Source organism: Caulobacter endophyticus (assembly GCF_003116815.1).
Taxonomy (GTDB): domain Bacteria; phylum Pseudomonadota; class Alphaproteobacteria; order Caulobacterales; family Caulobacteraceae; genus Caulobacter; species Caulobacter endophyticus.
Map to the genome: position 1 here is coordinate 1 of NZ_QDKQ01000028.1, position 107951 is coordinate 107951.

A 107951-nucleotide genomic window follows, 5' to 3' on the forward strand; every position below is an offset into this window, starting at 1 on the left:
GCCTCGCGCCGGGCGTGGGCCTTGGCCCGGGCGGCCGCCTGCGCGCCCGCGTGGGTCGCCTTGGCCGCCAGGAAGCCGCGCGCCAGGGCCGAGACCAGGGCCAGCGCCAGGAAGGGCAGGGCCTCGGCCAGGCTCCGGGTCAGGGCGTCGACGCCGAAGGCCAGGCCTGCGGCGAAGCCCGCCGCCCCGACCACGTCGGCCAGCCGCCAGGCGGCAGCGGCGCGGCCGAACGCGGAGGTCATTTTATACAAGCTTCGCAGCCACGGGCGCGCGAGCGTGAGGATATCGGTCTCGACGGGGGTGCGAGCGGTCATGAGCAGGGTCTAGCGCTCCATGCGGGCAAGGCCTTGATCGGGATCAAAGACCTCTTTCGGAAACACGCCTAAGGCGAGATGCTCGTCCGGCGCGACCGATCGCCGTTCGACCCCGGAGCTACGCATGGATCCCGCCGTCGTCGATTTATCTCGCCTGCAGTTCGCCCTCACGGCCCTGTATCACTTCCTCTTCGTGCCCCTGACGCTGGGGCTGTCCTTCATGTTGTTCATCATGGAGGCGGTCTACGTCATGACCAAGCGCCCGATCTGGCGCACCGTCACCAAGTTCTGGGGCGCGCTGTTCGGCATCAACTTCGTCCTGGGCGTGGCCACCGGTCTCACCATGGAATTCCAGTTCGGCATGAACTGGTCGTACTACTCGCACTATGTGGGCGACATCTTCGGCGCCCCCCTGGCCATCGAGGGCCTGATGGCCTTCTTCCTCGAAGCCACCTTCGTGGGCCTGATGTTCTTCGGCTGGGACAAGCTGAAGCCGGTGACCCACCTGCTGGTCACTTTCCTCGTCGCCCTGGGCACGAACCTGTCGGCCCTCTGGATCCTGATCGCCAACGGCTGGATGCAGAACCCGGTGGGCGCGGCCTTCAACCCCGACACGATGCGGATGGAGGTGACCGACTTCAAGGCGGTGATCTTCAACCCGGTCGCCCAGGCCAAGTTCGTCCACACCGTCAGCGCCGGCTACACCATCGCCGCCGTCTTCGTGCTCGGCGTCTCGGCCTACTACCTGCTCAAGGGCAAGTGGGTGGGCGTGGCCAGGCGCTCGATGACCGTTGCCGCCGCCTTCGGCCTGGCTTCGGCCCTGTCGGTCGTCGTCCTGGGCGACGAGAGCGGTTACGCCCTCACCGACAACCAGAAGATGAAGCTGGCCGCCCTGGAAGCCATGTGGGAGACCGAGCCCGCCCCGGCCGGCCTGACCGCCATCGGCATCCCGAGCCTTGCCGATCGCAAGACCCACGCCGAGGTGAAGATCCCCTATGTGCTGGGCCTGATCGCCACCCGCAGCGTCGACAGGCCGGTCGAGGGCATCTTCGAGCTGGTGGCCTCGGCCGAGGACCGTATCGAGCGCGGCGTCGTCGCCTACGATGCGCTGGAAAAGCTGAAGGCCAATCCGCAGGACCTGACCGCGCGCAGCGTGTTCGAGCTGAACCGCCGCGACCTGGGCTACGCCCTGCTGCTCAAGCGACACGTGGAGGACCCGCGCACGGCCTCCAAGGAGCTGATCGCCAAGACCGCCTGGGACACCGTGCCCAACGTGCCGGTGATGTTCTGGGCCTTCCGCATCATGGCCGGCACGGGCCTCCTGATGATCGCCCTCTTCGCCACCGCCTTCGTGCTGGTCACCCTGCGCAAGCATCACACCAGATGGTTTCTGCGCCTGGCGGTGCTGGCCATCCCGCTGCCCTGGATCGCCACCGAACTGGGCTGGGTGCTGGCCGAGGTCGGGCGTCAGCCCTGGGCCGTCGAAGGGGTTCTGCCCACCTTCCTGGCCCCGTCCAGCCTGAGCGTCGCCCAACTGATCGCCAGCATCGTCGGTTTCACCCTGCTCTACGGCGCCCTGGCGGTGGTCGAGGTCGGGCTGATCCTGAAGACCATCAAGAAGGGTCCGTTCGCCGAACAGGACGCTTTCCCCACCGACACTGGCCCAGCAGCCTCCGGCGCGCCTGTCGCCGAAGCCGTCGCCTGAAGGAGACCAGATCATGGAACTCCCCCTCGACTACCCGACTCTCCGCCTGATCTGGTGGGGCCTCCTGGGCGTGCTGCTGATCGGCTTCGCCCTGACCGACGGGTTCGACATGGGCGTCGGCGCCCTCTTGCCCTTCATTGGCCGTAACGACGACGAGCGGCGCACGGTGATCAACACCATCGGCGCCACCTGGGAAGGCAACCAGGTGTGGTTCATCACCGGCGGCGCGGCGATCTTCGCCGCCTGGCCGATGGTCTACGGCGCCAGCTTCTCCGGCTTCTACCTCGCCATGTTCCTGGTGTTGTCGGCGATGATCATGAGGCCCGTCGCCTTCAAGTACCGGTCCAAGCGGCCGGACGCCAAGTGGCGCTCGTTCTGGGACTGGTCGCTGTTCGTCGGCAGCTTCGTGCCGGCGCTGGTGTTCGGCGTCGCCGTCGGCAACGTCCTGCAGGGCGTGCCGGTGCGCCTGGATAGCGACCTGCGCAGCACCTACCACGGCTCGTTCTTCGAGCTGTTCACGCCCTTCACCCTGGTCTGCGGCCTGCTGTCGACCGCGATGCTGGTGCTGCACGGTTCGGCCTGGCTGGCGGTGAAGGCCGAGAAGGGCCCGATCGTCGATCGCGCCCGCAAGTTCGGCCTGATCGCCGGCGTCGCCAGCATCGTGCTGTTCGCCCTGGGCGGCCTTCTGGCCATGCGCCTGGGCTTCCGGGTCGAGGGCGTGGTCGATCCGGCCGGTCCGTCCAACCCGCTGCGAGCGACCGTCGTGGCCGCGCCCGGCGCCTGGTTCGACAACTTCGGCCGCTATCCGTGGATGACCATCGCCCCGGTCCTGGGCTTCGTCGGCGCGGCGTTCGCGACCTTCGGCCTGTGGAAGCGGCAGGAGGGCCTGGCCTTCGGCGGCTCCTCGGCCTCGGCGGCGGGCGTCATCGCCACCAGCGGCCTGTCGATGTTCCCGTTCATCCTGCCCAGCACGGTCGACGCCCATTCCAGCTTCCTGGTGTGGAACGCCTCGTCCAGCCACACGACCCTGTTCATCATGCTGGTCGTGGTGGTGGTGCTGATGCCGGTGGTGCTGGCCTACACGGCCTTCGTCTACCGCGTGCTCTGGGGCCGCACGAGCAGCGCCGCCCTGAAGTCCGACCCGGCCCTGTACTGAGAGAAAGAGGAGCCTAGATCATGTGGTACTTCACCTGGGTTCTCGGCCTTGGCCTGGCCCTCGCCTTCGGCGTCCTCAACGGCGTCTGGTACGAGTTCAACCTCACCGACGAGGGCGATACGGGCGCCTCGCAGCCCTGATCCGCCGAGCCTGATCATCCAAGCCGCCGTCCCGGTCCCGAGACGGCGGTTTTGCCTTGCGTGGTTGCGGCTGTCGCAAACCGCAGCGCCAGATCGTCCTCCAGGAGGACTCATGGTGAACAGGCGCAAGCTCATGCTCAGCCACGGCGGCGTGAAGCTCTATCACAGCTGGAAAGGCGCCCGGGCGCTGACCTGGTGGTACGCCCTGGAGCCGGGTCACGAGGCCGAGGGCGGCGGCCGCGATTTCGATATCCGCAACCTGCCCGAGGCGTTCCTGAGCGGCCTCGACCTCGACATGGCCCGCACCACGGACGCCGCCGAGACCCTCAAGGCCTACGACCGCATGCTGGAGGCCCATCGCGAGGCCCTGCGCCGCGCCATCGGCGCCGGCCACGACTTCGAGGCCAGCGTGGCGCGGGACCACCGAAAGGGCGGGGGTGGCGTTCTGGGGTGGCTGCGGCGGGCGCTCGCGGCGAGGTGAAGGCGTCGCTAGATCGCCTTCACCGCCTTGGCGTGGTCGCGGATGATCGCCAGGGTCGAGGCGTCGGCGTCGAAGATCCCGAACAGGCCCTGTTCCTCCTGCGGGGGATCGCCGACATAGGAACGGTCGCCCTTCTTGAACCAGGCGTCGGCGTGCTGGGCGCGGCCCTCGCCGTTCCAGGCCCAGAAGTTGACGCCGGCCGTCGGGCCGCCGGCCTTCATGTCGGCCTCCACCTCGTCGAACACCATCCTGTAGAAGCGGTCGCGGAAGGTGGTCGGCGAGCCGGGCGCGAAGGCGCGGCCGTCGCGGATCAGGCCGAACTCCTCGATGGTCAGCGGCTTGCCCATCGACCTGGCCAGGGCGATGTGGCGGCGGATGTAGTCACGTGAGCGGGCCGCGCCGGCCTCGTAGGTCGAGGGCTGGTCGGTCATCGAGATCCAGCTCCAGTTGTTGGGCCAGACGTGCAGGGTCAGGTAGTCGATGGCGGGCGTCTTGTGGCTCTCGACCACGCAGGCCTCGCTGCCCAGGCAGCCCATGTCGCCCTCGCTGCCGCTGGACACCAGGTGGTTGGCGTCGATCGACTTGATGAAGCGGGCCGTGCCGTCGATCCAGGCGTCGTAGGCGGGGCGGTTGACCTTGCCGAATTCCTCGCTGCCGGCGGGGCGCGGCTCGTTGGCCAGCTGCCAGGCCATGATCGTGGGATCGTCGCGATAGGGCTTGCCGGTGACGGTGCTGGTGCGACCGACCAGGGTCTTCACATAGTGGCGGAAAAGGGCGTTGGCCTTCTCGTCGGCGTAGAAGCGGGCCGAGTAGTCGGCGAACTGCGGCCAGGGGCGGGCGGGGTCGCCCTGCTGGAACCAGGTCCCGTTGCCGGTCCAGTTCAGATAGGCCGGCATGCCGCCCGACCAGTCCCAGAAGTTGTTGACGTAGATCACCGCCTTCATGCCGCGCTTGGCCATCTCGGCCAGCAGCACGTCCAGGCCCGTCAGCAGGGTCTGGTCGTAGTCCTCGCCCGGGCCGCGGAAGGTGGGGTCCATGGCCACCTTGGCCGGCGAGCGCTCGCCCGCGCCCAGGACCCGCAGGTTGGTCACGCCCAGCGACTTCAGCTTGTCGAGCTCGCGGGCGAGGCGCGCATGGTCGCCGAACGCGGCGGGAGCCCCCAGCCACGCGCCGTACCACAGGTTGGCGCCGACGAAGCGATAGGGCTTGCCGTCCAGGCTGAGGCGGCCGTTCTCGACCTTGACGAAGCCGGGGCGGCCCGCCGCCAGCGTCGGCAGGGCGGCCGAGCCCGCCGTCAGGCCGGCCGCGCCGGCGGCCAGGATCGCGCGTCGCGAAAGCATTCCCGGTGTCTCCCCACTTTTGATTTGCGGGGACGTTAGCGGAGCCGGGCGGGCGCGGTCCAGCGATTAAATAAATTTGATGAAGTTAATCGGCGAGCTCAGCGTTGCTCCAGCCCGTGCCAGACTCGGGCGACGAGCACTTGGCTTGCGGTAGTTTCGTAGCGCACGACGTACGAGCGCTCGCCGAACGGCACGATCAGCTCCCGAAGGCCCTCGCCGAGGTCTCGCCCCCTGTCCGACGCCGTAGCAAGGTTCTCGAAGACGCGCTCGAAGGTATCGACCAGGCGCGTCGCCGCCTTGGGGCTTCGTTCGAACAGCCAGTCATACAGCCGATAGAGGTCGAGTTCGGCCTCCGGCGTCAGATCGACGAGGCGCGCTCTCAAGGCCGCTCAGCGGTGACGGGCGCGTAGGCGATCGCGCACCTGGGACCATGGGATTGTACCGCCGGAAGCCTTGGCCTTGGCGAGGATGGCGCGGTCGATAGCGGGGTCGGGATCGATCGTCTTGGGCGGCAAGTCTTCCAGGCCGGCCTCGATCAGCGATATCGCGTAGTCGGCGGCCGATAGGCCGAGCATGTCCGCCACCGCCTGGAGCCGGGCGGCTTGTTCTTCGTCGATGTGAATGTCGAAGCCGTCGGCCATGGGCGAAGGGTCTCGCCCATGGCCGACGACGTCAAGACGTCAGGTCAGAGGTTCAGCAGCGTCGGGTCGCCGCCCTGGGCGGTGATGTTGACGCTGAGGGCGCGCTCTACGGCGAAGCGCAGCAGGGCGTGGGGGCCGCCGGCCTTGGGGCCGGTGCCCGACAGGCCCTCGCCGCCGAACGGCTGCACGCCCACCACCGCGCCGGTCATGGTGCGGTTGACGTAGGCGTTGCCGGCCGGAACCAGGCGCACCACGTCGTCGGCGAAGGCCTGGATGCGCGAGTGCACGCCCAGGGTCAGGCCGTAGCGACGGGCCGCCAGGGCGCCGGCGACCTGCTCCAGGTCTTCGGGCTTGTAGCGAACCACGTGCAAGATCGGGCCGAACACCTCGCGCTCGAGGAAGTCGGCGGCCGGGATCTCGGCCAGCACCGGACCGAAGAACGTGCCGCCGGCCGGGGTCTCCAGGGCGTGCAGCACCTTGGCCTCGTGCTTGAGGCGGGCCAGGTGCTTTTCGAGCGCGTCCCTGGCGTCGGCGTCGATCACCGGGCCGACGTCGGTCGAGGCGTTGGCCGGGTCGGCGACGACCAGGGCGTCCATGGCGCCCTTCAGGCCCTCGATGATGTGGTCTGCGGTGTCGGTGGGCAGGAACAGCAGGCGTAGGGCCGAGCACCGCTGGCCGGCCGAACCGAAAGCCGAGACGATGACGTCGTCGATCACCTGCTCGCGCTGGGCGGTGGTGTCGACGAACATGCCGTTGAGGCCGCCGGTCTCGGCGATGAACGGCACGATCGGACCCTGGCGTTGCGCGAGGGTCTGGTTGATCCGCCAGGCGGTGTCGGTGCCGCCGGTGAAGGCGACGCCGTCCAGGCCCTCGTGGGCGGTCAGGGCCGCGCCGACAGTTTCGCCCCGGCCCGGCAGCAGGGCCAGCAGGCGGGGGTCCAGGCCCGCGGCGTGATAGAGCTTCACGGCCTCATAGGCGATGATCGGCGTCTGCTCGGCCGGCTTGGCGATCACGGCGTTGCCGGCCGCCAGGGCCGCGGCGATCTGGCCGGTGAAGATGGCCAGCGGGAAATTCCACGGGCTGATGCAGACGAAGACCCCGCGACCGGCCAGGCCAAGGGTGTTGGTCTCGCCGACCGGGCCCTTCAGCACCTCCGGCTCGCCGAACTGCTTTTCGGCCAGCACCGCGTAGTAGCGGCAGAAGTCGACCGCCTCGCGCACCTCGGCGATGCCGTCGGCCAGCGTCTTGCCGGCTTCGCGCGACAGGATGGCGATCAGGCGCTCGATATTGGCTTCCAGGGCGTCGCCCATGGCGCGCAGCACCTTGGCGCGGGCCGGACCGCCGGCCTGGTCCCAGGCGCCTTGCGCGGCGCGGGCCAGCTTGAAGGCCTTGTCGATCTGCGGCAGCTGGGCTTCCGACACCGCGCCGACCACGCGGCCGGCGTCGACCGGCGAGACCACCGGCAGCGGCGGGCCGCCGGCTTCCATCTTGCCGCCGACCAGCGGACCCGACTGCAGCGGAGCGGCGTCCAGCACCGTCACCGCCGCCGACAGGCGGAAGCGATCGGCGCGGGTCGACAGATCAAGGCCCGCGCTGTTGCGGCGGCCCTCGCCATAGACGTCGATCGGGGTGGGGATCTTGGCGTGGCGGTCGGGGTGGGCCTCGACCACGTCGATCGGGTCGACGACCACCTTCTCGACCGGCACCCGCTCGTCGAGCAGGGCGTGGACGAAGCTGGTGTTGGCGCCGTTCTCCAGCAGGCGGCGCACCAGATAGGGCAGCAGGTCCTCGTGACCGCCGACGGGAGCGTAGGCGCGCAGGACAACGCCGTCATAGAGATCGTCGGCGGCCTTATACAGCGCCTCGCCCATGCCGTGCAGGCGCTGGTGCTCGATCTTGACGCCGGCGTTCTTGGCCATGCGCACCACGGCCGCCAGGGTGTGGGCGTTGTGGGTGGCGAACTGGGCGTAGAGGTGCGGCGCAGCCCCGATCAGGGCCTTGGCGTTGACCAAGTACGACAGGTCGGTGGCGGGCTTGGTCGTATAGACCGGATAGTCCGGGCGGCCGGCGACCTGGGCGCGCTTGATCTCGCTGTCCCAGTAGGCGCCCTTCACCAGGCGCACCATCAGGCGGCGGCCGGTCTCTTTCGACAGGGCCTCCAGGCGGGCGATCACCTCGCCGCAGCGCTTCTGGTAGGCCTGCACGGCCAGGCCCAGGCCCTTCCACTCGCCCAGGGCCGGCTCGCGGCACAGCTTGTCGAGCAGCTTGAGCGACAGGGCCAGGCGGTCGGCCTCTTCGGCGTCGATGGTGAAGTTGATGTCGTGTTTGGCGGCGATCAGGGCCAGGCGCAGGGTGCGGGGATAGAGCTCCTCCCAGACGCGGTCCTCTTGCGTGGCCTCGTAGCGCGGGCACAGGGCCGACAGCTTCACCGACACGCCGTGGCCCGCCTCGGGGCCGGCCTTGTTCGACAGCTTGCCGACCGTCTCGATGGCGTCGGCATAGGACTTCTCGTAGCGGGCCGCGTCGGCGGCCGTGCGGGCGCCTTCGCCCAGCATGTCGAACGAGCACATGGTGTCTTCGTTCGCCGCACGCTTGATGGCCGCTTCGATGGTGCGGCCCAGGACGAACTGCTCGCCCATGATGCGGATGGCCTGGCCGACGGCGGCGCGGATCACCGGCTCGCCGACGCGTCCCGCCAGCTTCTTGATGAACGCCGGCAAGTCCCGCCGCGCTTCGTCATCGGGCTCGACGATCTTGCCGGTCAGCATCAGGCCCCAGGTCGAGGCGTTGACGAACAGGCTGTCGGAGCCGCCCAGGTGCGAGGCCCAGTCGGCCGAGCCGATCTTTTCGGCGATCAGCTTGTCGCGGGTGTCGTCGTCGGGGGTGCGCAGCAGGGCCTCGGCCAGGCACATCAGGGCCAGGCCCTCGCGAGTGCCCAGGCTGAATTCCTGCAGGAAGCTTTCGACCACGCCCTGCTTGCGCACGCTGCGACGCGCACCACGGACCAGGGCCTCGGCTTCGGCGCGGACCGCGGCGCGATCCTCGCTGGACAGGGGCTTTGCGGCCAGCAGGTCGGCGATGACCGCCTTCTCGTCACGATACTTGCCGTCGTCTAGGGAGTCCCAATCGGCCATGAGGCGCCTCGCTAATGATTTATCGTCGCTGTAGCCCGGCTATGATCGAAGGTGCTTCGTTTGTTGGCTCTGGCTTCCGTATCCTGTTCGGCGTAAACGTCGAAAAACGTCGTCTGCTCCAGACGCGCCGAAACCTTCGCGACAGGGCGTCGCGGCGTGCGCGACACGGGTCGTCGAACACCAGACTACGAGGGTCTTAGGGGCTGAGGGAAGGGGAGCACTGGAAGGGACGCGTCTCGGGGGGACTCGCGCGTCCCTTCCGCTCGTCGCCGACGCTGGGGGATGCGTGGCGACTTTCCCGCCGAGCGGGAGGTCCTTTGCGAAGCGCGCCGACTGGGGGATACGGCGTTGGGGAAGCTTCGCTAGGACGATTGAGGGTGTAGGCCTCTTCGGTCCGAAGGTGCTTTGTTTGTTATCGCTATTATCTGAACAATCTTCGCTGAAAGTGATGAAAATCCATGTCCGCTCTAGATGACACCGATCGCCGGCTGCTGCGCGTGCTGCAGGCCGATGGCCGGATCACCAACGCCGAGCTGGCCAAGCGCTGCAACCTGTCGCCCGCGGCCACCTTCGACCGGGTGCGTCGCCTGCGCGAGCGCGGTTTCATCACCGGCTACGCGGCCCTGCTCGACCCGGCCAAGGTCGACCGCGCCCTTCTGATCTTCGTCGAGGTGGTGCTGGACCGCACGACCGGCGAGGTGTTCGAGGACTTCGCCGCCGCCATCCGCCGCGCCCCCGAGGTGCTGGAGTGCCACATGGTGGCCGGCGGCTTCGACTACCTGATCAAGGCCCGCGTTCGCGACATGGACGCCTATCGCAGCTTCCTCGGCGATATCCTGGTGAAGATGCCGGGCGTGCGCGAGACCCGCACCTACGCCGTGCTGGAAGAGGTCAAGAGTACGGTCCAGCTGCCGCTCTAGGGGCGCCTCCCCATTCGGGCCGATCGTCGCTAGACTGGAGCCATGATCCACGACCTGCCCATCGGCCGCGCCCTGCGGCGCTTCCGGCGGCTGAACGCCGTCAAGCAGGGGCATCTGGCGGAGCTGCTGGCCGTGTCGCAGGGCACGGTGTCGCGCTGGGAAAGCGGCGAGCACGAGCCCGACGAGGCCCACCGCGAACGGATTGCGGCCCTGATCGCCGCGCGGGCCGGCGAGGGCGGGGACGTGGCCATCAAGCGGCTGGTCGAGACCTCTTCCCAGGCCGTGCATCTGGTCTGCGACGCCACCCACCAGTTGCTGGCGGTGTCGCCGGCGCGGCTGGCTTCGTGGCGCATCGATGCGGCCGACTATCTGGGCGTTTCGCTGTGGCGCTTCGCCAGTCCCGAGATCGCCCGGGCCCAGGGCGAGCTGGCCGACGCGGGCTGGTTCGAGCGCCCCTACCAGCGGTTGCGCTTTACGACCGGGGCCAACGACAGCCTCGAGGTTCCCGTCGCGCCGGGCCTGACCGAATGGGAGACCATCCCGCTCGCCGACGGCCGGGTGGGACGGCTGACCACCACCATCGACTGAAGGTCTTCGCGCGGGCGAGGGGCGCCACGCATAAGTTTTTCGTGTCGCGCGGGGGCGCATCGGTCTAGGGGCGGCGCCATGCTGCGCTCCTGGACAAACATCGTCGCCCTCTGGCTCATCGGCGTGCTGGCCGCCGCCCAGCTTCCCAAGATCGCGGTGCTGGTTCCGGTGCTGCGCCAGGAGCTGGGCCTGTCGCTGGCCCAGGCGGGCCTTCTGGTGTCGCTGCTGGAGATCGGCGGGGCGACCCTGGGCGTCGCCGCGGGCCTGGCGCTGGGCCGGTTCGGCGGCCGGAGGTTCATGGCCATCGGCCTTGTCGGCCTGCTGGGCGCCAGCCTGGCCGAAGCCTTCGCGCCCAATGTCGCGGTATTGTTCGCGGCCCGGGCGCTGGAGGGGGTGGCCTACCTGCTGGTGGTCATCGCCGCCCCGACCATGATCGCCGCCATCGCCTCGGACAAGGCGCGCGGTCCCGCGCTCGCGCTCTGGAGCACCTTCGTGGCCGTGGGCGTGGCGGTGGGCAGCGGCGTGACCGGCCTAGCCCTGGCGCTGAGCGGTCCGCGGGGCGCGATGCTGCTGTGGGCGGTGCTGTGTGCGCTGGGCCTGCTGGTGGCCCTCCGCCAGCCCGAGGGTGTGTCGGACGGCGCCCGCATCGCCCTGCCGCCGCCGGCCGCCTGGGTGCTGACCTTCGGCTTCGGGCTCTACACCGTCTTCATCTGCGCCCTGACCATGCTGATGCCCAGCTTCCTGATCGAGAAGGCCGGGGCGGGCGTCGCCGGCGCCAGCATCGCCACGGGCCTTGTCTCGCTGGCGGCCCTTCCGGGCTCGGCTATCGCCATCCGCCTGCTGCACGCCGCACCTCTGGACCGGCGACGCATGACGCTGGTGGTGGTCCCGGCCCTGCTGGCCACGGCGGTGGTCGCTCCTTTCGTCTTCCTGTCGGCCAAGGCCGTGCTGGTCGCGATCGTCGCCTTCCTGGTCGTGCTGCTCAGCGGCGTCGCCTCGCCGCTGGTCTTCGCCCGCCTGCCGGCCCTGGCCGGGGGCTCGGACGGTCCCCGCATCGCCGCCGCCAACGGGCTCCTGACCCAGTTCGGGGCCGGCGGCGCGCTGATCGGCCCGCCGCTGGGCGGCCTTGTCGTCGGCCGCTTCGGCTGGGAGGCGCTTGGGCTCGTCATCGCGGTCCTGGCCGTGGCCATGCTCGCGGCGATGCTGGCGGCCGAGCGGATGGCGCGGCGGGCAGCGGCATAGTCCGGCGCACAAGAAAGCCGCCCGGGTCGCCCCGGGCGGCTTCTTCGTCTTCGGCGCTGGCGCAGCCTTTAGTGGCTGTCGCGCGGCAGGCCCTTGGTCTGGGCGATGCGCTGGTACTTCACGGCCGGCTCCAGCACCGCGCCGGTCTCCATCTGGCCGACGATGGCGCGCTGGATCTCCTGCCACGGGGTCTGGCTTTCCGGGTACTTGTAGCCGCCGGCGGCCTCGAGGGCCTTGCGGCGCTCGGCCACTTCCTCGGGGCTGATCAGCACGTCGACGCGCGACTTGCGCAGGTCGAAGCGGACGCGGTCGCCGGTCTTCAGCAGCGCCAGGCCGCCGCCGACGGCGGCTTCCGGCGAGGCGTTGAGGATCGAGGGCGAGCCCGAGGTGCCCGACTGGCGGCCGTCGCCGATGCAGGGCAGCTGCTTGATCCCGCGCTTGATGAGGTAGTCGGGGGCCCGCATGTTCACCACCTCGGCCGAGCCGGGATAGCCGACGGGACCGGCGCCCCGCATGAACATGATCGAGTTCTCGGTGATGCCGACCGACGGGTCGTCGATGCGGTGGTGGTAGTCTTCCGGACCATCGAACACCACGGCGTCGCCGACGAAGGCGTCCGGGTCTTCGGGATTCGACAGGTAGCGGTCGCGGAACTCGCCCGAGATCACGCTGGTCTTCATGATCGCCGAGTTGAACAGGTTGCCGCGCATGACCACGAAGCCGGCGCGCTCGACCAGCGGGTTGTCGAACGTGCGGATGACGTCGGCGTCCTCGATGGTCGCATCGCGGCAGGCGTCGCCCATCGTCTGGCCCGAGACGGTCATGGCGTCTTCGTGGATCAGGCCCTGCTTGATCAGCTGGGCGGTGACGGCGGGCACGCCCCCGGCGTGGTAGTAGTCCTCGCCCAGGTACTTGCCGGCCGGCTGCAGGTTGACCAGCAGCGGCACGTCCTCGCCCTTTTCCTGCCAGTCGTCGACGGTCAGTTCGACGCCGATGTGGCGGGCCAGGGCGTTCAGGTGGATCGGGGCGTTGGTCGAGCCGCCGATGGCCGAGTTGACCACGATGGCGTTGAGGAACGCCTCGCGGGTCAGGATATCCGACGGCTTGAGGTCTTCCTTGACCATGTCGACGATGCGCAGGCCGGTCAGGTAGGCGTTTTCCTGACGGTCGCGGTACGGGGCGGGGATGGCCGCCGAGCCGGTGAGCGACATGCCCAGGGCCTCGGTCAGCGAGTTCATCGTCGTGGCCGTGCCCATGGTGTTGCAGAAGCCGGTCGACGGGGCCGAAGAGGCCACCAGCTTGATGAAGCCGGCGTTGTCGATCTCGCCGGCGGCAAGCATCTCGCGGGCCTTCCAGACGATGGTGCCCGAGCCGGTGCGCTCGCCCTTGTACCAGCCGTTCAGCATCGGGCCGACCGACAGGGCGATGGCCGGGATGTTCACGGTGGCGGCGGCCATCAGGCAGGCCGGAGTGGTCTTGTCGCAGCCGATGGTCAGCACGACGCCGTCGATCGGATAGCCGTACAGGGTCTCGACCAGGCCCAGGTACGACAGGTTGCGGTCCAGGCCCGCGGTCGGGCGCTTGCCGGTTTCCTGGATCGGGTGGACCGGGAATTCGATGGCGATGCCGCCGGCGGTGCGGATGCCTTCACGCACGCGTTCGGCCAGCACCAGGTGGTGGCGGTTGCAGGGCGACAGGTCCGAACCGGTCTGGGCGATGCCGATGATCGGCTTGCCCGACTGCAGTTCTTCCAGGGTCAGGCCGTAGTTCAGGTAGCGCTCGAGATAGAGCGCGGTCATGTCGACGTTGTCGGGATTGTCGAACCAGGCCCGCGAACGAAGGGCGCCGGGCGCGGACTTGGTGGTCATGTCGGTCCTGTTTTTCCTCGATCGATCCAACCGGATCGCCTCGCTGGGCGAGGTTTATACTATTTGTCTGACTATACCGGCGAGGGCGGAGCGTCAACGACCGCCATGGCGGGGAAACGTTGCATGGCTTCAAGGTCTTGCGAGCCGCTCGCAAGACCTGAAAGCGCGCTCGAACGCCGATGATAGCGCTCACATTCTAGCCTTGGACGCTTTGTCGCGCCATCCACGACATCGTTCGCCCAACGCTGAATATGTAGGACCAATGCGCGCCGAGGTCGAGCGCCTAAGCTCGATCTTGCCATGCCGACGGCGACGCGCTCCTTTGCACACGGCGTTCTCCGCTCGTTTTCGCGGACCTGTTTGACAGGCGCGGGGAGGGCGTTATTTGTCTGACTAATCTTACAGAGGTCGCGCGGCGCGACCCGAACCATCGTCAGGTGTCCGTCCAGATGACCATCCGCATCGCCATCGTCGGCCTGGGCAAGATCGCCCGCGACCAGCACCTGCCGGCCATCGAGAAGGACGCCCGGTTCGAGCTGGCGGCCGTGGCCAGCCGCAGCGCCGGCGTCGACGGCGTCCCGCACTTCACGGACCTTTCCGACCTGCTGGCCTCAGACGTTGCGTTCGATGCGGTGGCCCTCTGCACCCCGCCGCAGGTGCGCCACACCATCGCTCGCCAGGCCATCGACGCCGGCAAGCACGTGATGCTGGAAAAGCCCCCCGGCGCGACGCTGAGCGAGGTCGAGGACCTGAAGGCCGCCGCCGTGGCCAAGGGCGTGACCCTGCAGACCACCTGGCACTCGCGCTACGCCACCGCCGTGGCCCCGGCCCAGACCTGGCTGTCGGGCAAGACCATCCAGTCGGTGCAGATCAACTGGAAGGAAGACGTGCGCGTCTGGCATCCGGGCCAGACCTGGATCTGGCAGGCCGGCGGCCTGGGCGTCTTCGATCCCGGCATCAACGCCCTGTCGATCGCCACCGTCGTGCTGCCGGCCTTCTTCCTGGAGAAAGCGACGCTGCACGTGCCGGAGAACTGCCAGTCGCCGGTCGAGGCGCAACTGACGTTCCGCACCGTGACCGGCGCGCCGGTCAGGGCCGACTTCGACTTCCTGCAGACCGGCGAGCAGAGCTGGGACATCATCATCGACACCGACGGCGGCGAGCTGAAGCTGTCGCACGGCGGCTCGCGCCTGTGGGTCGACGGCCAGTTGGCGCACGAGGGGCCGGACGAGGAATATCCGGGCCTGTACGACGCCTTCGCCCGCCTGATCGCGGCCGGCGGCTCGGACGTCGACGTCAGCCCGCTGCGCCACGTGGCCGACGCTTTCCTGCTGGGCGAACGGGTTACGGCGCCGGCCTTCGTCGAATAGCCCGCAGCCATGCCAAATAAGCATTGGTTGCGCTAACATTGGACTGACAACCGGACGCGGAACGGCCTATATGCGAGGCCATTCCCGTCCGCCAAACGCGAGCGCCCGCCCATGACTGAACTCCGCAGCCTGAACCCCGCCACCGGCGAGCACTTCGGCGAGGTCTTCCCCGAACCGACCGCGGAGCAGATCGAGGCGGCGCTGGCCGCTGCGAACGCCGCCTTCGACGTCTATCGCGAGACCGACCTCGAAACCCGCGCAGCCTTCCTCGAAGGCGTCGCCGCCGAGATCGAGGCCATTGGCGACGACCTGATCGTGCGCGCCATGGCCGAGACCGGCCTGCCGCGTCCGCGCCTCGAAGGCGAGCGTGGCCGCACCACCGGCCAGCTGCGCCTGTTCGCCAAGACCGTCCGTCAGGGCGACTTCCTGGGCGCGCGCATCGACCCGGCCCAGCCGGAGCGCAAGCCGCTGCCGCGCGCCGACCTGCGCCAGCGCTTCATCGGCCTGGGTCCGGTCGCCGTGTTCGGCGCCAGCAACTTCCCGCTGGCCTTCTCGACCGCCGGCGGCGACACCGCCGCGGCCCTGGCCGCCGGCTGCCCGGTCGTGTTCAAGGGCCACCCGGCCCACCCCGGCACCGCCGCCCTGGTCGGCGCGGCCATCAGCAAGGCCGTCGAGAAGGCGGGCCTGCCGGCCGGCGTGTTCTCGCTGCTGACCGGCCAGACCCACGAACTGGGCGGCGCCCTGGTTCGCGACAGCCGCATCAAGGCCGTCGGCTTCACCGGCTCGCGCGCCGGCGGCGTGGCGCTGATGAAGATCGCCAACGAGCGCCCCGAGCCGATCCCGGTCTATGCCGAGATGAGCAGCGTCAACCCGGTGATCCTGTTCCCGCACGCCCTGGCCGCCCGCGCCGAGGCGCTGGGTGCGGCCTTCGTCGGCTCGCTGACCATGGGCTCGGGCCAGTTCTGCACCAACCCAGGCCTGATCTTCGCCCTGGCCGGTCCTGACTTCGATACGTTCGTGGCCTCGGCCTCGGCCGCCCTGGCCGGCGCCCATCCGCAGGTCATGCTGACCCCGGGCATCTTCGGCGCCTATGAGCAGGGCGTCGAGAAGCTGGGCTCGCGCCCCGGCGTCACCGTGGCCGCCCGCGGCCTGGTCGGCGAAGGCTGCAACCAGGGCCAAGGCGCCCTGTTCGTGGTCGAGGCCGAAACCTTCGCCGCCGACCCGGCTCTCAGCCACGAAGTGTTCGGTTCGTCGTCGGTGATCGTCCGCTGCCCGGACGTCGCCACCCTGGCCGGCCTGCTGGAAGGCCTGGAAGGCCAGCTGACCGCCACCCTGCACCTCGACGCCGAAGACGCCGAGCAGGCGCGCGGCCTGCTGCCGATCCTCGAGCGCAAGGCCGGCCGCATCCTGGCCAATGGCTGGCCGACCGGCGTGGAAGTGGCCCCGGCCATGGTCCACGGCGGCCCGTTCCCGGCCACTTCGGACGGCCGCTCGACCTCGGTCGGCACCCGCGCTGTCGAGCGTTTCCTGCGTCCGGTCTGCTACCAAGACCTGCCCGACGTGCTGCTGCCGGCGGCGCTGAAGGAAGCCAACCCGCTGGGCGTCAAGCGCGCCATCGACGGCGTGCTGTAAGCAAGGACCGGTCCTTCGGGATCAAGAAGAGCGCGCGGGGGAAACCTCGCGCGCTTTTTCCTTTTCAGAACATCCGCTCGGCCAGCAGCCACAGGCTGAAGACGAGGCACGAGGCGGGGATCAGCACCTTGCCCATGGCGGGGCTCCTTGGTCGATGGAGCCATCATCGCCGATCGCGGAATCGGCGGCTTGGACGCGCCCGCTCCGCCGTGGACATTCTTGCGACGGCGTCTAAATCGCCGTTTTCGCCGGCCGGTCGCAACACTTGGCGGGCGAGCCTGCACGCTGGCGACAACCTTCCGGCCGCTTTGAAACGGAAGTGTATCGGCGTGCCGCTCGCCGTAGCCGCGCGGAAATTTGCGAGACACGCCTGGGCCATGCAGGGCCCCTAAGCCTCGGAGGTTCCTTCAAGCGGGTCCTCCATGTCGCGTAAGCTTCTGATCCTCTCGGCCGCCGCCCTGCCGATGCTGCTGCACGCCGCCCAAGCGGCCGCCGAGACGGAAGTCACCAGCAGCAGCCGCACGACGCCGATCGCCACCTCGACGGCCGCGAGCGGTGCGGCCGACGACGTCAAGGTGACCACCGACGGGGTGATCACCTACAGCGCCGCTGGCGCGATCGCGACGGTCGACAGCAGCAACACCCTGACCAACAACGGCACGTTGAAGAGCGTCGACGTCTCCAGTTCCACCGGCATACTGATCAACGGCGGCGTCACCTCGACGGTGACCAACGGCGGCACGATCAGCCTGACCGAGGACTACGACTACGTCGATAGCGACAGCGACGGCGACTATGACGGCCAGTTCGCGCTGGGGACCAACCGCTACGGCGTCCGCCTGACTGGCTCGGGCGACTATACCGGCACGATCGAGAACAGCGGGACCATCACCATCGAGGGCGCCAGCTCGGTCGGGATCATGCTGGAGTCGTCGGTGATCGGCGACATCCTCAACTCGGGCTCGATCGCCGTCACCGGCGACGACGGCTATGGTGTTCGCAGCACCGCCAAGGTGACGGGCAATATCGTCAGCGACGGCTCGATCACGGTGCTGGGCGCCAATAGCGTCGGCCTGGCGGTCGATGGCGAGGTCGACGGCTCGGTCATCGTCCAGGGCACGATCACCGCCACCGGCTATCGCTACACCAGCCGCTACACCGATCCCGACGACGAGGCCCTGCTGGACGCCGACGACCTGCTGCAGGGCGGCTCGGCGGTGAAGATCACCAGCAACGTCTCCAAGGGCCTGGTGCTGGACGCCCCGCCCGAGGACACCAACGACGACACCTCCGACGACGAGGACGGCGACGGCGTCACCGACAGCGACGAGGGTACGGCCGCCGTCTACGTCTATGGCGGCGCGCCGGCGATCCAGATCGGCTCCAACAGCCAGGCGATCACCCTCGGCTCGGCCGGGGAGGGGATCTACGACTACGGCCTCGTCATCCGCGGTTCGGTCGGCGCCTATGGCGTCCATGCGGGCGTTGCGGCCACCGGCGTGCAGATCGGCGGCTCGGCCGGCTACGAGACCCAGGTCGTCAACGGCATCAACCTGGAAGGCTCGATCTCGGCCAGCGCCTACGAGGCCGACGCCATGGGCCTGCACCTGACCTCGGGCGCGATCGCTTCGATCCTCGACAACAGCGGCGCGCTCAGCGGTTCGGTCGAGGCCGAGGGCGGCTCGAACGCCTACGCCCTGCTGATCGAGGCCGGCGCGACCATGAACTCGGTCGTCAACAGCGGCAGCATCCTGGCCACCCTTTCGGGCGAGACCGGCGACGCCAACGCCATCGTCGACCGCTCGGGCACGCTGACCAGCATCACCAACACCGGCACGATCGCCGCCTATGTGGTGGCCACCGACGACGACTATGACACCGACGACAGCGACACCGACGCCTCGAACGAGACGGTCACCGGCAAGGCGGTCGCCATCAACCTGCAGGCCAACACCACCGGCGTGACCATCACCCAGACCGGCGTCAACGACGGCGACGACGACGACGACGGGGTGGCCGACACCGATACCGACGGCGACGGCGTGGACGACGCCGACGAGCCGACGATCATCGGCCAGGTGCTGCTCGGCTCGGGCGACGACACCCTGAACCTGCTGAACGGAACCCTGATCGGCGACATGTCGTTCGGCGACGGCGCCGACACGCTGAACATCGACGGCACGGCCCATGCGATCGGCGGCCTCTACGACAGCGACGGCAAGCTCTCGATCAACATCGGCAATGGCGGCCTGCTGATCACCAACACCGACACGATCAAGGCCACCAGCCTGAACCTGGGCTCGGAAAGCACCCTGGTGTTCACGGTCGATCCCAACGCCGGGACTTCGACCCAGCTGGTGGTCGACACCGCCACCATCGCCAGCGGCGCCAACCTGGGCCTGGTCTTCAACAACCTGCTGACCGACGCCAGCACCTTCAAGGTGATCTCGGCCGGGACCCTGACGGCCGGCGAGATCGACCAGGACCTGCTGGGCGACGCGCCCTACCTCTACGTCGCCCAGGCCCGCACGCAGGATAACGACGTCCTGATCGACGTGCGCCGCCGCACGGCCGCCGAGGCCGGCATGACCACGGGTCAGACCGCGGCGTATGACGCGACCTTCGCCGCGCTGAGCGCCGACGACGACATCGCCAGCGCCTTCCTGAGCCAGTCGACCAGCGACGGCTTCTACAATCTCTACAACCAGATGCTGCCCAGCACCGGCGAGGGCATGTTCACCACCCTGCAGGCGGTGCAGCAGCAGATCTCGGCCTCGACCGCCATCCGGCCTGACGGCCAGGACCGCTACGGTCCCGACAGCGTCTGGGTGCAGGAGATCAACAGCCTGGTGCGCATCGAGGATGGCGAGAACCTGGGCTCGGACACCAAGGCCACCGGCCTGGTCGCTGGTTACGAGGCCATGGGCGACGCCGGCGGGGCGCTGGGCGTCACGCTGGCCTTCGCCAGCCTGGAAGAGAAGGACACCGCCGCCAAGGTGGGCGAGGAGACGACCGCCTCGCTGTTCCAGGCCGGAACCTACTGGCGCCGGTCGGTGGGCGGCTGGCGCTTCAACCTCGGCGGAAGCCTTGGCTACATCCGCTTCAACGGCGACCGCAGCTTCATCAGCGAGGACGTCGACGGCGACGATGTCGCGGACGTGGCGATCACCAACACCGCCTCGTGGAACGGCTTCACCACCAACGCTTTCGCCGGCGTCGGCTACGAGCACAGGTTCGGCCGCAACTACATCCGCCCCGAGGCGCGCCTCGACTACGTCTACCTGTGGGAAGGCGAGCGCAAGGAGCACGGCGGCGGCGAGGGCTTCGACCAGACCGTGGCCGCGCGCAAGTTCGACAACCTGTCGGGCGACATCGGCGTGGCCTTCGGCCGCGAGTTCGGCAAGGAGGTCTGGGTTCGTCCCGAGGTCCGCGTCGGATATCGCAAGAGCCTGGCCGGCAAGTACGCCGACACCACGGCCTGGTACTCGGGCGGCACGCCGTTCACGATCCTGGCCAACGCCGAGCGCACCGATGCGGTGACGCTGAATCTCGCCCTGCGCGCCGGCTCCGACCTTTCCTATTTCGCCCTGGAGGGCGGGGCCGAGGCCTCACGTCGCCAGACCCGTTATTCGGCCCGGCTTGTCGGCCGGGCGATGTTCTGAGAACGCCCGTGAGACCCCGCCTGCTCATCGTCGACCCCGACGTCGACTCCCGCGCCGCCATCAGCTCGCTGCTGGGCCGGTTCGACCTGGAAGTGCTCGAGGCCGCCTCGGCCCGCGAGATGGACCAGATCCTGGGCCGCACCCAGATCGAGCTGGTCGTGATGGACATCCTGCTGCCCGACGAGGCGGGCCTGTCGGTCTGCGCCCGCCTGCGCCGCCTCAACCCCGCCCCGGGCGTGGTGGTGGTCAGCGCCGTCGACGACGAGAGCGACGTGGTCGTGGGCCTGGAGATGGGCGTCGACGACTATATCGCCAAGCCGTTCCGCCCGCGCGAAACCGCCGCCCGCATCCGCGCGGCGGTGCGCCGCCGCCAGGCCTGGCGCGCGCCCGAGCCGATCGCCGCCCCGCCGGTCTACCAGTTCAGCGGCTGGCGGCTGAACGTGGCCACCCACGAGCTGTTCGATCCGCGCGGCGACTCGGTGAACCTGTCCTCGGCCGAGTTCCTGGTGCTGTGGACCCTGGTGGCCAAGCCCCAGCAGATCCTCACCCGCGACCAGCTGCAGCAGGGGCCGCCCGAGGCCCGCAGCAAGGCCCCGCCCCAGCAGATCAACGTCACCATCAGCCGCCTGCGGAGCAAGCTGCGCCGCGCCGAGGGCGGGGCGCAGATGGTGCGGACCGTGCGCCATGCGGGCTACATGTTCGCGCCGCGGGTGGACCGGGTTCACGCGGACTGAGGCTTGGAGATCCTCCCCCTCTGGGGGAGGCGGCCGAAGGCCGGCGGGGGGAAGTTTTCAGCCGCCGCGGTCCTGGCCGGCTATAGCGCCAAGCCCCCCACCGATCGCTGCGCGATCGCCTCCCCCAGAGGGGGAGGTTCCTTCACTTCTTCCGCACGAAGACCAGACTCTGGTCCGGCGGGCCGGGCTTTCCGTCGATGTCCTGCTCGACCAGGATGGTGTCGGGCGCGGTGACGCCGACGCGCATGCTCTGGCGGCGGCCGGTCTGGCCGTGGGTCATCACCGCCACGCTCGATTGGCCGGTGCGCTCGACGCTGAGGGTCACGAAGTTGAAGTTGACCACGGCCCGGGTCGGCGAGCCGTCCAGGGCCGCGTCGGCGAACTGGATGGCGGCCACGCCCTCGTCGTCCTCCTCGACCAGCGTCCAGGCGATCGCCTTGCCGTCGTCCTTGGTGATGTCGAGCTCGCCGCTGATCGGCGCGGTTCCGGTCAGGCCCTCGTTGAAGCGCGAGCGCGACAGGTCCAGCGTCCATTTGCCGGCCACGCCCAGAGGACCCGTGACGGGAGGCTGGGCCAGGGCGGGAGCGGTCGACAGCAGCAGGCCAAGGCCCGCGAGCGCGGCGGCGACTTTCAGGTGGGCCATGGCTTGGGTTCCGGACGGAGTGGCTTACGAAGGGTCAATGTCGGGTGGCGAGCGGCGTTCGTCCAGAGGACGCGTCCAGATCATTTGGGGCCAGATGATTTGGGGATTGCCAAGCGCGCTGCCGCCCCGCTCTGGTCGGCGCACCTGGAATCGGAGCCTTCGCCCATGCGCCGTCTGTCGCGTTCGATGCTGTTCGCCGCCTCGCTGTTCGCGGCCGGCGCCCTCTACGGTCCCGAGGCCGACGCCGCCGAGAAGACCGACACCTCGGTCAAGGCCGTGCAGAAGATCGTCGGCGGCCAGGGTTTCAAGGCCGCGGTCAGGCAACTGGACGCCGATTACGATCGCACCGTCGCCGACATCGTCACCCTGACCGAGATCCCCGCGCCGCCGTTCAAGGAGGAAAAGCGCGCCAAGGCCTATCTGGAGATGCTCAAGGCCGTGGGCCTGACCGACGTCGAGATGGACGCCGAGGGCAACGTCATGGGCGTGCGGGCCGGGACGGCGACCAAGGGCAAGGGCCCGTTCGTGGTCATCGCCGCCCACCTCGACACCGTCTTCCCCGAAGGCACCGACGTGAAGGTCAAGCGCGAGGGGACCAAGCTCTCGGCCCCGGGCATCGGCGACGACACCCGCTCGCTGGCCGTGCTGCTGGCCTATGTGCGGGCGATGGACGCGGCCAAGATCAAGACCAGGGCCGACATCCTGTTCGTCGGCAATGTGGGCGAGGAGGGGCCGGGCGACCTGCGCGGGGTCAAGCACCTCTTCACCAAGGGCAAATACCAGGGCCGGATCAGCGCCTTCTTCTCGATGGACGGCTCGGATCCGTCGCGGATCGTCGACCGCGGCGTGGGCTCCAAGCGCTATCGCGTCACCTTCAAGGGGCCGGGCGGCCACAGCTACGGCGCGTTCGGCGTGGTCAATCCGATGACGGCCATGGCCCAGTCGGTGGTCGACCTCTATGCGGTCAAGCCGCCGGCCGATCCCAAGACCACCTATTCGGCCAGCGTGGTGGGCGGGGGCACCTCGGTGAACTCGATCCCCAACCAGATCTTCCTGGAGTTCGACATGCGCTCGGAAAGCGCCGCCGAACTGGCCAGGCTGGACCAGACCTTCATCGGCATCCTCGACAAGGCCGTGGCCGGCGAGAACGCCGCCCGCTCGACCAAGCCGGGGGTGATCTCCTACGACGCCAAGGTGATCGGCGAGCGCCCGGCCGGCGGCGCCGATCCGCAGGCGACGATCGTCACGGCCACGGCCGCGGCGATCTCGGCCCTGGGCTTTACGCCCGAGCACGAGGCCTCGTCCACCGACGCCAACCTGCCCATGAGCCTGGGCGTCCCGGCCATCACCATCGGCGCCGGCGGCAAGGGCGGCCGCGCCCACGCCCTGGACGAGTGGATCGACATCGAGAAGGGCGAGACCCTGAAGGGCATGCAGGTCGGCCTGGCGGCGCTGCTGGCCGTGGCGGGGGTGGAGTAGCCTCGCCTTTCGGCTCTCGCACTAGATGCTCCCCCTGAAGGGGGAGCTGTCGCGGAGCGACTGAGGGGGAAGTGACTGCTGCCTTTGATGGCGCACTGACCTCATCAGGGACTTCCCCCTCCGGCCCTTTGGGCCACCTCCCCCTTCAGGGGGAGGATCTTTGGGTACGGGCTCGCGCTCTCACGCGGCTTGCCGCTGAGCTTATGGAGAGGGCGCGGGGCGTCCGGGCTTCGCCCGGATGTGTGAGTTCTAAGTACCGTTTCGACGAAGCATAGACGCCCCGCGCGATCGTTTGTCCTCAGGCCGGGACGCGCGGGCCTCTTCCGCCCTGTGCCCCTTCCCCATGCAGTGCTCCCCGTTTCTTGACGGCCAGGCGTGCATGGCGGCGCGAACCCTTGGACGGGCGGGAGCCTAGTCAGGCAAGCTCCCGATGGATGGGTTTACGTCCCCCATCCTCATTTAAGCCTTCAGGCCCGGCTCACGCCGCTCCCTCAGCCCCGCTCGATCGCATCCACGTCGCACGCTTCGGGCCGGATCCTTGCGCCCTCTCCCTGCGACGGGACCCAATGATTATGCAGTGGGTTTGAGCGCGTCTGATTGATGAGCGTGAAAAAGTTACAAGCAAGTGATATCGTTCAGGATTTTTCGGCGAGCGCCGCGGATCCACGCTGCTCTATCCCCATAACCGGGAACCTCCCCCTGTGGGGGAGGCGATCGCGAAGCGATCGGTGGGGGGAGCGGTGGGAAACCGGCCGGCCCACAGCACGCTGAAAACTTCCCCCCACCGGCCTACGGCCGCCTCCCCCACGGGGGGAGGTTCCTGAATCCGTCTTCCTCGCCCTTGTGGCGAGGCTCACGCCTTGCGGTTCAGGGTGATCGCGGTGGCGTTGTTGGCGTAGCCGGCGCCGTGGGCGCTGGGGCCGTAGCCGGCGGCCTGCGGGCGCTGGGCGGCGATTTCGTTGGCGACGGCGCGGACGAGGCCCTCGGTGACGGTCTTGGCGGCGGCGATGGCGCGCGACTGGCGGGCGAGGACCGCGTCGAAGGCCTCGGTGGCGCGGACCAGCCGGCGGCGACGGTCGGGCTGGGCGGCCTGGACCAGGGCGACGTTGCCGCGCACCCGGGCCGACTCGTGGCGATAGACATTGGCCAGCTTGGCCGTCTCCTCGACGTGGCGGGCGGCCTCGTGCGGGCGGCGGGCCTCGAAGGCGGTGGCCTGCCTGGCGATCAGGTCGGTCAGGCGCTCGGTCAGGATGATCAGCTGTTCGACGCGCTCGTCAGAGGCGGAGAGGGGGGCGGAGGTCATCATTGGGCGGCCTCCTGCAGGCCCTGCATCTTCAGCATCTCGCGCTGGACGGTGGCGGCGACGCCGATCCCGCCCGACTTGGTGACTTCCTTGGCCATGGCGTCGGTCAGCAGCGACTTGAACATCTCCTCGCCCTGGCCGCCGCCGAAGGGCTCGGGCGTCTTCACGCCCTCGAACATCGACTGCATCATCACCGACAGGAACGAGGCTTCGAACTTCTGGGCCGTTTCCTTGATCTTGCCGCGCTTGAGCAGCTCGGCGGCCGAGGCGGCCGTCGGGCCCTGGCTGGCGGTCAGGCCGGTGATCGGCGGCGAGGTGAGGGCGAAGCTGCTCATCACATCACCTCGATGTCGGCTTGCAGGGCGCCGGCGGCCTTCACCGCCTGCAGGATGGTGATCATGTCGCGCGGGGTGACGCCCAGGGCGTTGAGGCCGCCGACCAGGCTCTTCAGCGACGCGCCGCCGCCGAGCGTGATCAGCTTCTTGCCCTTTTCCTCGTCGATGCTGATCGCCGATTGCGGGACGACCGCGGTGCGGCCCTGGCTGAACGGGGCGGGCTGGCTGACGGCCGGGGTCTCCTGGACCGAGATGGTCAGGTTGCCCTGGGCGATCGCCACCTGGCTGATGCGGACGTCGTCGCCCATCACCACCACGCCGTTGACCTCGTCGATGATCACCTTGGCCGGGCCGTCGGGCTCGACTTCCAGGTTCTCGATGGCGGTCACGAAGCTGATCATGTCCATGCCGGCCGGCGAGCGGATGGCGACGATGGTCGGGTTCTGGGCCTGGGCGCAGCCCGGGAACTTCGAATTGATGGCGTCGGCGATGCGGCGCGAGGTCGTGAAGTCGGGGTTGCGCAGCGACAGGCGCAGCTCGCTCATGGCCACCATCTGGAAGCCGGTCTCGCGCTCGACGTCAGCGCCGGCGGCGATGCGGCCGGCGGTCGGCACGCCGCGGCTGATCGAGCTGCCCGAGGCGCCGCCGGCCGACACCGCGCCGGTCTGCACCTGGCCTTGCGCGACGGCGTAGGTCTGGCCGTCGGCGCCTTGCAGCGCGGTGACCAGCAGGGTGCCGCCCTGCAGGCTCTTGGCGTCGCCCATTGCCGAGACCGAGACGTCGATCTTCGAACCGGTGGCGGCGAAGGGCGGCAGCTTGGCGGTGACCATGACCGCCGCGGAGTTCTTGGCGTTGAGGTTGGCGTCGCGGACGTTGACGCCCTGGCGCTCCAGGAGGGCTTCCATGCTCTGCTTGGTCATCGGCGCGTTGCGCAGGCTGTCGCCCGTGCCGTTGAGGCCGGTGACGATGCCGTAGCCGATCAGGTGGTTATCGCGCACGCCTTCGACGGCGACGATGTCCTTGATCCGCGACTTGGCGGCGGCCGGGGCGGCGACAACGGTCATGGCCGCGAGGGCCAGGCCGGCGAGAACGGAGCTGAAAAGTGAACGACGCATGGACTTCCACATCGAGGACGCAATTCCGTCGCGGCCCATGCCAGAACCGGGCCAACGGAAAAGATGAGGAAAATCAATGTGTGGGGCGGGCAAAAACGCGTGCGACAATCCTGTCCGGCAGATTCTGCCCGGCATTAACCATACCGCAAGCGCGCTTCTCGAATATGAGTTCTCATCGGGGAGCGCGACTCCCTATATGTAGGCGTTCAAGACCAGCTGTGGAGCGACGGTCGTCATGAAGGTTTCGAGCACGGGAGGCGTGGGCGCGGCTGGCGCATCACGCGCGCGGCCGACGGGCGGCGGGTCCAGCTTTGCGTTGCCCAGCGTCGGCGCGGCCGGCGGCGTCGCCGGAACCGCGGCGGCCGGGGGCCTGGCGGGCGTGGGCTCGCTGGACGCCCTGCTGGCCCTGCAGGCCAACATGGATCCGACCGAGCGCAAGCGTCGGGCCATCCGCAGGGCCGACGACATCCTCGACATTCTCGACGGCCTGAAGATCGCCGTGCTGGACGGGGAGGTCTCCCCCGGCACGATCGACAAGCTCAAGCGGGCCGTCCGCGAGCATCGCGAATCCGTCGACGATCCGAAATTGCAGAGCCTGCTCAACGAGATCGAGACGCGCGCCGCCGTCGAAGAGGCCAAGCTGGCCGTCATGCGCGGCGCTTGAGGAACAGCGGGATGGAACCTCTTTCCCTTTCCCGCGATTTTACAGCCCCGGTCGGTGCGGCGAAGCTCGCCGTCAGCGTGAGTCGCCGTCGCCTGCATGGGCGGTTCGCAGGCGCTCGCGCGCCTGAACGCGCCACTCATGCGACGTTCATTGAACGGGGCTATCGTTTTGGTATAAGCACACCGCCCGCTCAGGGCGGAGTTCATCGGGGCGTGAGGCGTTGATGCAGACGGCCACTGTTCTTAAAGAACCGGACACCTATCGTCCTTCGGACGACGAGCCTTTCATGAACGAGCGTCAGCTTGAATATTTCAAGCAGAAGCTGCTCGGCTGGAAGGAAGAGATCCTCCGCGAATCTCGCGAGACGGTGTCCCATCTTCAGACTGAAACTGAAAACCATGCCGACCTCGCCGATAGGGCGTCGTCGGAAACCGACCGGGCGTTGGAACTGCGGACCCGCGACCGGCAACGGAAACTGATCTCCAAGATCGACCAGGCGTTGCGCCGCGTCGAAGACGGCAGCTACGGCTACTGCGAAGAGACCGGCGAGCCTATCGGCCTGGCCCGTCTCGACGCCCGCCCGACCGCCACCCTGAGCCTCGAGGCCCAGGAGCGTCACGAGCGCCGTGAACGCGTCCATCGCGACGACTGAAGCCCCTTTGGGGGCCTTCGGGCCTGACTGATGTGTTTCGAACGGCCTCGCCCCAAGGGCGGGGCCGTTTTCGTGCTCGCGGTCGCCGAAGGCGGCGGGTGGGGAAGGGCGGGGCGGCCAGGGGCCTACTTGGCCAGGCCCGACTTCTGCAGGGTCTTGTAGGCCTTGATCACGCGCTGGAGCTTGTGCTCGGCGCTGCGGTCGCCGCCGTTCATGTCGGGGTGGCAGCGCTTGAGCAGTTCCTTGTAGCGCGTGCGGATGGCCTGGGCGTCTGCGTCGACGTCCAGGTCCATGTCGGCCAGGGCCTGGCGCTCCAGCTTGCCGATCGCGCGGCCGGAAGCGGCCGACTCGGCGCGGCGCTGCTGGGCGCGGAACAGGCCGAAGGGGTCGGCCATGTTGCGGGCGTCGCGGGCGGCGGCGGCGGCGGCCTCGCGCGAGCCGGCGTCGGCCTTCATGCTCCAGGTCGGCCGGCCGCCGGTCATCTTCTCGCGCTCCTGCTCGGCGCGAATCTGACCCTCGTTCATGCCGGCGTAGAAGTTCCAGTTCTTGTTGTACTCGGCCGCGTGCTGCTGGCAGAAGTTGTAGTACTGGCCGGGCAGGTCGCGGCTCTTGGGCGCCTTGGCGTCGGCCGGACGCAGGCAGTCGGCGTGGTCGCACCGTTTCTGGCCGGGCTTGAGCTTGTAGACGTCGTCCGCGCGCGGACCCTCCTCCTCGCCCGGCTTGGGCGGGCGGACTCGGATGTCGAAGAACTTGGGGCGATACTCGAACGCGCGGCTCATGGCGCTTAGAGTAAGCGCAGGCTATTTCCGTTCAAGGATTGACATGCCGGAGATCACCATGGGCGCCGTCGCGGACACCATCGAAGCCAAGCTCAAAGCCGCTTTTTCGCCGACCCGGCTGGAGCTGGTCGACGACAGCGACCGCCACAACGGCCATGCCGGCCACCGCGAGGGCGGCGAGAGCCACTTCAACCTGACGATCGAGGCTCAGGCCTTTGCCGGCAAGCCGCGCGTGGCGCGCCAGCGCCTGATCTTCCAGGCCCTGAGCGAGGAGATGGCCGGCCCGGTGCACGCCCTGTCGATCGTCGCCCTGGCGCCCGGCGAAAGCTGATGCTCGGCGTGCGGTTTGCGCTTGCATAACCGTCCCGCGACTGATTGCCTCGGTTCCCGGCGCGATCCTGCCGGGATCCGAGGGATGGCATGAGCGCCGCACGACTTTCTTCCGACTTTTCAGACGCCGACGAAGCCGCCGTCGCCGCGCGGCTGCCGGCCTATCTGGCGCGGTCCTACGCCCGCTATTCCAACTTCACCGTCGCCAGCGCCGTCGTCGACGACCAGGGCGGGGTGCATTTCGGCGTCAATGTCGAGAACGCGGCCTATCCGTCGGGCACCTGCGCCGAGCAGACCGCCATCGGCGCGATGATCACGGCCGGCGGCCGCAGGATCGAGCGCGTCTACATCGCCGCCGGATCGGACGCGGTCGTCCAGCCCTGCGGCGCCTGCCGCCAGCGCATCGGCGAGTTCGCCAGCAAGACCTGCGAGATCGTCTCGGTGCAGGGCGGGGCGGCGACCGTCCGCACGCCGTTCTGGAGCCTGCTGCCGCAGGCGTTCGGGCCGGGGGATCTGGAGTAGGGGTCTGGAAACCTCCCCCGAACCCAGATCCTCCCCCTGAAGGGGGGCGGAGGGCCGGAGGGGGAAGTTTCTGCTGAGATCGTGAAGCCGCTGGCGTGGGACGTTGCTTCCCCCTCAGTCGCTTCGCGACAGCTCCCCCTTCAGGGGGAGCATCTTGTTCAGGCGATGATATCCGGCGTCACCTGGTCTTCGAGGCGTACGATCTCGTCCTTCAAGGCCAGCTTGCGGCGCTTGAGGCGGGCGATCTGCAGCATGTCGGGCTGGGGGCGTTCCTCCAGGGCCGTCACGGCGTCGGAAAGATCCTGGTGCTCCTCGCGCAGCGTCGCCAGGCGGCGCTCCACCGCGATGACGGTGTCTTCCGAAGGATCGTCATCATTCATGGACGTTCCCCCTGTCTGAGCCCTAGTCCGAAGGCGGTGATAGATAGCAAAGCCTGACGGCCGGTAAAGGTCTCTCGGGCGTGTCAGGCGAGGGCGTCGGCAAGTCGGGCCAGGGCCGCCTCGTGCGGCGGGGCGCCGACGGCGCGGGCGGCGGCCAGCAGGGCCCCGTAGACGTCGCGGGTGGCGGCCAGCGGGCCGCAGGCGGCCTCCAGGCTTTCCATCAGCAGCTTCTCGCCGGCCAGTTCGGCGGCCTTGACCTGCTCGCGGAAGGCCTCGCGGGCGGCGTCGTCGATGTCGGGACGGGCGGGCTTCAGCGCCCGGCGCACGCCGCGCAGGGGCGCGCCGACCTCGGCGTCCCAGGCGCGGACCAGGGCCGCGGCCCGCGGCAGGTCGACGGTCCGGCCCTCAAGCGCCGCCCAGGCGGCCCACAGCAGGAACGGCACGTTCTGGCCGTGGGCGTCCTGCAGGTGCAGGCAGGCGGCTGCGACAGGCTGTCGCGCATAGACGGATAGCGCCCAGTCCCAGAACCGCATGGCCGTTAATTTTCGTCCGTTTGGTTGACGGTGGGCAGGTCTTCGCCCCAGCGCTTCACCGGACCCCAGGAGAGGCCGAAAAGATCCAGGGCGCGGCCGACCGACTGGTCGACCATCTCCTCGATCGAGGCGGGCCTGGCGTAGAACGCCGGAACCGGCGGGGCGATCACCGCGCCCATCTCGGACAGCTGGGTCAGGGTGCGAAGGTGGCCAAGGTGCAGCGGGCTTTCGCGCACCATCAGCACCAGCCGCCGTCGCTCCTTCAGCGCCACGTCGGCGGCGCGGGTCAGCAGGGAGGAGGTCACGCCGGTGGCGATCTCGCTCATAGTCCGCACCGAACAGGGGGCGACGATCATGCCCAGGGTGCGGAACGAGCCCGAGGCGATCGAGGCCCCGACGTCGCCGATCCGGTGGGCGACGTCGGCCATGGCCGCCACGTCGCCGACCGAAAGTCCGGTCTCCTGGGTCAGGGTCAGGGCCGCCGACTTGCTCATCACCAGGTGGCTCTCGACGCCCAGGTCGCGGCAGGCCGCCAGGGTGCGCAGGCCGTACAGCGCGCCCGAGGCGCCGGAGATTCCGACGATCAGACGAGGCTTGGAGGCGGGTGCTTGAGCGTCCGTCATGGTGAATTTTCGTCCGTCACGGGATGAAGCGGCGCCACGTCAAGCGCTGCTGGTTGCAATCATATGTGATCTGACAGTCCGGGCCAGCGGGTGTTCACTCCTTGCGTCAACAGCCCAAAAGGAGGCCTCACCGATGGCCATCGAATCCCGTATCCGCGAGCTGGGGTCCCGTCACGAGAACCTCGACCGCACGATCCAGGAGGAGACCAACCGTCCGGGTAGCGACGCCACCAGGCTCCGAGAGCTCAAGCGGCAGAAGCTCAGGCTCAAGGAGGAGATAGAGGGGCTTCGAGCCCGGCTCCATTAAGCCTCACGAGATATAGAAAAGGCCCATCCGAGCGTCGGATGGGCCTTTTTGCTGTCCGAAGCGGACGAGGATCAGTCCTCGTCGTCCTCGTCGTCGACATTGCCCGAGAACGAGCCGAACACGTCTTCGGCCTTGGGCTCGGCGCGCGAGGCGCGGATGTCGCGCTCTTCCTGCTCTTCCTCGCTGAGATAGGCGGTTTCGGCCGCCGGGCGCAGGGTGGGGTCTTCGGCGACGATGCCCTTCTTGGCGTCGTCCTTGGCCTTCTTCTCGGCGGCCTTCTTGACCAGGGCGTCGAGCTCCAGCTGGCCGACCAGGCCCAGGGTCACCGGATCGACCGGCTTGATGTTGGCCGCGTTCCAATGGGTGCGCGCGCGCACCTGCTCGATGGTGGCCTTGGTCGTGCCGAGGATCTTCGAGATCTGGGCGTCGGTCACTTCCGGGTGGTGTCGGATGAACCAGGCGATGGCGTCCGGACGGTCCTGGCGGCGCGACACCGGGGTGTAGCGCGGAGCCTTCTTCTGCGGCTTCAGCAGCTCGGCGTGACGGCTGACCTGGGCCTTCATGCGGTAGTTCGGGTTGCCCTGGGCCTTGTCCAGTTCTTCGCGGGTCAGCTGGCCGTTGCCGATCGGATCGGCGCCGCGGATGTCGCGCGCCACTTCGCCGTCGGCGATGCCGCGGACTTCCAGCGGGTGCAGGCCGCAGAAGTCGGCGATCTGCTCGAAGCTCAGCGAGGTGTTGTCCACGAGCCAGACGGCGGTCGCCTTGGGCATCAGGATCTCGGACATGCGGTCCTCCAGAAATGACGGCGCCCGACCTTTCGGCCGGGCGGGGTTGTTCAACACCGAGCTATAATGCGGTTCTGAGCGAAAGGGAACGGGGATCGATCATCTCTTGCTTCGCGTGCTGGCGCCTCAAGATCCTCCCCCCGAAGGGCCGGAGGGGAAAGCGGCTGCTGACACGTCGCTATCACTTCCCCCTCAGTCGCTCCGCGACAGCCCCCCTTCAGGGGGAGCATGTCAGGTCGTCAGCACCACCTTGCCCACGTGCTCGCCGGCCTCCAGGTGCGCATGCGCCCTGGCCGCTTCGGCCAGGGGGAAGGTCGCGTCGACGATCGGCGAGAGCTTGCCCGCCGCGATCCACGGCCAGGCCGTGCGCTCGACCTCGGCGGCCAGGCGCGCCTTTTCGTCGGCGGGACGGGGGCGCAGGGTCGAGCCCGTGATCACCGCGCGCTTCTGCATCACCTTCATCACCGGAACCTCCAGCGTCCCGCCGGCCAGGGCGGCGATGTAGACGATGCGGCCGCCGGTCTTCAGGGCGTCGAGGTTCTTGTCGAAATAGGCCGCCCCGACCATGTCGAGCACCACGTCGACGCCGCCCGCCGCCTTGGCGATTTCGGCGAAGTCCTCGGTCTTGGCGTCGACGGCGAGGTCCGCGCCCAGCTCCAGCGCCCTGGCCTTCTTGTCGGCCCCGCGGCCGGTGGCGATGACGATCGCGCCGGCCGCCTTGGCCATGGCGATCGCCGTTGTCCCGATACCGGACGTCCCACCATGAATCAAAATGGTCTCGCCAGGCTTCAGCGCGCCATGTTCGAACACGTTGGCGAAGACGGTGAAGACGGTCTCGGGCAGGGCCGCGGCCTGGACGAAATCGAAGCCTTCGGGGATCGGCAGGGCCTGGCGGGCGTCGACCGCGGCGTACTCCGCGTAACCGCCGCCGCCCAGCAGGGCGCAGACCTTGTCGCCGACCTTCCAGCGTCCGGCGGCGACCTCGACCTCGCCGGCGACCTCGAGGCCCAGCGTGGTCGGCGCGCCCGGCGGCGGCGGATAGAAACCCAGGCGCTGCAGGATGTCCGGGCGATTGACGCCGGCGGCGCGCACGCGGATCAGGATCTCGCCGGGGGCCGGCTGGGGGCGTTCGACCTGCACGGGGCGGAGGGCGTCGGCCGCCCCCTTGCCGCCTTCGATCTCGATCGCGGTCATGGTTTCCGGCATCGGCTTTGGCTCCGTCGCGCTTGCGTTGCGCCCTAGGTAGGCGTCTCATGTTCGGTCGGAAAGGGAGGTCACCCATGATCGAAGAGCCGGTCGAGCCGCGCGCGTTCCGCGGCGACGCGCTGAACACGGCCACGCACGAGGATCTCGAGATCTACGGCGTGCGGGAACTGGAAGAGCGGATCGAGGCCCTTGAAGCCGAGATCGCCCGCACCAAGGCCCAGCTCAGCAAGAAGAAAGCGGGACGGGCGGCGGCCGATGCGCTGTTTGGTCGCCTAGACTAACGAAAGGTTTACGCTAGCAGTGGACGCTGTTCTGCGCCTGTCGGTCGCTATCGAATCGGGCGGTCGCTAAACGGGACGTTAAGACTTGGCACGGGGGTTGCAGTCGTCTCCGTCAAGCGAGACGTCCTCGCGGCCTTAGGGGCATTGAGTAGACATGACCGATCCGAACGCGTCCACGGCCCCCTGGCGGGCAGGAGTCATCCAGGACTTCGCCCGCTCGGAATTGTTCGACCGCACCTTCGACGAGGGCATGCTGCTGGTCGAGGAGACCGCGGCCTATCTCGACGGGGCCGGCCGACACGACAGCAAGATCCTCTCGCGCAACGCCGCCCTGGCCTATGCGAGCGAGAGCATGCGCCTGACCACGCGCCTGATGCAGGTGGCCTCGTGGCTTCTGGTGCAGCGGGCGGTGAAGGAAGGCGAGATGGCCCCCGAGGCCGCCTGCGCCGAGAACTACCGCCTGGCCCTGGAGGCCGGCGAACAGCAGGCCGCCGTCGAGGACCTGCCCTTTGGCCTCGTCAGCCTGCTGCAGCGTTCCGAGCGCCTGTACGAGCGCGTCCGTCACCTGGACCAGCGCATGTATGTCGAGGCCGCCGCCGTCGACGAGGCCCCGCGCCCCGTCCAGGCCCAGTTCGACCGCCTGACCGCCGCCTTCGGCGCGGCCTGACACCGGTTCAACCGCGTTCAAAAGCGGGGTAGGAGAGGCGCGTGACCCAAGCGCCTTCTTCCGATTCACGATTTCTGGGCCGCGTGCTCGTCCTGGCCGGATCCGATTCCGGCGGCGGCGCCGGCATCCAGGCCGATATCAAGACCATCACCGCCCTGGGCGGCTACGCGGCCACGGCGATCACCGCCGTCACCGTGCAGAACACCCTGGGCGTCACCGGCGTCCACCCGATCCCGCTGGAGGTGATCGAGGCCCAGGCCCGCGCCGTGCTCGACGACATCGGCGCCGACGCCTTCAAGACCGGCATGCTGGGCGACGTGGGCGTGGTCGAGACCGTGGCCCGCGTGCTGGCCAGCGCTCCGCAGGTTCCAGCCGTCGTGGATCCGGTGATGATCGCCAAGGGCGGCGCAGCCCTGCTGGCCGATCGGGCGATCGATGCGGTCAAGTCGCTGATGATCCCGCGCGCGGCCCTGCTGACCCCCAACGCCCCCGAGGCCAGCGCCCTGACCGGCCTTGCGGTCGAGACGATCGACGACCAGCGCCGCGCCGGCGAGGCCCTGCTGGAGCTGGGCGCTCACGCCGTCCTGATGAAGGGCGGCCACGTGGCGGGCGAGCGGGTCGTGGACCTCCTGATCACCCGCCAGGGCGAGACCAGCTTCGAGGGCGAGCGGATCGTCACCCGCCACACCCATGGCACCGGCTGCACCCTGGCCTCGGCGATCGCCGCCGGCCTGTCGCAAGGCCTGCCGCTGACGGACGCCGTCGCCCGCGCCTGGAACTACGTCCACGAGGCCATGCTGCGCGCGCCGGGCCTCGGGCGGGGTCAGGGGCCGCTCGATCACGCCTGGCCGGTGCGCGGATGAGCGAGCTCCAAACCCGCCTGATCGAGATCGTCCGCGCCACGCCGACGACCATGCAGGTGTTGCGCACCGTCCGCGATCTTGATCTGCCCGACTGGATGATCTTCTCCGGCGCGGTCTACCAGCCGGTGTTCAACCACCTGACGGGCCGTCCGCTGGACTATGGCATCAAGGACTACGACGTCGCCTATCACGACGACAGCGACACCTCCTACGAGGCCGAGGACGTGGTCATCCAGCGCGTGGCCGCCGCCTTCGAGCCGCCGCTGCGCGAGCTGGTGGAGGTGCGCAACCAGGCGCGGGTGCACCTGTGGTTCGAGAAGAAGTTCGGCGCCGACGAGCCCTATCCGGCCCTGCGCTCCAGCGCCGAGGCCTTGGAGCGGTTCGTGGCCACCGCCTTCTGCGTCGGCGTGCGGCTGGAGGCCGACGAGACCTTGCGCGTCTGGGCGCCGTTCGGCCTGGAAGACCTGTTCGCCATGCGCCTGCGGCCCAATCCGCTGCGGGTGAAGGGGGCGGGCGGCTGGGCGCGCACCACCGGTTCGGCCAAGGCCCGCTGGCCGGAGATCAGCGTCGAGGGCTGAGCGCTCTGGACGACCGGGGCGCAGCGCTCTACGGAAATTGATAGCGCTATCATTTTCGTGAGCGACCCCCATGGCCCTGCCGCGCCGCACTCTGTTCAAAGGCCTCCTGGCGGGCGCCGCCGCCGCGCCGGCCCCGGCCGCGCAAGCCGCAGAGGCCAAGCCGGCCGACAAGGTCGCCCCGACCTGGGGCAAGGGTCCCGACGGTCGCCGCGTCGCCGACCGGGGCGACGGCACGTACCTGAACCCCATCATCTCGGGCGACCACCCGGACCCGACGATCCTCAAGGACGGCGAGGTCTACTACATGACCTTCTCGTCGTTCCTGGCCTATCCGGGCCTGGTGATCTGGAAGTCGACGGACCTCGTGAACTGGACCCCGGTCGGCCCGGCGCTGAAGAAGCCGCTCGGCACGATCTGGGCGGTGGATCTGGTCAGGCACGAGGGCCGCTACTTCATCTACATCCCGGCCGATCCGACGGGGAAGGGCTGGTCGATCTTCGCCATCTGGGCCGACAGCATCGAGGGGCCGTGGAGCGACCCGGTCGACCTGAAGATCAGCGGCTGCATCGATCCGGGCCACGTGGTCGGCGAGGACGGCAGGCGCTATCTTTTCGTCAACGGCGTGCGCAAGATCCGCCTCGCCGACGACGGCCTGGCCACCGACGGCCAACTGGAAAAGGCCTACGACCCCTGGCGCTATCCCGACGACTGGATCGTCGAGAACTTCGCGCCCGAAGGTCCCAAGCTCCTGCGCCACAACGGCTGGTTCTACCTGATCACCGCCGTCGGCGGCACGGCCGGGCCGGTCACCGGCCACATGGTCATCGCCGCCCGCTCGCGCTCGGTGCACGGCCCCTGGGAGCACTGCCCGCACAACCCGCTGGTGCGCACGCGCAGCAAGGACGAGCCCTGGTGGTCGCGCGGCCACGCCAGCCTGGTCGAAGGCCCGGCCGGCGACTGGTGGATGGTCTATCACGGCTACGAGAACGGTTACTGGACGCTGGGCCGCCAGACCCTGCTGGAGCCCATCGAATGGACCGCCGACGGCTGGTTCAAGCCCCTGGGCGGCGATCTCTCCAAGCCCATCCGCAAGCCGCGCGGCGGCAAGGCAGGACCCTCGGGCCTGTCGCTGTCGGACGACTTCTCGGCCGACCGCATGGGCGTGCAGTGGGCCTTCCACGAGCCGAAGCCCGACGAGGCCGCCCGCGCGACCTACGGCGGCAAGGCCCTAACCCTGAAGGGCAGGGGGACCTCGCCGATCGACAGCTCGCCCCTGACCTGCATCGTCGGCGACCGGGCCTACGAGGCCGAGATATCGCTGGACCTGACGGGGGAGGCCGAGGCCGGAATCCTGCTGTTCTACAATCACAAGGCCTTCGCCGGCCTGGGCTTCACGCCGAACGCGCTGAAGACCTTCCAGTATTCCGAGGAGCTGGCCTGGGCGCGGGTCCCGCACGAGGCCCGCAGCCTGCGCCTGAAAATCCGCAACGATGAGCACGTCGTCACCTACTGGTATTCCCATGACGACGGCGCGACCTGGACCCGGCACGGCACGCGGATGGAGGTGTCGGGCATGCATCACAATGTGTTCGGCGGCTTCATCAGCCTGAAGCTGGGAATCTATGCGGCCGGAAGCGGCCAGGTGCGGCTGCGGAACTTCGTCTACCGCGCCGGCCTGCCCAAGGTCGTCGAGAGCTAGGCCAGATCGGGCGCGGAGTATTGTCACTGTGGCAATACTCCTTTTGCTTCATGGATCATTGCCCGTTACCGCTTGGGTCTCGCCCTGACAGGAGGCCCTGGTGCGGATCGCGGTTCTGACGTTCGACGGCTTCAACGAGCTGGACTCGTTCATCGCCTCGGCGATCCTGGGTCGCATGAAGGCGCAAGGCTGGACGGCCCATATCGCCGCGCCGACACCGGAAGTCACCTCGCTGAACGGCGTCACCATCCAGCGCCAGCAGCCGCTCGAATTCGTCGCCGAGGCCGACGCCGTGCTGATCGGCAGCGGCTCCAAGACGCGCGAGATCGCCGCCGACGCGGGCCTGCTGTCGCGCATCGCGCTGGACCCGGCGCGCCAGCTGATCGGCGCGCAATGCTCGGGCGCGCTGCTGCTGGCCAGGCTCGGCCTGATCGGCGACCTGCCGGCCTGCACCGACCTGACGACCAAGCCGTGGGTGATCGAGGCCGGCGTGAAGGTGCTGGACGCGCCGTTCGTCGCCCACGGCAATGTCGCCACCGCCGGCGGTTGCCTGGCCTCGCAGTATCTGGCCGCCTGGACGATCGCCCGGCTGGCCGGCCTGGAGCAGGCGCAGGCCGCCATCCACTACGTCGCGCCGGTGGGGGAGAAGGACGTCTACGTCGCCCGCGCCCTGGCGGCGATCACCCCCTACCTGCCGGCGTTCAACGTCGCGGCCTGAGTTCGAGGAGCCCTTCCATGCGCCAATGGACCATCGACGCGTTTGCGTCCGCGCCCTTCATGGGCAACCCCGCCTGCGTGGTCGAACCGTTCGACCGGTGGCCGTCCGACGCCTGGATGCAGGCCCTGGCGGCCGAGAACAACCAGGCCGAGACGGCCTTCCTGCTGAAGACCGCCGATCCCGCCCGCTACGGCCTGCGCTGGTTCACCCCCGCGATCGAGGCGCCGTTGTGCGGCCACGCCACCCTGGCGGCCGCCCACGCCCTGTTCGTCGAGCTGGGCGTCGAGGTCGAGGAACTGGCCTTCGACACCCTTTCGGGCGAGCTGCGGGTCAGGCGCGACGGCGAGCGGCTGGAAATGGATTTCCCCGCCGATCCGCCGCGCCGGGTCGAGACGCCGGCGGGGCTGGCCGAGGCGCTGGGCGCCGAGGTGGTCGAGACCTGGGCCGGGGCCTATCTGATCGCGGTGCTGGCGGACGAGACGACAGTGCGCGGGCTGAAGCCCGACTTCGGCGCCCTGAACCGCCTGGACGGCGGCGCGAGCGCGGGGCCGGGTCAGGTGATCGCCGTGTCCACGGCCGATCCGGGAGCGGCCTATGCCGTGGTCAGCCGGTTCTTCGCCCCGGCCTTCGGCATTCCCGAGGACCCGACCACGGGCTCGGCCCACTGCCTGCTGATGCCGCTGTACGGCGACAAGCTGGGCAAGACGTCTCTGGAGTTCCACCAGGCCTATCCCGGCCGGGGCGGGGACCTGTCATGCGAAAACCGCGGCGCGCGCGTGATCCTGCGCGGCCGCGGCCTTACGGTGGTGGAGAGCCGGCTCCGGGTGGAGCCGGCCTGATCGTCGCCGTTACCAGCGGTTGGGGCCGCCGCGACCGTAGCCGTGGCCGTAGTCGCGGTCGTTACGCTCGTAGCGGATCTGGGCGCCGATGCGGTCCAGGCGACGGTCGAGGTCGGCGCGTTCCCAGCCGTTCAGGCCGCCGGCGCGGTAGCGGTATTCGAGACGGGCCACTTCGCGCAGTTCGCCCTGCAGGCGGCGGGCTTCGTGGCGGGTCAGGTCGCCGGTGCGCACGCCGCGGTCGATCCGCTGTTCGAGCTGCGCCTGGCGCTGGTTGACGGGCTGGGCCATGGCCGCGGCGGGGACGGTGGCGGCCGCCAGGGCCGAGACCGCAACGATCGGCAGAATGATCTTCTTCATCGGTTCGGTTCCTTTCAACTGGTCCGCCGTCGATGTCGGCGGCGTTGATGAGAAGAAACCACGTCCCGCCTGAAGCGGTTCTGAGCCCGTCGTTATGTTGGGTTCATCTACCTGAAGTCGCCGTAATGGCCGATCAGGCCGCCTCGGCCGCGCCGAGGCGGGCGGCCGAGGCCACCGCGTCCTCGATGGCGGCGTAGAGCTTGGTGACCTCGATCGGCTTGGCCACGTGGCCGTCCATGCCGGCCGCCAGATAGCCCTCGACCTGATGGACGAGGGCGTTGGCGGTGACCGCCACGATCGGCGTGCGCGGGCGGCCCTCGGCCTTTTCCAGCGAGCGGATGGTGCGGGCGGCCTCGACGCCGTCCATCACCGGCATGTGGATGTCCATCAGGATCACGTCGTGACCGCCGGCGCGCCAGGCCTCGACGCAGGCGGCCCCGTCGGCGACCAGCGCCACCTCGGCGCCCAGTGGCGCGAGCACGGCGGCGATGACCTTCTGGTTGGTCAGGTTGTCGTCGGCGGCCAGCACGCGCAGGCGGCGCGGGGCGCTGTCGTCGCCAGCCTCGACGGCGGCCGGCGCGGCGGCGGGAACCTCGCCCTGGCCGCGCGGCATGGCGACCACGACGGTGAAGGTCGAGCCCTGGCCTTCGCGGCTCTGGACGTGGATGCCCCCGCCCATGACGGCGGCCAGCTCGCGGCAGATCGACAGGCCCAGGCCCGAGCCGCCGAAGCGGCGGGTGGTCGAGCTGTCGGCCTGGACGAACTTGTCGAACAGGCGCGGCACGGTGTCGGCGGCGATGCCGATGCCGGTGTCGGTGACGTCGATGCGCAGGCCAGACCCGTCCTCGGCCGAGGCGAAACGGACCGAGACCGCGCCTTCCAGCGTGAACTTCAGGGCGTTGGAGACCAAGTTGTTGAGAATCTGGCGCAGGCGGTCGACGTCGCCGCGCCAGCTGCCCAGGGCCTCGGGGGCGACCATGACGCCGAAGTCCAGGCCCTTTTCGCGGGCCTGGCCGACGAAGGTCTCGCGCAGCGAGCCGGCCAGGTTGGATAGGTCGAAGTCGCGCTCGACCAGCTCCAGGCGCCCGGCCTCGATCTTCGACAGGTCGAGCACGTCGTTGAGCACGGCCAGCAGCAGGCCGCCGGACTCGCGGATCACCGACAGGCGCTCGCGCTGGCGGGCCGACAGATCGTCCATGGCCATGACCTCGGTCATGGCCAGCACGCCGTTCAGGGGCGTGCGGATCTCGTGACTCATATTGGCCAGGAAGTGCGACTTCAGCACGTTGGCGGCGTTGGCGTCGTCGCGGGCCTTGACCAGCTCGCCCATGGCCGAGCGCAGGTCGTGGTCGTTGGCCTCGAGGCGCGAGACCAGGTGGTTGAAGCTGTCGGTCAGGCTGTGGAAGACGTCGTCGTCGCTGGCCTGCTGGACGGGGCTGTAGCGACCGCCCTGGGCCATGTCGTGCATGGCGTCCGACAGCCGCTGCATCGGCCGCGTCATCCGCCGGGCCAGGCTGTTGGCCAGCAGGATCGCCAGGCCCGCGGCGCCGAAGAACAGCGCGCCGGTCAGGGCCAGGTCGCGGGCGAGGATCTCGACCAGGCTCGGCTGGCGAGCCACCAGGGCCAGCTCGCCGACCTTGCGGCCCTGCAGCACGACCGGGCGGGTCAGGGTTTCGACATTGGCCTCGTTGTCGACGCCGATGCGCGCGACGGTCTGGCCGGAAAGATCGGTAAGGCGCGCGCCGGCCACGTGCGGGGCGCGGATGACGGCGTCCAGCGCGCGGCTGGCGCCGACGGAATTGTGGTCGGCCAGGGCGGGGGCCGCGCCGGCGGCGACCATCTCGGCGAGGACGCGGTGGTTCTCGCGGGCTTCCTGGCGGGCGACGCTCCATTGCTGGAGCATGAAGCACAGGCATGCGGCGGTGAGGGCGGCGACCGTGGTGCCCAGCGCCACGCCGGCGATTCGCGCCTGCAAGGGCGCGTGGGCGGCGGCTTCGGAATTACGGCGCGTGTCGTCCATGGGCCTTCCGCAGGTCAAACATGGCCATTTTGCCGCAAGGTTCCTAACGACTCGCTTCCAGTCCCAGGTGCAGTCGCGACAAAACAACGCTAGGGCGCATTTTCGATTGCGGCCGCGTTAATGATTCGTTTACCTAATCACTCGGTTCTCTGGAGGAGTCGGGTGTGGAAAAAGTTTTCGTAGCTCAACGTGTCGCCAATAAACTGTTCGCGACCGAGAACGCCGTTGATACGGCGATGATGGAAGCCGCCGAGCTGATGGCGGACATGCTGAAGGCCCGTAAGGACCTTGGCCTGTCTGCGGTCGTCGGCGACAAGGCCAGCGCCAAGCTGGTCGAGGCCCTGGCCGCGCTGGGAGAAGCCCGCAGCGCCATGGTCGACATGCATGGTCAGCTGAACGAAGTGAAGCTGCGCATGGGCATCCGCACCAAGCTGGCGGGTGTAGAAGACAAGTCGGGCGATCTGGGCGGCCAGACCGGCCATGCGGAAGGTCTTCGCACCGTCGCCTGACGGCAAAGTTGCAAGACTTTAACTTAGCAGGGCCCCTAATTTGCGTTAGGGGCCTTTCGCATGCTTGCTAGCGCCATCTCCGCCGCGATCTGGATTGCGATCGTCTCGCTGGTGGCCTTCGCATGGCTGAAGGGAAGCCGTCCCGAACGCATGGGGTCGCTGGCCGTGCTGCTGGGCGCCCTGGCCGTGATGATCACCCACAAGCTGTTGCCGGAAGGCGCGCAGGCCTTCGTGCTGCTGGTCATCGACGCGGCCCTGGCGGCGGCCTTCCTGCTGCTGGCGATGCGCTTCGTCAGTCCGTGGCTTGGCGTGGCGATGCTGCTGCAGGCCGTGCAGTTCAGCCTGCACGCCTACTATCTCGTGGTCGAGAAGCCGCACGACTACCTCTACAGGAGCGTCAACAACATCAACACGATCGGCGTGCTGGTGGCGGTTCTGGTCGGAACGGTCCTGGCCTGGCGGCGAAACGTCAGAGCGGCAAAATAATTCCTTCGCCAGACAATCAGTCGCGGCGCGTGGAATAAAATTTCAAAAAATCGATCTTGCCTTCCCGGCGAAAACGCGGTTTCTCGCCGGCGGGCCACGCCCCCCCAACGGGGCGCAGTCCATCTGTAAGGATGGGAGACATCGCTATGACTACCCTCGCCAAGCCGGCAATCCGTCCGGCTCGCCCCGAGTTCTCTTCCGGGCCTTGCGCCAAAAGGCCAGGCTGGACCCCCGAAAATCTGAGGAACGCGGTCCTTGGCCGTTCGCACCGCTCCAAGCTGGGCAAGGCGCGCCTGAAGGCCGCCATCGACCAGACGCGCCAAGTGCTGGAAGTGCCCGCCGAGTTCCTGATCGGCATCGTCCCCGGTTCGGACACCGGCGCCGTCGAGATGGCGATGTGGTCGATGCTGGGCGCCCGCCCCGTGCAACTGATGGCCTTCGAGTCCTTCGGCAAGGACTGGGTCACGGACGTCACCAAGCAACTGAAGCTGCCGGACGTCGAGGTGCTGAGCGCCCCGTACGGCGAGCTGCCCGACACCGCCAAGGTCGATCCGGCCAAGGATCTGGTCTTCACCTGGAACGGCACGACCTCGGGCGTGCGCGTGCCCAACGCCGATTTCATCTCGGCCGACCGTGAAGGCATCACCATCTGCGACGCCACCAGCGCCGCCTTCGCCCAGGACCTGGACTGGACCAAGCTGGATGTCGTGACCTTCTCCTGGCAGAAGGCGCTGGGCGGCGAGGGCGCGCACGGGATCCTGATCCTGTCGCCGCGCGCCGTGGCCCGCCTGGAAAGCTATGTCCCGGCCTGGCCGATGCCCAAGCTGTTCCGCATGACCAAGAACGGCAAGGTGACGCTGGACCTGTTCGAGGGCGCGACGATCAACACCCCGTCGATGCTCTGCGTGGAAGACGCGCTGGACGCCCTGCAATGGGGTGCCTCGATCGGCGGCCTGGAAGCCATGCAGGGCCGCGCCGACCAGAACCTCAAGGTGCTGGCCGACTGGGTCGAGAAGACGCCTTGGGTCGACTTCCTGGCCGCCAGCCCGGAAATCCGCTCCAACACCTCGGTGTGCCTGAAGGTGGTGGACGCCCAGATCGCCGCCCTGCCGGCCGACGCCCAGGCCGATTTCGCCAAGAAGCTGGCCAGCCTGCTGGAGAAGGAGGGCGCGGCCCTCGATATCGGCGGCTATCGCGACGCTCCGGCCGGCCTGCGCATCTGGTGCGGGGCCACGGTCGAGGCCTCGGACCTGGAAGCCCTGACCCCGTGGCTCGACTGGGCCTTCGCCGAAACCAAGGCCGCCACGCTCCAGGCGGCCTGAAGCCGGTGTTCGCCGATCCCCTGACGCAGCGCCTGGCCGACTTCGTCATCGGCATCGGCATCGACGTCACGGCGGGCGAGCTGCCCGACGACACCTTTCTCCCCGGCGTGGATATCCGCTCCGGGGGACTGGTGATCGACGAGAAGCATCTCGCCCATCCCGGCGACATCCTGCACGAGGCCGGCCATATCGCCGTCAGCGAGCCGCAGAGCCGCAAGGCCGAGCGGTTCGAAGCCACCGACGGCGAAGAGCTGGCCACGCTGGCCTGGTCGTGGGCCGCCCTGACCCACCTGGAGCTCGACCCTGCGGTCGTCTTCCATCCGGGCGGCTACAAGGGCGAGGCCGAGTGGCTGCTCGAGACCTTCGCTTCGGGGGGCGCCATGGGCGTCCCGCTGCTTCAGTACTACGGCCTCACGCTCGAGCCGCGACAGGCGGCCGAGCGAGGGGTCGCTCCCTTCCCGAACATGCTGCGCTGGCTTCGCTGAGCGCGGCTCTTCCGACCCGAACAACGCGGCCCCACGGGCCGCCGCCGACACAGGAACACCACATGGCTCCCCGCGTCCTCATCGCCGACAAGCTTTCCCCCGCCGCCGTCGAGATCTTCAAGAACCGCGGCCTGGACTTCGACATCAAGGTCGGCCTGTCCAAGGACGAACTGATCGCCGTCATCGGCGACTATGACGGCATCGCCATCCGCTCGGGCGCCAAGCTCGACAAGGACGTGATCGCCGCCGCGGGCAAGCTGCAGGTCATCGCCCGCGCCGGCATCGGCGTCGACAACGTCGACATCCCGGCCGCGACCGCCAAGGGCGTGGTGGTGATGAACACCCCGTTCGGCAACTCGATCACCACGGCCGAGCACGCCATCGCCATGATGTTCGCCCTGGCCCGCCAGATCCCGGCCGCCGACGCTTCGACGCAGGCGGGCAAGTGGGAGAAGAACCGCTTCATGGGCGTGGAGCTCTACGCCAAGACCCTGGGCCTGATCGGCGCCGGCAACATCGGCGGCATCGTCGCCGACCGTGCGCTGGGCCTGAAGATGAAGGTCGTGGCCTACGACCCCTTCCTGAGCCCCGAGCGCGCCATCGAGATGGGCGTCGAGAAGGTCGAGCTGGAAGAGCTGCTGGCCCGCGCCGACGTCATCACCCTGCACACCCCGCTGACCGACAAGACCCGCAACATCCTGTCGGCCGAGAACCTGGCCAAGACCAAGAAGGGCGTGCTGATCGTCAACTGCGCCCGCGGCGGCCTGGTCGACGAAGTCGCCCTGCGCAAGCTGCTGGACGAGGGCCACGTGGCCGGCGCCGGCTTCGACGTGTTCGTCACCGAACCGGCCAAGGAAAACCCGCTGTTCGGTTCGGACAAGGTCGTGGCCACCCCGCACCTGGGCGCTTCCACCTCGGAAGCCCAGGAGAACGTGGCCCTGCAGGTCGCCGAGCAGGTCAGCGACTATCTGCTGACCGGCGCCGTCACCAACGCGCTGAACAGCCCCTCGGTGAGCGCCGAAGAGGCCCCGAAGCTGAAGCCGTTCGTGGCGCTGGCCGAGAAGATCGGCGCCCTGGCCGGCCAGATGGTCGACTTCGGCATCAAGGCCATCGACATCGCCTTCGAAGGTGAAGTCGCCGCCCTGAACGTCAAGCCGCTGACCTCGGCCGCCCTGGCCGGCGTGCTCAAGCCCATGCTGGCCGAGATCAACATGGTCTCCGCCCCGGCCGTGGCCAAGGAGCGCGGCGTGACCGTCTCGGAAAGCCGCCAGGAAAAGAGCCCGACCTACGACTCGCTGCTGCGCGTCACCATCACCACCGAGAAGGGCAAGCGCGCCTTCGCCGGCACGGTGATCGCCGGCGCCCCGCGCGTCGTCGAGGTCAAGGGCATGGAGCTGGACGCGGGCTTCTCGCCGGCCATGCTCTACATCAACAACCTCGACAAGCCGGGCTTCATCGGCGCCCTGGGCATGCTGCTGGGCGAGGCGGGCGTCAACATCGCCACCTTCAACCTCGGCCGCGTCTCGGCCGACGAGGACGCCATCGCCCTGGTCGGCGTCGACCAGGCCCCGAGCGAAGAGCTGCTGGCCAAGATCCAGGCCCTGCCGCACGTGAAGGAAGCCCGCGCGCTGACCTTCTAAGGTCTGGCGCTCCAGGCTAGAGTTTGAGCCCCCGGCCAAGGCCGGGGGCTTTTTCTTTGAGGCGGGCGCGATGGATTTCTCGGACGAGCGATGGGCGGGTTTGATGGGCGGCTATGGCGCTCCCTACGATCCCCGTCCGGCCCTCCAGGCGATCGACGAGGCACGGAACGTCGAGGCCGCCTGGTCCGAGCTGTGGGAAGAGCTGCATCACCAAGGTGACGTGAACCTGGCCTCCTACGCCGCCGTGCCTCACCTGGCCCGGCTGGCCGCCGCCGACAAGGCGGGCGGCTATAATGCCTTCGCGCTGGCCGCGACCATCGAGCAGTCCCGCGCTTTCGAGCGTAATCCGCCGCCGCCCGACTGGCTGGCGTCCGCCTACGCGCAGGCCTGGGCTGCGCTTAGCGAGGCCGCGCTCGACACCTTGCGCACGGCCAACGACCCCGACGTGATCAGCAGCGCACTCGGCGTGGTGGCGATCCACAAGCGCATGCCGGTCCTGGGGCGCATGGCGCTGGATTTCTCGGAGGCCGAGCGGCTGGCGATCCTGGTCGAGGCCGGCTGGGAAGAAGCGGCGGCCTAAGCACTTTCCGTGCAGTCCCCGACAGAAAGCCGTGAAGGCCGCCGTCGGCCATTTTCACGCCCCAGGTGAGCGGCTAGGGCAGGGCTCACGCGTCTCTCCCAGGAGCCCGAATGTCCCGCAGCTTCAAGCGCAAGATCAACTGGCTGGCCTTCGCCGTCTTCGCCGCGGCGGCCGCCTATGCGTTCTGGAAGGCGGTCACGCCGGGCGACGACAGCGTCGGCCTGATCCCGTGGGACAAGGCCAAGCACTTCATCGTCTTCTACGTGCTGGCCGTGCTTGGGTGCCTGGCCTTGCCCAAGAGCCGGTTGTGGCGGATCGCGGCCGTCCTGGTGGCCTTTGGCGGACTGATCGAGATCGTGCAGCACTTCACCGGCCGCGACATGTCGTGGGGCGATCTCGTCGCTGACTTCTGCGGCGTAGCGGCGGCCTACGGCTACAGCATCGTCGGCGCGATCCGGAAGAAGCTGCCCGCCGGCTGAGCTTGACCGCCGTTAAGGCAGAGATCACGACTGCGGCGTGAAACCGTTCCCGCCGCTCAAGACCGATTCCGACGACATGCTGCACCTGGACGCCCTGCGGGCGTTGGGCGCGGTGCTGATCGTCGTCTTTCACTTCAACCGGTTCATCAACATCGACGGCCGCTGGCAGGCGGTGGACGACACGGTCAAGAGCTTCAGCCTGCTCGTCGACCTGTTCTTCGTCATCTCCGGCTACGTGATCAGCGCCGTCTATACGGGCCGGATCCGCACCGCGTCGGACTTCCGCTGGTTCCTGCAGAAGCGCGTGGCGCGGCTGATGCCGCTGCACTGGCTGACGCTGGGCGTGTTTATCGTCATCGCCGTCGCGGGTGTCATGGGCCTGGTCAACGACCGCGACCCCAGCCGCTACGATCCCGCCTGCGTCGTGCCCAACATCCTGAACCTGCAGGCGTTCGGCATCTGCCGGGCTCAGACCTTCAATTTCGTCAGCTGGTCGATCAGCGCCGAGTGGGCGATGTATCTGCTGCTGCCGGCGCTCTTCTGGCTGGCGATGAGGGGGACGGCCTGGCTGACCCTGGTGACGGCCGCGATCCTGGCGGTCCTGTTCGCCGCGCCGTTCTTCGCGCCCGACGCCCAGCCCTTCCACATGTGGACGGCCGATTTCGGGATCGCGCGGGCCGCGCCCGGCTTCCTGGTCGGCATGATCGCCTACCGGATCCGCGGGCCGCTGGGCCGCCTGCCGGGCGCGCGCTGGTGGTTCTTCGCCTCGTGCGCCGCCTTCGTCGCCGGCGCGGCGGTGCAGATGGAGCGGGGCCTGCTGCTGTTCGTCTGCTACGCCGTCGGCCTGCTGGGCGTGGCGGCCGACAATGCGCCGGTCAAGCCCGGCCCGGTCGTGCGCTGGCTGGCGCCGTGGGGGCAGCTTTCCTACTCGATCTACATGCTCCACCCGATCGCGCTGAAGATCGCCCTGAACTGGGTGGGCCTGGGCATGCTGCACCTGGATGGCGACGTCATGCGCCTGTGGTGCCTCTTCTGGGGCCTGGCGCTGATCCCGGTCAGCTACCTGTCGCTGATGTATTTCGAGAAGCCGGCGAGGGACGCCATCGCGCGGTGGGGTAAGAAAAAGTCCTGACCATCTCCCGGAGGGGAGAGGGAGGGGCCCATGCGGAGCATGGGAGGGTGAGGGGGGACGGCGTTCGACGTCGTGCCGGCACGCCGTCTTCTGTCCCTAACCCCTCATCCGTCGGCTACGCCGACACCTTCTCCCTATGGGAGAAGGGGCCTGGACACATGATCCACGAAGGCCGGCAGTTCGGCGATCGAGGCCAGTTCCACATAGCGATCGTGCCCGACCGGCGCCTCGGCGGCCTCGTGGGCCCAGACCAGCGGGTAAGGGATCAGCGCCCCCCAGGCCCCGGCCTCCAGCGCCGGCAGGATGTCGGACCGCATCGAGTTGCCGGCCATCAGGCCCTGCTCGGCCCCGGTGCCGTAGCGCTCGAACACCCGGCGATAGGTGCCCGCGTCCTTCTCCGAGACGATCTCGACGGCGGCGAACAGGTCGCCCAGGCCCGAGGCGGCCAGCTTCTGCTCCTGGTGCAGCAAGTCGCCCTTGGTGATCAGGATCAGGCGGTAGCGCCTGGACAGCTCGGCCAGGGCCTTTTCGACGCCGGGCAGGGGCTCCACCGGCTCGGTCAGCATCTCGCGCCCCACGGCCAGGATCTCGCGGATGACGCGGGTGGAGACCGCGCCGTCCGTCAGGTCCAGCGCGGTCTCGATCATCGACAGGGTGAAGCCCTTGGCCCCGTAGCCGTAGACGCGCAGGTTGCGCTTCTCGGCCGCCGCCAGCTGGCTGTTGATCCGATCCTCGTCGCCGAAGTCGGCCAGCAGTTGCACGAACCGCTGGTGGGTCAGGCGGAACAGGCTCTCGCAGTGCCAGAGGGTGTCGTCGGCGTCGACGCCGACCGTGGTGATGAGGCTCATGCCCTCCGTCTACATCAGCGCAGGGCGCGCTTGTAGAGGTCCAGAAGGTTGGTCCACGCCTGTTCGGCGGCGGCCTCGTTGTAGACCTGGCTGCCCTTGACCGTCCAACCGTGGGCGGCGCCGGCGAAGACCTCGACCTTGGCCGGGCGCTTGGCCTCGGCAAAGGCCGCCTTCAGCTTGTCCTTCACGTCGGGTTCCTTCTTGTCGTCGTTGTCGGCGACCTCGATCAGGTACTCGGCGTGGGTCTTGGGGATCAGCAGGTGCGGGCTGGTCGGATCGGCCGTGACCAGGCCCCCGCCATGGAAGCTGGCGACGGCGGCGATGCGGCCCGGCGCGGCGGCGGCGGTGCGGAACGACAGCGGACCGCCCATGCAGTAGCCCTGCACGCCGATCTTGCGGCCCTTGTCGGTTTCCGTCTGGGCGTCGAGGAAGGCCACATAGGCCAGGGCGTCCTTGTCGGTTCCCTCGGGCGTCACGGTGGCGCGCAGCGGCGTGATCTTGGCGCGGTCTTCGGGATTGGCGAAGTTGAAGGTCCCATCGATCACGGGGGCCTTCCTGGCGCGATAATAGAGGTTGGGCACCAGCACCACGTAGCCGGCGGCGGCCAGGCGGCGGCCCATGTCGCGGAACACGGGGCGCAGGCTCATGACGTCGGGCCAGATCAGCACGGCGGGCCACTTGCCCTTGCCGGCCGGCTTGAACAGCGCCGCGTCGGCCTCGCCGTCGGGCGTCTTGATGACGACGTCGGTCTCGACGACCTTGTCGTCGGCATGGGCGGCGGTGGCGGCCAGCCCGCCGACGGCGGCGGTCATCAGGCCGAACGTGCGGCGCGAGACGCGGGGGTCATGAACCAGGCCGGGGTGGATGTCGTCGTCGCACATCGCGCGGGCTCCCTTTCGAACAGGCGCCCGCACGGTGCACGACCTGACGCCGAAGGCAATCGGTCACGCGATCCTGGGTTCAGAAGCTGAGGAGGACGAACAGCACGCCGCTGATGACCACGCCCGCGCCCAGCATCATGCCGAGGGCCTGGCCGGCGAGGCTCTGACCGGGAAGTCGCGTCCAGGCGATCTTCGGCGCGCGCTTTTGGGCGGCTCGATCGTGGACGGCGGCGGTCATGATTCCATCTCCTCGTTTAAGCCCAAGCTTGTGGGGCCCGAGGAGTTAACGGCGAGGCGCCGCCAGCGGATGCAGGCGTGCGACCGATTGATCCAGGGTGCGCCTAAAGGGTCACACTCCAGCCGTCCCGACCGCTTCCGGGCGCGGCGGCGGGCGGCGGCCTGGCGCAGGCGGTGTGGGCCTTGTTGACCCGCCGCAGCGAGGCCGGAAAGCGGTGAAGCTTGCTGTCGGGGCGGATCGGCCGCGCCACCAGGTCGCCCTCGCAATTGGGGCAGACGCCGTGGAATCGGGCCTCTGCGCAATCGGCGCAGAAGGTGCATTCGAAGGTGCAGATGCGGGCCTGGTCGCTGTGGGGCGGCAGGTCGCGGTCGCAGCACTCGCAGTTTGGGCGCAGTTCGAGCAAGGGCCGTCCTCCCGTGTTCTTATGCGTTGAAGCCCCGCACCATAAGGGCTTGAGGGGCGTCGGCGCGAGGGGCTGCATCGAGAGATCACGGGAATGTGGGAGAGGCGGCGAAAAGCCGTGATCCGAGGGGTTGACCCCCCCGCCCACGACCCCTAAACACCCCGCCGTTTGCGCGGCGGGCGGGGTTCTCCCCGGCCCGCCTTTTTGCAACAATAACCACGCGTTCTGGAGGCGCTTTTCGAGATGTCCCAAGACCTTCTCCCCGGCGTCACCGGCGTTCTCGTCCTGGCCGACGGCACGGTGCTGCAAGGCGTCGGCTGCGGCGCGGTCGGCGATGCGGTCGGCGAGGTGTGCTTCAACACCGCCATGACCGGCTACCAGGAAATCCTGACCGATCCGTCCTACATGGCCCAGATCGTGGCCTTCACCTTCCCGCACGTCGGCAATGTCGGCGCCAACAGCGAGGACGTCGAGCAGGTCACGGGCGTGGCCGAGACGGCCGCCCGCGGCGCGATCTTCCGCGACGTGCCGACCGATCCGGCCAACTGGCGCGCCAACAGCGACTTCGACGGCTGGATGAAGCGCCGCGGCGTCGTGGGCCTGGCCGGCGTCGACACCCGCGCCCTGACCCGCAAGATCCGCGAGACCGGCATGCCGCACGGCGTGATCGCCCACGCGCCGGACGGCAAGTTCGACCTCGACGCCCTGAAGGCCAAGGCCCGCGACTGGTCGGGCGTGGTCGGCCTGGATCTGGCCAAGGACGCCTCGACCACCCAGACCTTCACCTGGGACGAAGGCCTGTGGTCGTGGCCGGCCGGCTACGCCAAGCTCGAGACCCCCAAGTACGAAGTGGTCGTCATCGACTACGGCGTGAAGCGCAACATCCTGCGCGCCCTGGCCCATGTGGGCGCCCGCGCCACCGTCGTTCCGGCCGGCACCTCGGCCGAGGACATCCTGGCCCGCAACCCGGACGGCGTGCTGCTGTCCAACGGTCCGGGCGACCCGGCCGCGACCGGCGAGTACGCGGTGCCCGAAATCAAGAAGCTGGTCGAAAGCGGCAAGCCGGTGTTCGGCATCTGCCTTGGCCACCAGATGCTGGCCCTGGCCCTGGGCGCCAAGACCGTGAAGATGGAGCAGGGCCACCACGGCGCCAACCATCCGGTCAAGGACCTGACCACGGGCAAGGTCGAGATCGTGTCGATGAACCACGGCTTCACGGTGGACAGCGAAAGCCTGCCTGAGCCGGTGCAGGAGACCCATGTCTCGCTGTTCGACGGCACCAACGCCGGCATCGCCCTGAAGGACAAGCCGGTGTTCAGCGTCCAGCACCACCCGGAAGCCTCGCCTGGCCCCACCGACAGCCTCTACATCTTCGAGCGCTTCGCCGGCCTGATGGACCAGGCGAAGTAACAAGACGAAACGCCCCGCCGAAAGGCGGGGCGTTTTTCGTTTCGGGTCCTGTCACGAAACCATCGCCCAGGGTTCACGCACCGCTTCAGCGACCCGTGTTAGCGTTTTGGCCGTTCCCCAATCCTTGCGAGGACGGCATGAGCGCCTATGAACGCATCGGCGGCGAGGCCGCCGCCCAGTCGGTGATCGACGACTTCTTCCAGCGCGCCCAGGGCGACGAGCGCCTTGCGGGCCTGTTCGGCGGCGAGATCCCGCCCGGCGCCCGCGCCGTGGTGGCCGGCGCCCTCGACCCCGAGGCCGGCGAGGCCCGCGGCGACCTGGAGCTGGCCCAGGTCTGGTTCGGCGCCAACGCCCTGGAGGACGACGAACTCGACCTGATCATCGGCCACCTGGCCGCCGCCCTCGAAGCCGCCGGCATCAGCGACGAGATCGCCGCCGACGTCGCCGACCAGATCGAACTCCTCCGCGACCTGGCCCTGGGCCCGGACGAGGAAGACTTCGACGACGAGGATGAGGACGAAGAGGGCGAGGTGGCGGCTTAAGCCGCCAGGAACCTCCCCCTCTGGGGGAGGCGGCCGAAGGCCGGTGGGGGGAAGTTGTCAGCTTCCCTGCTGCTGGCCGATCTCGCAGCTACGCCCCCCACCGATCGCTGCGCGATCGCCTCCCCCACAGGGGGAGGTTCTCTGTCACGTCCCGAACTGCGTGAACGGCACCTTGTTGAAGAGCTCGCGCTCGCCGCCGCGCGGGTCGTCGGCCATGCGGGTGGTCTCGTCGAACACCAGGGTCTGGCGGCGGGGCAGGGTGTAGGGCTCCCACCTGGGAATGGCCGCGCAGTTGGGATCGCCGGTGCGGGCGAAGGCGACGAAGGCGTCCATCATGGTGTTGGACATGGCCTGGCTGCGGGCGTCGGTCCCGACGATCGCGCCCTTGGCGTCCAGCGTGCCGAACACCAGGCAGATGTCCAGCGTGTGGGGCGCGCCCCAGATCCCGCCATCCTTGGGCGACTTCCAGTCCAGCTGGTAGACCCACGCAGGCGCGCGGGTCGGCGCGCGGGCCTCGGCCTGGAGGATCGCCGCCTTCCATGAGCGGCCGGCCGTAGAGGCGGCGAAATAGACGTCCGATGGCGAATAGTGCGGGTACATCCTGCGATAGGCCGCCACCACGCTGGCCGGATCGATATCGATGCGGGCGTTGAACTGGCTGGGCAGCTTCTCGACCACCTGGTCCCAGGTCATGTCGAACACCTTGGGATCGGAGCCCACGAAGCCGCGCGTCTCGTCATGGGTGTTGCCGCAGATCAGCGGCACGTCGAGGCCCAGCGGCGCGGCGTCGGGAAAGAACGGGTGGCGGGTCAGCGACCGCTCGTCCAGCACCGGACCCATATAGACTCCGCCCGAACCGGCCACCGGATCGACCGCCTTGAGGCCGGCCAGCAACTGGTCGGCGGGCAGGGCGCGCAGGGCCGCCAGGTCGTTGATCCCCAGCTTGTCGAGGAACAGCTTCGCGCGCTTGGTGGCGTTGAACGGGCCGCCGGCGGTGACCTGCTGGCCGCTCATGGTGACGGCGCGATGGAACAGGCCCTTGGCGGCCGGCATGGCCAGCAGCGTGGCGATCTTGGCGCCGCCGCCGGACTGGCCAAACAGCATGACCCGGTCGGGATCGCCGCCGAAGGCCTCGATGTTGTCGCGCACCCATTGCAGGGCCAGCACCAGGTCCAGCTGGCCGACATTGCCGCTGTCGGCGACGCTGGGGTCGTCGAACAGCCGGGCCAGATAGAGGTATCCGAAGGCGTTCAGGCGGTGGTTGACCGTCACCACCACTACGTCGCCGCGCCTGGCCAGGCGGGTTCCCTCGTACCAGGGGCTGCCTCCCGAGCCGCCGTTGTAGGCGCCGCCGTGGATGTAGAACATCACCGGCCGCTTGCCGCCGTCGGCCAGGCCGTTCTTCCCTGCCTTGGCCGGGGTCCAGACGTTGAGGAACAGGCAGTCCTCGGAAAGCGTCTCGCCTTCCTCTCCCTTGCCGGTCTGCATCGAGGCCGCGCCATAGGCCAGGGCGTCGGCGACGCCGGTCCAGGGCTGGGGCTTGCGGGGCGGAGCAAAGCGGTTCGCGCCGCCGGTGTCGGCCCCGTAGCGCAGGCCCTTGAACACATGCACGCCGTCGGCCGTAGTCGCGCCCCGCACCCTGCCGGCGGCGGTGGCGACGATCGGCGAACGATTGGGTTGGGCGGCGTAGGCGGGCAGGGCGCTGGCGGCGGCGGCCGCGCCGGCGGCCAGCAGCAGGCTGCGACGATCCATGGGGTCTTCCTCCAGCGCTTCTGACGAGCTTGGGCCATGGCTAGCACGAACCATGACACCGGTGACAATCCATTTTGCACGGGGAGATCGGGCGAGCGCCGCAACCAAAGAACCTCCCCTCGTGGGGGAGGCGGCCGAAGGCCGGTGGGGGGAAGTTCTCAGCTTCTGAAGAGCTGGCGGTCTCAACACCAACTCCCCCCACCGATCGCTGCGCGATCGCCTCCCCCACAGGGGGAGGTTTTCTCTGCTCTCACCACATCGACGCCGCCGCCCGGGCAGGCCAGGCCTCGTCGTAGGCCGCGCCGCCCACCTCGCCTTCGGTGATGGCCGCCAGCATGGCCCCGGCGCTCGGCAGGGTCTTTGGATCGACCTGGGCCCCGGCGTCCCACAGGCCCGCGCGCATCACCGCCCGGGCGCATTGGAAGTAGCATTCCTCGATGGTGACGATCAGGGCCGTGCGCGGCGCCTTGCCGTCGATCGCCAGGCGTTCAAGCAGCACCGGCTCGGCGCTGATCACCGCCCGGCCGTTGACCCGGAAGGTCGTGCCCGAGCCGGGGATCAGGAACAGCAGCGCCACGCGCGGGTCGCGGACGATGTTGCGCAGGCTGTCGATGCGGTTGTTGCCGCGCCGGTCGGGCAGGATCAGCGTGCGCTCGTCGGCTATGACGACCAGGCCGTGGGCGTCGCCGCGCGGGCTGCAGTCCAGGCCCTCGGGGCCGACCGTGGCCAGGGCCAGGAACGGCGAGGCCTCGACCAGGCGGCGGTAGTCGGGGGTCAGGCGGTCGCTGACCTTGGCGGTCGAGGCCGCCACGGGCGTCGGGCTGTAGATCGCCTCCAGCGCGTCGAGGGTGTCGATGATCGCCATGCGTCGTCTCCCGTTCGCCGGGAGCCTAGCAGCGGCGGGCCTTGCCTGTCAGGCCCGGCGGTCCAGCGCCTGCTGGCAGGCCTCGGCCAGGCGGCGGGGCGAGATCGGCTTGTCGACGATGGTGCGGCGGGCGTTGGCCAGCTGGTCGGCGTTGCCGGTGACGAACACCGTCGGAATGCGGCCCAGCTTCGCCTCGATGGCCTCGACCGCCTCCAGCCCCGTGCCGCCGATGATGCGGAAGTCGGCGGTGATCAGGTCGGGCGCGCGGGCCAGGGCGCAGGTCAGCGCTTCCTGGGGACTGTCGGCGATATCGAAGCTGGAATAGCCCTGGGCGGCCAGCAGGGCCTCGACCTCGAGCGCGATGAGGATCTCGTCCTCGATGATGAGCGCGTGGCCTTGGGACCGTTTCACTGCACTTAACGCCAATCCGCTGTCGTCCCTGACTAGACTACAACCCGAACTTTCAGTCCGCGCCAATCGATTTCGCGAGTCGACCCGCAGAAATGTGTTGCTGCACACAGGTAGGGTCACGCCGCCGTGATGGCGCCGCCCGCGCCGCGAGAGCGGGTTCAGGTCGTTTCCCTCCCTGGCCGAAAGCCTCTATGCAAAGGGAAAAACAAGATTGCAGGAGCGCCCCACACCCATGTCGTCCCAGCCCCTCGTCCTCACCGAAAAGCGCGGCCATGTCGCCATCCTCACCCTCAATCGCCCCGAGGCGATGAACGCCCTGGGCTCGCCGGGCGACGGCGACCAGGTGGCGGCCGCCTGCGAGGCGATCAACGACGACCAGGACGTCCGCTGCGTGATCCTGACCGGCGCCGGCAAGGCGTTCTCGGCCGGCGGCGACGTCAAGGCGATGAAGGCCCGCGAGGGTGCGTTCGGCGGCAACGGCGTGGCGGTGCGTGACGGCTACCGCAAGAACATCCACCGCATCGTGCGGGCCATCTACGGCCTGGAGGTCCCGTCGATCGCGGCGGTCAACGGCGCGGCCATCGGCCTGGGCTGCGACGTGGCCTGCATGACCGATATCCGCATCGCCGCCGATACGGCGAAGTTCGGCGTGACCTTCCTCAAGCTCGGCCTGATCCCCGGCGACGGCGGCGCCTGGCTGATGCCGCGCACCGTAGGCATGAGCCGCGCGGCCGAACTGCTGTTCACCGGCGACGTCATCGACGCGGCCAAGGCGGCCGAATGGGGCCTGATCAGCCGCGCCGTTCCCGCGGCCGACCTGATGGACGAGGCCCTGGCCCTGGCCGAAAGGATCGCCCAGCAGCCGCCGCACGCCTTGCGCATGGCCAAGAGTCTGCTCAAGCACGGCACGAGCGCGAGCTACGACACCCTGATGGAGATGAGCGCCGCCGCTCAGGCCATCGCACACCATACCGAGGACCACATGGAAGGCGTCGACGCCATTCTCGAAAAGCGCCAACCTAAGTTCCGGGGCGCCTGAGGCATGGGCAAGGAAGCGCGGGCCTGGGGCCAGCTCACCGACGGCGAAAGCGACGGCAAGCTCCTGTGGGAGCCGCCCAAGCTGATCTTCCGCGGGGCCGTGCGCGGCATCTACCAGGGCCACGCCCTGCGCGGAATCCGCGCCGAGGGGAACGACGTCGTCCTGTCCGACGGCACGCGCTTCACCCTCGATCCCGGCCAGGCCGACAAGTGGGTGCGCGCCATCCTCAATCCGCCCACGCGGCTGGACAAGCTGGGCGTGAAGCCGGGCATGACGGTGGTCGTGGACGGCGTCGACGACGAGGCCTTCCTTGAAGAGCTGGCGGGTCGTGTCGAGGCGCAGGTCGGACCCGGCGAGGATTTCGAGGACGTCGACCTCTTGTTTCTGGGCGTCGGCGATCTGGCCGAGCTTGACCGGCTCGAGGATCTGTCGGGCGTGCTGGCCGCCAGGGGCGCGATCTGGATCGTCGCCGAGAAGGGCAAGGGCGCGCCGCTGAAGGACGCCGAGATCCTGGCGGCCGCGCGGGGCGCGGGCTTCGTCGACACCAAGGTCTGCGCCTTTTCCAGGACGCACACGGCCCTGCGGTTCGTGCGGGGCAAGGGCGCAAGCGCGCCCATCGTCGTCGAAGACCAAGGCCTCGACGACGACGAGGAGTAGCTCGGGTCAGAACCGCTGCTTGCAGCCCTGCTTCTGGTGCACGCCGCGCAGGAAGCCGCGGCGGGCCAGGCCCGCGTCGCCCAGCGCTTCCAGGTGGCGGTCGGCCGGGGCTGCGCCCGAGATTTCGCGCACCAGGCTGCGGAACGGGATGATCGAGTTGACGATCGCCTTGCCGCCAGCCTCGGCCAGCTTGCCGGTGCGGTTTTCGGTGTACTCGTTGCCCGTCTGGTAGTCGGGACCCAGCACGTCGTTCAGCCGCTGGATCTCGGCCACGAGCTTGGCGCAGGTCTTCAGGCCCTTGAGGCCGTAGGGATCGGCCAGGGCCTCTTCCAGGATCGGCGGGATTTTCTTCTTCGACAGGCCGACGTCGCGGGCCGGCTGGCTGCCGATCTCCATGGACTTTTCGCGCCAGCCGTCGGGCCTGCCGTCGCCGTCCGCGTCCCGGGCGGGCGGCGGGGGCGGCTTGCTCGCCGCCGTGGCCGAGGGCGTCTTGGCGGGATAGGCCGGCTGGGCCGTGGCGCAGCCGGTGGCCAGGGTCGCCGCCGCGCCCAGAATGGCAATCTTCGTCAAAGTCGCGCGCATGACACCCCGCTCCACTGCTTCGCGCCCATCATAGGGTGATGAACGCCGATCAGGAACGGCAAGCTGAACCTTGGGTTCCAACGCGCGCGCAGCCCGACGTCCAAGGCCTGGCATTGATTTACATGAATGTGAATTGTACCGATGGTTGCGTCAAAAGCAAAAACAGCTGGGAGGCAACCATGTCCTGGATTTCGCGTCTGTCCGCGGCGGCCCTGACGGCGACGTTGCTCGCCGCCACGAGCGCCCACGCCCAAACCATCACGCCCAATCCCAACACCTTCACGATCACCGGTGGGATGAACATCGACCCGGGTGTGGCGACCTGCAACTTCACGATGACGTTCGACGTGCCCGCCGGCGGGGCCTCGGCGACGGTCACCAGCGCGGCCATCACCGGAGGCAGCAGCAACTGCCCGGCGATCACCTTCAAGGGGGCGCCGTGGAACGTCCGGGTGGGCGCGGGCAAGCTCTATGTCGACAACTTCGATCTGTTCGTGTTCCCCAACAATCCCTGCGGCGGCGGCACGCTCGAGATGGACTGGGTGACCAGCGCCACCACCAACGGCTACGGCTTCTTCTACTCTCAGATCGGCTGGTGCACGGTCTTCGGGGCGGGCGAGGTCAATTCCACGGTCCCGATCTACGTCAACTGACCGGGGAGGGCGGTGGCCGTCACGCCGCCGCCCTGGCCTGCTTGCGCCAGAAGCGCATCACCCCGTCGTCCAGCTTGCCCAGCCGCAGGGCGGCCAGGTCCAGGGCGTAGTTCTGGTGAACTTTCCACGGCGCCTTGGTTCCCTGCTTGGGGAACTTGTCCATGGCCCGCTGCACATAGCCCGACGAGAAGTCGAGCCAGGGCGTCGCGGCCATGCCCGGCTGGTCCAGATGCGGCACGCAGATGTCCATCCCCGCGCGGTCCATGTGGTTGATCAGCCGGCAGACATACTCGCTGGTCAGATCCGCCTTCAGCGTCCAGGAGGCGTTGGTGTAGCCGAAGGCCGAGGCCAGGTTCGGCACGTCGCTGAACATCATGCCCTTGTAGCTGAAGCCCTTGGCCAGATCGACGGAGCGCCCGTCGACCACCACCTCCATGCCGCTCATCAGCTGCATCCGCAGGCCCGTGGCGGTGACGACGATGTCGGCCGGCAGGGTCTTGCCCGACTTCAGCAGCAGGCCCTCTTCGGTGAAGCGGTCGATGTAGTCGGTGACCACCGAGGCCGAGCCGTTCCTGATCGAGTCGAACAGGTCGGCGTCGGGCACCAGGCACAGCCGCTGGTCCCAGGGATTGTAGCGCGGCGTGAAGTGGGTCTCGACGTCGTAGTCCTTGGGCAGTTGGTCGCGCACGAGGTTGATCAGCCGCTCCTTGGTCTTGGCCGGCTTCTTCCGGGCCAGGTTGAAGAACAGCATGGTGATCAGCACGTTCTTCCAGCGCGTGATCCCGTAGGCGGTCATGGCCGGCAGCTTCGCCCGCATCCAGTTGGCCAGGCCGTCTTCCGCCGGGCGCGAGACCACGTAGGTCGGCGAGCGCTGCAGCATGGTGACGTGAGCGGCCGTCTTGGCCATCTCCGGTACGATGGTCACGGCCGTCGCGCCGCTGCCGATCACCACGACAGTCTTGCCGGCGTAGTCGAGGGCCTCGGGCCAGTGCTGCGGGTGGACGATCTGGCCTGCGAAGTCCTCGGTCCCTTCGAAGTCGGGGGTGTAGCCGGCGTCGTAGGCGTAGTAGCCGGCGCACATATAGAGAAAGCCGCAGGCGATTTCGACAAGCTCGCCGGTGTCGACCCGCTCGGCCTGCACCGTCCAGCTGGCGGTCTGGCTGCTCCACTCGGCGCGGCGCACCTTGTGGCGAAAGCGGATGTGCTCGTTCACCCCGGCCTCGGTCGCGGTCTCGCGCACGTAGTTCAGGATCGACGGGCCGTCGGCGATGGCTTTCGCCTGCCGCCACGGCTTGAAGGCGTAGCCCAGGGTGTACATGTCGCTGTCGGAACGGATGCCCGGATAGCGGAACAGGTCCCAGGTGCCGCCGATGGCGTCGCGGGCCTCCAGGATGGCGTAGGTCTTGCCCGGGCAGCGCCGCGTCAGGTGATGGGCCGCGCCGACGCCCGAAAGGCCCGCGCCGACGATCAAGACGTCGAAATACTCCGTGCTCATGGCCGTCTCCGTCCCCGCTGGTCCGGTGAGCCCGGATCCTGTTTTAAGTGAACGCTGTTCACTGCAGAAAACGACCGTTTGGACCCGACGTCAATTGCGGCGCGTGCGGCGACGTCGGTTTTCATTGCGCATGGTCCTCCTGCCCGCGTATGCGGAAGCCATGTCCCTACGCGACTTCGGCCTGTTGGTGCTGATCTGCCTGATCTGGGCAAGCAACAACATCGTCTCCAAGATCGTGGTCGCCCACTGGGGCGTGCCGCCGCTGTTCTATGCGGCGGTGCGTTTCGCCCTGGTCGCGGCGGTGACCCTGCCCTGGCTGTTGCCCGCGCCCCGGCCCACCTGGCGGATGCTGGTGGTCGGCGTGCTGATGGGGGCAGGGGGCTTTGCGCTGCTGTTCATGGGTTTCAAGACCGCCTCGCCCTCGGCCGCGGCGGTGGTGGTGCAGGCCGGCGTGCCGTTCACCACCCTGCTGTCGGTGCTGATGCTGGGCGAGAAGATCCACTGGCGGCGCGGGATCGGCATCGCCCTGACCCTGGCCGGCGCGCTGATCGTGATCTGGAACCCGCACGGCTTCTCGCTGTCGATGGGCCTGTGGCTGGTGGTGGCCTCGGCCCTGGCCGGTTCGCTGGGGGCGGTGATGATGAAGCAGATCCAGCGGGTCAAGCCGCTGCAGCTGCAGGCCTGGGTGGGCTTCACCTCGGTGTGGCTGCTGGCGGCGGCGAGTCTGGCCCTGGAGCCGGGCGCCGGCGACAAGGCCTTCGAGGCCGGCTGGCCGTTCGTGGCGGCCGTGGCCTATTCGGCCCTGGTGGTGTCGGTGATCGCCCACACCGGCTATTACGGGCTGATCCAGCGCTACGAGGCCAACCTGATCGCTCCGCTCACCCTGATGACGCCGCTGATGACCATCGGTCTTGGCGTGGCCATCACCCATGACCATTTCGACCTGCGCATGGGTCTGGGCGCGGCCCTGGCTCTGGCCGGCGTGCTGATCGTGGCCCTGCGCCGCAACCAGGTGACGCCGCTTCTGATGTTTCTCAAGGACCGCTCGCAATGACCATCGTCGAGGCCCCGTCGCCGAACTTCGACGCCCGCAAGGCCGTGCCCGACACCGTCGTGCTGCACTACACCGGCATGCAGAGCGGCGAGGCGGCCCTCGAGCGCCTGCGTGATCCCGAGGCCAAGGTCAGCGCGCACTATCTCGTGGAGGAAGACGGCCGCGTGTTCCGCCTCGTGGCCGAGGAGCGGCGGGCCTGGCACGCCGGCGCGGCCTTCTGGAAGGGCGTCAAGGACATCAACTCGTCCTCGATCGGCATCGAGATCGTCAACCCGGGCCACGAGTTCGGCTACCGCGCCTTTCCCGACGCCCAGATCGCCGCGGTGATCAACCTGCTGGCCGACATCCGCTCGCGCTGGACCATCGACGACGACCGCATCATCGGCCATTCCGACGTCGCGCCCGCCCGCAAGATCGATCCGGGCGAGCTATTCCCGTGGAAGCGCCTGGCCGAGAGCGGCCATGGCCTGTGGGTCGAGCCGCCCTCGTCGCCCGGCGCGCCGCTGGGCCGGGGCGAGGAGGGGACCGGCGTCTTCGCGCTGCAGGCGGGGCTGACGCGCCTGGGCTTCGACTGCGCGCCCTCGGGCCAGTACGACGAGTGGACCGAAACCGTGGTCGCCGCCTTCCAGCGCCACTGGCTGCAGGCCCGCTTCGACGGCGTCGCCGACGGCGAGACCCGGGCCCGCCTGGTGGCCCTGCTGCGGGCCGCGGCGGGCGCCTGATGCACCCGGCCAAGGCCTTCATGGTCGACGACCGCGCGCGCCTGCTCGCCTTTCTCGCCGAGCATTCGTTCGTGACGCTGTGCGCCAGCGTCGGCGGCCGGCCGTTCGTGGCCCAGGCGCCGGTGGTGGTGCGCGACCTGGGCGCCGACGGCCTATTCCTCGACTTCCACCTGTCGCGCATGAACGCCCTGGCCGGGGCGGTGGTGACGGGCTTCTCCGCCGTCGCCCTGGCGAGCGGTGCGCACGCCTATGTCAGCCCCGACTGGTACGGGACCGATGACCAGGTCCCGACCTGGAACTACGTCAGCGTCGAGGCCGAGGGCTTCGCGACGCCGCTGTCGGACGCCGAGACGATCCAGCTGCTCGACGACCTGTCGGCCCAGGAGGAGGCGCGTCTCCTGCCCAAGACCGTCTGGACGCGGGACAAGATGACGCCGGCCAGGTTCGACGCCCTGCTGCGCGGCGTCGTCGGCGCCCGCCTCCACGTCGAGCGCCTGGAGGGCACGTTCAAGCTGGGGCAGAACAAGCGCGAGGCCGAACGGGCCGGCGTGATCGCGGCGCTGGGCGACCACCCCGTGGCAGCGTGGATGCGGGGCGAGGGTTAGACTGGAAGCACGGGCTCGCCGTAGCGGGCGAGTTGCGTATCGCTGGTCAGCAGGCGCGCGCCTTCGACCTGCGCCTGAGCGAGCAGCATCCTGTCGAACGGGTCCTTGTGTAGCGGCGGCAACTGGCCGGCCGTGATTGCGTGCTCGCTCTCGACCAAGAATTCGCGCCAGCCGTTCTCAAGCAGCAGGCGGTGCATGCGCCGCGCATTGACGCGGAAGTCGGGCCGGCCCCTGGCCTGCTTGATGCTGATCTCCCAGAGGCTGACGACGCTGAAAGCTGGCGTGTTTGCCGCGTCCTCGATCAGGTTCCTGGCCGTCTGCGACAGCCTGGCGGGCGTGAGCGCCACCCACAGCAGAAGGTGGGTGTCAGCGAGCAGGATCATCCTCGCCCTCGAACATCGCCACGATTTCGTCGGCGAACATCGTGTCGAAGTCGTCGGGGACCATGCCTTCGCCGTCCATGAAGCCTATCCGGCGCGCGGCCGGTCGCTCCTCGGCCTGCAAGGGCACGACCTTGACCATCGGCTTGCCGGCCTTGGCGATGATGAAGGCCTCGCCGTCCGCAGCCTGTTCGACCAGGCGGGACAGGTGGGTCTTGGCCTCGTGGATGTTGACGGTGCGCATGGGCGGCTCCGTGAACTAAGTCCGCTTAGTTTAGTCCATCGCGCCAAGATCGCCAATTGACCGCCGCCTCTTCCGCCGTCAAAGAAAGCGCGGACCAGATGGCCGGGCGATCGCGGTATCCCGCAAGGGAGTCGAGGAAAGTCCGGGCTCCACGGTGACAAGGCGGTGGGTAACGCCCACCGGGAGCGATCCCAGGGAAAGCGCCACAGAAAGCAAACCTCCTCCCTACGGGGCGGGAAGGGTGAAAGGGTGGGGTAAGAGCCCACCGCGGACCTGGCGACAGGGACGGCATGGCAAGCCCCGCCTGGAGCAAGACCGAATAGGGATCCCGCGCCGGCTTGCCGGCTAGGTCGTCACTGGCCGAGAGGATCCGGGTTGGTCGCGAGAGTCGTTCAGCAATGGGCGGCCAAGAGGAATGATCGTCGCGTCCCTTCACAGGGGCGGCACAGAACCCGGCTTACAGGCCGTCTGGTCCATCGAACTTTTCAGCAACCCCAAGCGCCTCAACGCGCGCCCGAAATGGGCGGCGATGGGATGCGTCTGTGTGCGACTCTGTGGATAGGATTGAGGTTGTCTGTATGTTCCGAAATTAACCAATTCAGACGGTTCGATATTACCGCTAGCGCCTTTGAATTCCTGACGAAATGGCCGCTGGTGTCATTGTTTCCCACTTCATCCCATGTTAACCCATTCGGGCCGGTCGGACTCGTGCTGGGGCGACCGTGTTTTGGGCAAGGGTTGGCGGGGTGTTCCTCTCGACGTTCGAGAAGCAGCTGGACAGCAAGCGGCGCCTCGTGGTGCCGCAGGAGTTCCGCGCCGCCGTCTCGGGCCCCTTCGACGGCATCTTCTGCTTTCCCTCGATCGAGGCCGATTGCCTGGAGGCCGGCGGCAAGGCTCTGTTCGACCGCTACCAGGCGGTGATCGACGAGCTGCCCTTCGGTGATCCGGTGCGCTCGGCGCTGGAGACCAGCGTGCTGGGCGGCATGGCCCGCCTGTCGTTCGACACCGCCGGCCGCATCACCCTGCCCGACGTGCTGTGCGACATGTTCGGCCTTACGGACGAGGTGACGATCGTCGGCTTGGGCGAGCGCTTCCAGATCTGGTCGCGCGACGCCTTCCAGGCCCACCGCGCGACACAGCGCGAACTGGCCCGCGACGGCCTGGCCGCCCTGCGCGCCCAGCAGCGCGCCGCGCGCCTGGGAGGCGTCGCGTGAGCGCCGCGCCGCACATCTCGGTCCTGCTGGGCGAAGTGGTCGAGGCCCTCGACGCCAAGCCCGGCGACATGATCCTGGACGGCACCTTCGGGGCCGGCGGCTACACCCGCGCGATCCTGGCCAGCGGGGCCTCGGTCACGGCCTTCGATCGCGATCCGACCGTGCAGCGCTTCACCGCCGATCTTCCCGCGGCGGATGGTCGCTTTCGGCTGATTCAGGACCGTTTCTCGCAAATCACCGCCTATTTTGGGCCTGCGTCGGTGGACGGCGTAACCCTGGATCTTGGCGTGTCTTCCATGCAGCTCGACGAAGCCGAGCGCGGCTTCTCCTTCATGCGCGACGGTCCCCTGGACATGCGCATGGGCGATGACGGTCCCACGGCGGCCGATCTGGTCAACACTCTCGACCAGGCCGAGCTGGCCCGCATCCTCTACCTCTACGGCGAGGAGCACGCCTCGCGCCGCGTGGCCAGCTTCATCGTCAAGCGCCGCGCCGAGCAGCCGTTCACCCGCACTCTGGACCTGGCCGCCGTGATCGAGCGGTCGCTGGGCGGGCGCAAGGGCGCCAAGGTTCACCCCGCCACGCGCTCGTTCCAGGGCCTGCGCATCGCCGTCAACGACGAGCTGGGCGAGCTGGAGGCAGGTCTCGCCGCCGCCGAAAGCGTGCTGAAGCCGGGCGGCCGCCTCGCGGTCGTCACCTTCCACTCGCTGGAAGACCGCATCGTCAAGAATTTCCTGGCCGAGCGGGCAGGGCGCACGCCGGGCGGCAGCCGCCACGCGCCGCCGACCGCGCAGGGCGCGCCGCCCAGCTTCCAGCTGATCTCGACCAAGGCCATCGCGCCGGGCGAGGCCGAGCTGGCCGTCAATCCGCGCGCCCGCTCGTCCAAGCTGCGCGCCGCCGTCCGCACCGAAGCTCCCGTCTGGGAGGCCTCGGCATGAGGATCTCGGAGGTCTTCGACCGCCGCGTGCGCGGCTTCCGCGTCGTCGACATCGTCGGCGTCGGCGTGCTGCTGACCCTGGTGCTGGGCGTCTACATGGCGAAGGCCTTCGCCGGCCGCGAGCGCGCCGAGATCGCCTCGGTCGAGCGCCAGATCGAGGAAGAGCGCATCAAGGTCCGCCTGCTGCAGGCCGAGGTCGCTCACCTGGAGCAGCCACGCCGCATCGAGTCCCTGGCCCAGTCCGCGCAGCTGGCGCCGATCTCGCCCGACCGCGAGACCAGCGAGGACGCGCTGATCGACGTGGCCCGCAAGCCGATCCCGGCCTCGAAGCTGCCCGCGCCGCCGGTCGCCGCCGCCGATCCGGCCTTGGCCGCCGACGCGCCCGACAGCACCGGCGTCGAGGAGGCTCCGCGATGAGCCTGGCCAACCTGGTTCCCCATGGCGGCGGTCCGGCCTGGCGCTGGCTGATCGAGCGCGTCTGGCGCCTGGAGCACGCCTTCGAGCGCTCGCGCGCCGCGGCCAAGCCGGAAGACGACACCAGCATCCGCATCTTCTTCGTCCTGGCCCTGTTCGGCTGCGCCTTCATGGTGCTGGCGGTCGGCGCCACCTGGGCGGCGGTGTTCTCCAACGCCGGCAAGAACGGCGGCTACCTGGCGGCCATGGAGGGCGCGCGCGGCGACCTGACCGACCGCGAAGGCAAGCTGCTGGCCGTCGACCTGACCCACTACGCGCTCTACATCGACCCCAAGGAGGTCTGGGACGCCAAGGCCACCCGCGCGGCTCTGGGCAAGGCCCTGCCGCAGGTGCCGGCCAAGCGTCTGGACAAGGCCATCTTCGGCGACCGCCGCACCTTCCTGCTGGGCGGTCTGGATCCGGCCCAGAAGGACGCCATCTTCAACCTCGGCCTGCCCGGCGTGGAGTTCGAGGAACAGGCGCGCCGCGTCTATCCGCTGGGCGTTTCGGCCGCGCACTTCGTCGGCTTCGTCGACGGCGGCGGCAAGGGCCTGGCCGGCGCCGAGGCCGCGCTGAACGACGACATCCACGCCGCCGCCGCCAAGGGCGAGGGCGCGGCCCCGATCGCCCTGTCGATCGACCTTCGCGTCCAGGCCGCCCTCGAGGACGAGCTGCGCAAGGCCGCGCTGGAGTTCGGTCCCAAGGGCGCCGTGGGCATCGTCACCAACGTTCACACCGGCGAAATCCTGGGGCTGGCCAGCTATCCGGACTTCGATCCGAACGATCCGGGCAAGGCCAGCGACGACGCCAAGCTCAACCGCGCGGCCGCCTCGGTCTACGAGATGGGGTCGACCTTCAAGGCCTTCACCGTCGCCATCGGCCTGGATACGGGCGTGGCTACGCCCAGCTCGACCTTCGACGCGCGCGAGCCGTACAAGCTGGGCTATCGCACGATCCACGACTACCACGCCTCGCGAAAGATCCTGACCCTGGTCGAGGTGTTCCAGCACTCGTCCAACATCGGCACCGCGCGCCTGGCCGAGGGCGTCGGCGCCCAGCGTCTGAGCCAGTATTACAACAACCTGGGCCTGACCAAGCCGGCCAAGGTGGAGCTGCGCGAGTCCGCCCGTCCGCTGACGCCGAAGAAGTGGGACACCGACGCGGTGGCCTCCACCTCGTTCGGCCACGGCATGAACGTCAGCCCGCTGGCCCTGGCCCGCGCGTTCGGCCCGCTGCTGAACGGCGGCACCATGCCGCCCCTGACCATCCGCAAGCTGCCGCCCGGCGTGCGCCCGGAAGGTCCGCGCGTGCTGTCCGAAGAGACCTCGCAGCAGATGCTGCAGATCATGCGGGCCAACGTCACCGGCGGCAGCGGCAAGACCGCCGACGTCAAGGGCCTGTCGGTCGGTGGCAAGACCGGCACCGGCGAGAAGTACGATCCTACGATCCGGGGCTACAACCACCAGCGCCAGGTCTCGTCCTTCGCCGCGGTGTTCCCCACCGAGGGGCCGATGGAGGCCGACCGCTACTTCGTCCTGATCCTGCTGGACGAGCCGCACGGCACGGCCAAGACCTTCGGCTTCTCGACGGGCGGCTGGGTGGCCACGCCGGCCGCCGGCCGGGTCATCGACCGCATCGCCCCGTTCCTCGGCGTCCAGCGCCGGAACGACCTCATCATCGCCGGCGCCCAGCCGAAAGCCACCACGCCAGGGGCGGGACTTTGACCAAGACGCTTTCACAGATCCTGCACCGTCCGTTCGACGCTGACCCGGCCATCGCCGGCGTCACCGCCGACAGCCGCAAGGTGCGTGAAGGCTTCCTGTTCGCCGCCCTGCCGGGCAGCAAGGTCGACGGCCGCTCGTTCATTCAGGGCGCGATCGCCTCGGGCGCGGCCGCCGTGCTGGCCCCCGACGACGTGACGGGCCTGCCGGTCCCGACCGCTCATGCAGGCGATATCCGCCGGGCCTACGCCCTGGCCGCCGCGGAGTTCTGGGCCGCCCAGCCGGCCACGGTGATCGCCGTCACCGGCACCAACGGCAAGACCTCGGTCGCCGGCTTCGCCCGCCAGATCTACGCCCTGCTGGGCAAGAAGGCCGCCAGCATGGGCACGCTGGGCGTCGTCGTCAGCGCGCCTGGCGTTCCCGACGAGCAACTGACCCCGCCGGGCCTGACCACGCCGGACGCCGCCGACGTCGCCGAGATGGCCGCCAGGCTGGCCGCCATGGGCGTCACCCACCTGGCCGTCGAGGCCTCGTCGCACGGCATCGACCAGCGCCGCCTGGACGGCCTGAGGATCAGCGCCGCCGGCTTCACCAACTTCACCCAGGACCACCTGGACTATCACGGCACCATGGGCTGCTACCGGGCCGCCAAGCTGCGCCTGTTCGAAGCCCTGCTGCCGCGCGGCGCGACCGCCGTGCTGAACGCCGACAGCGACGCCTTCCCCGCCTTCGCCGCCGCCGCCGTGACCTCGGGCGAGACCATCCTTTCGGTGGGCGAGCAGGGCCAGGGCCTGAAGCTGATCTCGCGCGAGCCGACCCCGTGGGGCCAGTTGCTGAAGATCGCCGCCCAGGACCGTCAGTTCGAGGTGAAGCTGCCGCTGGCCGGCGACTTCCAGGCCTCCAACGTGCTGGTCGCCGCGGGTCTCGTCCTGGCCACGGGCGAGGACCTGGACGCCGTGCTCGCCGCCCTGGAAAGGCTGGAAGGCGCGGCCGGCCGGCTGCAGCGCGTGGGCAAGGGAACCGGCAAGGGCGAGGCCTATGTCGACTACGCCCACACCCCCGACGGCCTGGAGACGGTGCTGAAGGCCCTGCGCCCGCACGTGCGGGGCAAGCTGGTGGCCGTGTTCGGGGCCGGCGGCGACCGCGACCGCACCAAGCGTCCGCAGATGGGCGAGATCGCCGCGCGCCTGGCCGACGTCGCCATCGTCACCGACGACAATCCGCGTTCGGAAGATCCCGCCAGCATCCGCGCCGCCATCCTCGCCACCGCCCCGGGCGCGCGCGAGATCGGCGATCGTCGCGAGGCCATCCGCGCCGGCGTCGCCCTGCTGGAAGACGGCGACGTGCTGGTCGTGGCCGGCAAGGGCCACGAGCAGGGCCAGACCGTGGCTGGCGTCGTTCACCCGTTCGACGACGTGGTCGAGACCCTGAGCGCGCTGGAGGCCGTCCATGGCTGACGTGCTCTGGACGGCCGAGGAGATCGCCGCCGCGACGGGCGGCCAGGTCGCTGGCGACTTTTCGGCTGCCGGCGTGTCGATCGACAGCCGCACCGTCGAGCCGGGCGATCTGTTCGTCGCCCTGGCCGGCGTGCGCGACGGCCACGAGTTCGTCGCCCAGACGGCGCAGAAGGGTGCGGCCGGCGCGCTGGTCTCGCAAGCTGTCGAGACCCCGGCCGTCGTCGTCGCCGACACCTTCAAGGCCCTGGAGGCCCTGGGCGTGGCCGCCCGCGAGCGCGCGCCGCAGGCCCGTCGCGGCGCGGTGACGGGCTCGGTCGGCAAGACCAGCGTCACCCGCGCCGTCGAGGCCGGCCTTCGCCGCGCCGGCAAGGCCCACGCCTCGGTGAAGAGCTACAACAACCACATCGGCGTTCCCCTGACCCTGGCCCGCATGCCGCGCGACACGCAGCGGGCGGTGTTCGAGGTCGGCATGAACCACTCGGGCGAGATCACCCCGCTGTCGAAGTTCATCCGCCCGCACGCTGTGGCCATCACCACGGTCGGTCCCGTGCACCTGGAGAACTTCGCCGAGGGCGAGATCGGCGTCGCCAAGGCCAAGGCCGAGATCTTCGACGGGCTGGAGCCGGGCGGCGTCGCCGTGCTGAACGCCGACAACCAATGGTTCGACCTGCTGAAGGGCGAGGCCGAGAAGGCCGGCGCCGTCGTGCGCGACTTTGGCCGTGACGCCGCCTATGCCCGCCTGGTCGACTTCGTGGTCGAGGGGCAGGGCGCGACCGTCGTCGCCGAGCTGGACGGCCAGCCGCTGTCGTTCCCGATCCGCCAGACCGGCGTCCACTGGGGCCCCAACAGCCTGTGCGTGCTGCTGATGCTGGAGGCCCTGGGCGTCGATCGCCCCACGGCCCTGGCGGCGCTGGCCGACTTCGCGCCGATCGAGGGCCGCGGAGCCGAGCTTGAAATCGCGCTGAAGGGCGGCGCCTTCACCCTGGTCGACGAGAGCTACAACGCCAATCCGGTGTCGATGCAGGCGGCCCTGGCCACGCTGGGCGCGCGCAAGGTCGCCGGCCGCAAGATCGTGGCCCTGACCGACATGCTGGAGCTGGGCCCCGACAGCCCGCGCTTCCATGCCGAGCTGTCGCAGGCGATCGAGAAGGCCGGCATCGACCTGGTGTTCTGCGCCGGCCCGTTAATGATGTCGCTGTGGAAGGCGCTTCCGCAGGAGCGCCGGGGCGGCTATGCGGACGCCGCGCCCGCGTTGGCGCAGCAGATCGTCGAGGCCATGCAGCCCGGCGACGTGGTGATGGTGAAGGGGTCGAACGGATCACGGGCCGGCGCAATCGCCGCCGCCCTGTCCGCGCTCGGCCTGCGGGAACAAGTCTGATGCTGTATTTCCTCTACGAATGGCTCTCGCGCGGCGGCCACGAGCACGTGCCGGTCCTGAACCTGCTCAAGTACCTGACCTTCCGCACCGGCATGTCGATGCTGACGGCCTATATCGTGGCCGTGGCCATGGGCTCGCGCTTCATCCGCTGGATGAAGGCCAAGCAGGGCAAGGGCCAGCCGATCCGCACCGACGGCATCGAGCGCCACGTTCTGGAGAAGTCCGGCACGCCCACCATGGGCGGCTTCATGATCCTGGCCGGCCTGTTCGTCGGCTCGCTGCTGTTCGCCGACCTGCGCAACGTCCACGTCTGGGTGGTGCTGGGCATCACGGCCGCCTTCGGCGTGCTGGGCTTCATGGACGACTACGCCAAGGTCACCAAGCAGACGACCGCCGGCCTCTCCAGCGGCCAGAAGCTGGTCGCCCAGTTCATCGTCTCGATCCTGGCGGCCATCGCCCTGATCGTCTTCGCCCCGAAGTCGCAGATGACGCCGGGCCTGGAGACCTCGCTGGTCTTCCCGATCCTCAAGAACCTGGTGATCAATCTCGGCTGGTTCTACGTGGCCTTCGCCGCCTTCACGATCGCCGGCTTCTCCAACGCCGTGAACCTGACCGACGGCCTGGACGGCCTGGCCATCGTGCCGGTGATGTTCGCCGCCTCGACCTTCGGCCTGATCGCCTACCTGGTGGGCAACTACAAGTTCGCCGACTATCTGAACCTGCACTTCGTGCCGAGCGTCGGCGAGCTGGCCGTGGTCTGCGGCGCCATCATCGGCGGCGGCATGGGCTTCCTCTGGTACAACGCCCCGCCGGCCAAGATCTTCATGGGCGACACCGGCTCGCTGGCCCTGGGCGGCGCGCTCGGCTCGATCGCCGTCTGCGCCAAGCACGAGCTGGTCCTGGGCATCGTCGGCGGCCTGTTCGTGGCCGAGGCGCTGAGCGTGATGATCCAGGTCGCCTACTTCAAGAAGACCGGCAAGCGCATCTTCCTGATGGCGCCGATCCACCACCATTTCGAAAAGCTGGGCTGGGCCGAGAGCACCGTCGTCGTCCGTTTCTGGATCGTCGCCATGATGCTGTCGTTCGTCGGCCTGGCCACGCTGAAGCTGCGGTAGGGGAGAGCGTAGGATGATCCCGGTCCGTGGGTTCGAGGACAAGACGGTCGCGGTGTTCGGCCTGGGCCGCACCGGCCTGACGGCCGCGCGCGCCCTGATCGCCGGCGGCGCCCAGGTGGCGCTGTGGGACGAGAAGGAAGCCAGCCGCGAAGCCGCGGCGGCCGAGGGCCTGCCGGTCGTCGATCTCTCGACCGCGGACTGGAGCCGGTTCGCCGCTCTGATGCTGTCGCCGGGCGTGCCGCTGACCCATCCCAAGCCCCACTGGACGGTCGACAAGGCCAAGGAAGCCGGCGTCGAGATCCTGGGCGACGTCGAGCTCTTCGCCCGGACGGTCAACGCCGCGCCCGAGCACAAGAAGCCGAAGATCATCGCCATCACCGGCACCAACGGCAAGTCGACCACCACGGCCCTGATCGGCCACCTGTGCCAGCAGGCCGGCCGCGACACCCGCGTGGGCGGCAACATCGGCGCCGGGATCCTTGGCCTGGAAGACATGCACGGCGGCGCGGTCTACGTGCTGGAGCTGTCGAGCTACCAGCTGGACCTGACCTCCAGCCTGCACGCCGACGCCACGGTGCTGCTCAACCTGTCGCCCGACCACATCGACCGCCATGGCTCGATGGAGGGCTACATCGCCGCCAAGCGCCGCATCTTCCTCAACCAGGGCAAGGGCGACACGGCGATCATCGGGGTGGACGATCCCTGGTGCCAGCAGATCTGCACCGAGATCACCGCCGCCAACCGCCGCACCATCTGGCCGATCAGCGCCGGCAAGGCCATGGGCCGGGGCGTCTACGCCCTGCAGGGCGTGCTGTACGACGCCACCGGCGAGCGCGTGACCGAGATGGCCGATCTGCTGCGCGCCCGCAGCCTGCCGGGCCGCCACAACTGGCAGAACGCCGCGGCCGCCTATGCCGCCGCCATCGCCATCGGCATCCCGCCCCAGCAGGCGGTCGAGGGCCTGATGACCTTCCCGGGCCTGGCGCACCGCATGGAGACGGTCGGCAAGATCGGCAAGGTCGCCTTCGTCAACGACAGCAAGGCCACCAACGCCGACGCCGCCCGCCAGGCGATGTCGAGCTATCCGAAGTTCTACTGGATCGCCGGCGGCGTGCCCAAGGCCGGCGGCATCGCCAACCTCGTGGACCTGTTCCCGCGCGTGGCCGGCGCCTACCTGATCGGACAGGCCGCGCAGGAGTTCGGCCAGACGCTGGAGGGCAAGGCTCCGGTCAAGCAGTGCGGCGACATCGAATCCGCCGTCGCCGCCGCCTATGCCGACGCCGCCGCCAGCGGCCAGGACGCCATCGTCCTGCTCTCGCCCGCCTGCGCCTCGTTCGACCAGTTCAGCGACTTCGAGGCCCGCGGCGAGGCCTTCCGCGCCGCCGTGAACGGGCTGGTCAAGCCCAAGGCCAAGCGCGCCTAGCGCAGCACGCCCCGCCGGCCCATCGCCCAGGCGTACCAGGTGAAGAACGCCAGCAGCGCGGCGATGACGGCGCTGGTGATCGCCATCTGCTGGCCCATCACCTTGCCGCCGTCGGTCAGGGCGTAGGTGTAGAGCAGGCTGACCAGGAACGCCGCCAGCGAGACGGCGAAGACCGGAAACGCCAGCTTGCGGCGCAGCAGCACCAGCGCCGAGGCGCCGAACGCCCCCAGCACCCCGATCGCCCAGACCAGCGTCATCCAGGCGGGCATTTCGCGGTAGTGCGCGATCTGTTCAGGCGTCATCCCGGCGGCGGCCATGTAGGCCTCGCCCTGGATCATGCTCATCGTGAAGTCAAAGACGCCGATGGCGTTGAACAGGACGGCGACCACGCCGACCAGCCACAGATGCCACGGGGTCTTGGCGGTCGTCCCGCCCAGGGTATCCGCAACAGTCATCAAGCCCTCCCAAGCTGGACCGTCAAGCCGACAGCATCCGCCGGTTTCAGGCGCACGTCCAGCAATCGGAGATCGTTGGTATTTGAAGATCCTCCCCCCGAAGGGGGAGGTGGCCCGGAGGGCCGGAGGGGGAAGTTCCTGATGAAGTCAGTTCTTCCGCAAAACTCGCAGTCCCTTCCCCCTCAGTCGCTCCGCGACAGCTCCCCCTTCAGGGGGAGCATCTGGAGGCATGGGCCATCGGAAGCACGTAAAACTACGCTTGTAAAAATAACTGCCTCATGCAGTCTACGTCTGTAAATCAACGTACGGGGGTAATCTGTGATGAGCAAGCTGAAGACGTGGCTGCGCCGGGGTGCGATCGGCGTGGCGGCCGCGGCGATCGCGGTCGGCGGGGGCGCGGCGGCGACGCGGGCGTTCTTCCAGCACCAGACGGCCGAGCGGCTCAGGATCGACGCCAAGGACGGGATCCAGGACAGCGGCTTCGTCAAGCTGCCCAGCGGCGAGCAGTGGGTCGTGATCCGCGGCGAGAACATCGACAATCCGGTGCTGCTGGTCGTGCACGGCGGCGGCATGCCGACCTCGCTGTTCGCCGAGGACTACAAAAGCTGGGAGAAGGACTTCACGCTCGTCCACTGGGACCGTCGCGACCACGCCAAGAGCCTGGCCCGCGCCGGCGGCAAAATCGATCCGAACCAGGGCCTGGACAGCTTCGTCGCCGACGGCCTGGCCCTGACCGACCATCTGCGAAACAAGCTGCACAAGCCGCGCATCGCGGTGCTGGGCTGGTCCTGGGGCTCGCGCGTGGCCCTGACCATGGCCCACCAGCGGCCCGACCTGTTCTCGGTCTATGTCGGCACGGGCCAGGCGGTCGACAACAGCGCCCGCGACCGCCACGTCTACGACCACCTGCTGGCCGTGGCGAAAGCCGGCAAGCATCCGCAGCTGCTGGCCAGGCTGACCGCGCTTGGGCCGCCGCCCTACGATCCGCCCAGCCGCTGGAAGGAGGTCGACGCGCTCGAGCCGGTCTATCTGAAGACCGAAGGGCCAAGGAAGAGCGAAGGACAGCTCTATCGCCAGGCGCTGGCCATGCCCGACTGGAGCATCAACGATCTTCTCACCCACAAGGACGCCGGCAGGATCATCCGTCGTCAGCGCTCGCTGGCCGTCTACAACGCCAATCACTTCTGGAAGGCCGCGCCGCTCGGCCGGGACTTCGCCTTGCCGATGGTGCTGATCCAGGGCGAATACGACCATCCCGACTTCGTGCGGCCGTGGTTTGACGGGCTGCAGGCGCCGGGCAAGGAACTTGTCGTGCTGCCGGGCACGGGCCACGCTGCGATCCAGATGCAGTCGGTGCGCTTCGGCCAGGCCCTGCATGATCACGTCCTGCCGCTGGCCAGGGCCTGGGAGTATGGTCGCCCCGCCGACGGTCCGAAGGGCCGGTCCGAGGTCAAGCCTGTGGAATAACGGGGAAAAATCGCGCCGGCCGTGATTTGGTCGCGGCCGGCGGCAAGACTCGATTAACCGTAACGCCCGACTCTTGCCCCCATGCGCCAGCAGACCGCCCACGCCTTCGCCCGGACCGACCGCTCGCCCCTCGGGGTGTGGTGGTGGACGACCGATCGCTGGCTCTTGGGCGCGACCGCGATCCTGGTCACCCTGGGCGTCCTGCTGTCGTTCGCCTCCAGCCCGGCCGCGGCCCAGCGGATCGGCATCGACGACCAGTTCCACTTCGCCATTCGCCAGCTGGTGTTCGGCGTCGGGGCGGCGACCATCGTGCTGGCCGTGTCGATGCTCAGCCCCAAGGGCATCCGGCGGGCGGCCTTCTTCATCTACATCGTCTCGATCGGCGTCATGGCGGCCCTGCCGTTCATCGGCCACAGCGCCAAGGGCGCGGCCCGCTGGCTGATGATCGGCGGCTTCACCTTCCAGCCGTCGGAGTTCATGAAGCCGGCCCTGATCATCCTGGTCTCCTGGATGTTCGCCGAGGGCCAGAAGGGCGAGGGCGTGCCCGGGGTGTCGATCGCATTTGGCCTCTATTTCATCGCCGTGGCCCTGCTGCTGATGCAGCCCGACGTCGGCCAGACCGTGCTGATCACCATCGCCTTTGGGGCCGCATTCTGGATGGCCGGGGTGCCGATCTCGTGGATCATGGGCCTGGGCGCGGTGGCGCTGGGCGGCCTTGCCTCGACCTATTTCCTGTTCGACCACGTGCACGCCCGCGTGCAGAAGTTCCTCAGCCCCGACCAGGCCGACACCCACCAGGTGACCCGTGCGGCCGAGGCCATCCACGCCGGCGGCTTGTTCGGGCGCGGCCCGGGCGAGGGCGTCATGAAGCGCCACGTGCCCGACCTGCACACCGACTTCATCTATTCGGTGGCGGCCGAGGAGTATGGCCTCGTCTTCTCGCTGGCCCTGATCAGCCTGTTCGCCTTCATCGTGGTGCGCGGGCTCTACAAGTCGATGAAGCTGGCCGACCCTTTCGAGCAGGTGGCCTCGGCCGGCCTGTTCGTGCTTCTGGGCCAGCAGACCTTCATCAATGTCGCTGTGAACTTGAACATGATCCCGACCAAGGGCATGACCCTACCGTTCATCAGCTACGGCGGCTCGTCGATGCTGGCCATGGGGCTCACCCTGGGTATGGCGCTGGCGCTGACGCGCAAGCGGCCCGGGTCCTATGGCGGCGGCGGACCGTTCGGCCAGACCGGCGCCTTCGACTGAAGGTTCTCGGGTTAGGGAGACTGCAGTTGCGTAACACCTTCCCGGCTTCTGCCACCTGTGCGGCGGACCTGGCCTGATGCGCGGTAAGCTGGCGATCGTCGCCGCCGGGGGCACTGGCGGCCACATGTTCCCCGCCCAGGCGCTTTCCGACGCCCTGATCGGCCGCGGCTGGCGCGTGGTGCTGGCCACCGACGAGCGCGGCGCGTTCTACGCCGACAAGTTCCCCGCCGAGGAGCGGCTGGCCCTGTCGGCCGCCACCGCCAAGGCCGGCGACCCGATCGGCATGATCAAGGCCGGCATCGCGGTCACGCAAGGCGTGCTGCAGGCCAGGCAGGCCTTCGCCCGGCTGAACCCCTCGGTGGTGGTCGGCTTCGGCGGCTATCCGGCGCTGCCCGCGCTGCTGGCCGCATTGCTGGAAAAGCGCCCGACCGTCATCCACGAGCAGAACGCGGTGCTGGGCCGGGTGAACCGCTTCCTGGCGCCCTACGTCTCCGAAGTGGCCTGCGCCTTCCCGACCCTGCAGATGGCCAAGCCCTCTGTGAAGGCCCGCGCCCATGTGGTCGGCAGCCCGGTGCGTCCGGAGATTCGCGATCTGGCGGAGGTCGCCTACCTGCCGCCCGAGGTGCAGCTTCGCATCCTCGTCACCGGCGGCAGCCAGGGCGCGCGCCTGCTCTCGGAGCTGGCGCCCGAGGCCATCGCCAAGCTGCCCGAGGAGATGCGCGGCCGCATGAAGGTGTTCCAGCAGGCCAGGGCCGAGAGCATGGAGCACGCCCGCAAGATCTATCGCAACGCCATGGTCGATTGCGAGGTCGCGCCGTTCTTCCGCGACATGGCCGGGCGCCTGCGCCAGAGCCACATCGTCATCGGCCGGGCCGGCTCGTCGACCTGCTGCGAGCTGGCCGTGGCCGGCCGTCCGTCGATCCTGGTGCCGCTGAAGATCGCCGCCGACGACCACCAGCGCTTCAACGCCAAGCTTCTGGAAGAAGCCGGCGGCGCGGCCGTGTGCCTCGAGGACGAGCTGACGGTCGACGCCCTGGCCGGGGCGCTGAACGCCCTGCTCAAGAGCCCCGAGCGCCTGGCCCGCATGGCCAAGGGCGCCCGTTCGGTGGCCGTGCCCGACGCGGCCGAACATCTGGCGGACCTTGTGGAGCGCACCGCGCGTTAGGTCTGGCGGGCCCGGAGCGCGGAACATGCTTAACCGCCCGTTAAGCAACGCGCCCCAAACCCGACATGAAAGCCTGTGACAGTGCCGACACGTAGAGCCCGCCTGTTCCTGGCCAGCCAGGAGCAGACAGGCGGTCTCTAAATGAAGCATGAGAGCGTGGCGGTCGCTGAAACCGCCGACACTTTCGGCTGCCACGCTCTAGACTTGCGAGAAAGACACATGGACCGCCGCTCGCTGATCCTCTCCGGCATGGCCTCCGGCCTGACCTCCGTTAGTCTGGGCGCCTGCGCCAGCACCTCGCAGCCGCGCAATCCCGATCCGAACGGGCCGGCCTACGACACCGGCGCGGCGGCGACCTATTCGGCCGACGAGATGGTCCGCGCCACGTCCGACTTCCTGGGCGTGACGGCCGAAAGCGCCGGCGCGGCGATCGAGCGGATCTTCCGCGAGCGCGGCCAGCCCACCGGCTACGTGGCCGGCGAGGAGGGCTCGGGCGCCATCGCGGTGGGCCTGCGCTACGGCCGCGGCCTGCTCTACATGAAGGACCGTCCCACCCAGGAAGTGTACTGGCAGGGTCCGTCGGTGGGCTGGGACTGGGGCGGCAACGCCAGCCGCGTCTTCACCCTGTGCTATAACCTGCAGTATCCCGACGCCATCTTCCGCCGCTTCCCCGGCGTCGAGGGCAGCGCCTATCTCGTGGGCGGCCTGGGCGTGAACTACCAGAAGGCCGACACCATCGTCCTGGCCCCGATCCGTGCGGGCGTGGGCCTGCGCCTGGGCGCCAACATCGGCTATCTGGCCTACAGCCGCCAGCGCAACATCCTGCCGTTCTGAGGCCTGGCCTTCACCGACGACCTCTCAGTCGTCGGTGAAGTATTCGGCGATCGCGGCGTCGATCGGCTCCAGCTTGAAACTCGGCGAGGCCGCCTGGTTCAGCGCCCGGCGCACCTGCCAGGCGCTGCGGCCGACGTGCAGGCCCATGCCGCGCAGTTCGGCGACGATGGCGTCCCGCGTCGCCTCGTCCACGCCCTTGTTGCTGCGCAGCCGCGCCTGGTCGAGCCGCCAGCCGAAGAAGCTGTCGGGCGTCAGTTCGATCACCGCACCGGGCTCGGGCAGCCACTCGTAGATGGCGCTGCGCTCGTCCAGAGCGTGGTCGACATAGCCCTCCAGGCAGTTGCGATAGCGCCGGGCCGCGTCGCGGATGGCCGCCACGCTCTCCAGCGGCTTCAGCCGGTCGGTGCCCGGATGCGGCGCCTTGGGCAGGTCGTGACGGAAGTCGTCGGCGACAAGTCCGAACAGGGCCCGGGCGTTGGCTGCGCGAGACCAGGCCCCGATCCGCTCGGCCAACATGGACGGCTCCAGCCGGCGCGCGAGCATGGCGTGAGCCTCGGCCAGCAGTTCGGCCTGGGGCGGCGTCATCCGCACGGCCGCGCCGCCGCCGTCGCGCACGGCCGGGGGCAGAGCCGCCAGGGTGCGGACCTGCTCGACGGTGATCGCCGGCGCGTGGCGCAGATGCTTGGCCGTCGCCGGCTCGGCCAGCAGGGCGACAAGGGCGCGGTAGTCGGCGGCGCTCCAGGCGATCTCGCCCAGATGTTCGAGCGCCCGGCGCAGGCCGTCGGGGGCGGGGTCGAGCACGAGCCGCACGACCTTGCGCAGGGGCTCGTCCAGCAGGCGGGCGACCTCCAGCGGCGCGGCGTCGCCGGGCTCGATCGCCAGCATCAGGCAGACGAGGTGACGCCGCGCGGCGGGCGCGGTCACGAACGGCGTATGGGGCGCGGGCCAGAGGGTGGCCAGCGTATCGGCGTAGTCGGGCGCGATCAGGCGCAGCAGCGGCGAGGCCGTCAGGGACGGACCGGCCAGGGGCAGGACGGACATCGAAGAGCTCCGGACGCGGCCGGAGCGGCCGCGATCAGCGGTTGGAAACGGTGGGGCGAAGGGCCAGGCGCGCCTGCATCGACGCGCGCAAATCCGCCGGGATGGGCGGCTTCAGCTGTGCGACGAGGAAGGACATGCGGCGGTTCGGCTCCGGAGCTCTGATCGGGAGGCGGCTGATCTCATGCGTCGCGCGCCGCCGCAAGACAGGCGTTCGCCGGCCTCGCGCATCGCCTGGTTGCTGTGGCGCCATGGACACGCCTGGATGGCGTCAGCCGGCGTGCCTGACGGCATAGCGGAAGACGCGGGTCTCGCCCGGCTGCAGCGTCACGCGCCAGGCGACCTGGCCCTGGCGGATGTCGTGCCTGGCCGGTTCGGAGATCACCTTGAAGAACTTGATACTGGGATCGTGGCGGATCTCGACGGTGATCGGGATCGACTTGTTGTTGGCCAGGTCGACCTCGTAGGTGCGGCGGACCATGGTCTTGCCGGCCCGCTTGTCCTGAACCAGGCGCGGGCGGGCGCGGACGTCCATGCCCTGGCCGATCATCAGGTCGGCCGGCTCGCCCACGGCGACGTCGCGCACGGCCTGTTCGCCGGCGAAGGCGGGCAGGCCGCCGACTGTCTCCATCACCGACAGGGCGCCCGACGGCAGAGGCTTGCCCAGGCCTTCGGTCTTCTTGTTCTCCAGCCTCAGCACGACCTGGGGCGCGTCGATCGCCGCTTCCTGGTCGTAGTCGTTCCAAGGGCTGACCGGCACGACGTAGAGCCGCTGGTAGCGCACGCCCTTTTCGTCGAGGAACGCCATCTGCTTGGTCTGGCGTGCGGCGACCGTGACCGGTTCGGGCAGGGTGTAGAGCTTGTAGTCGCCCAGGTCGGACTGCTCGGCCATGGTTCGTTTGGCGCCCGTGACCACTAACCTGTCCATCATGGGCGCGGGCGGCGGCGGCGGAGGCGGCGGAGGCGGCGGGGCCATCATGGCGGGCATGGCGCCGACGTCCATCATCATGGCCGTCTGGCCTTGGGTGGTGGTGTCCATCGGCCAGCAGTCGCGGCGCACCGGGACCACGCGGGCCCGGTCGATCCTGACCGGCACGCGCGACAGCTTGCCGGCCACCAGCTGGGTCGGCGCGTCGGCGAAGCTGGTCCCCGAGCTGTTCATCACCGTCAGCCAGCCCAGCAGGTCCAGCGTCTGCCCGTCGGGATTGAGGGTGGCGACATAGTCGGCCTGCCAATTCACGCCGATCGCCAGGTAGGTCAGGGTCAGTTCGTATCGCCCGGCCAGCGGAACGTCGATCATCGCCGACAGGGCGGGCTTGCTGGAGAGGCCGTCGGGGGCGCGGTCGAACACCAGGCGTTCGGCGCCGCCAGAGCAGCCCAGCGCCTCGACGCCGTCGGCGGTCTGGACCATCAGTCCGGACGGGCCTTGCACCAGGGTGGCCTCGACGCTGGACTGGCGTCCGGTCTCGCGGTTGGTGCGCACCACCTTCACAGGCTTGCCCAGCGAGCGCTCGACCAGCGTGCCGGGGCTGAGCAGGGCGTAGTCGTAGTTGCGCTCGACCGCGCCGGACGGGAGGCCCTCGATGGCCGCGCTCTGGGCGATCAGCCCCTCGGCGACGCCGTCGAAGCGCAGGGTGTGACGACCGGCCGGCAGCTCGACCGTACGGGTCTCGCTGACCAGCACGAGGCCCTTCTCGAAGGCCTGCTGGCGCTCCCAGGGCGAGAGCTTCTGCACCGGCCCCTGGCCGTCGCGATAGAGGGTGACCGCCACGGCCTCGGCGGCCGGGGAGGGGATGACGTCAGCCCTTGCGGCGCTTGGGGCGGCGAGGGGCGCGCAGAGCAGGGCGAGGGCGGCTAGGGAGGCGCGCAGCAGCAGGGAACCTCCCCCTGCGGGGGAGGCGGTCGCGCAGCGGCCGGAGGGGGGCTTGGCAAGGCTGGCGGTCATTCCCCCCACCGTCGCCTTTGGCGACACCTCCCCCACGGGGGAAGGTTCCTGATGGTTCAGGCGAGGGCTCACCAGCCGTTGTCCACCGTGAAGGTCAGGACGGTCTCGCCATTGGCGGGGACGGGTACGCTCCAGGCCAGGGTGCGGGCGTCGATGCGGCGGCTGGGCAGGCTTTCGTCGGTGACCTTGCCGTCACGCCACAGGCCGGCCTGGCGCAGCTCGACGGTCACGGCCTCAGGCCGGGCGTTGCGGATCAGGTACTTCATGACGTAGCGCGAGCGGGTCTTGGAGATCTTCTCCTGGGAGACCAGGGTGGCCTGGCTGGAGACGTCGAAGGCCTCGCCGGTCTTGATCGACAGTTCCGACCCTGCCGAGGTGTGGCCGATGTTGTTCTCGCCAATGAACTTGGGATCGCCCGCCTGGTCGCGCATGTAGACGCGCATGGTCCCGGCCGGCAGCTGGTCGCCCAGGCCTTTCAGCCTGGAATTGCTGAACTGGATGGCGGTGATGGCCTTCTGCGGGTTCTCGTCGCTGGAGAAGCCGTACTCGCGCACCTCGTAGACCTTCTTGGCCGGCACGGCCTGGGCGCTGAGGAAGCCGACCTGCTTGCTCTGGCTGGCGGCGATCGTGGTCCGCTCGGGCAGGGGGTAGATGTAGTAGTCGGCGATGCGCTCGCGGTCGCTGCTCTCGGCGCCGGCCGAGGTGACCCCGCGCCCGCCGCCGCCATTGAACTGGCTGACGTTGCCGGCCACCAGCTGGGTCTGGGCGTTCTCGAAGGCAGTGCCGGAATTGTTCTGCAGGGTGATCCAGCCCTGCAGGTCCAGCGCGCCCTTCTTATCGTCGAACAGGGCGACGTAGTCGGCCGCCCACGACAGGCCCGAGGTCAGGTAGCTGAGCGTTACCGGCGTGGGGCCAGCCTTCTCGGCGTTGACCGTCACCGACAGGGTCGGGCGCGCGCGCAGGGTCTCGGGCACCTTGTCGAAGATCACCCGGGTGGGCACGCCGTCGTCGCGCAGCACCTCGATGCGGTCGCCGATCTTCAGCACCACGCCCTCGTTGGCGGCCAGCACCGTGGCGGTCTCGGTGGTTTCCTTGCCGTCGCCGGGGTTGGTGCGGACGATCTTGATCTGCCGGCCGACCGCCTTTTCCATCAGCTTGTCGGGGGTCAGCAGGTCGTAGTCGAAGTTCTGCTCGACCACGCCCAGGGTCGGCGAGGACAGGCTGACGGTCTCGGGCCGGATGGCGGCCGAGACGTCCTTGAACTCCAGCCGCTGGCGGCCGGCGGCGACGTCGATCGTCCGCTGGTCCTGCACGAGCGCCAGGTTGCTGTTGTAGATGGTGACCGAGACCTTTGGCGCGGTCTGGGCGACTGCTGCGGAAGCGGCGGCCACGCAGACGGTGGCGAACAAAGCGGCGCGAAGCATAGGCGCGGCGTCTCCCTCTATCGTTGCAGCCACGTTTCCATGCCCGCGAGGGAATGTCGAGAGATTATGGATGTAATTTTGATGATGCCGCGGTTCCTCAGGGCCGCGCGAAGCGCCTACTTCCCCCAGACCTGCGCCAGCCTGCGATCCCGCCCGCAGCCGGTGCGGTAGAGGTGGTACTCCACGGCGTTGTTCCTGGCGTAGTCGCGGTGATAGGGCTCGGCCGGCCAGAAGGTCTGCAGGGGCAGGATCTGGGCCTTCATCGCGCCGGTCTTCAGGCGCTGGGCGGCCAGGGTGCGCGAGCGTTCGGCCGCCGGGCGCTGCTGCGCGTCGACGAAGACGGCGGGACGGTAGGAGGGGCCGCGGTCGCAGAACTGGCCGCCGTCGTCGGTGGGGTCCACCAGCTTCCAGTAGCGCGACAGCAGGTAGGCGTATTCGATCCTGGCCGGGTCGTAGGTGACGCGGACGGCCTCGTAGTGGCCGCTGCGCTCGCTGGTCACGTCGCGATAGGTGGGGTTCTTCACGTGGCCGCCGGTGTAGCCGCTCTCGACCTTCACCACGCCGGGGATGCCGCGCATGTCGTTCTCCATGCACCAGAAGCAGCCGCCGGCGAAGACGGCGGTCTTGGTCGCCGCGGCCGCAGCGGCGGCCGGCAAGGCGGCAAGGGGCGCGGCCAGCAGGGCCAGGACGATGAGGAGGCGACGGATCATGGGCGGTCCTTTCAGAAGCTCGAAATAGGTACGGATCGAGCCGGCGAAAGGATGGAGACGATCAGCGCCAGCCGTGGCCCACGCCCCGCACCACCGGAACCGACGACAGGCGCGCGGCCAGGATCTGGGCCCGATCGTCGCCCTGGTCGTCGATCTCCAGGCGAATGGAGATGGCCGCGCCCTCGGGTCGGGCGGTCAGGGCGCGCAGGCGCACCTGCTGCACGCTGGCCACGCCCAGCACCCGCATCAGGGCGTCGGGCGTGTCCTCGGCGGTCACGAAGAACAGACGACGTTTCTCGTCTTCCGATTTGAGGTCGCCTACGTCGCCAAGGCTCACGGCCGCACCCACTGATGTTCGACGCTGGCCGAGTTGACGCCGGGCCAGGCGGCCAGGTCGCGGGCGAGCAGGCGGGCGGCCTGGTCGCCGAGGCGACGGACCCGCAGGGAAGCCTCGACCAGCTGGCCGACAGGCTTGAGCGACAGGTTGCACAGCTCGCCGCCGCAGTCGGCCAGGCTCTGGCGGACGGCGTCCAGCGCGCTGGGCGCGTCCTGGGCGGAGAGGAACAGCTGGTGGACGGTGATGCCGTCATCGTCGCTGTGGAAGGCGGGTGGGGAAGGCAGGTAGCTCATGTTCGAAGATCCTTTTTGAGTTTGAGGACCGACGGACCGCGCAACGAAAAAGCCCCGCTCCTTTCGGAGGCGGGGCTTTTTCGGATCTCGTGATCCTCGGCTTGGTTTTCCAGGGTGGTCCCTAGTCTGCGCGCCGTCTTTGCCCCGTCCTGACAGGCACGGTTTTAATCTGGTTCATCTTCGACATCATGGCGCACCACATCGCGACGCCGGCCGAGAGGCCAGTCGTAAAGAGCGCGATGGTGATCAGGTGCGAGGGCATGAAGTCGGAAGGGGTCCAATTAGGCTTGCCAGCAAACAGGTAACGCTTGCCGGCGCGCCGCGCAAGGTCTTGCCGCGCGGCGGGCCGAAATGCCTCACGTTGGGCAAGAATTAGGCGAGTTCGATCGCCATGGCCGTGGCCTCGCCGCCGCCGATGCACAGGCTGGCCAGGCCGCGCCTGGCTTTGCGAGCCTGAAGGGCCGAGATCAGGGTGCACAGAATGCGGGCGCCGGACGCGCCGATCGGATGGCCCAGGGCGCAGGCGCCGCCGTTGACGTTCAGCTTGTCGTCCGGGATGCCCAGTTCCTTCTGGGCGATCATGGCCACCACGGCGAAGGCCTCGTTGACCTCGAACAGGTCGACGTCGGCGACGCTCCAGCCGGCGCGGTCCAGCGCCTTCCTCATCGCCGGCACGGGGGCGGTGGTGAAGAGGCCGGGTTCATGGGCGTGGGCGGCGTGGCTGACGACCGTGGCGACGATCGGCAGGCCCAGGCTTTCGGCGACGCTCCTGCGGGTCATGACCAGGGCCGCGGCGCCGTCGCTGATCGAGCTGGAATTGGCCGCGGTGATCGCGCCGTCGCGGGCGAAGGCCGGGCGCAGGGTGGGGATCTTGGCCGGATCGGCCTTCAGCGGCTGTTCGTCCTTGTCGATCGTCTCGACGCCCTTGCGGGTGGTGACGGTCACGGGCGCGATCTCGGCGGCGAAGGCGCCGCCCTCGACGGCCGCCTTGGCCTTGAGAAGGCCCTTGGCTGCGTAGTCGTCCATGGCCTCGCGGCCGAACTGGTAGTCGGCCGCGGTGTCCTCGGCGAAGGCGCCCATCAGCTTGCCGGGGCTGTAGGCGTCCTCCAGGCCGTCGAGATACATCGAATCCCAGATCTGGTCGTGGCCGATGCGGGCGCCGCCGCGGTGCTTGGCCATCAGGTACGGCGCGCCGGTCATGCTCTCCATGCCGCCGGCGACGATGATGTCGGCGCTGCCGGCCAAGAGGGCGTCATGGGCCATGATCGCGGCCTGCATGCCGCTGCCGCACATCTTGTTGACGGTGGTGGCCTCGACCGACTTGGGCAGCCCCGCGCCCAGGGCGGCCTGGCGGGCGGGGGCCTGGCCCAGGCCCGCCGGCAGCACGCAGCCCATGATGATCTGGTCGACCTTGTCGCCAGCCAGTCCCGCGCGCTCAAGCGCCGCCTTGACGGCGGTCGCGCCCAGCTCGGTGGCCTTCACCCCGCCCAGAGCGCCCTGGAAGCCGCCCATCGGCGTGCGGGCGAAGCTGGCGATCACCACAGGATCGGCGCGATTGGACATGGACGAACTCCCGATACGTTTGTTTTGCGGTGGAATAGGCCCTCTGTCGGCCCGCTTGCGCAAGCGTCTTGCGCGGGAGTGAGCGCGATAGCCCGGCGCAAGAAGCGGCCGGCGGCGGAAGGGCGGCTCCCGTCGTCGGCCGGTCAGTCGAGCAATGAACCGAGAGAGTCAATTGCGATAAGAAACTTACCCAAGTTCGTACTCAAAAGCAACGGCCCTTGCATTCCCTCGCGGAACGCCGCACCTTCGCATCCATGGGCCGCACCGCCGACTACAGCCAGCAACGCTGCGCCATCGCCGCCACCCTCGAGGTCGTCGGCGATCCCTGGACCCTGCTGATTCTGCGCGACGCCTTCCAGGGCGTGCGGCGCTTCGAGCAGTGGCAGGAGCGGCTGGGCGTGGCCCGCAACGTGCTGGCCGCGCGGCTGAAGAGCCTGGTCGGCTACGGGGTGATGGAGACGCGCCGCTATTCGGAGCGTCCGCCGCGCCACGAATACGTGCTGACCGCCAAGGGGCGGGACCTGTCGAACGTGCTGCTGACCATGGCCGAGTGGGGCGATCGCCACGTCTATGGCGTAGGCAATGGCCCGGTGCACTTCGTGCACAAGACCTGCGGCTGCGACTTCCACCCCAAGCTGGCCTGCGAGGCCTGCGGCCAGGTGGTCGACGGCCGGGATCTGTCGAGAGTGATCCACGACGACCCCGGCCCGACCGTGGCCCAGGCGCTGGAAGCCGTCGTGGTGAAGGCTGCGGCCGAGTAGGGCCTAGCCGCCCTGGGCCTCGCGCAGGCTCTTGGGCCGCATGTCGGTCCAGACTTCCTGGATGAATTCCAGGCACTGGCTTTTCGTGCCGCTGAAGCCCGCGCTGGCCCAGCCGACCGGCAGATCGCGGCTCGCTGGCCAGATCGAGTACTGCTCCTCGTGGTTCACCACCACGGTGTAGAGGGTGTTGTCGTCGTCCTGCTCGTACATGGTCGTCCCCGCCCTGACGCGTTACGTGAGGCGCGAAGCTCGGCCGGGGCGGTGGTCTCTGTCAATCTCATAGGTGGAGGGCGCCGCAGGCGCGTCGCCTGGTTGCGGCTGGGCGGCGGGTTGCTGGGGGTAACCGGCGGGCGTCCACAGCCAAGTTAACGGCAAGGCTTGAAGCGCCAGAACGCGCGCGAAACGAATCAGGACCGAATCGCTGACACGGTCCGATTCGGGATTTGTTCCCTACAAGCTATTGTAGCTTAACGCCGGTTAACCACAACGGCGTTCCGCGAACGCGTCGGCGACATGGTTCAGTCGACGTCGGCGGGGCAGGTGGCGGCCAGGCGCTTGGCGTTCATGACGCCGGCGATGGGCAGGCCGTTGATGGTCTTCATCTTGACGTCGAGCTTGAAGCTCTCGGGCGTGTAGTTGCCCTTGGCGCTGACGGGGGCGACGCGGCCCTTCTTGTCGGTCCAGGTGCCCTTCAGCTGGATCTTGCCGTCGTCGACCTGGTTGGTGGTGTAGTCGCACTTGTAGCGGCGCGTGCAGATGCCCTTGGAGAACTGCGCGGCGTCGGCCGGCTTGATGCACTTGTCCTCGCTGCCGGCCGGGATGATGCCGATCTTGTAGCTGTACTCCCAGTGGCCGGGCAGAATCGTCGCCTTCGGAGCGGCGGCCTTCGCGGGCGCGGTCGCGGCGAATCCCAAGCCCAGGGCGGCTGCGGAAGCGGCGAGGGCGGGGGCGGCGAGGGCGATGAGACGCATGCGGTCGAACTCCTTCATGGCCGCTTATATAAGAAGCCGCAGATGAACCGCGATTGAAGGCGAGGTGATGGCGGGCGTTCAAGCCCAAGCCGCCTTGACTCTGGCAGGCTCCATCGCCTATATCGCCCCCTCTCGCGCGGCGGACCTGTCCGGAAGCGCGCCTGACATTATGTTCGCGGGGCCTTCGGCTTCGCCTAGCCCAAGGTACTCGTCATGTCGCGCCGTTGCGAACTCACGGGCGTCGGTCCGATGATCGGCCACAACGTGAGCCACTCGAACATCAAGACCAAGCGCCGCTTCCTGCCGGCTCTGTCGCCTGCCTCGCTGCAGTCGGACTCGCTGGGTCAGACCTTCAAGCTGCGCATCAGCAATGCTGCCCTGCGCACCCTGGACTTCAAGGGCGGCCTGGACGTGTTCCTGCTGGGCGCCAAGGACGAGCAGCTGTCGCCGCGCGCCCTGAAGATCAAGGCCCAGGTCAAGGCCAAGGCCAAGGCCGCCGCGCAAGCCGCCGCCTAAGCCTTTCGGTCCTCCGGGGCCGATACGAAAAGCCCGCCAGGTTCGCCTGGCGGGCTTTTTCGCGTTTCCGGGTTCGTGGCTCTCTCTCAAAGAGAGGCGCCCGCCCAGCAAAAAGCCGCCGTCGCGAGGCGACGGCGGCTCTTGAAGCCTTGGAAGGGCTGGTCGCGCCTTAGCGGGCGGCCATTTCCAGCGGCTTGGCCGGGTTGGCGGCGTTGTAGGCGATCAGGTCGGCGTCGCCGAGCTTGGCCACGGCGTCGTTGACCGACGAGCGGACGCAGGCCGGGTACAGGTACATGGCCAGCGACTCGCCGCGGACGTCCTGCCAGCAGACGGTCGAGGCGGCCTTGACGATGTCGGCGCGGACGTCGGCGGCGGCGCGGCCGGCGACCTTGACGCGGACTTCGGCGGCGCCGGCCGGAGCGGCGGCCAGCAGGGCCAGGGCGGAGAGAGCGAGAGCGGCGGAGCGGATCATCGGGATGGATTCCAGGTCGGGCGGCGCTTGCAGCGCGCGGTTCAGATCGACCGCTTCCCGACGCGTTCCTCCGGCGACTGGTCCAGGATCTAGCCCGCTCTGTCGCCGGAGAACAGCCATAGCTCATCGCTGATCAGTTATCAACAGTCATGTTGCCGCAACTTTTGGGTGAAGTCATTGATTTCACGCGCTTGTTACCGGTGTCATGAAGCGCTCTTCAGGCAAGCAAAAGCCCGCGGAGCGGGGGCTCCGCGGGCTCTGGTCCCGATGGGCTAAGGCGTAGGTGCGCTTAGCGGGCCGAGGCGGTCTTGATCAGACCGTTCGGGCGCCATTGGGTCTTGTCGTAGGCGGTCAGGGTCGGGCTGCCGACCTTTTCGACGGCGGCGCGGGCCACGTCGCGGATGCAGTAGGGCAGCACGTCGGCGCCGTAGGTGGTCGAGCCGTTGTCTTCCTGGCACACCGAAGTGGCGGCCTTGACGATGTCGGCGTGCACGGCGGCGGTGGTGCGGCCGGCGACCTTGACGGTGACTTCGCCGGCGAAGGCGGCGGGGGCGCTCAGGAGAGCGATGGCCGAAGCGGCCAGAACAAACACACGTTGCATTTCAGTCATTCCGGAAAGGGGGTTGGGATCAACCTCCTCCCGATGCGTTCCTCTGACGGCCGACCGGATCTCGCCAGTTCGTCGCCGTCACGAACTAGATAGTGCTGACAGCGTTGTCATATCAAGCGCCTTTTTGGCTCCCGGTGTCAATTTTTTACGACGCCGGCGAACGGTGCGTGCGCAAAAGGCAGTTTGTGCAGCAAATAAGCGCCTCAAAACTGGTTAGTTTCAGGTGAAATTATCCCCATCCGTGGTTCCCGCGCGCGACGCTGGACCCGGCTTTCGGCGATCGGCGGGAAGGTCCTGGCCCCGATGGCGGCGGTGCTTAGCAGGGCCGCCCAACAGGGGATTCCCAGCCTTCGGGCGAAGGGGACGATCCGTCGCTGTTGCCGGTGCGCCACAGGGACTGGCGGCTTTTCGCCGTGATTCCGGCGAGGGAGGGGGCGACTCGGTCGGGCCTGGCGAGAGCGCTAGCGGAAGGTGCGCTTCCGGCGGCGCCAGGCCCAGGTCGCCAGACAGATGCTGGCCACCAGGACGCCCATAATCAGCAGGCGGGTCGGAAAGTGGCGTACGGCGTCCATGAAGCCGTCGTCGAAGACGTCGAACAGGAACTGTCCGCCCAGGATCGGCAGCGCCAGAAGCGGATATTTGGACAGGTCCCGACGCATGGAGGCACTCTACTGCGCTGCGCAACCTTGGCAAGAACTTGCGGGGGCGCGACCGCTCAGCGACGCTTCTTCTTCGGGGGAGCGGGCGGGGGCGCGGGCTGCGGCGGCGGCGGGGTCCAGTCGAAGGCCAGCAGCAGGGTGCGCTGGTTCATCGCCCCGCCGTTGTCGTCCGACAGCAGGTAGATGCGCGTGGCGCCGTTGGGACCGGCGGCCAGGGCGACGCCCTCGAAGTTGTCGCGGGTGACCTGGCCGTCCAGCATCAGGGTGGCCAGCGGGTACTGCTTGGCCGCCGGCAGCATCGGGTCGGCCAGGAAGCGCACCTGGGCGCGCCAGCCGCGCACGGGATCATAGGCGCGGTGCAGGATGGCCACGGCCTTGCCCTCGAAGGCGGCGAAACCCGACAGGCCCCAGGTGAAGTCGTTGGGCGTCTGCGGGGCGATCGACTGGCAGCTGGTCGACAGGCGGCACAGCCATGCCTCGCCTTCCTCGCCGCCCACCAGGTAGGCGTCGCGACCGGCGGCCGGATAGGCGGTGATCGCCTCCATCCCCTCGTTGTCGGGGAAGACGGTGGCGGGCTTGGGCGCGGGGGCCGGGCGGCTCCACTGGCCGTCGGCGCCGACGGCGTAGCGCCAGATGCGGTGATCGCGCTCGAAGCTGACCAGGCGCTCGCCATTGGGCAGGCGGGCCAGGCCCTCGGCGTCGCCCTGCGCCTTGCCGCGCAGGCCTTCGCCGTCGACGCCCAGCAGGGGCGACAGCTTGCCGTCGGTCAGGCCCACGAGGCGGCCGTTGGCGTCCAGCACCAGCCTGGCCGAGAAGCGGTCGCCGTCATCGGTGACGGCTTCCAGGCCGTTGTTGTCGGTCAGGATCAGGTCCGACAGGCCGTGCAGGCGGCTGGTGTCGGCGCTGGTGATATGGACGCCGCCGGCATAGACGAAACGGCCGACGGCCGTCTGGCTGGCGTCGGAGGCGTTCAGCGGCACGGGCGTCGTCGTCAGGCTGATTTCCGGCCCGACCTTGACCGGGGCGGCGGGCAGCACGACGGGCGGCGGCGGAGCGGGCTTCGGTCCGCACTGGGCCAGCATGCCGCCGGCCAGGCCAAGGACGAGCAGGCTGCGCAGTCCGATCACGCCGAAACCTTGCGGGCGGCCTTGGGAGCCTGGGGCACGACAGTGGGCGGCGGCGGCAAGAGGCCGCGGGCGCGGACGGCGGCGCGCGGCTCCTCGTCGAACAGGGCGGCCAGCTGCTCGACCAGCACCCCGCCCAGCTGCTCGACGTCGACGATGGTGACGGCGCGGCGGTAGTAGCGGGTGACGTCGTGGCCGATGCCGATGGCGATCAGCTCGACCGGGCTCTTGCCCTCGATCTCGGCGATGACCTGCCGCAAGTGCCGCTCCAGATAGTGACCCGAATTGACGCTGAGGGTGGAGTCGTCCACCGGCGCGCCGTCGGAAATCACCATCAGAATGCGGCGGGCTTCGGGCCGGTTGACCACCCGCTGGTGAGCCCACATCAGGGCCTCGCCGTCGATGTTCTCCTTCAGGAGACCCTCGCGCATCATCAGGCCCAGGTTCTTGCGCGCCCGGCGCCAGGGCGCATCCGCGGCCTTGTAGACGATGTGGCGCAGGTCGTTCAGGCGGCCGGGCGAGGGCGGCTTGCCGGCCTTGATCCACTCGTCGCGGCTGGTCCCGCCCTTCCAGGCGCGGGTGGTGAAGCCCAGCACCTCGGTCTTGACGCCGCAGCGCTCCAGGGTGCGCGCCAGGATGTCGGCGCAGACGGCGGCGACCATGATCGGGCGGCCGCGCATCGAGCCGGAATTGTCGATCAGCAGGGTCACGACCGTGTCGCGGAACTCCTGGTCTTCCTCCTGCTTGAACGACAGGGGAGCGGTGGGGTCGATGATCACCCGCGTCAGGCGGGCCACATCGAGCATCCCTTCCTCCAGGTCGAAGGTCCAGGCGCGGTTCTGCTGGGCCAGCAGGCGGCGCTGCAGCTTGTTGGCCAGGCGCGAGACGACGCTGGAAAGGGCCGACAGCTGCTGGTCGAGATAGGCCCGCAGGCGCGTCAGTTCGTCCGGATCGCAAAGCTCCTCGGCCGAGACCACCTCGTCATAGGCCGTGGTGAACACCTTGTAGGCCGGCTCGCCGCCCTTGTCGGCCGACGGATCGGGGCGGGCCGGCTTGGCGCCGTCGCCCATGTCGGGCGTCTCGTCGCTTTCCTGGGCCTCGCCCTGCTCGTCGGACTGGACGATCTCCTCGTCGCCGGCCTGGCTTTCGCGGTCGGAGGCCTCGCTTTCCTGCGGCGAGGAGCCGTCGGTCTGTTCGCCTTCGCCGTCGCCCTGATCGTCGTCATCGGCGGTGTCGGTGGGGTTGTCGTCGTCGCCCTCGTCTTCATCCGAGCTTTCGGTGGCGTCGTTGACGTCGTCGCCGAGGTCGAGGTCGCGCAGGATCTGGCGGGTGACCTTGGCGAAGGCGGCCTGGTCGTCGACGGCGGCGGCGAGGCGGTCGAGGTCCTTGCCGGCCTTGCTCTCGATATCGGCGCGCAGGATCTCGACCAGGGCCTTGGCGCCATCGGGCGGCGCGTCGCCGGTCAGGCGCTCGCGCACCATCAGGCCCAGGATCTCGGCCATGGGGGCGTTGTTGCGGTCGAAGGCGACGGCGCGGGTCAGGCCCTGCTTTTCGAGGCGGGTCTCCAGCACCGTCGTCAGGTTGGCGCGCACGCCGCCAAGCGCATTGGCGCCGATGGCCTCGATGCGGGCCTGCTCCAGCGACTCGTAGATCGCCTGGGCGTCGGGCGCGGCCGGACGCGAGCGGGCGTGGGTCGACGGGTCGTGGTGGGCCAGACGCAGGGCGATCTGGTCGGCCATGCCGCGCAGGCGGGCGGCGTCGGGGCCGGAGAGATCGCGCGGCGGATGCGGCAGCACGGCGCGGTTGCCCACCAGGCCCGGAGACTCGCCGGAGAACACGATCTCGAGGTCCGGCGTCTCGGCGAGCGAGCGGGCGGCGTGCGCCAGGGCGCGCTTGAAGGGTTCGGTGGGGTTCTCGGGCTTGGCGGCCATGGCTTTGGAGTTAGCGGCGCGCGTCCCCGAAGACAAGGAACGACGCGCGCCAAGGCGACGTTGATCTTGCGAAGCCTGCACCATGCGGGCCCAGTTCAAGGAGCTTACCCATGCTGAAATGGGCTCTGATCTTCGCCGTCGTCGCCATCATCGCCGGCGCGCTCGGCTTCACCGGCATCGCGGGCGCCGCGGCGGGCGTGGCCAAGATCCTGTTCTTCCTGTTCCTGGTGATCTTCCTGGTGGCCCTCGTCCTGGGCATGGGGATCTTCAAGGGCGTGACAGGGAAATAGGGCGGGCCGTAAGGAACCTCCCCCTGTGGGGGAGGCGGCCGAAGGCCGGTGGGGGGACGTTTTCAGCCGCCGAGAAGACGGCCGATAGCGCAACCACTCCCCCCACCGATCGCTACGCGATCACCTCCCCCACAGGGGGAGGTTCTCTAAGGTGCTATTTCCAGTTCTTCCCCTGCGCCTCGACCAGCGCCACCAGATCCCCCATCGCCAGATTGACGTCGACCAGATGCAGGCCCCAGGCCTTCAGCGGCGAGCCCAGCACCATCAGGTCGCCGGGGATGTCGTCGACGCGCGGGTCGGCCGCGTCGCCGTGGACCTTGATGGCCAGATAGTCGTAGGGGCCGTTTGACTTGCACTCGGCGCTCACCAGTCCGGGCGTCGAGACGAAGGTGGTGGTCAGGTCCTTGCCCTTGACCCAAGGGGTCTTGCGCGGGGCGCCGGCAATCGTGCGGTCGCTGAAATAGCTGTGCAGCGGGGCGTCGCCGCCGGCGAGAGCCGCCGGATTGACGCAGGCGGCGCGCTTGGCGCCCTCGGCTTTGCCGAAGAAGGCCGTCCCTTCCGGCGGGCTGCTGTCGCGGAACGACACGTAGCTGACGATGCAGCCGGTCTGGCCGGGCTGGCGGCACATCTTGATGCCGCCATAGGCGTCGGCGGCCGGATCGATGGGCGTGTTCATGCCGATGATCAGGGCCGAGACCAGCTGCTTCTGCACGGGCTTGCCGTCGATCTCCTCGGCCAGCAGGCGCAGCAGCACGCGCGAGCCCTGCGAGTGGCCGATCAGCACCACGCCGCGACCGCCGTTGTCGCGGGCGAGATAGTCCTTCCAGGCGGCCAGTACGTCGCCATAGGCCAGGTTCTCGTCGCCGGGCGAGGCCCTGCCCATCATCACCTGGCGCAGGGCCGCCAGGGTCACCTGCCGGTACATCGGCGCGAAGGTGCGGCAGGCCTGGCCGAAACGCGCGAACTGCTGCTCGGCGACGATGGTCTCGGCCGGGTCGATGGCCATGTCGCTGTTGCCGCCCTTGTCGGTCGACACGGTGGGATAGACGTAGAAGCAGTCGATCGGCGCCTTGGGATCGGCCTTGAAGGTTTCGACCTTGGTAGCCCCGTCCGCGGCGACGATGGTGGCGGTCTGGTCCTGGGCGCAGGCGTCCTGGCGGCCCGGGCGGCACAGCCAGCTGGCGTCCTTCGTATAGTCGTTCTTCGGCTGTGGGCCGGTGGGCGCCGGCTGGGCGCAGGCCGCCCCGGCAAGCCCCATGGAGACCGCGAGCGCGGCCCAGATCGTCTTGTGCATGTCCATCCCCTCGTGGCCGAACGGCCGTTTGGCGGGGAGGATGGCGCGTGGGGGCGCTGACGAAAAGTCTTTCCTTCTCCCGCAAGGGGAGAAGGTTCCTTAATCTCAGACCCCCGGCACGATCGCCTTCAGCCGGACCTCGCCGGTCGGCGTCTCGTGGCGCGGCGGGCCGCCATTGGGGAAGCCGCCCGGAGGCGGGCCGGGCGGGCGGCCGTTCATGCCGCCAGGAGGAGGGCCCATGCCTCCGGGTGGCGGACCGCCCATGGGCCCGCCCGGCCCCATCCCCGCGTCGTCCTTCCAGTCGGCGGCGGGATCGACGCCCAGGACCAGGGCCAGCACATAGCCGTCCTTGCCCTCCTTGACGCTGGCGACCATGGCCTCGCCGCCCTGCAGGGCGATGCCGTCCTGGCGGTTGAACATGTCGCGCGCTCGGGGCCGCTTGTAGGCCGGGAGGTTCTCGTAGAGGAACTCCGACAGGGCGTCTGGCACGAAGAGCTGCGCGGTCAGGGCCGTGCGCGCGTCCAGGTGGACCTTGATGTGGATGTGCGGGGTGCGGCCCTCGTACCAGCCCGGCCAGATGGTCCTGAAGGCGACCTTGCCGGCGGCGTCGGTGGCCTGGGCGCCGCGCAGGAAGGTCGCGCCCTTGGCGGCGGTCTGGTGGTCGTCGCCCTGGCCCTCGTAGCCGGAATAGACGCCTTGGGCGTCGCAATGCCAGATATCGACCCGCGCGCCCTTCAGCGGCCGGCAGGCGCCGTCGACGACGGTCAGGGCCACGGTCACCGGCGCGCCTTTCTTGCCTTCGGTGATGTCGGCGCGGTCGAGCTTGGGATCGAACCAGTAGGGCCCCTGCGTGACCTGGGGCGTCAGCGCGCAGACGTTCTCGGCGGCGGCCACGGGGCGCGCCGAGGCGGCCATGGCGGCGAAGGGCGCGGCGCCGGCCAGGGCCAGCAGGCCGCGACGGCTTGGGGAAACGGGCGAGGGCATCGAGACTCCGAAACGTGAGCCGCCCTTGTGGCCGGGCGATCCTGCCGGCGTATGTCGAGGTCTTGCGGGATTGCAATGGGGGCGCCGCGTGTGAGGCGCGTCCGTGGAGATCCTCCCCCTGAAGGGGGAGGTGGCCCGAAGGGCCGGAGGGGGAAGATCCTGACGAGGCCGGGTCGGCCCCTACATCAGCAGCTACTTCCCCCTCAGTCGCTCCGCGACAGCTCCCCCTTCAGGGCGAGCATCTGATCACAGGTACTTCGTCAGGCTCAGCGAGGAGAGGCTGGAGATCATCGAGTACATGGCCTCCAGTTGGGTCTCGTACTGGGTGGCCAGGACGGCGGTTTCGGCGAGGTCGGCGTCCTTGAGGTTGGAGGCCAGGGTGTCGATGCTCTCGATCTTGGCCTCGTTGCGCTCGATCAGGCGGTCGAGGGTGGAGGCCTGGATCGAGACCTGCTCCTGCAGCGAGCCGACGCCGGTCAGGGCCTCGCCGGCCAGGTCGTAGGCGGCCGAGACCACGCTGCTGTCGTCGGGCGAGGCGATGATCATCGACAGCGCGCGGGCCAGCTTCTCGAACGCCGCCGAGCCGCCCGACACCGAAAGCCCGATCGTCTGGCCGTCGGTGGTGGTGAAGGTGCGGGTGCTGGTCGAGCCCTGGTAGTAGTCGCTGTCGGCGCCGGCCGAGGCGTCCCAGTCGGCGTCGCTGAAGTCGGCGGCCGCCGTGTCGCCCGCCGTGCCCGAGAACAGGTAGGTCCCGCCCGAGGTGCTGTTCATCAGCGCCTGCAGGTCATTGAGCCAGTTGGTCGCGTACTGGGCGGTGGTGGCTGCGTCGATCGTGGTGCTGGAGATCATCGAGGCCAGCTGGGTCTTGATGGTGGTGGCCAGGTCGGCGATGTCGCCCAGCGCCGAATAGGCCGCGTTGACATAGGCCGTGGCCGTCTGGGCGGCGGCGTTCTCGGCGGTCAGGGCGGCGCTCTGGCTGGACAGCCGCAGCAGGCTGCCGGTGTTGCTGCCCAGGCCCCCGTAGGTGGTGGATTTCAGGCCCGACGCCGTCTGGGCCTGCTGGTCGGCCAGCCTGGCCTGCACCTTGAGCGTGGCGGCCAGCATGGTGGTGGAATGGCCGAAGGTCGCGATGCGGCTGATCACGGTCAGCTCACCATCTGGATCAGGGTGTCGAACAGCTCCTGCACCATCGAGACGAGCTGGGCGTTGGCCTCGTACTGCGACTGGTAGGTGGTCAGCATGGCCAGCTCCTCGTCGACATTGACGGCGGTGGTGTTCTGCAGCCGGGTGGTCGCCGCCTGGTAGGTCGACAGGGCGCTGGCGGCGCTGGACGAGGCGTTGGACACGAGGGTGGCCGCGCCCGAGACGAAGCTTGAGGCATAGGACGACAGGGTGACCGTCTTGGCGCCCTGGTCGCCGGCGGCGGAAAAGCTCAGGGCGCCCGACAGCATGGCGGTCAGCTTGTCGACTGTGGTGCTGTCGGAGGTCGACAGGGCCCGGTCGCCGGCCGCCAGGGTCGCGCTGGTGTCGAGGGCGGCCGTGGCCAGCAGGCTGTAGTCGCCCGTCAGCCTGGACGAGACGGCGACGTCGGCGGCGCTCGAGCCCGAGAACAGGTCGTTGAAGCCGAAATAGTCCGAGAAGCCCTGCGCCGATGCGCCGACCGACGCGCCGATATCGCCCAGGGCGACGCCGTTGGCGCTGTCGTCGGCGGTTATCGACAGCTTGCCGTCGGAGCCGATGCTGGCCGACAGGCCGTCGATGGCGTCGAGCGCGCTGACAAGGTCGGCAAGGGAGGAATAGGCCGAAAGGTCAATGTCCTGGGTCGAGACCGTCGAGCCGCTGGAATCGACCACCGCCACCCGCAGCGCGCCGGTCGCCGAGAAGGCGTCCGAGCCCGAGACGGCCTGGGCGCTGGTCAGGACGTTGGGCGCGGGCACGGCCGAGCCGGCGTTGGCGATGGCGTTGACCTGGTCGATCAGGGTGGAGGCCAGGGCGTCCAGCTCGGCCTGCTCGCCCGGCAGGGTGCTGTCGCGCAGGGTGACCAGCGCGCCCAGCTGGCCGGAGTCGAGGCTGGTGGTGATGTCCTTGCCGTTCAGCGTGATCCCCGCGATCGAGGTCGGATAGACGCTGGTCGAGGAAAGCGCGCTGGAGGCGGTGTACGAAAGCTTGGCCGCCGTCGTGCCCAGGAGCTGGTCGCCGCCGGTGGTGTAGACCATCAGCCGGTTGTCGGAGGTGGTGTAGCTGCTGACCCCGATCAGGCCCGACAGGGTGGTGAGCGCCGCGTCGCGCTGGTCCTGCAGGGCGGTGACGTCGCCGCCCTGGGCGCTGACCGAGACGATCTGGTCGTTCAGCGAGGCCAGGGTCGAGAGTGTCGAGTTGATGGTGTCGACGCTGGTGGCGATCTCGGTGTTGGCCTGGGTGCGCAGGTCCTGGATCGAGGCCGACAGGCTGCTGATCCCGGCCGCCAGGGCCGAGGCGGCCGAGACCGTCGCGGCCTTGGCCGTGTCGCTGTCGGCGCTGGCCGACAGGCCGGTCAGGGCGCTGGAGAAGGCGTCGAGCAGGCTGGAAAGGTCATCGCCGCTGTCCACCGAGCCGAGCACGGCGTCGTAGGACTGCATGTAGGTGTCGATGGTCGAGGCGTAGCCCGAGGCCGCCGCCGTCTTGACCGCGGTCTTGGCCAGATAGGTGTCGGCCGCCCTCTGGATCGTCGTCGTCGAGGCCGAGTTCAGCGCCGTCGTCGCCGTCGTGCTGACCGTCTTCTTGCTGTAGGTCAGGTCGTCGGCGTTGGCCACGTTGGCGTTGGCCACCGCGATCTGCATCTGGGCGGTCGACAGGGCCGACGAGGCCGAACTGATGATCGACGACAGCGACATGGCGTCAGTCCTTGCGGCGGCGATGGTCGCGAAGCGACGCCACCCCGCCGCGATAGCCGGCCTGGGCGCTGAGGCCGCGGTTCACGGCCTGGATGCGGACGCGGTCTTCCGCCATCTCGGCCTCCAGGCTGGCCATGCGGTCGTCCAGCGTGGCCTGCACCTCGTGCAGGTTCGACAGCATGAGCAGGCGCTGGTCGTCCGACAGGGCCGATAGCCCCTCGGCGATGCTGCGGGCCAGGGCGCGGGCCTCCTCGACCGACGAGACGACGGGCGTCTTGAGGTCGCGGCGGGCCTTCTGGGCGCGGGTGTGCAGGCGTTCGATCGTGCCCATGACGCTCACCGGACGGCCTGGATCAGGGTGTCGAACATGTCGCTGGAGGCGCTGATCACCTGCGAGGCGGCCGAATAGGCCTGCTGGGCGATGATCATCTTGTTGAACTCGGTGGCTATGTCGGTGGTCGAGCCCTCCAGGGCGCTGGCCACGAGGCTGCCGGCGTTGCCTTCGCCCGGCAGGTTCAGGTGCACCTGGCCGGCGTTGGTGTTCTCGTCATAGATCGTGCCCGTGACGTGGGTCAGGCCGCCCGGGTTGCTGAAGGTGGCGACCGGGATCTGGTAGATCGCCAGACTCACGCCGTTGTCGAAATTGGCCGTGACCAGACCGCTTTCGTCGATCGTGATCCCCGACAGCTCGCCGTAGTTGGCGCCGTCCTGCTCGAAGGTCGGGCTGATCGACAGGGTCGAGGAGGTCGAGGCGAACTGGGTCAGGCCGTCGGTGCCGCCCGCGTCGCCGAGGTCCAGCGTGATGGCGCTGTCGGCCGCGCCGGTGGACAGGCCCGTTATGCCGATGGCGACGGGCGAAGGGTCGGTCGTGGCCAGGCTGCCGTCGGAATTGAAGGTCACGGTGACCGTGCTCGGGCTGATGGTGCCCGAGGTGGTCGTGCCGTCCTTGGTCAGGACCGGGTCGGACAGGGTCAGCGACCAGGTGTTGTCGCCGGTCTTGGTCCAGCTCTGGCCAACCGTGTGGCTGACGCCCAGGGAGTCGATCACCTCCATGCTGGTGGTGAAGGTCTGGCCGGTGGTGGCGTCGGCGGGCAGGTTGGCCGCCATGGTCACCGTCGAGGTGGCCTTGGCCGTGCCGCTGATCGAGTCGAGATTGATCGCCGACAGGCTGGTCAGGTCGCTGGTGTTCGACGACAGGATGTTGCCGTCCGCGTCGGTCGGAAAGCCCATCAGGTAATAGCCTTCGCTATTGACCAGATAGCCGTCGGCGTCCGTCGAGAAGCTGCCGTTGCGGCTGTAGACGAGGTCGCTGCCGGTGTCGCCTGGGTCGCCGGCGACGACGAAGTAGCCCGAGCCGTCGATGGCGATGTTGGTCGCCACGCTGGTCGAGGCGATCGTGCCGGTGACGTTGAGCGCCTGGCTGGTCTTGGCCACCACCGAACTGGTCGAGGTGTTCGAGCCCATGGCCCCGCTGACCAGCGACTGGAACGAGACTTCCGTCGTCTTGTAGGCGGTGGTCGAGGAGTTGGCGATGTTCTCCGAGATCGCCGACAGGGCGATGCTCTGGGCGGTCAGGCCGGAGACGGCGGTCGAGAGGGCCGAGGACAGGCTCATGGTCGCCGGCCCCTATTCCGAGGCCGAGGCGAGCAGCTGAACCTGGGTCAGCAGCGACGACATGTTGTCCGACATCGTCGTCAGCGTGTCGTTCATGCTGATCTGCTGCTCGAGCGAGGAGTAGGTCGCCAGCTGGCTGGTGAACTCGGTGGGATCGGTGGGATCCAGCGGGTTCTGGTTGGTCAGCTGCGTCATCAGCAGCTGCAGGAAGTCGGTCGTGCCGAGCTGCAGCGTGCCCGAGCTGCTGGCGCTCGCGGTGCTGCTCGTGCTCGTCGCCGAGGAGACGGTGGTCATGGAGAAGGCCCTCCGGTGAAGTCGGTCCGGTCGCTCTGGGCGCCGATCGACGGGTTCAACGGAGGCTCCGCGCCGGATGGGGCGGATTATTTTTGGGGGCAGTGGCGAAGGCCGTGCGTCCTTCGAGGCTCGCCTTCGGCTCGCACCTCGGGATGAGGAGCTTGGAGCTATGACTTCTTCATCCTGAGGCGCCCGCGCAACGGGCCTCGAAGGACGCACGGCCTCGCCGACAGGACGTGGAGCGGCCCCCGAAAAATAATCCGCCCCATCGTCGGCGGACGTCCCGTTCAACCCGTCGAAGCCAGGCCGTCAGAACGGCGGACAGCTTCCCGACCGGACTCTCCCCCGGGCGGACTCCAGACAGAGAACCGGACTAGAACATGCCTGTTATCTCCACCAACACGGCCGCCAACACCGCCCTGCGCTACCTGAACAACAATTCGGCGGCGCAGAGCGAATCCCTGGCGAAGCTGTCGAGCGGCTCGCGGATCGTCAGCGCGAAGGACGACGCCTCCGGCCTCGCCATCGCGACGTCCATGAACGCCGACATCACCGTGCTCAACCAGGCCGCCACCAACGTGACCAGCGGCACTTCGGTGCTGAACACCGCGGACGGCGCCCTGTCGAACATCGCCGACATCCTGCAGCGCATGAACTCCCTGACGGCCCAGGCCCAGTCGGGGACGTCGAGCACTGCCGACCTGTCGTACATCAGCGCCGAGTACGAACAGCTGACCGAAGAAATCGACGACATCGCCAAGACGACGACCTTCAACGGCGTCACTCTGCTCAACGGTGACAGCAACTACACCGAAGGCACCGGCGTCGATTTCATGGTCGGCACGTCCAGCACCGATGTCATCAAGGTCGAACTGGGTGAGGCCAACACCACGGGGCTGAGCCTGACCGTCACCTCAATCACCTCCACCAGCGACGCCGTCGCTGCCATGGACGAGATCGACTCGGCGATCACGGCGGTCTCGAAAATGCGCGCCGACGTCGGCGCCACCCTGTCGCGCTTCGAGTTCCGCGGCGACGTGATCTCCACGTCGCTCGAGAACCTGGAGTCGGCGGCGTCGGCGATCACCGACGTGGACATCGCCGCCGAGCAGACCAACTTCACCAACGCTCAGACCCTGACCAGCGCAGCGATTTCGGCCCTCAGCCAGGCCAACTCGATGAGCCAGTCGCTTCTGAAGTTGCTGCAGTAGTCGCTCGTGTCGCGATGGCGGGGGCCTGGCTCCCGTCGTCCTGCAGACTGGCGGGGGAGCCCTCTAAGGCTCTCCCGCCGACTTTCCGGACATTGCCATGACGAACACCAGCAGCGTCTCGACCTCGGGTTCGACGACCTATCTGACGGGCACGATCTCGGGCCTCGACACCGACTCCCTGATCGAGGCGGCCGTCGCCCAGAAGACCGCCCGCGCCGACACCATCGACGCCAAGGTCACGGCCAACGAGACCAAGATCGCCTCGTACCAGTCGTTGCAGACCCTGTTGCAGGCGATCTCGGATTCGATGACCGCGCTGGCGGGTACGACCTACAGCTCGGTCACGACCACCACCAACGCCTTCGACGAGAAGAGCGCGTACCTCACCGCCTCTGACGGCACGGACGCCACCTCGGTGATCGCCGTCGACGCCGATAGCGACGCGGTGGCCGCCTCCTACGAGATCACCGTCACCCAACTGGCCAAGGCCATGAAGGTGACGTCGACCGCCCAGACCGCCGGCACGGCGCTTGGTCTGTCGGGCGTGATGTCGGTGGGCGTCGACGGCGGGACCGCCGCCGAGATCACCGTCACCTCGACCATGACCGTCAGCGACATCGCCGCGGCGATCAACGCCAAGACCAGCACGACGGGCGTCACCGCCACCCTGATCACCAGCTCGACCGGCACGCGCCTGGTCATGTCGACCAGCGACACCAACCAGCAGATCAGCCTGGCGTCGGCCTCGGGCGACGATATCGGCCAGTCGCTGGGCCTTACCGACAGTTCGGGCGCCTTCGCCAACGTGCTTCAGGCCGCCCAGCCCTCGATCGTCACCATCGACGGGGTCGAGATCGAGAGCGACGGCAACGAGCTGACCGACGTCATTCCCGGCCTGTCGATCTCGCTGCTGCAAGCCACCAGCGGCCAGACCATCACCCTCGACATCGAGGCCAACTACGACGACATCAAGACGGCGATCACCGACTTCATCGACGCCTACAACGCCCTGCGCGCCTTCGTGGTCACCAACCAGACGGTGGGCTCGGGCGGGGTGGTGGCCGACGACGCGGTGCTGTTCGCCGACGGCATACTGCGCGACGTCAATCGCCAGCTGAGCGCGCTGCTCGGCGGCAAGTCGGGTTCGGACGACGAGCTGACCGACCTGTCGGCCCTGGGCATCACGCTCAACAGCGCCAACCAGCTGGAGCTATCGGACGAGACCTCGCTCGACAACCTGCTGCTGACCGACCTCTCCAGCGTGGCGGCCTTCTTCGAAACCAAGTTCGAGGCCAGCGACAGCAACCTCAAGCTCCTGAAGAACGACACCACCCTGTCGTACGACTTCGACCTGGAGGTCACCGTCACCGACGGGGCGATCTCCAGCGTGTCGGTGGATGGCGATAGCAGCCTGTTCACGATCTCGGGCAGCCGGATCATCGGCGCGACAGGGTCGATCTACGAAGGCCTGTCCTTCGCCCTGGCCACCCCCACCAGCGGCACGGTCTCGGTGCAGATCACCCAGGGCTTCGCCAACCTGATCACCAGCCTGATGAGCGACTACGCCAACACCACCACCGGCGTGATCCAGCAGCGCATCAACACCCTCGACACGGTCAACAGCGACCTGACCGAACAGTCGGAGACCATCCGCGACAACGCGGAGACCTACCGCACCAAGCTGATCGCGAAGTACTCGGCGATGGAGACAGAGCTCTACGCCGCCCAGATCCTTCAAGAGCAGATCAAGGCCATCCTCGGAGCCAGCAGCGATGACGACGACTAACAGCCAGGCGTTCAGCGCCTATGCGGCCTCCAGCCGCCTGACCGCCAGCCCGCGCGACGTGCTGGCCTCGGTGCACGAGGAGCTCTACCGGGCCATCGGCTCGGCAAAATTCGCCCACGAGCAGGGGCGGCTGGATCAAATGTGCCGACACGCCATGCGCGCCACCCAGATCCTCACCGTCCTGTCGACCAGCCTCGATTTTTCGGCCGCCGGACCGGACGGCAAGACGTTGCGCAGCTTCTACCAATACGTCCTCGATAGCATGGTTCGCGCCAGCCGCCGCAAAGATGTGTCGAACTCGTATCAAATCGTACTCGACTTGTTGCGCCCGTTCTGCAAAGAACTCCGTTCTGAAAAATAGCAAAATGCCGATGTAAACGATATGTATCGGATGAATTCAGTAATGTAGTTATCTGATATATGGCACACTGTTTGCCAGTTCCATTGCGATACAGCGATGGAGGCGAGTAATCGCCATGGCGAATTCAGCGATGACTGCGATGGGTGAGTTCGGGCTGGTTGACGTCCGCTCCGACGAGGACCTGTTCCTGGCCTGCCGCCAAGGCGACCAGCTGGCGTTCCGGGTGCTGGTCGACCGGCACCTGCGGATGGTCCGGCGGCTGGCCCTGAACGTCCTGGGCGACGTGCAGGAGGCCGAGGACGCGGCGCAGGAGGCATTTATTGCCGCCTGGCGCGCCCGCGAGCGCTGGACGCCGGAGGCGCGGTTCTCGACCTGGCTGCACCGCATCGCGGTCAACAAGGCCATCGACCGTCGCCGCGTCCGCAAGGCCGTGCCGGAGAGCCAGGAGGTCATCACCCGCCTGGCCGACGCCGAGGTCCAGGGGCCGGTTCAGGCCGACGCCCTGGCCAGCCTCGAACGGTCGGAAGTCGCCGTGACCCTGCAGCAGGCCCTGGGCAAGCTGCCGGACACCCAGCGCCAGGCTTTAACTTTGTTCTATTTCGAAGAGCTGGAGGTCGGTAGAATCGCCGACGCCATGGGCTGTTCGGAACAGGCGGTCCGCTCGCTCCTGAAACGGGGCCGGCAGACCTTGAAGACGAGACTCCAGAGGCAGAAGAAGATCTGTGGCTATGGACCTGAAACTGTTCGAAGCGCGCCTGAAGGCGCTGGGCGCCATGCTTGACCGCTGGCCCGACGACGAGGCGGAAGCCGCGCTCGACCTGCTGACGACCTCGCAAGCGGCGCAGGACCTGTTCGCGCGGGTCACCGCCGAGGACATGGGCGTGTTCGACGAGCCCGGCGGCGATCTCGGCGTCCTGGCCGACCGGATCGGCCGGAACCTCTAGGACGCGTCATGCCTTGAAGGCGTCCTGATCGGCGGGTCATCCTCGCCGTCGAAAGCGAGGATCCGCATGCTGCTTCGACGACTGGCGCCTGGCCTGATGCTGCTGGCCCTGACGGCTCCCGGGGCCTTCGCCGCCTCGGACCCGATCGATCCCGAGAAGCAATATTCGCCCGCCTATGCCGCCTGCCTGAACAGCGGCGACGCCATCAAGGGCGTGACCGCCGCCATGGCGGGCTGCACCAACGAAGAACTGGGCAAGCAGGACGCGCGCCTCAACCGCGCCTACAAGGCGGCGATGGCGGGCCGGTCCAGGGCCGAGCAGGCCAAGCTGCGCACCGTCCAGCGCGCCTGGATCAAGCGCCGCGACGCCGAATGTCGGGAAGACCTGACCGGCGGCACCATCGACGTCCTCAACATCGGCGGCTGCCACCTCAGCATGACCACCGTGCGGGCGGTGGAGCTGGAGCGGATGGTCAGGCGCTAGGCGGATCGCTGTGATCTTGGATGGCGTCTAAGACCTCAATCAACTCAATACCCTGTATGCCGCCGCTCCAAGTTCTATGGAGTTCGATTTTTGCGGCGTGCAGAAGTTCAATCCAAATTTTCTCGACATCATCATAAGCGGTCTTGATGAAGTCCCACGTCAGGCGTTCCTCGTAGCTAGGCCTATGGTTGCGGAGCAGTTTTCTTAGCTCGCTATCTGTGCCTATGAGTATCTGTTCTCGTATTTTTGCGGGATGAGGTTTGGGATGAGCGAACATATTTCGAAGTTCGATTAGTTCGCCAACTGTTCTATAGGGTCGGTTGTCCCAATCGATCGATAATTCCAGCACCTCTCCGAGGGTGCCGAGTTTATTTTTGACGGATGTTCGTTCAAGTTTCCCCCATTTTTTCCCGAAGATATTATCTCCCAGGAAATTCGCATATCCCTCTAGAGAGAAGGCGATCATCGTGACCAAAGCGATCATGTCGAGGAATGCGCCCTCTACGGGCTCATTGTTGTCGAAGGCCTTGGTAAGTCGTTCTCGGAAAAACCAAGCGGCGTTTGCGAGATCGTTGTGGGGGTAATCCACGACGTCATTTGTGACTAATGCTCGAATTCGCGGTTCTGGCTTTCTATCGCTCAATTTCTGCACCTTCTGTCGCGAGCCATCCAACAATCAGCAGTCGTCGCTCTCCGGCTGGGCCAGGGTCTGCTTCTTCGCGTCCAGCCACACCCGGCAGGCGTAGTCGCCGCCGTCCTTGGAGCAGGTGATCTGGCCGTCGCCCTTGTGCAGGCCGCTGGCGCCGCAGGCCTGGACCTTACCCTTGCCGGGCAGGCGATCGTACAGCAGCCTGGCGGCTGGGCCGATGACCAGCACCTCCACCACGCCGTCGTCGTAAGCGAAGGTGCGGGCCTCGGACTTGGGCTCGTCGGCCGGCTTGGGCGGGCCGTCGGCGAGGGCCGGGGTGGCGGCCAGGCAGGCCAGCGCGGCCAGGGTGCGGAGCGTCTTCATCGGCGGTCTCCCACGGGAACTGCGCCGACCATAGCCGCTCCCCGCGCGGCGCCTACGCAGAACCCCTTATGCGGCGCTCCCGAATTTACCCATGCGCGGAGTAGGGGGAATGTGCCGGCGTCGGGGCGGCGTCTTTCGCCCCCATTCCTTCGGGAGCCGTGTGATGCTGTCGCCCCTTCGTTTCGAGCCCGCCTACGCCCAGCCGGCCCTGCCGGTCGCCGCCGCCAGCGTCATCCGCTACGCCGCCGGCGAGGAGATCTTCGCCGAGGGGGATCGCGCCGACCACGTCTACGAACTGGTCGAGGGCACGGTGCGCACGGGGCGCCTGCTGCGCGACGGCCGCCGCCAGATCGACGCCTTCCACTTCGCCGGCGAGGCCTTCGGCTTCGAGGCCGGCGACCTGCGCCGCACCACGGCCGAGGCGGTCGGCGAGGTGACGGTGCGCATCGTCCGCCGCCGGGCGCTGAGCGACCTGGCCGCCCGCGACGGCGAGGTGGCGCGCAAGCTCTATCACCTGACCATCTCGGGCCTGCAGCGCAGCCAGGACCACGTGCTGATGCTGGGCCGCCGCAGCGCCTGTGAGCGCGTGGCGGGCCTGCTGCTGCTGCTGGCCGACCGCACGGGCGAGGCCGCCTTCGACCTGCCGATGAGCCGCCAGGACATGGCCGACTATCTGGGCCTGACCATCGAGACGGTGTCGCGCACCCTGACCGGCTTCCTGCAGGAGGGCCTGATCGCCCTGCCGACCGTGCGCCACGTCGAGCTGCTGGACCGCGAGGCGCTGGAAGCGCTCTGCGAATAGGCCTGGGCGAATAGCAAAACGGCCTCCCCGCGGGGGCGGGGAGGCCGTTCGACGTCTTCGGGCAGTCTAGCCGATCAGGCGGCCGGCAGCTCGCCCATGGCGCTCTGCAGGTAGTTCTGCTCGCCCAGCGACTTGATCAGCGACAGCTGGGTTTCGAGGTAGTCGATGTGCTCCTCGGTGTCGTTGAGGATCTCGCGCAGCAGTTCGCGGCTGATGTAGTCGCGGGCCTGCTCGCACTGGACGATGCCCGGCACCAACAGTTCGCGGTTGAACAGCTCGATCGACAGGTCGGCGGCCAGGCATTCGGGCACGGTCTCGCCGATCTTCAGCTTGTGCAGGTCCTGCAGGTTGGGCAGGCCCTCGAGGAAGAGGATGCGGTTGATCAGCTTGTCGGCGTGCTTCATCTCGCCGATCGATTCCTGATAGACGATCTGGCCGAGGCGCTTGAAGCCCCAGTTGTCGTGCATGCGCGCATGCAGGAAGTACTGGTTGACGGCCGTCAGCTCGTTGGTGAGCACAGCGTTCAGGACGCGGATGACGCCGGGATCGCCTTGCATGGCGGCCTCCTAAGGTTCGAGTTCGCCCGAACCCTTAGTCGGCTTTTTCAGCGCTTCAACAGTAATGTGTGCAAGTGTTTCGCAGCCTCACAGAAAAGCGTGAGAGTGCTTCGCGGTAACCTGAGATTGTCGACTTTGCGTCGCAAGAAGCCTTATTCGGCCGCGTAGGCCAGAGCTTCCTGGGCTTCCTGGATCATCTGGCGCATCTCGCAGACGCACTTGGCGCACTGGGCCTGGCAGCCCTTGTGGCGGAAGATCTCGGCCGGGCGAGTCGCGCCCGCGTCGATCGCGGCGCGGACTTCACGCTGGCGGATGCCGTTACAATTGCAGACGTACAAGACAGGAACGCCCTACCGAATGATTGTCATTCTCATCTAACAGTTTTCCACCGGTTTGCAACTGACTCTCAGTCGAGTTACCGGCGGCGCGTCGCCGCAGGCGGCCCTGGTTCAGGGGGGGGCGGACCGCCAAAGTCGCGCTGCGCTCCAAATCGGCGTAAAGGCGGCGCATGACGCTCGACTGCCGCCTCTACCTGATCACCCCGCCGTCCCTGCCGGACCTGGCCGCCTTCGGCCGCCAGCTGGCCCGCGCCCTGGAGGGCGGCGACGTGGCGGCTCTGCAGATCCGCCTCAAGGACGTGTCCGACGACGTCGTGGCCGCCGCCGTCGAGGCCATTTCGCCGATCGCCCGCGCCCGCGACGTGGCGGTGATCCTCAACGACCGTCCCGATCTGGCCGCCCGTCTGGACTGCGACGGCGTGCACGTGGGGCAGGGCGATACGCCCTATGCGGCCGCCCGCAAGCTGATGGGCAAGGACCGCATGGTCGGCGTCACCTGCCACGACAGCCGCCACCTGGCGATGGAGGCCGCCGAGGCCGGGGCCGACTACGTGGCCTTCGGGGCCTTCTTCCCGACCACCACCAAGGAGGCGCCGATCGTCGCCGAGTCCGACATACTGTCGATCTGGCAGGAGACGATGGAGGTTCCCTGCGTGGCGATCGGCGGGATCACGGCCGCCAACGCCGCGCCGCTGGCGACCGCCGGCGCCGACTTCCTGGCCGTCTCGGGCGGGGTGTGGGCGCATCCCGAAGGCCCGGACGCGGCCGTGGCGGCGCTGAACGCGGCGATCGCGCAAGGGCTCGCGGCGCGCGGCTAGGTCCTCGCATATCGGCGTTCTCTTGCGGTGGTTGTGGGAGAGGCATAGCCTCCTCTCCAGCGAACCATAACGGGGAGGGACCGCCATGCAGAAGCGGCTCGTAGCGTGTTTGCTCAGCGTACCCATGCTGGTCCTGGCCTTCGTTCCGACGGCCGCCGAGACCTGGAAGCCGGCCCCTGGCGAGGCCAAGACCTTCTATGACGCCGATTTCCTGAGGGTGGACGAGAAGTCCGGCCTGGTGGTGCTGCGCATCGCCGAGGGCAAGGGCGGCGGTCCCTACAAGGCCTGGCCGGCCGGCAAGGGCCCGATCATGCTCTTCGCCCTCGACTGCGCCGCCGACAAGTGGATGGACCTCGGCATGGACTTCGCCGGCGACAAGGGCCTGCCCAGGAACTGGCGGCAGGAAGCCAAGGTCGACGATATCTCCGGCGCGGCGGGGAAGGCCGGCAAGCTGGCCTGCGAGACCAGGGACAGCCTGCCCAAGACGCCGTTGCCCTAAGCGCTGGGCCGGGGTGGGTCTCGCTACGGCGCGACCCGCGCCAGCTTGTCGGGATTGCGCATGGTGTAGACGGCGGCGATGCGGCCATCGACGATGTCCAGGCCCATGGTCTGGAACACCACGCCGCCGTGCGACAGCACCACGCCGGGCTGGCCGTTGATGCGGGCGAGGCGCGCGCTCGTGCCGTCGGGGTGGGGCCACTTGCGGGCGATCCCCTCAAGAAGGCGCACGGCGTTGTCGAGGCCGAACACCGGGTTCATGGTCGCCGAGGCTTTGCCGCCGCCGTCGGCGTGCATGACCACGTCCTCGGCGAGAAGGCCGCGCAGGGTCGCGGCGTCGCCGCTCAGCGTGGCGGCGATGAAGGCCTGCGTCAGGCGGCGTTCCTCGTCGGGGCTGGGCTGGTAGCGGGGCTTGCCGGACTTGACGTGCTCGCGGGCGCGGGCCGCCAGCTGACGGACGGCGGCTTCGCTGCGGCCCAGGGTGGCGGCGATCTCGGCGAAGGGGGTGTCGAACACGTCGTGCAGCAGGAAGGCCGCCCGCTCCAG

The 107951-nt window shown here is 68.7% G+C and carries 119 protein-coding genes, 1 other RNA gene and 1 pseudogene (1 of these 121 running past the window's edge); 65 read left to right on the forward strand and 56 right to left on the reverse strand.

Going from position 1 to position 107951, the window contains the following annotated elements; all coding sequences use genetic code 11:
- Positions 1–242, reverse strand: a pseudogene (locus DDF67_RS06020) (thiol reductant ABC exporter subunit CydD); the annotation flags it as partial.
- A 196-nt stretch (positions 243–438) separates the two neighbouring features.
- Here DDF67_RS06020 and DDF67_RS06025 point away from each other — a divergent pair.
- From DDF67_RS06025 to DDF67_RS06040, 4 genes are all read left to right on the forward strand, one after another.
- On the forward strand, positions 439–2019 hold the full coding sequence (locus DDF67_RS06025; RefSeq protein WP_109100020.1) for a cytochrome ubiquinol oxidase subunit I: 1581 nt from the start codon (positions 439–441) through the stop codon (positions 2017–2019).
- A gap of 13 nt (positions 2020–2032) precedes the next feature.
- The gene (cydB, locus tag DDF67_RS06030; RefSeq protein ID WP_109100021.1) at positions 2033–3175 is read left to right on the forward strand and encodes a cytochrome d ubiquinol oxidase subunit II; all 1143 of its coding nucleotides are present in this window, start codon (positions 2033–2035) and stop codon (positions 3173–3175) included.
- Between the two features lie 20 nt (positions 3176–3195).
- Positions 3196–3315: a cytochrome bd-I oxidase subunit CydX gene (cydX, locus tag DDF67_RS06035; RefSeq protein WP_109100022.1), complete on the forward strand. Its 120-nt coding sequence runs from the start codon at positions 3196–3198 to the stop codon at positions 3313–3315.
- Positions 3316–3427: 112 nt separating this feature from the next.
- Entirely contained in the window at positions 3428–3796 is a 369-nt protein-coding gene (locus tag DDF67_RS06040) for a hypothetical protein (protein WP_109100023.1), read from the forward strand.
- Between the two features lie 8 nt (positions 3797–3804).
- On the opposite strand, the gene DDF67_RS06045 is transcribed toward DDF67_RS06040, so the two are convergent.
- The 4 genes from DDF67_RS06045 to putA all read right to left on the reverse strand — a co-directional run bounded on the left by DDF67_RS06045 (position 3805) and on the right by putA (position 8911).
- Positions 3805–5136, reverse strand: coding sequence for a glycoside hydrolase 5 family protein (locus DDF67_RS06045; RefSeq protein WP_109100024.1), 1332 nt, complete (start codon positions 5134–5136; stop codon positions 3805–3807).
- A gap of 98 nt (positions 5137–5234) precedes the next feature.
- On the reverse strand, positions 5235–5519 hold the full coding sequence (locus DDF67_RS06050; protein ID WP_109100025.1) for a type II toxin-antitoxin system RelE/ParE family toxin: 285 nt from the start codon (positions 5517–5519) through the stop codon (positions 5235–5237).
- A 6-nt stretch (positions 5520–5525) separates the two neighbouring features.
- Complete coding sequence (locus DDF67_RS06055; RefSeq protein ID WP_109100026.1) at positions 5526–5777, reverse strand: antitoxin; 252 nt, start codon at positions 5775–5777, stop codon at positions 5526–5528.
- A 44-nt stretch (positions 5778–5821) separates the two neighbouring features.
- Positions 5822–8911 (reverse strand): bifunctional proline dehydrogenase/L-glutamate gamma-semialdehyde dehydrogenase PutA, encoded by a 3090-nt coding sequence (gene putA / locus DDF67_RS06060; protein ID WP_109100027.1) that lies wholly within the window; start codon positions 8909–8911, stop codon positions 5822–5824.
- Between the two features lie 458 nt (positions 8912–9369).
- On the opposite strand from putA, the gene DDF67_RS06065 reads away from it, so the two are divergent.
- The 3 genes from DDF67_RS06065 to DDF67_RS06075 all read left to right on the forward strand — a co-directional run bounded on the left by DDF67_RS06065 (position 9370) and on the right by DDF67_RS06075 (position 11661).
- Positions 9370–9831 (forward strand): Lrp/AsnC ligand binding domain-containing protein, encoded by a 462-nt coding sequence (locus tag DDF67_RS06065; protein WP_058348359.1) that lies wholly within the window; start codon positions 9370–9372, stop codon positions 9829–9831.
- A 42-nt stretch (positions 9832–9873) separates the two neighbouring features.
- Positions 9874–10419: a helix-turn-helix transcriptional regulator gene (locus DDF67_RS06070; protein WP_109100028.1), complete on the forward strand. Its 546-nt coding sequence runs from the start codon at positions 9874–9876 to the stop codon at positions 10417–10419.
- A gap of 78 nt (positions 10420–10497) precedes the next feature.
- On the forward strand, positions 10498–11661 hold the full coding sequence (locus DDF67_RS06075; protein ID WP_109100029.1) for an MFS transporter: 1164 nt from the start codon (positions 10498–10500) through the stop codon (positions 11659–11661).
- 68 nt (positions 11662–11729) lie between these two features.
- Here DDF67_RS06075 and DDF67_RS06080 read toward each other — a convergent pair whose 3' ends face one another.
- A complete protein-coding gene (locus DDF67_RS06080; RefSeq protein ID WP_109100030.1) occupies positions 11730–13529 on the reverse strand; it encodes an IlvD/Edd family dehydratase in 1800 nt (599 codons plus the stop codon).
- A gap of 449 nt (positions 13530–13978) precedes the next feature.
- On the opposite strand from DDF67_RS06080, the gene DDF67_RS06085 reads away from it, so the two are divergent.
- The 4 genes from DDF67_RS06085 to DDF67_RS25265 all read left to right on the forward strand — a co-directional run bounded on the left by DDF67_RS06085 (position 13979) and on the right by DDF67_RS25265 (position 20927).
- Positions 13979–14899 (forward strand): Gfo/Idh/MocA family protein, encoded by a 921-nt coding sequence (locus tag DDF67_RS06085; protein ID WP_109100031.1) that lies wholly within the window; start codon positions 13979–13981, stop codon positions 14897–14899.
- A 111-nt stretch (positions 14900–15010) separates the two neighbouring features.
- Positions 15011–16531, forward strand: a complete 1521-nt coding sequence (locus DDF67_RS06090; RefSeq protein WP_109100032.1) for an aldehyde dehydrogenase (NADP(+)) — start codon at positions 15011–15013, stop codon at positions 16529–16531.
- 422 nt (positions 16532–16953) lie between these two features.
- Entirely contained in the window at positions 16954–20193 is a 3240-nt protein-coding gene (locus DDF67_RS06095) for an autotransporter outer membrane beta-barrel domain-containing protein (protein ID WP_109100033.1), read from the forward strand.
- Between the two features lie 8 nt (positions 20194–20201).
- A complete protein-coding gene (locus DDF67_RS25265) occupies positions 20202–20927 on the forward strand; it encodes a response regulator (RefSeq protein ID WP_158278005.1) in 726 nt (241 codons plus the stop codon).
- 142 nt (positions 20928–21069) lie between these two features.
- Here the strand turns inward: DDF67_RS25265 and DDF67_RS06105 are convergent, their stop codons facing one another.
- A complete protein-coding gene (locus DDF67_RS06105) occupies positions 21070–21570 on the reverse strand; it encodes a hypothetical protein (protein WP_109100034.1) in 501 nt (166 codons plus the stop codon).
- A 165-nt stretch (positions 21571–21735) separates the two neighbouring features.
- Between DDF67_RS06105 and DDF67_RS06110 the strand changes: the two genes are divergently transcribed.
- The gene (locus tag DDF67_RS06110; protein ID WP_109100035.1) at positions 21736–23049 is read left to right on the forward strand and encodes a M20/M25/M40 family metallo-hydrolase; all 1314 of its coding nucleotides are present in this window, start codon (positions 21736–21738) and stop codon (positions 23047–23049) included.
- 853 nt (positions 23050–23902) lie between these two features.
- On the opposite strand, the gene DDF67_RS06120 is transcribed toward DDF67_RS06110, so the two are convergent.
- From DDF67_RS06120 to DDF67_RS06130, 3 genes are read right to left on the reverse strand one after another with little or no spacing between them, the layout of a single operon-like run.
- The gene (locus tag DDF67_RS06120; RefSeq protein ID WP_109100128.1) at positions 23903–24352 is read right to left on the reverse strand and encodes a flagellar basal body protein; all 450 of its coding nucleotides are present in this window, start codon (positions 24350–24352) and stop codon (positions 23903–23905) included.
- Entirely contained in the window at positions 24352–24687 is a 336-nt protein-coding gene (locus tag DDF67_RS06125) for a rod-binding protein (RefSeq protein ID WP_109100037.1), read from the reverse strand. The genes DDF67_RS06120 and DDF67_RS06125 overlap by 1 nt, the downstream gene beginning before the upstream one ends.
- Positions 24687–25802, reverse strand: a complete 1116-nt coding sequence (locus DDF67_RS06130) for a flagellar basal body P-ring protein FlgI (protein WP_109100129.1) — start codon at positions 25800–25802, stop codon at positions 24687–24689. The genes DDF67_RS06125 and DDF67_RS06130 overlap by 1 nt, the downstream gene beginning before the upstream one ends.
- Positions 25803–26037: 235 nt before the next feature.
- On the opposite strand from DDF67_RS06130, the gene fliX reads away from it, so the two are divergent.
- Both fliX and dksA read left to right on the forward strand, forming a co-directional pair.
- Entirely contained in the window at positions 26038–26466 is a 429-nt protein-coding gene (gene fliX / locus DDF67_RS06135; protein WP_109100038.1) for a flagellar assembly regulator FliX, read from the forward strand.
- 223 nt (positions 26467–26689) lie between these two features.
- Positions 26690–27118: an RNA polymerase-binding protein DksA gene (gene dksA, locus DDF67_RS06140; protein ID WP_058346549.1), complete on the forward strand. Its 429-nt coding sequence runs from the start codon at positions 26690–26692 to the stop codon at positions 27116–27118.
- Positions 27119–27243: 125 nt separating this feature from the next.
- Here the strand turns inward: dksA and DDF67_RS06145 are convergent, their stop codons facing one another.
- Positions 27244–27897: a J domain-containing protein gene (locus tag DDF67_RS06145; RefSeq protein ID WP_109100039.1), complete on the reverse strand. Its 654-nt coding sequence runs from the start codon at positions 27895–27897 to the stop codon at positions 27244–27246.
- 58 nt (positions 27898–27955) lie between these two features.
- Between DDF67_RS06145 and DDF67_RS06150 the strand changes: the two genes are divergently transcribed.
- Positions 27956–28228, forward strand: coding sequence for a BolA family protein (locus DDF67_RS06150; RefSeq protein WP_109100130.1), 273 nt, complete (start codon positions 27956–27958; stop codon positions 28226–28228).
- Between the two features lie 89 nt (positions 28229–28317).
- The gene (gene cdd / locus DDF67_RS06155; RefSeq protein WP_109100040.1) at positions 28318–28749 is read left to right on the forward strand and encodes a cytidine deaminase; all 432 of its coding nucleotides are present in this window, start codon (positions 28318–28320) and stop codon (positions 28747–28749) included.
- Between the two features lie 158 nt (positions 28750–28907).
- Here the strand turns inward: cdd and DDF67_RS06160 are convergent, their stop codons facing one another.
- From DDF67_RS06160 to DDF67_RS06170, 3 genes are all read right to left on the reverse strand, one after another.
- Entirely contained in the window at positions 28908–29129 is a 222-nt protein-coding gene (locus DDF67_RS06160) for a YdcH family protein (protein ID WP_101720125.1), read from the reverse strand.
- An 83-nt stretch (positions 29130–29212) separates the two neighbouring features.
- Positions 29213–29662, reverse strand: a complete 450-nt coding sequence (locus tag DDF67_RS06165; protein ID WP_109100041.1) for a TIGR02444 family protein — start codon at positions 29660–29662, stop codon at positions 29213–29215.
- 5 nt (positions 29663–29667) lie between these two features.
- Positions 29668–30285 (reverse strand): UbiX family flavin prenyltransferase, encoded by a 618-nt coding sequence (locus DDF67_RS06170; RefSeq protein ID WP_109100042.1) that lies wholly within the window; start codon positions 30283–30285, stop codon positions 29668–29670.
- 133 nt (positions 30286–30418) lie between these two features.
- Between DDF67_RS06170 and DDF67_RS06175 the strand changes: the two genes are divergently transcribed.
- Positions 30419–30592 (forward strand): YdcH family protein, encoded by a 174-nt coding sequence (locus tag DDF67_RS06175; RefSeq protein WP_058346543.1) that lies wholly within the window; start codon positions 30419–30421, stop codon positions 30590–30592.
- A gap of 71 nt (positions 30593–30663) precedes the next feature.
- On the opposite strand, the gene DDF67_RS06180 is transcribed toward DDF67_RS06175, so the two are convergent.
- Positions 30664–31377, reverse strand: coding sequence for a DUF1013 domain-containing protein (locus tag DDF67_RS06180; protein WP_109100043.1), 714 nt, complete (start codon positions 31375–31377; stop codon positions 30664–30666).
- A 231-nt stretch (positions 31378–31608) separates the two neighbouring features.
- Positions 31609–32583, reverse strand: coding sequence for an NAD(P)H-quinone oxidoreductase (locus DDF67_RS06185; RefSeq protein ID WP_109100044.1), 975 nt, complete (start codon positions 32581–32583; stop codon positions 31609–31611).
- 74 nt (positions 32584–32657) lie between these two features.
- Here DDF67_RS06185 and DDF67_RS06190 point away from each other — a divergent pair, with 74 nt between their 5' ends.
- The 7 genes from DDF67_RS06190 (at position 32658) to DDF67_RS06220 (ending at position 38228) form a co-directional block, all read left to right on the forward strand.
- Positions 32658–32864 (forward strand): DUF1192 domain-containing protein, encoded by a 207-nt coding sequence (locus DDF67_RS06190; RefSeq protein ID WP_101712357.1) that lies wholly within the window; start codon positions 32658–32660, stop codon positions 32862–32864.
- A 154-nt stretch (positions 32865–33018) separates the two neighbouring features.
- The gene (gene rcdA, locus DDF67_RS06195) at positions 33019–33531 is read left to right on the forward strand and encodes a protease adaptor protein RcdA (RefSeq protein ID WP_058350123.1); all 513 of its coding nucleotides are present in this window, start codon (positions 33019–33021) and stop codon (positions 33529–33531) included.
- A 74-nt stretch (positions 33532–33605) separates the two neighbouring features.
- The gene (gene thiD, locus DDF67_RS06200; RefSeq protein ID WP_109100131.1) at positions 33606–34394 is read left to right on the forward strand and encodes a bifunctional hydroxymethylpyrimidine kinase/phosphomethylpyrimidine kinase; all 789 of its coding nucleotides are present in this window, start codon (positions 33606–33608) and stop codon (positions 34392–34394) included.
- Positions 34391–34972: a nucleotidyltransferase family protein gene (locus DDF67_RS06205; protein WP_109100045.1), complete on the forward strand. Its 582-nt coding sequence runs from the start codon at positions 34391–34393 to the stop codon at positions 34970–34972. Before thiD ends, DDF67_RS06205 begins: the two co-directional genes overlap by 4 nt.
- Positions 34973–35042: 70 nt before the next feature.
- Complete coding sequence (locus tag DDF67_RS06210) at positions 35043–36671, forward strand: family 43 glycosylhydrolase (protein ID WP_109100046.1); 1629 nt, start codon at positions 35043–35045, stop codon at positions 36669–36671.
- Positions 36672–36771: 100 nt separating this feature from the next.
- Positions 36772–37389 carry a DJ-1/PfpI family protein gene (locus DDF67_RS06215; protein ID WP_109100047.1) on the forward strand — a complete coding sequence of 206 codons (618 nt, stop codon included), beginning with the start codon at positions 36772–36774 and terminating at the stop codon, positions 37387–37389.
- A gap of 17 nt (positions 37390–37406) precedes the next feature.
- On the forward strand, positions 37407–38228 hold the full coding sequence (locus DDF67_RS06220) for a PhzF family phenazine biosynthesis protein (RefSeq protein ID WP_109100048.1): 822 nt from the start codon (positions 37407–37409) through the stop codon (positions 38226–38228).
- A gap of 9 nt (positions 38229–38237) precedes the next feature.
- On the opposite strand, the gene DDF67_RS06225 is transcribed toward DDF67_RS06220, so the two are convergent.
- On the reverse strand, positions 38238–38585 hold the full coding sequence (locus DDF67_RS06225; protein ID WP_109100049.1) for a hypothetical protein: 348 nt from the start codon (positions 38583–38585) through the stop codon (positions 38238–38240).
- A gap of 133 nt (positions 38586–38718) precedes the next feature.
- Positions 38719–40605, reverse strand: coding sequence for an ATP-binding protein (locus tag DDF67_RS06230; protein ID WP_109100050.1), 1887 nt, complete (start codon positions 40603–40605; stop codon positions 38719–38721).
- A gap of 164 nt (positions 40606–40769) precedes the next feature.
- Here DDF67_RS06230 and DDF67_RS06235 point away from each other — a divergent pair, with 164 nt between their 5' ends.
- From DDF67_RS06235 to DDF67_RS06270, 8 genes are all read left to right on the forward strand, one after another.
- A complete protein-coding gene (locus DDF67_RS06235; protein WP_109100051.1) occupies positions 40770–41114 on the forward strand; it encodes a hypothetical protein in 345 nt (114 codons plus the stop codon).
- A 60-nt stretch (positions 41115–41174) separates the two neighbouring features.
- Positions 41175–41600: a hypothetical protein gene (locus DDF67_RS06240; RefSeq protein ID WP_109100052.1), complete on the forward strand. Its 426-nt coding sequence runs from the start codon at positions 41175–41177 to the stop codon at positions 41598–41600.
- A gap of 146 nt (positions 41601–41746) precedes the next feature.
- The gene (locus DDF67_RS06245) at positions 41747–42922 is read left to right on the forward strand and encodes a phosphoserine transaminase (RefSeq protein WP_109100053.1); all 1176 of its coding nucleotides are present in this window, start codon (positions 41747–41749) and stop codon (positions 42920–42922) included.
- A gap of 5 nt (positions 42923–42927) precedes the next feature.
- Complete coding sequence (locus DDF67_RS06250; protein WP_233247560.1) at positions 42928–43407, forward strand: hypothetical protein; 480 nt, start codon at positions 42928–42930, stop codon at positions 43405–43407.
- A gap of 62 nt (positions 43408–43469) precedes the next feature.
- Positions 43470–45047, forward strand: coding sequence for a phosphoglycerate dehydrogenase (serA, locus tag DDF67_RS06255; protein WP_109100054.1), 1578 nt, complete (start codon positions 43470–43472; stop codon positions 45045–45047).
- A gap of 70 nt (positions 45048–45117) precedes the next feature.
- Positions 45118–45627, forward strand: coding sequence for a hypothetical protein (locus DDF67_RS06260; RefSeq protein ID WP_109100055.1), 510 nt, complete (start codon positions 45118–45120; stop codon positions 45625–45627).
- 110 nt (positions 45628–45737) lie between these two features.
- Positions 45738–46106 carry a VanZ family protein gene (locus tag DDF67_RS06265; protein WP_109100056.1) on the forward strand — a complete coding sequence of 123 codons (369 nt, stop codon included), beginning with the start codon at positions 45738–45740 and terminating at the stop codon, positions 46104–46106.
- A gap of 37 nt (positions 46107–46143) precedes the next feature.
- A complete protein-coding gene (locus tag DDF67_RS06270) occupies positions 46144–47238 on the forward strand; it encodes an acyltransferase family protein (RefSeq protein WP_109100057.1) in 1095 nt (364 codons plus the stop codon).
- 134 nt (positions 47239–47372) lie between these two features.
- Here DDF67_RS06270 and DDF67_RS06275 read toward each other — a convergent pair whose 3' ends face one another.
- The 4 genes from DDF67_RS06275 to DDF67_RS06285 all read right to left on the reverse strand — a co-directional run bounded on the left by DDF67_RS06275 (position 47373) and on the right by DDF67_RS06285 (position 49608).
- Positions 47373–48086, reverse strand: a complete 714-nt coding sequence (locus DDF67_RS06275; RefSeq protein ID WP_109100058.1) for an HAD family hydrolase — start codon at positions 48084–48086, stop codon at positions 47373–47375.
- 14 nt (positions 48087–48100) lie between these two features.
- Positions 48101–48967, reverse strand: a complete 867-nt coding sequence (locus DDF67_RS06280; protein WP_109100059.1) for a dienelactone hydrolase family protein — start codon at positions 48965–48967, stop codon at positions 48101–48103.
- Between the two features lie 79 nt (positions 48968–49046).
- Positions 49047–49205, reverse strand: coding sequence for a hypothetical protein (locus DDF67_RS25490; protein ID WP_158278006.1), 159 nt, complete (start codon positions 49203–49205; stop codon positions 49047–49049).
- 103 nt (positions 49206–49308) lie between these two features.
- Complete coding sequence (locus DDF67_RS06285; protein ID WP_109100060.1) at positions 49309–49608, reverse strand: DUF1272 domain-containing protein; 300 nt, start codon at positions 49606–49608, stop codon at positions 49309–49311.
- A 243-nt stretch (positions 49609–49851) separates the two neighbouring features.
- Here DDF67_RS06285 and carA point away from each other — a divergent pair, with 243 nt between their 5' ends.
- Together carA and DDF67_RS06295 are read left to right on the forward strand one after the other, a co-directional pair.
- A complete protein-coding gene (carA, locus tag DDF67_RS06290) occupies positions 49852–51018 on the forward strand; it encodes a glutamine-hydrolyzing carbamoyl-phosphate synthase small subunit (protein ID WP_109100061.1) in 1167 nt (388 codons plus the stop codon).
- A gap of 137 nt (positions 51019–51155) precedes the next feature.
- Positions 51156–51560: a globin family protein gene (locus DDF67_RS06295; protein WP_109100062.1), complete on the forward strand. Its 405-nt coding sequence runs from the start codon at positions 51156–51158 to the stop codon at positions 51558–51560.
- 144 nt (positions 51561–51704) lie between these two features.
- Here the strand turns inward: DDF67_RS06295 and DDF67_RS06300 are convergent, their stop codons facing one another.
- The 3 genes from DDF67_RS06300 to DDF67_RS06310 form a co-directional block, all read right to left on the reverse strand.
- On the reverse strand, positions 51705–53312 hold the full coding sequence (locus DDF67_RS06300) for a carboxylesterase/lipase family protein (RefSeq protein WP_109100063.1): 1608 nt from the start codon (positions 53310–53312) through the stop codon (positions 51705–51707).
- Between the two features lie 250 nt (positions 53313–53562).
- The gene (locus DDF67_RS06305) at positions 53563–54177 is read right to left on the reverse strand and encodes a pyridoxamine 5'-phosphate oxidase family protein (RefSeq protein WP_109100064.1); all 615 of its coding nucleotides are present in this window, start codon (positions 54175–54177) and stop codon (positions 53563–53565) included.
- A gap of 48 nt (positions 54178–54225) precedes the next feature.
- Positions 54226–54588 (reverse strand): response regulator, encoded by a 363-nt coding sequence (locus DDF67_RS06310; RefSeq protein WP_233247561.1) that lies wholly within the window; start codon positions 54586–54588, stop codon positions 54226–54228.
- A 232-nt stretch (positions 54589–54820) separates the two neighbouring features.
- Here DDF67_RS06310 and DDF67_RS06315 point away from each other — a divergent pair, with 232 nt between their 5' ends.
- Positions 54821–55627, forward strand: coding sequence for a crotonase/enoyl-CoA hydratase family protein (locus DDF67_RS06315; protein ID WP_109100066.1), 807 nt, complete (start codon positions 54821–54823; stop codon positions 55625–55627).
- A gap of 3 nt (positions 55628–55630) precedes the next feature.
- Positions 55631–56284: a DUF3052 family protein gene (locus DDF67_RS06320; protein ID WP_109100067.1), complete on the forward strand. Its 654-nt coding sequence runs from the start codon at positions 55631–55633 to the stop codon at positions 56282–56284.
- 6 nt (positions 56285–56290) lie between these two features.
- On the opposite strand, the gene DDF67_RS06325 is transcribed toward DDF67_RS06320, so the two are convergent.
- A complete protein-coding gene (locus tag DDF67_RS06325) occupies positions 56291–56866 on the reverse strand; it encodes a hypothetical protein (protein WP_109100068.1) in 576 nt (191 codons plus the stop codon).
- Between the two features lie 179 nt (positions 56867–57045).
- Here DDF67_RS06325 and DDF67_RS06330 point away from each other — a divergent pair, with 179 nt between their 5' ends.
- Positions 57046–57519 carry a hypothetical protein gene (locus DDF67_RS06330; protein ID WP_109100069.1) on the forward strand — a complete coding sequence of 158 codons (474 nt, stop codon included), beginning with the start codon at positions 57046–57048 and terminating at the stop codon, positions 57517–57519.
- A 19-nt stretch (positions 57520–57538) separates the two neighbouring features.
- Here the strand turns inward: DDF67_RS06330 and DDF67_RS06335 are convergent, their stop codons facing one another.
- Complete coding sequence (locus DDF67_RS06335; protein ID WP_109100070.1) at positions 57539–59014, reverse strand: flavin-containing monooxygenase; 1476 nt, start codon at positions 59012–59014, stop codon at positions 57539–57541.
- A 160-nt stretch (positions 59015–59174) separates the two neighbouring features.
- On the opposite strand from DDF67_RS06335, the gene DDF67_RS06340 reads away from it, so the two are divergent.
- From DDF67_RS06340 to DDF67_RS06350, 3 genes are read left to right on the forward strand one after another with little or no spacing between them, the layout of a single operon-like run.
- Positions 59175–60068: a DMT family transporter gene (locus DDF67_RS06340; RefSeq protein ID WP_109100133.1), complete on the forward strand. Its 894-nt coding sequence runs from the start codon at positions 59175–59177 to the stop codon at positions 60066–60068.
- Positions 60065–60790, forward strand: coding sequence for an N-acetylmuramoyl-L-alanine amidase (locus tag DDF67_RS06345; protein ID WP_109100071.1), 726 nt, complete (start codon positions 60065–60067; stop codon positions 60788–60790). Before DDF67_RS06340 ends, DDF67_RS06345 begins: the two co-directional genes overlap by 4 nt.
- Complete coding sequence (locus DDF67_RS06350) at positions 60790–61395, forward strand: FMN-binding negative transcriptional regulator (protein WP_109100072.1); 606 nt, start codon at positions 60790–60792, stop codon at positions 61393–61395. The genes DDF67_RS06345 and DDF67_RS06350 overlap by 1 nt, the downstream gene beginning before the upstream one ends.
- On the opposite strand, the gene DDF67_RS06355 is transcribed toward DDF67_RS06350, so the two are convergent.
- Both DDF67_RS06355 and DDF67_RS06360 read right to left on the reverse strand, forming a co-directional pair.
- Positions 61392–61778, reverse strand: coding sequence for a type II toxin-antitoxin system VapC family toxin (locus DDF67_RS06355; protein WP_109100073.1), 387 nt, complete (start codon positions 61776–61778; stop codon positions 61392–61394). The genes DDF67_RS06350 and DDF67_RS06355 overlap by 4 nt on opposite strands.
- Positions 61762–62019, reverse strand: coding sequence for a type II toxin-antitoxin system Phd/YefM family antitoxin (locus tag DDF67_RS06360; protein WP_109100074.1), 258 nt, complete (start codon positions 62017–62019; stop codon positions 61762–61764). The genes DDF67_RS06355 and DDF67_RS06360 overlap by 17 nt, the downstream gene beginning before the upstream one ends.
- A gap of 94 nt (positions 62020–62113) precedes the next feature.
- Between DDF67_RS06360 and rnpB the strand changes: the two genes are divergently transcribed.
- The 9 genes from rnpB (at position 62114) to murD (ending at position 71717) form a co-directional block, all read left to right on the forward strand.
- Positions 62114–62495: RNase P RNA component class A (gene rnpB, locus DDF67_RS06365), an RNA gene on the forward strand.
- A 270-nt stretch (positions 62496–62765) separates the two neighbouring features.
- Positions 62766–63233: a division/cell wall cluster transcriptional repressor MraZ gene (locus DDF67_RS06370; RefSeq protein ID WP_101712390.1), complete on the forward strand. Its 468-nt coding sequence runs from the start codon at positions 62766–62768 to the stop codon at positions 63231–63233.
- Entirely contained in the window at positions 63230–64171 is a 942-nt protein-coding gene (gene rsmH / locus DDF67_RS06375; RefSeq protein ID WP_109100075.1) for a 16S rRNA (cytosine(1402)-N(4))-methyltransferase RsmH, read from the forward strand. The genes DDF67_RS06370 and rsmH overlap by 4 nt, the downstream gene beginning before the upstream one ends.
- Positions 64168–64587, forward strand: coding sequence for a cell division protein FtsL (gene ftsL, locus DDF67_RS06380; protein ID WP_109100076.1), 420 nt, complete (start codon positions 64168–64170; stop codon positions 64585–64587). Before rsmH ends, ftsL begins: the two co-directional genes overlap by 4 nt.
- Positions 64584–66347 (forward strand): peptidoglycan D,D-transpeptidase FtsI family protein, encoded by a 1764-nt coding sequence (locus tag DDF67_RS06385; protein ID WP_109100077.1) that lies wholly within the window; start codon positions 64584–64586, stop codon positions 66345–66347. Before ftsL ends, DDF67_RS06385 begins: the two co-directional genes overlap by 4 nt.
- Complete coding sequence (locus tag DDF67_RS06390) at positions 66344–67801, forward strand: UDP-N-acetylmuramoyl-L-alanyl-D-glutamate--2,6-diaminopimelate ligase (protein WP_109100078.1); 1458 nt, start codon at positions 66344–66346, stop codon at positions 67799–67801. Before DDF67_RS06385 ends, DDF67_RS06390 begins: the two co-directional genes overlap by 4 nt.
- Positions 67794–69179 carry a UDP-N-acetylmuramoyl-tripeptide--D-alanyl-D-alanine ligase gene (locus DDF67_RS06395; RefSeq protein ID WP_109100079.1) on the forward strand — a complete coding sequence of 462 codons (1386 nt, stop codon included), beginning with the start codon at positions 67794–67796 and terminating at the stop codon, positions 69177–69179. Before DDF67_RS06390 ends, DDF67_RS06395 begins: the two co-directional genes overlap by 8 nt.
- Positions 69179–70294 carry a phospho-N-acetylmuramoyl-pentapeptide-transferase gene (mraY, locus tag DDF67_RS06400; RefSeq protein WP_109100080.1) on the forward strand — a complete coding sequence of 372 codons (1116 nt, stop codon included), beginning with the start codon at positions 69179–69181 and terminating at the stop codon, positions 70292–70294. The genes DDF67_RS06395 and mraY overlap by 1 nt, the downstream gene beginning before the upstream one ends.
- A 13-nt stretch (positions 70295–70307) precedes the next feature.
- Positions 70308–71717: a UDP-N-acetylmuramoyl-L-alanine--D-glutamate ligase gene (murD, locus tag DDF67_RS06405; protein ID WP_109100081.1), complete on the forward strand. Its 1410-nt coding sequence runs from the start codon at positions 70308–70310 to the stop codon at positions 71715–71717.
- On the opposite strand, the gene DDF67_RS06410 is transcribed toward murD, so the two are convergent.
- Complete coding sequence (locus DDF67_RS06410; RefSeq protein WP_233247562.1) at positions 71714–72172, reverse strand: hypothetical protein; 459 nt, start codon at positions 72170–72172, stop codon at positions 71714–71716. The genes murD and DDF67_RS06410 overlap by 4 nt on opposite strands.
- Positions 72173–72493: 321 nt before the next feature.
- Between DDF67_RS06410 and DDF67_RS06415 the strand changes: the two genes are divergently transcribed.
- The 4 genes from DDF67_RS06415 to DDF67_RS06430 all read left to right on the forward strand — a co-directional run bounded on the left by DDF67_RS06415 (position 72494) and on the right by DDF67_RS06430 (position 76892).
- Positions 72494–73639 (forward strand): alpha/beta fold hydrolase, encoded by a 1146-nt coding sequence (locus DDF67_RS06415; RefSeq protein ID WP_109100082.1) that lies wholly within the window; start codon positions 72494–72496, stop codon positions 73637–73639.
- Positions 73640–73720: 81 nt separating this feature from the next.
- Positions 73721–74893: a putative lipid II flippase FtsW gene (gene ftsW / locus DDF67_RS06420; protein WP_101715338.1), complete on the forward strand. Its 1173-nt coding sequence runs from the start codon at positions 73721–73723 to the stop codon at positions 74891–74893.
- Between the two features lie 76 nt (positions 74894–74969).
- Positions 74970–76058: an undecaprenyldiphospho-muramoylpentapeptide beta-N-acetylglucosaminyltransferase gene (gene murG, locus DDF67_RS06425; RefSeq protein ID WP_109100083.1), complete on the forward strand. Its 1089-nt coding sequence runs from the start codon at positions 74970–74972 to the stop codon at positions 76056–76058.
- A 219-nt stretch (positions 76059–76277) separates the two neighbouring features.
- Positions 76278–76892: a DUF1134 domain-containing protein gene (locus DDF67_RS06430; RefSeq protein WP_109100084.1), complete on the forward strand. Its 615-nt coding sequence runs from the start codon at positions 76278–76280 to the stop codon at positions 76890–76892.
- 24 nt (positions 76893–76916) lie between these two features.
- Here DDF67_RS06430 and DDF67_RS06435 read toward each other — a convergent pair whose 3' ends face one another.
- From DDF67_RS06435 to DDF67_RS06465, 7 genes are all read right to left on the reverse strand, one after another.
- The gene (locus DDF67_RS06435; protein WP_109100085.1) at positions 76917–77933 is read right to left on the reverse strand and encodes a hypothetical protein; all 1017 of its coding nucleotides are present in this window, start codon (positions 77931–77933) and stop codon (positions 76917–76919) included.
- Positions 77934–78201: 268 nt separating this feature from the next.
- A complete protein-coding gene (locus tag DDF67_RS06440; protein ID WP_233247563.1) occupies positions 78202–79875 on the reverse strand; it encodes a DUF4139 domain-containing protein in 1674 nt (557 codons plus the stop codon).
- Positions 79876–79943: 68 nt separating this feature from the next.
- A complete protein-coding gene (locus DDF67_RS06445; RefSeq protein ID WP_109100086.1) occupies positions 79944–81299 on the reverse strand; it encodes a DUF4139 domain-containing protein in 1356 nt (451 codons plus the stop codon).
- A gap of 116 nt (positions 81300–81415) precedes the next feature.
- Complete coding sequence (gene msrA, locus DDF67_RS06450; protein WP_109100087.1) at positions 81416–82009, reverse strand: peptide-methionine (S)-S-oxide reductase MsrA; 594 nt, start codon at positions 82007–82009, stop codon at positions 81416–81418.
- Between the two features lie 61 nt (positions 82010–82070).
- Positions 82071–82358 carry a hypothetical protein gene (locus DDF67_RS06455; RefSeq protein ID WP_408608593.1) on the reverse strand — a complete coding sequence of 96 codons (288 nt, stop codon included), beginning with the start codon at positions 82356–82358 and terminating at the stop codon, positions 82071–82073.
- Positions 82343–82639 (reverse strand): hypothetical protein, encoded by a 297-nt coding sequence (locus DDF67_RS06460; protein ID WP_109100088.1) that lies wholly within the window; start codon positions 82637–82639, stop codon positions 82343–82345. Before DDF67_RS06460 ends, DDF67_RS06455 begins: the two co-directional genes overlap by 16 nt.
- Before the next feature lie 372 nt (positions 82640–83011).
- On the reverse strand, positions 83012–84202 hold the full coding sequence (locus DDF67_RS06465) for an acetyl-CoA C-acyltransferase (protein WP_109100089.1): 1191 nt from the start codon (positions 84200–84202) through the stop codon (positions 83012–83014).
- Positions 84203–84456: 254 nt separating this feature from the next.
- Between DDF67_RS06465 and DDF67_RS06470 the strand changes: the two genes are divergently transcribed.
- Positions 84457–84963 (forward strand): winged helix-turn-helix transcriptional regulator, encoded by a 507-nt coding sequence (locus DDF67_RS06470; RefSeq protein ID WP_058346486.1) that lies wholly within the window; start codon positions 84457–84459, stop codon positions 84961–84963.
- Positions 84964–84966: 3 nt separating this feature from the next.
- Here the strand turns inward: DDF67_RS06470 and DDF67_RS06475 are convergent, their stop codons facing one another.
- Both DDF67_RS06475 and DDF67_RS06480 read right to left on the reverse strand, forming a co-directional pair.
- Positions 84967–85173, reverse strand: coding sequence for an MbtH family protein (locus tag DDF67_RS06475; protein WP_109100090.1), 207 nt, complete (start codon positions 85171–85173; stop codon positions 84967–84969).
- A gap of 308 nt (positions 85174–85481) precedes the next feature.
- The gene (locus tag DDF67_RS06480; RefSeq protein WP_109100136.1) at positions 85482–85934 is read right to left on the reverse strand and encodes a DUF3617 domain-containing protein; all 453 of its coding nucleotides are present in this window, start codon (positions 85932–85934) and stop codon (positions 85482–85484) included.
- A gap of 213 nt (positions 85935–86147) precedes the next feature.
- Here DDF67_RS06480 and rpmB point away from each other — a divergent pair, with 213 nt between their 5' ends.
- Positions 86148–86450: a 50S ribosomal protein L28 gene (gene rpmB / locus DDF67_RS06485; protein ID WP_109100091.1), complete on the forward strand. Its 303-nt coding sequence runs from the start codon at positions 86148–86150 to the stop codon at positions 86448–86450.
- A gap of 169 nt (positions 86451–86619) precedes the next feature.
- Here rpmB and DDF67_RS06490 read toward each other — a convergent pair whose 3' ends face one another.
- The 5 genes from DDF67_RS06490 to cobT form a co-directional block, all read right to left on the reverse strand.
- Positions 86620–86922, reverse strand: coding sequence for a hypothetical protein (locus tag DDF67_RS06490; RefSeq protein WP_058346489.1), 303 nt, complete (start codon positions 86920–86922; stop codon positions 86620–86622).
- A 289-nt stretch (positions 86923–87211) separates the two neighbouring features.
- The gene (locus DDF67_RS06495; protein ID WP_058346490.1) at positions 87212–87523 is read right to left on the reverse strand and encodes a hypothetical protein; all 312 of its coding nucleotides are present in this window, start codon (positions 87521–87523) and stop codon (positions 87212–87214) included.
- A 470-nt stretch (positions 87524–87993) separates the two neighbouring features.
- Complete coding sequence (locus DDF67_RS06500) at positions 87994–88191, reverse strand: hypothetical protein (protein ID WP_109100092.1); 198 nt, start codon at positions 88189–88191, stop codon at positions 87994–87996.
- A 56-nt stretch (positions 88192–88247) separates the two neighbouring features.
- Positions 88248–89318, reverse strand: a complete 1071-nt coding sequence (locus DDF67_RS06505; RefSeq protein WP_109100093.1) for an esterase-like activity of phytase family protein — start codon at positions 89316–89318, stop codon at positions 88248–88250.
- Positions 89315–91246: a cobaltochelatase subunit CobT gene (cobT, locus tag DDF67_RS06510; protein ID WP_109100094.1), complete on the reverse strand. Its 1932-nt coding sequence runs from the start codon at positions 91244–91246 to the stop codon at positions 89315–89317. The genes DDF67_RS06505 and cobT overlap by 4 nt, the downstream gene beginning before the upstream one ends.
- 110 nt (positions 91247–91356) lie before the next feature.
- Between cobT and DDF67_RS06515 the strand changes: the two genes are divergently transcribed.
- Complete coding sequence (locus DDF67_RS06515) at positions 91357–91536, forward strand: DUF1328 family protein (protein WP_058346966.1); 180 nt, start codon at positions 91357–91359, stop codon at positions 91534–91536.
- A gap of 154 nt (positions 91537–91690) precedes the next feature.
- Here the strand turns inward: DDF67_RS06515 and DDF67_RS06520 are convergent, their stop codons facing one another.
- The 7 genes from DDF67_RS06520 to DDF67_RS06550 form a co-directional block, all read right to left on the reverse strand.
- Positions 91691–92830, reverse strand: coding sequence for a DUF3089 domain-containing protein (locus tag DDF67_RS06520; RefSeq protein ID WP_109100137.1), 1140 nt, complete (start codon positions 92828–92830; stop codon positions 91691–91693).
- A 105-nt stretch (positions 92831–92935) separates the two neighbouring features.
- Positions 92936–93814 (reverse strand): intradiol ring-cleavage dioxygenase, encoded by an 879-nt coding sequence (locus DDF67_RS06525; protein ID WP_109100095.1) that lies wholly within the window; start codon positions 93812–93814, stop codon positions 92936–92938.
- A 246-nt stretch (positions 93815–94060) separates the two neighbouring features.
- Complete coding sequence (locus tag DDF67_RS06530; protein ID WP_109100096.1) at positions 94061–94957, reverse strand: flagellin; 897 nt, start codon at positions 94955–94957, stop codon at positions 94061–94063.
- A gap of 2 nt (positions 94958–94959) precedes the next feature.
- Complete coding sequence (flgK, locus tag DDF67_RS06535) at positions 94960–96687, reverse strand: flagellar hook-associated protein FlgK (protein WP_109100097.1); 1728 nt, start codon at positions 96685–96687, stop codon at positions 94960–94962.
- Between the two features lie 4 nt (positions 96688–96691).
- Positions 96692–97018 (reverse strand): hypothetical protein, encoded by a 327-nt coding sequence (locus tag DDF67_RS06540; RefSeq protein WP_109100098.1) that lies wholly within the window; start codon positions 97016–97018, stop codon positions 96692–96694.
- Positions 97019–97023: 5 nt separating this feature from the next.
- Positions 97024–98301: a flagellar hook protein FlgE gene (flgE, locus tag DDF67_RS06545; RefSeq protein ID WP_109100099.1), complete on the reverse strand. Its 1278-nt coding sequence runs from the start codon at positions 98299–98301 to the stop codon at positions 97024–97026.
- Between the two features lie 12 nt (positions 98302–98313).
- Positions 98314–98595, reverse strand: coding sequence for a flagellar hook capping FlgD N-terminal domain-containing protein (locus DDF67_RS06550; protein ID WP_109100100.1), 282 nt, complete (start codon positions 98593–98595; stop codon positions 98314–98316).
- 380 nt (positions 98596–98975) lie between these two features.
- Here DDF67_RS06550 and DDF67_RS06555 point away from each other — a divergent pair, with 380 nt between their 5' ends.
- From DDF67_RS06555 to DDF67_RS06580, 6 genes are all read left to right on the forward strand, one after another.
- Entirely contained in the window at positions 98976–99806 is an 831-nt protein-coding gene (locus DDF67_RS06555) for a flagellin (RefSeq protein ID WP_109100101.1), read from the forward strand.
- A 97-nt stretch (positions 99807–99903) separates the two neighbouring features.
- Positions 99904–101592 (forward strand): flagellar filament capping protein FliD, encoded by a 1689-nt coding sequence (gene fliD / locus DDF67_RS06560; protein WP_109100102.1) that lies wholly within the window; start codon positions 99904–99906, stop codon positions 101590–101592.
- Positions 101579–101953: a flagellar protein FliS gene (locus DDF67_RS06565; protein ID WP_058349598.1), complete on the forward strand. Its 375-nt coding sequence runs from the start codon at positions 101579–101581 to the stop codon at positions 101951–101953. Before fliD ends, DDF67_RS06565 begins: the two co-directional genes overlap by 14 nt.
- Before the next feature lie 130 nt (positions 101954–102083).
- The gene (locus tag DDF67_RS06570) at positions 102084–102734 is read left to right on the forward strand and encodes an RNA polymerase sigma factor (RefSeq protein ID WP_109100103.1); all 651 of its coding nucleotides are present in this window, start codon (positions 102084–102086) and stop codon (positions 102732–102734) included.
- A complete protein-coding gene (locus DDF67_RS25495) occupies positions 102727–102897 on the forward strand; it encodes a hypothetical protein (protein WP_158278007.1) in 171 nt (56 codons plus the stop codon). The genes DDF67_RS06570 and DDF67_RS25495 overlap by 8 nt, the downstream gene beginning before the upstream one ends.
- Before the next feature lie 66 nt (positions 102898–102963).
- Complete coding sequence (locus DDF67_RS06580; RefSeq protein ID WP_109100105.1) at positions 102964–103380, forward strand: lysozyme inhibitor LprI family protein; 417 nt, start codon at positions 102964–102966, stop codon at positions 103378–103380.
- Here DDF67_RS06580 and DDF67_RS25270 read toward each other — a convergent pair.
- Both DDF67_RS25270 and DDF67_RS06585 read right to left on the reverse strand, forming a co-directional pair.
- Positions 103370–104023, reverse strand: a complete 654-nt coding sequence (locus tag DDF67_RS25270) for a hypothetical protein (RefSeq protein WP_158278008.1) — start codon at positions 104021–104023, stop codon at positions 103370–103372. The genes DDF67_RS06580 and DDF67_RS25270 overlap by 11 nt on opposite strands.
- A 33-nt stretch (positions 104024–104056) precedes the next feature.
- On the reverse strand, positions 104057–104392 hold the full coding sequence (locus DDF67_RS06585) for a hypothetical protein (protein WP_109100106.1): 336 nt from the start codon (positions 104390–104392) through the stop codon (positions 104057–104059).
- A gap of 163 nt (positions 104393–104555) precedes the next feature.
- Between DDF67_RS06585 and fixK the strand changes: the two genes are divergently transcribed.
- Positions 104556–105194: a transcriptional regulator FixK gene (gene fixK, locus DDF67_RS06590; protein WP_109100107.1), complete on the forward strand. Its 639-nt coding sequence runs from the start codon at positions 104556–104558 to the stop codon at positions 105192–105194.
- A 74-nt stretch (positions 105195–105268) separates the two neighbouring features.
- On the opposite strand, the gene bfr is transcribed toward fixK, so the two are convergent.
- Together bfr and DDF67_RS06600 are read right to left on the reverse strand one after the other, a co-directional pair.
- Complete coding sequence (bfr, locus tag DDF67_RS06595) at positions 105269–105751, reverse strand: bacterioferritin (protein ID WP_058349593.1); 483 nt, start codon at positions 105749–105751, stop codon at positions 105269–105271.
- 152 nt (positions 105752–105903) lie between these two features.
- Positions 105904–106089: a (2Fe-2S)-binding protein gene (locus DDF67_RS06600; RefSeq protein WP_058349592.1), complete on the reverse strand. Its 186-nt coding sequence runs from the start codon at positions 106087–106089 to the stop codon at positions 105904–105906.
- Between the two features lie 170 nt (positions 106090–106259).
- On the opposite strand from DDF67_RS06600, the gene thiE reads away from it, so the two are divergent.
- Entirely contained in the window at positions 106260–106907 is a 648-nt protein-coding gene (gene thiE, locus DDF67_RS06605) for a thiamine phosphate synthase (RefSeq protein WP_109100108.1), read from the forward strand.
- Positions 106908–106992: 85 nt separating this feature from the next.
- Entirely contained in the window at positions 106993–107406 is a 414-nt protein-coding gene (locus DDF67_RS06610) for a hypothetical protein (RefSeq protein ID WP_109100109.1), read from the forward strand.
- A 23-nt stretch (positions 107407–107429) separates the two neighbouring features.
- Here DDF67_RS06610 and DDF67_RS06615 read toward each other — a convergent pair whose 3' ends face one another.
- A protein-coding gene (locus DDF67_RS06615; protein WP_109100110.1) for a sigma-70 family RNA polymerase sigma factor crosses the window boundary here: on the reverse strand, positions 107430–107951 show its 3' portion. Its footprint extends 336 nt past the window's final position; 522 of the gene's 858 nt are visible here — the last part of the coding sequence; its start codon lies off the right edge, out of view; the stop codon is at positions 107430–107432.

Coding starts and splice junctions, on each gene's coding strand:
- DDF67_RS06025 (WP_109100020.1), top strand. CDS start 439: ATGGATCCCGCCGTCGTCGATTTATCTCGCCTGCAGTTCGCCCTCACG.
- rpmB (WP_109100091.1), top strand. CDS start 86,148: ATGTCGCGCCGTTGCGAACTCACGGGCGTCGGTCCGATGATCGGCCAC.
- DDF67_RS06465 (WP_109100089.1), bottom strand. CDS start 84,202: ATGTCCAATCGCGCCGATCCTGTGGTGATCGCCAGCTTCGCCCGCACG.
- DDF67_RS06470 (WP_058346486.1), top strand. CDS start 84,457: ATGGGCCGCACCGCCGACTACAGCCAGCAACGCTGCGCCATCGCCGCC.
- cdd (WP_109100040.1), top strand. CDS start 28,318: ATGAGCGCCGCACGACTTTCTTCCGACTTTTCAGACGCCGACGAAGCC.
- DDF67_RS06610 (WP_109100109.1), top strand. CDS start 106,993: ATGCAGAAGCGGCTCGTAGCGTGTTTGCTCAGCGTACCCATGCTGGTC.
- DDF67_RS06495 (WP_058346490.1), bottom strand. CDS start 87,523: ATGCAACGTGTGTTTGTTCTGGCCGCTTCGGCCATCGCTCTCCTGAGC.
- cydX (WP_109100022.1), top strand. CDS start 3,196: ATGTGGTACTTCACCTGGGTTCTCGGCCTTGGCCTGGCCCTCGCCTTC.
- DDF67_RS06165 (WP_109100041.1), bottom strand. CDS start 29,662: ATGCGGTTCTGGGACTGGGCGCTATCCGTCTATGCGCGACAGCCTGTC.
- DDF67_RS06125 (WP_109100037.1), bottom strand. CDS start 24,687: ATGAGCAGCTTCGCCCTCACCTCGCCGCCGATCACCGGCCTGACCGCC.
- ftsW (WP_101715338.1), top strand. CDS start 73,721: ATGCGCCAGCAGACCGCCCACGCCTTCGCCCGGACCGACCGCTCGCCC.
- DDF67_RS06305 (WP_109100064.1), bottom strand. CDS start 54,177: ATGGCGATCATCGACACCCTCGACGCGCTGGAGGCGATCTACAGCCCG.
- DDF67_RS06475 (WP_109100090.1), bottom strand. CDS start 85,173: ATGTACGAGCAGGACGACGACAACACCCTCTACACCGTGGTGGTGAAC.
- putA (WP_109100027.1), bottom strand. CDS start 8,911: ATGGCCGATTGGGACTCCCTAGACGACGGCAAGTATCGTGACGAGAAG.
- DDF67_RS06170 (WP_109100042.1), bottom strand. CDS start 30,285: ATGACGGACGCTCAAGCACCCGCCTCCAAGCCTCGTCTGATCGTCGGA.
- DDF67_RS06580 (WP_109100105.1), top strand. CDS start 102,964: ATGCTGCTTCGACGACTGGCGCCTGGCCTGATGCTGCTGGCCCTGACG.
- DDF67_RS06175 (WP_058346543.1), top strand. CDS start 30,419: ATGGCCATCGAATCCCGTATCCGCGAGCTGGGGTCCCGTCACGAGAAC.
- murG (WP_109100083.1), top strand. CDS start 74,970: ATGCGCGGTAAGCTGGCGATCGTCGCCGCCGGGGGCACTGGCGGCCAC.
- DDF67_RS06335 (WP_109100070.1), bottom strand. CDS start 59,014: ATGAGCACGGAGTATTTCGACGTCTTGATCGTCGGCGCGGGCCTTTCG.
- DDF67_RS06315 (WP_109100066.1), top strand. CDS start 54,821: ATGTCGTCCCAGCCCCTCGTCCTCACCGAAAAGCGCGGCCATGTCGCC.
- DDF67_RS25495 (WP_158278007.1), top strand. CDS start 102,727: ATGCTTGACCGCTGGCCCGACGACGAGGCGGAAGCCGCGCTCGACCTG.
- DDF67_RS06555 (WP_109100101.1), top strand. CDS start 98,976: ATGCCTGTTATCTCCACCAACACGGCCGCCAACACCGCCCTGCGCTAC.
- DDF67_RS06345 (WP_109100071.1), top strand. CDS start 60,065: ATGACCATCGTCGAGGCCCCGTCGCCGAACTTCGACGCCCGCAAGGCC.
- dksA (WP_058346549.1), top strand. CDS start 26,690: ATGCAGACGGCCACTGTTCTTAAAGAACCGGACACCTATCGTCCTTCG.
- DDF67_RS06320 (WP_109100067.1), top strand. CDS start 55,631: ATGGGCAAGGAAGCGCGGGCCTGGGGCCAGCTCACCGACGGCGAAAGC.
- DDF67_RS06385 (WP_109100077.1), top strand. CDS start 64,584: ATGAGCCTGGCCAACCTGGTTCCCCATGGCGGCGGTCCGGCCTGGCGC.
- DDF67_RS06570 (WP_109100103.1), top strand. CDS start 102,084: ATGACTGCGATGGGTGAGTTCGGGCTGGTTGACGTCCGCTCCGACGAG.
- DDF67_RS06245 (WP_109100053.1), top strand. CDS start 41,747: ATGACTACCCTCGCCAAGCCGGCAATCCGTCCGGCTCGCCCCGAGTTC.
- DDF67_RS06280 (WP_109100059.1), bottom strand. CDS start 48,967: ATGTGCGACGACGACATCCACCCCGGCCTGGTTCATGACCCCCGCGTC.
- flgE (WP_109100099.1), bottom strand. CDS start 98,301: ATGAGCCTGTCCTCGGCCCTCTCGACCGCCGTCTCCGGCCTGACCGCC.
- DDF67_RS06395 (WP_109100079.1), top strand. CDS start 67,794: ATGGCTGACGTGCTCTGGACGGCCGAGGAGATCGCCGCCGCGACGGGC.
- DDF67_RS06220 (WP_109100048.1), top strand. CDS start 37,407: ATGCGCCAATGGACCATCGACGCGTTTGCGTCCGCGCCCTTCATGGGC.
- DDF67_RS06550 (WP_109100100.1), bottom strand. CDS start 98,595: ATGACCACCGTCTCCTCGGCGACGAGCACGAGCAGCACCGCGAGCGCC.
- mraY (WP_109100080.1), top strand. CDS start 69,179: ATGCTGTATTTCCTCTACGAATGGCTCTCGCGCGGCGGCCACGAGCAC.
- DDF67_RS06350 (WP_109100072.1), top strand. CDS start 60,790: ATGCACCCGGCCAAGGCCTTCATGGTCGACGACCGCGCGCGCCTGCTC.
- DDF67_RS06415 (WP_109100082.1), top strand. CDS start 72,494: ATGAGCAAGCTGAAGACGTGGCTGCGCCGGGGTGCGATCGGCGTGGCG.
- DDF67_RS06070 (WP_109100028.1), top strand. CDS start 9,874: ATGATCCACGACCTGCCCATCGGCCGCGCCCTGCGGCGCTTCCGGCGG.
- flgK (WP_109100097.1), bottom strand. CDS start 96,687: ATGTCGCTGTCGTCGATCATCAGTTCGGCCTCGTCGGCCCTGTCGACC.
- DDF67_RS06440 (WP_233247563.1), bottom strand. CDS start 79,875: ATGACCGCCAGCCTTGCCAAGCCCCCCTCCGGCCGCTGCGCGACCGCC.
- DDF67_RS06110 (WP_109100035.1), top strand. CDS start 21,736: ATGCGCCGTCTGTCGCGTTCGATGCTGTTCGCCGCCTCGCTGTTCGCG.
- DDF67_RS06300 (WP_109100063.1), bottom strand. CDS start 53,312: ATGGATCGTCGCAGCCTGCTGCTGGCCGCCGGCGCGGCCGCCGCCGCC.
- DDF67_RS06225 (WP_109100049.1), bottom strand. CDS start 38,585: ATGAAGAAGATCATTCTGCCGATCGTTGCGGTCTCGGCCCTGGCGGCC.
- DDF67_RS25490 (WP_158278006.1), bottom strand. CDS start 49,205: ATGACCGCCGCCGTCCACGATCGAGCCGCCCAAAAGCGCGCGCCGAAG.
- DDF67_RS06230 (WP_109100050.1), bottom strand. CDS start 40,605: ATGGACGACACGCGCCGTAATTCCGAAGCCGCCGCCCACGCGCCCTTG.
- DDF67_RS06410 (WP_233247562.1), bottom strand. CDS start 72,172: ATGACTGTTGCGGATACCCTGGGCGGGACGACCGCCAAGACCCCGTGG.
- DDF67_RS06040 (WP_109100023.1), top strand. CDS start 3,428: ATGGTGAACAGGCGCAAGCTCATGCTCAGCCACGGCGGCGTGAAGCTC.
- cydB (WP_109100021.1), top strand. CDS start 2,033: ATGGAACTCCCCCTCGACTACCCGACTCTCCGCCTGATCTGGTGGGGC.
- DDF67_RS06340 (WP_109100133.1), top strand. CDS start 59,175: ATGTCCCTACGCGACTTCGGCCTGTTGGTGCTGATCTGCCTGATCTGG.
- DDF67_RS06430 (WP_109100084.1), top strand. CDS start 76,278: ATGGACCGCCGCTCGCTGATCCTCTCCGGCATGGCCTCCGGCCTGACC.
- fixK (WP_109100107.1), top strand. CDS start 104,556: ATGCTGTCGCCCCTTCGTTTCGAGCCCGCCTACGCCCAGCCGGCCCTG.
- murD (WP_109100081.1), top strand. CDS start 70,308: ATGATCCCGGTCCGTGGGTTCGAGGACAAGACGGTCGCGGTGTTCGGC.
- DDF67_RS06275 (WP_109100058.1), bottom strand. CDS start 48,086: ATGAGCCTCATCACCACGGTCGGCGTCGACGCCGACGACACCCTCTGG.
- rcdA (WP_058350123.1), top strand. CDS start 33,019: ATGACCGATCCGAACGCGTCCACGGCCCCCTGGCGGGCAGGAGTCATC.
- msrA (WP_109100087.1), bottom strand. CDS start 82,009: ATGATCCGTCGCCTCCTCATCGTCCTGGCCCTGCTGGCCGCGCCCCTT.
- DDF67_RS06185 (WP_109100044.1), bottom strand. CDS start 32,583: ATGCCGGAAACCATGACCGCGATCGAGATCGAAGGCGGCAAGGGGGCG.
- DDF67_RS06210 (WP_109100046.1), top strand. CDS start 35,043: ATGGCCCTGCCGCGCCGCACTCTGTTCAAAGGCCTCCTGGCGGGCGCC.
- DDF67_RS06045 (WP_109100024.1), bottom strand. CDS start 5,136: ATGCTTTCGCGACGCGCGATCCTGGCCGCCGGCGCGGCCGGCCTGACG.
- DDF67_RS06330 (WP_109100069.1), top strand. CDS start 57,046: ATGTCCTGGATTTCGCGTCTGTCCGCGGCGGCCCTGACGGCGACGTTG.
- DDF67_RS06180 (WP_109100043.1), bottom strand. CDS start 31,377: ATGTCCGAGATCCTGATGCCCAAGGCGACCGCCGTCTGGCTCGTGGAC.
- DDF67_RS06085 (WP_109100031.1), top strand. CDS start 13,979: ATGACCATCCGCATCGCCATCGTCGGCCTGGGCAAGATCGCCCGCGAC.
- DDF67_RS06265 (WP_109100056.1), top strand. CDS start 45,738: ATGTCCCGCAGCTTCAAGCGCAAGATCAACTGGCTGGCCTTCGCCGTC.
- serA (WP_109100054.1), top strand. CDS start 43,470: ATGGCTCCCCGCGTCCTCATCGCCGACAAGCTTTCCCCCGCCGCCGTC.
- carA (WP_109100061.1), top strand. CDS start 49,852: ATGTCCCAAGACCTTCTCCCCGGCGTCACCGGCGTTCTCGTCCTGGCC.
- DDF67_RS06080 (WP_109100030.1), bottom strand. CDS start 13,529: ATGACCACCAAGTCCGCGCCCGGCGCCCTTCGTTCGCGGGCCTGGTTC.
- DDF67_RS06500 (WP_109100092.1), bottom strand. CDS start 88,191: ATGCGTCGGGACCTGTCCAAATATCCGCTTCTGGCGCTGCCGATCCTG.
- DDF67_RS06295 (WP_109100062.1), top strand. CDS start 51,156: ATGAGCGCCTATGAACGCATCGGCGGCGAGGCCGCCGCCCAGTCGGTG.
- DDF67_RS06055 (WP_109100026.1), bottom strand. CDS start 5,777: ATGGCCGACGGCTTCGACATTCACATCGACGAAGAACAAGCCGCCCGG.
- DDF67_RS06090 (WP_109100032.1), top strand. CDS start 15,011: ATGACTGAACTCCGCAGCCTGAACCCCGCCACCGGCGAGCACTTCGGC.
- DDF67_RS06565 (WP_058349598.1), top strand. CDS start 101,579: ATGACGACGACTAACAGCCAGGCGTTCAGCGCCTATGCGGCCTCCAGC.
- DDF67_RS06130 (WP_109100129.1), bottom strand. CDS start 25,802: ATGCGTCGTTCACTTTTCAGCTCCGTTCTCGCCGGCCTGGCCCTCGCG.
- DDF67_RS06260 (WP_109100055.1), top strand. CDS start 45,118: ATGGATTTCTCGGACGAGCGATGGGCGGGTTTGATGGGCGGCTATGGC.
- DDF67_RS06360 (WP_109100074.1), bottom strand. CDS start 62,019: ATGCGCACCGTCAACATCCACGAGGCCAAGACCCACCTGTCCCGCCTG.
- DDF67_RS06490 (WP_058346489.1), bottom strand. CDS start 86,922: ATGATCCGCTCCGCCGCTCTCGCTCTCTCCGCCCTGGCCCTGCTGGCC.
- DDF67_RS06525 (WP_109100095.1), bottom strand. CDS start 93,814: ATGCCCTCGCCCGTTTCCCCAAGCCGTCGCGGCCTGCTGGCCCTGGCC.
- DDF67_RS06325 (WP_109100068.1), bottom strand. CDS start 56,866: ATGCGCGCGACTTTGACGAAGATTGCCATTCTGGGCGCGGCGGCGACC.
- DDF67_RS06240 (WP_109100052.1), top strand. CDS start 41,175: ATGCTTGCTAGCGCCATCTCCGCCGCGATCTGGATTGCGATCGTCTCG.
- thiE (WP_109100108.1), top strand. CDS start 106,260: ATGACGCTCGACTGCCGCCTCTACCTGATCACCCCGCCGTCCCTGCCG.
- DDF67_RS06540 (WP_109100098.1), bottom strand. CDS start 97,018: ATGGGCACGATCGAACGCCTGCACACCCGCGCCCAGAAGGCCCGCCGC.
- DDF67_RS06460 (WP_109100088.1), bottom strand. CDS start 82,639: ATGAGCTACCTGCCTTCCCCACCCGCCTTCCACAGCGACGATGACGGC.
- fliD (WP_109100102.1), top strand. CDS start 99,904: ATGACGAACACCAGCAGCGTCTCGACCTCGGGTTCGACGACCTATCTG.
- DDF67_RS06150 (WP_109100130.1), top strand. CDS start 27,956: ATGGGCGCCGTCGCGGACACCATCGAAGCCAAGCTCAAAGCCGCTTTT.
- DDF67_RS06520 (WP_109100137.1), bottom strand. CDS start 92,830: ATGCACAAGACGATCTGGGCCGCGCTCGCGGTCTCCATGGGGCTTGCC.
- DDF67_RS06190 (WP_101712357.1), top strand. CDS start 32,658: ATGATCGAAGAGCCGGTCGAGCCGCGCGCGTTCCGCGGCGACGCGCTG.
- ftsL (WP_109100076.1), top strand. CDS start 64,168: ATGAGGATCTCGGAGGTCTTCGACCGCCGCGTGCGCGGCTTCCGCGTC.
- DDF67_RS06515 (WP_058346966.1), top strand. CDS start 91,357: ATGCTGAAATGGGCTCTGATCTTCGCCGTCGTCGCCATCATCGCCGGC.
- DDF67_RS06205 (WP_109100045.1), top strand. CDS start 34,391: ATGAGCGAGCTCCAAACCCGCCTGATCGAGATCGTCCGCGCCACGCCG.
- fliX (WP_109100038.1), top strand. CDS start 26,038: ATGAAGGTTTCGAGCACGGGAGGCGTGGGCGCGGCTGGCGCATCACGC.
- cobT (WP_109100094.1), bottom strand. CDS start 91,246: ATGGCCGCCAAGCCCGAGAACCCCACCGAACCCTTCAAGCGCGCCCTG.
- DDF67_RS06480 (WP_109100136.1), bottom strand. CDS start 85,934: ATGCGTCTCATCGCCCTCGCCGCCCCCGCCCTCGCCGCTTCCGCAGCC.
- DDF67_RS06105 (WP_109100034.1), bottom strand. CDS start 21,570: ATGGCCCACCTGAAAGTCGCCGCCGCGCTCGCGGGCCTTGGCCTGCTG.
- DDF67_RS06075 (WP_109100029.1), top strand. CDS start 10,498: ATGCTGCGCTCCTGGACAAACATCGTCGCCCTCTGGCTCATCGGCGTG.
- DDF67_RS06095 (WP_109100033.1), top strand. CDS start 16,954: ATGTCGCGTAAGCTTCTGATCCTCTCGGCCGCCGCCCTGCCGATGCTG.
- DDF67_RS06435 (WP_109100085.1), bottom strand. CDS start 77,933: ATGTCCGTCCTGCCCCTGGCCGGTCCGTCCCTGACGGCCTCGCCGCTG.
- DDF67_RS06160 (WP_101720125.1), bottom strand. CDS start 29,129: ATGAATGATGACGATCCTTCGGAAGACACCGTCATCGCGGTGGAGCGC.
- DDF67_RS06445 (WP_109100086.1), bottom strand. CDS start 81,299: ATGCTTCGCGCCGCTTTGTTCGCCACCGTCTGCGTGGCCGCCGCTTCC.
- DDF67_RS06120 (WP_109100128.1), bottom strand. CDS start 24,352: ATGACCTCCGCCCCCCTCTCCGCCTCTGACGAGCGCGTCGAACAGCTG.
- DDF67_RS06585 (WP_109100106.1), bottom strand. CDS start 104,392: ATGAAGACGCTCCGCACCCTGGCCGCGCTGGCCTGCCTGGCCGCCACC.
- DDF67_RS06065 (WP_058348359.1), top strand. CDS start 9,370: ATGTCCGCTCTAGATGACACCGATCGCCGGCTGCTGCGCGTGCTGCAG.
- bfr (WP_058349593.1), bottom strand. CDS start 105,751: ATGCAAGGCGATCCCGGCGTCATCCGCGTCCTGAACGCTGTGCTCACC.
- DDF67_RS06355 (WP_109100073.1), bottom strand. CDS start 61,778: ATGATCCTGCTCGCTGACACCCACCTTCTGCTGTGGGTGGCGCTCACG.
- DDF67_RS06145 (WP_109100039.1), bottom strand. CDS start 27,897: ATGAGCCGCGCGTTCGAGTATCGCCCCAAGTTCTTCGACATCCGAGTC.